91 protein-coding genes (1 of these 91 only partly in view) are annotated in these 91057 nt (G+C 63.3%); 45 read left to right on the forward strand and 46 right to left on the reverse strand.

Annotated features, from left to right (window positions below; all coding sequences use genetic code 11):
• A protein-coding gene (locus DM374_RS11250; RefSeq protein WP_110969875.1) for an NADPH:quinone reductase crosses the window boundary here: on the reverse strand, nt 1–382 show its 5' portion. Its footprint begins 596 nt before the window's first position; 382 of the gene's 978 nt are visible here — the first part of the coding sequence; it begins with the start codon at nt 380–382; the stop codon falls past the left edge of the window.
• A gap of 154 nt (nt 383–536) precedes the next feature.
• Between DM374_RS11250 and hemF the strand changes: the two genes are divergently transcribed.
• Nucleotides 537–1463 (forward strand): oxygen-dependent coproporphyrinogen oxidase, encoded by a 927-nt coding sequence (gene hemF, locus DM374_RS11255; RefSeq protein WP_095159094.1) that lies wholly within the window; start codon nt 537–539, stop codon nt 1461–1463.
• 55 nt (nt 1464–1518) lie between these two features.
• Nucleotides 1519–2343, forward strand: coding sequence for a shikimate dehydrogenase (aroE, locus tag DM374_RS11260; protein WP_110969876.1), 825 nt, complete (start codon nt 1519–1521; stop codon nt 2341–2343).
• A 263-nt stretch (nt 2344–2606) separates the two neighbouring features.
• Here the strand turns inward: aroE and DM374_RS11265 are convergent, their stop codons facing one another.
• From DM374_RS11265 to betC, 4 genes are all read right to left on the reverse strand, one after another.
• A complete protein-coding gene (locus DM374_RS11265) occupies nt 2607–2849 on the reverse strand; it encodes a hypothetical protein (RefSeq protein ID WP_110969877.1) in 243 nt (80 codons plus the stop codon).
• A gap of 450 nt (nt 2850–3299) precedes the next feature.
• Nucleotides 3300–4871, reverse strand: coding sequence for a SulP family inorganic anion transporter (locus DM374_RS11270; RefSeq protein WP_110969878.1), 1572 nt, complete (start codon nt 4869–4871; stop codon nt 3300–3302).
• Between the two features lie 79 nt (nt 4872–4950).
• Entirely contained in the window at nt 4951–5874 is a 924-nt protein-coding gene (gene choX / locus DM374_RS11275; protein ID WP_110969879.1) for a choline ABC transporter substrate-binding protein, read from the reverse strand.
• A gap of 16 nt (nt 5875–5890) precedes the next feature.
• The gene (gene betC / locus DM374_RS11280; protein WP_110969880.1) at nt 5891–7402 is read right to left on the reverse strand and encodes a choline-sulfatase; all 1512 of its coding nucleotides are present in this window, start codon (nt 7400–7402) and stop codon (nt 5891–5893) included.
• Nucleotides 7403–7518: 116 nt separating this feature from the next.
• Between betC and DM374_RS11285 the strand changes: the two genes are divergently transcribed.
• Complete coding sequence (locus tag DM374_RS11285; protein WP_110969881.1) at nt 7519–8433, forward strand: choline sulfate utilization transcriptional regulator; 915 nt, start codon at nt 7519–7521, stop codon at nt 8431–8433.
• 33 nt (nt 8434–8466) lie between these two features.
• Complete coding sequence (locus DM374_RS11290) at nt 8467–8796, forward strand: DOPA 4,5-dioxygenase family protein (protein WP_095159090.1); 330 nt, start codon at nt 8467–8469, stop codon at nt 8794–8796.
• Between the two features lie 32 nt (nt 8797–8828).
• Here the strand turns inward: DM374_RS11290 and trpA are convergent, their stop codons facing one another.
• A complete protein-coding gene (gene trpA, locus DM374_RS11295; protein WP_110969882.1) occupies nt 8829–9641 on the reverse strand; it encodes a tryptophan synthase subunit alpha in 813 nt (270 codons plus the stop codon).
• Entirely contained in the window at nt 9638–10864 is a 1227-nt protein-coding gene (trpB, locus tag DM374_RS11300; protein WP_095159088.1) for a tryptophan synthase subunit beta, read from the reverse strand. The genes trpA and trpB overlap by 4 nt, the downstream gene beginning before the upstream one ends.
• A gap of 110 nt (nt 10865–10974) precedes the next feature.
• On the opposite strand from trpB, the gene DM374_RS11305 reads away from it, so the two are divergent.
• Nucleotides 10975–11868: a LysR family transcriptional regulator gene (locus tag DM374_RS11305; protein WP_177431543.1), complete on the forward strand. Its 894-nt coding sequence runs from the start codon at nt 10975–10977 to the stop codon at nt 11866–11868.
• On the opposite strand, the gene DM374_RS11310 is transcribed toward DM374_RS11305, so the two are convergent.
• Nucleotides 11865–12191: a DUF883 family protein gene (locus tag DM374_RS11310; RefSeq protein ID WP_095159086.1), complete on the reverse strand. Its 327-nt coding sequence runs from the start codon at nt 12189–12191 to the stop codon at nt 11865–11867. The two genes, DM374_RS11305 and DM374_RS11310, sit on opposite strands and share 4 nt — an antisense overlap.
• Nucleotides 12192–12344: 153 nt before the next feature.
• Between DM374_RS11310 and DM374_RS11315 the strand changes: the two genes are divergently transcribed.
• Nucleotides 12345–12560 (forward strand): dodecin, encoded by a 216-nt coding sequence (locus DM374_RS11315; RefSeq protein WP_095159085.1) that lies wholly within the window; start codon nt 12345–12347, stop codon nt 12558–12560.
• A 117-nt stretch (nt 12561–12677) separates the two neighbouring features.
• Nucleotides 12678–12902 carry a DUF1161 domain-containing protein gene (locus DM374_RS11320; RefSeq protein WP_110969884.1) on the forward strand — a complete coding sequence of 75 codons (225 nt, stop codon included), beginning with the start codon at nt 12678–12680 and terminating at the stop codon, nt 12900–12902.
• A gap of 105 nt (nt 12903–13007) precedes the next feature.
• Here DM374_RS11320 and DM374_RS11325 read toward each other — a convergent pair whose 3' ends face one another.
• Complete coding sequence (locus DM374_RS11325; protein ID WP_110969885.1) at nt 13008–14012, reverse strand: LLM class flavin-dependent oxidoreductase; 1005 nt, start codon at nt 14010–14012, stop codon at nt 13008–13010.
• Nucleotides 14013–14185: 173 nt separating this feature from the next.
• On the opposite strand from DM374_RS11325, the gene DM374_RS11330 reads away from it, so the two are divergent.
• Both DM374_RS11330 and DM374_RS11335 read left to right on the forward strand, forming a co-directional pair.
• Complete coding sequence (locus DM374_RS11330; RefSeq protein WP_110969886.1) at nt 14186–14611, forward strand: OsmC family protein; 426 nt, start codon at nt 14186–14188, stop codon at nt 14609–14611.
• Nucleotides 14612–14694: 83 nt separating this feature from the next.
• Nucleotides 14695–14928: a DUF1161 domain-containing protein gene (locus DM374_RS11335; RefSeq protein ID WP_095159081.1), complete on the forward strand. Its 234-nt coding sequence runs from the start codon at nt 14695–14697 to the stop codon at nt 14926–14928.
• Between the two features lie 3 nt (nt 14929–14931).
• Here DM374_RS11335 and DM374_RS11340 read toward each other — a convergent pair whose 3' ends face one another.
• Together DM374_RS11340 and DM374_RS11345 are read right to left on the reverse strand one after the other, a co-directional pair.
• Nucleotides 14932–15342 carry a PA0061/PA0062 family lipoprotein gene (locus DM374_RS11340; RefSeq protein WP_095159080.1) on the reverse strand — a complete coding sequence of 137 codons (411 nt, stop codon included), beginning with the start codon at nt 15340–15342 and terminating at the stop codon, nt 14932–14934.
• A 53-nt stretch (nt 15343–15395) separates the two neighbouring features.
• Nucleotides 15396–15809, reverse strand: a complete 414-nt coding sequence (locus DM374_RS11345) for a PA0061/PA0062 family lipoprotein (RefSeq protein WP_110969887.1) — start codon at nt 15807–15809, stop codon at nt 15396–15398.
• A 65-nt stretch (nt 15810–15874) separates the two neighbouring features.
• Between DM374_RS11345 and DM374_RS11350 the strand changes: the two genes are divergently transcribed.
• Nucleotides 15875–16954 (forward strand): aminopeptidase, encoded by a 1080-nt coding sequence (locus tag DM374_RS11350; RefSeq protein WP_110969888.1) that lies wholly within the window; start codon nt 15875–15877, stop codon nt 16952–16954.
• A gap of 116 nt (nt 16955–17070) precedes the next feature.
• Here the strand turns inward: DM374_RS11350 and DM374_RS11355 are convergent, their stop codons facing one another.
• Complete coding sequence (locus DM374_RS11355; protein ID WP_110969889.1) at nt 17071–17721, reverse strand: HAD family hydrolase; 651 nt, start codon at nt 17719–17721, stop codon at nt 17071–17073.
• Between the two features lie 30 nt (nt 17722–17751).
• Nucleotides 17752–18300: a gamma carbonic anhydrase family protein gene (locus DM374_RS11360; protein ID WP_110969890.1), complete on the reverse strand. Its 549-nt coding sequence runs from the start codon at nt 18298–18300 to the stop codon at nt 17752–17754.
• Nucleotides 18301–18391: 91 nt separating this feature from the next.
• Between DM374_RS11360 and prlC the strand changes: the two genes are divergently transcribed.
• The 8 genes from prlC (at nt 18392) to DM374_RS11400 (ending at nt 28662) form a co-directional block, all read left to right on the forward strand.
• Nucleotides 18392–20443: an oligopeptidase A gene (gene prlC / locus DM374_RS11365; RefSeq protein WP_177431544.1), complete on the forward strand. Its 2052-nt coding sequence runs from the start codon at nt 18392–18394 to the stop codon at nt 20441–20443.
• Nucleotides 20440–20706 (forward strand): YheV family putative zinc ribbon protein, encoded by a 267-nt coding sequence (locus DM374_RS11370; protein ID WP_110969892.1) that lies wholly within the window; start codon nt 20440–20442, stop codon nt 20704–20706. Before prlC ends, DM374_RS11370 begins: the two co-directional genes overlap by 4 nt.
• 77 nt (nt 20707–20783) lie before the next feature.
• Nucleotides 20784–21842 carry a PA0069 family radical SAM protein gene (locus DM374_RS11375; protein WP_110969893.1) on the forward strand — a complete coding sequence of 353 codons (1059 nt, stop codon included), beginning with the start codon at nt 20784–20786 and terminating at the stop codon, nt 21840–21842.
• Between the two features lie 247 nt (nt 21843–22089).
• The gene (locus DM374_RS11380; protein ID WP_095159072.1) at nt 22090–22812 is read left to right on the forward strand and encodes a carbonic anhydrase; all 723 of its coding nucleotides are present in this window, start codon (nt 22090–22092) and stop codon (nt 22810–22812) included.
• Nucleotides 22813–23001: 189 nt separating this feature from the next.
• Nucleotides 23002–24534 (forward strand): SulP family inorganic anion transporter, encoded by a 1533-nt coding sequence (locus tag DM374_RS11385; RefSeq protein ID WP_110969894.1) that lies wholly within the window; start codon nt 23002–23004, stop codon nt 24532–24534.
• A 115-nt stretch (nt 24535–24649) separates the two neighbouring features.
• Nucleotides 24650–25162 (forward strand): sigma-70 family RNA polymerase sigma factor, encoded by a 513-nt coding sequence (locus tag DM374_RS11390; RefSeq protein WP_110969895.1) that lies wholly within the window; start codon nt 24650–24652, stop codon nt 25160–25162.
• Between the two features lie 4 nt (nt 25163–25166).
• Nucleotides 25167–26135 (forward strand): FecR domain-containing protein, encoded by a 969-nt coding sequence (locus DM374_RS11395; RefSeq protein ID WP_110969896.1) that lies wholly within the window; start codon nt 25167–25169, stop codon nt 26133–26135.
• A gap of 133 nt (nt 26136–26268) precedes the next feature.
• Nucleotides 26269–28662 (forward strand): TonB-dependent siderophore receptor, encoded by a 2394-nt coding sequence (locus tag DM374_RS11400; RefSeq protein WP_110969949.1) that lies wholly within the window; start codon nt 26269–26271, stop codon nt 28660–28662.
• A 186-nt stretch (nt 28663–28848) separates the two neighbouring features.
• On the opposite strand, the gene DM374_RS11405 is transcribed toward DM374_RS11400, so the two are convergent.
• Nucleotides 28849–29502 carry a hypothetical protein gene (locus DM374_RS11405; protein ID WP_110969897.1) on the reverse strand — a complete coding sequence of 218 codons (654 nt, stop codon included), beginning with the start codon at nt 29500–29502 and terminating at the stop codon, nt 28849–28851.
• A 368-nt stretch (nt 29503–29870) separates the two neighbouring features.
• On the opposite strand from DM374_RS11405, the gene coxB reads away from it, so the two are divergent.
• Genes coxB through DM374_RS11425 form a run of 4 tightly spaced genes read left to right on the forward strand, consistent with a single transcriptional unit; the run spans nt 29871 to nt 34096 of the window.
• On the forward strand, nt 29871–30998 hold the full coding sequence (gene coxB, locus DM374_RS11410; protein WP_110969898.1) for a cytochrome c oxidase subunit II: 1128 nt from the start codon (nt 29871–29873) through the stop codon (nt 30996–30998).
• Nucleotides 30999–31020: 22 nt separating this feature from the next.
• Nucleotides 31021–32613, forward strand: a complete 1593-nt coding sequence (gene ctaD / locus DM374_RS11415; RefSeq protein WP_095159066.1) for a cytochrome c oxidase subunit I — start codon at nt 31021–31023, stop codon at nt 32611–32613.
• Between the two features lie 16 nt (nt 32614–32629).
• Complete coding sequence (locus DM374_RS11420) at nt 32630–33199, forward strand: cytochrome c oxidase assembly protein (protein WP_110969899.1); 570 nt, start codon at nt 32630–32632, stop codon at nt 33197–33199.
• Nucleotides 33200–33211: 12 nt separating this feature from the next.
• The gene (locus DM374_RS11425) at nt 33212–34096 is read left to right on the forward strand and encodes a cytochrome c oxidase subunit 3 (protein ID WP_110969900.1); all 885 of its coding nucleotides are present in this window, start codon (nt 33212–33214) and stop codon (nt 34094–34096) included.
• A 9-nt stretch (nt 34097–34105) separates the two neighbouring features.
• Here the strand turns inward: DM374_RS11425 and DM374_RS11430 are convergent, their stop codons facing one another.
• Nucleotides 34106–34309 carry a twin transmembrane helix small protein gene (locus DM374_RS11430; protein WP_095159063.1) on the reverse strand — a complete coding sequence of 68 codons (204 nt, stop codon included), beginning with the start codon at nt 34307–34309 and terminating at the stop codon, nt 34106–34108.
• A gap of 49 nt (nt 34310–34358) precedes the next feature.
• Here DM374_RS11430 and DM374_RS11435 point away from each other — a divergent pair, with 49 nt between their 5' ends.
• Genes DM374_RS11435 through DM374_RS11455 form a run of 5 tightly spaced genes read left to right on the forward strand, consistent with a single transcriptional unit; the run spans nt 34359 to nt 38269 of the window.
• Complete coding sequence (locus DM374_RS11435) at nt 34359–35105, forward strand: SURF1 family protein (RefSeq protein WP_110969901.1); 747 nt, start codon at nt 34359–34361, stop codon at nt 35103–35105.
• Nucleotides 35071–35664, forward strand: coding sequence for a hypothetical protein (locus tag DM374_RS11440; protein ID WP_110969902.1), 594 nt, complete (start codon nt 35071–35073; stop codon nt 35662–35664). Before DM374_RS11435 ends, DM374_RS11440 begins: the two co-directional genes overlap by 35 nt.
• 9 nt (nt 35665–35673) lie before the next feature.
• Nucleotides 35674–36756, forward strand: coding sequence for a COX15/CtaA family protein (locus DM374_RS11445; RefSeq protein ID WP_110969903.1), 1083 nt, complete (start codon nt 35674–35676; stop codon nt 36754–36756).
• On the forward strand, nt 36741–37640 hold the full coding sequence (cyoE, locus tag DM374_RS11450; protein WP_110969904.1) for a heme o synthase: 900 nt from the start codon (nt 36741–36743) through the stop codon (nt 37638–37640). The genes DM374_RS11445 and cyoE overlap by 16 nt, the downstream gene beginning before the upstream one ends.
• Nucleotides 37637–38269 carry an SCO family protein gene (locus DM374_RS11455; protein WP_095159058.1) on the forward strand — a complete coding sequence of 211 codons (633 nt, stop codon included), beginning with the start codon at nt 37637–37639 and terminating at the stop codon, nt 38267–38269. The genes cyoE and DM374_RS11455 overlap by 4 nt, the downstream gene beginning before the upstream one ends.
• A gap of 117 nt (nt 38270–38386) precedes the next feature.
• Here the strand turns inward: DM374_RS11455 and DM374_RS11460 are convergent, their stop codons facing one another.
• Genes DM374_RS11460 through DM374_RS11470 form a run of 3 tightly spaced genes read right to left on the reverse strand, consistent with a single transcriptional unit; the run spans nt 38387 to nt 40896 of the window.
• On the reverse strand, nt 38387–39160 hold the full coding sequence (locus DM374_RS11460; RefSeq protein ID WP_110969905.1) for a MetQ/NlpA family ABC transporter substrate-binding protein: 774 nt from the start codon (nt 39158–39160) through the stop codon (nt 38387–38389).
• A 57-nt stretch (nt 39161–39217) separates the two neighbouring features.
• Nucleotides 39218–39889, reverse strand: a complete 672-nt coding sequence (locus tag DM374_RS11465) for a methionine ABC transporter permease (RefSeq protein ID WP_110969906.1) — start codon at nt 39887–39889, stop codon at nt 39218–39220.
• Entirely contained in the window at nt 39889–40896 is a 1008-nt protein-coding gene (locus DM374_RS11470) for a methionine ABC transporter ATP-binding protein (protein WP_110969907.1), read from the reverse strand. The genes DM374_RS11465 and DM374_RS11470 overlap by 1 nt, the downstream gene beginning before the upstream one ends.
• 226 nt (nt 40897–41122) lie before the next feature.
• Here DM374_RS11470 and katE point away from each other — a divergent pair, with 226 nt between their 5' ends.
• Nucleotides 41123–43261 carry a catalase HPII gene (katE, locus tag DM374_RS11475; RefSeq protein WP_110969908.1) on the forward strand — a complete coding sequence of 713 codons (2139 nt, stop codon included), beginning with the start codon at nt 41123–41125 and terminating at the stop codon, nt 43259–43261.
• Between the two features lie 145 nt (nt 43262–43406).
• Here the strand turns inward: katE and DM374_RS11480 are convergent, their stop codons facing one another.
• The 4 genes from DM374_RS11480 to zur form a co-directional block, all read right to left on the reverse strand.
• Nucleotides 43407–44123, reverse strand: coding sequence for a PA5502 family lipoprotein (locus DM374_RS11480; protein ID WP_110969909.1), 717 nt, complete (start codon nt 44121–44123; stop codon nt 43407–43409).
• 135 nt (nt 44124–44258) lie between these two features.
• Nucleotides 44259–45041, reverse strand: a complete 783-nt coding sequence (gene znuB, locus DM374_RS11485; RefSeq protein ID WP_110969910.1) for a zinc ABC transporter permease subunit ZnuB — start codon at nt 45039–45041, stop codon at nt 44259–44261.
• Nucleotides 45034–45813 carry a zinc ABC transporter ATP-binding protein ZnuC gene (znuC, locus tag DM374_RS11490; protein ID WP_110969911.1) on the reverse strand — a complete coding sequence of 260 codons (780 nt, stop codon included), beginning with the start codon at nt 45811–45813 and terminating at the stop codon, nt 45034–45036. Before znuC ends, znuB begins: the two co-directional genes overlap by 8 nt.
• Nucleotides 45813–46295, reverse strand: coding sequence for a zinc uptake transcriptional repressor Zur (gene zur / locus DM374_RS11495; protein ID WP_110969912.1), 483 nt, complete (start codon nt 46293–46295; stop codon nt 45813–45815). The genes znuC and zur overlap by 1 nt, the downstream gene beginning before the upstream one ends.
• Nucleotides 46296–46361: 66 nt before the next feature.
• On the opposite strand from zur, the gene DM374_RS11500 reads away from it, so the two are divergent.
• Nucleotides 46362–47297, forward strand: a complete 936-nt coding sequence (locus DM374_RS11500) for a zinc ABC transporter substrate-binding protein ZnuA (protein ID WP_110969913.1) — start codon at nt 46362–46364, stop codon at nt 47295–47297.
• Between the two features lie 54 nt (nt 47298–47351).
• Here the strand turns inward: DM374_RS11500 and DM374_RS11505 are convergent, their stop codons facing one another.
• Both DM374_RS11505 and DM374_RS11510 read right to left on the reverse strand, forming a co-directional pair.
• Nucleotides 47352–48302: a homoserine kinase gene (locus DM374_RS11505; protein WP_110969914.1), complete on the reverse strand. Its 951-nt coding sequence runs from the start codon at nt 48300–48302 to the stop codon at nt 47352–47354.
• 63 nt (nt 48303–48365) lie between these two features.
• Entirely contained in the window at nt 48366–48653 is a 288-nt protein-coding gene (locus tag DM374_RS11510; RefSeq protein WP_110969915.1) for a DUF2782 domain-containing protein, read from the reverse strand.
• Nucleotides 48654–48727: 74 nt separating this feature from the next.
• Between DM374_RS11510 and polA the strand changes: the two genes are divergently transcribed.
• Nucleotides 48728–51541 carry a DNA polymerase I gene (gene polA / locus DM374_RS11515; RefSeq protein ID WP_110969916.1) on the forward strand — a complete coding sequence of 938 codons (2814 nt, stop codon included), beginning with the start codon at nt 48728–48730 and terminating at the stop codon, nt 51539–51541.
• 302 nt (nt 51542–51843) lie between these two features.
• Here the strand turns inward: polA and yihA are convergent, their stop codons facing one another.
• Complete coding sequence (yihA, locus tag DM374_RS11520; protein WP_110969917.1) at nt 51844–52476, reverse strand: ribosome biogenesis GTP-binding protein YihA/YsxC; 633 nt, start codon at nt 52474–52476, stop codon at nt 51844–51846.
• Nucleotides 52477–52669: 193 nt separating this feature from the next.
• On the opposite strand from yihA, the gene DM374_RS11525 reads away from it, so the two are divergent.
• The 7 genes from DM374_RS11525 (at nt 52670) to DM374_RS11555 (ending at nt 59876) form a co-directional block, all read left to right on the forward strand.
• Nucleotides 52670–52960, forward strand: a complete 291-nt coding sequence (locus DM374_RS11525) for a c-type cytochrome (protein ID WP_110969918.1) — start codon at nt 52670–52672, stop codon at nt 52958–52960.
• A gap of 46 nt (nt 52961–53006) precedes the next feature.
• Nucleotides 53007–53624, forward strand: a complete 618-nt coding sequence (locus tag DM374_RS11530) for a c-type cytochrome (protein WP_110969919.1) — start codon at nt 53007–53009, stop codon at nt 53622–53624.
• 171 nt (nt 53625–53795) lie between these two features.
• Entirely contained in the window at nt 53796–54428 is a 633-nt protein-coding gene (dsbA, locus tag DM374_RS11535) for a thiol:disulfide interchange protein DsbA (RefSeq protein WP_110969920.1), read from the forward strand.
• 12 nt (nt 54429–54440) lie between these two features.
• Complete coding sequence (locus DM374_RS11540; RefSeq protein ID WP_110969921.1) at nt 54441–55295, forward strand: endonuclease/exonuclease/phosphatase family protein; 855 nt, start codon at nt 54441–54443, stop codon at nt 55293–55295.
• 22 nt (nt 55296–55317) lie between these two features.
• Nucleotides 55318–57318 (forward strand): GGDEF domain-containing protein, encoded by a 2001-nt coding sequence (locus DM374_RS11545; protein WP_110969922.1) that lies wholly within the window; start codon nt 55318–55320, stop codon nt 57316–57318.
• Nucleotides 57319–57382: 64 nt separating this feature from the next.
• On the forward strand, nt 57383–58168 hold the full coding sequence (locus DM374_RS11550; protein ID WP_110969923.1) for an N-acetylmuramoyl-L-alanine amidase: 786 nt from the start codon (nt 57383–57385) through the stop codon (nt 58166–58168).
• Between the two features lie 85 nt (nt 58169–58253).
• Nucleotides 58254–59876 carry an EAL domain-containing protein gene (locus DM374_RS11555; RefSeq protein ID WP_110969924.1) on the forward strand — a complete coding sequence of 541 codons (1623 nt, stop codon included), beginning with the start codon at nt 58254–58256 and terminating at the stop codon, nt 59874–59876.
• Between the two features lie 6 nt (nt 59877–59882).
• Here DM374_RS11555 and DM374_RS11560 read toward each other — a convergent pair whose 3' ends face one another.
• Nucleotides 59883–61670 (reverse strand): ATP-binding protein, encoded by a 1788-nt coding sequence (locus DM374_RS11560; RefSeq protein WP_110969925.1) that lies wholly within the window; start codon nt 61668–61670, stop codon nt 59883–59885.
• Nucleotides 61667–63013 (reverse strand): sigma-54-dependent response regulator transcription factor AlgB, encoded by a 1347-nt coding sequence (algB, locus tag DM374_RS11565; protein WP_095159036.1) that lies wholly within the window; start codon nt 63011–63013, stop codon nt 61667–61669. The genes DM374_RS11560 and algB overlap by 4 nt, the downstream gene beginning before the upstream one ends.
• A gap of 322 nt (nt 63014–63335) precedes the next feature.
• On the opposite strand from algB, the gene DM374_RS11570 reads away from it, so the two are divergent.
• The 5 genes from DM374_RS11570 (at nt 63336) to DM374_RS11590 (ending at nt 67770) form a co-directional block, all read left to right on the forward strand.
• Nucleotides 63336–63608 carry a hypothetical protein gene (locus DM374_RS11570; RefSeq protein ID WP_110969926.1) on the forward strand — a complete coding sequence of 91 codons (273 nt, stop codon included), beginning with the start codon at nt 63336–63338 and terminating at the stop codon, nt 63606–63608.
• Between the two features lie 45 nt (nt 63609–63653).
• A complete protein-coding gene (locus tag DM374_RS11575; RefSeq protein ID WP_042127667.1) occupies nt 63654–63818 on the forward strand; it encodes a DUF1328 domain-containing protein in 165 nt (54 codons plus the stop codon).
• A 4-nt stretch (nt 63819–63822) separates the two neighbouring features.
• The gene (locus tag DM374_RS11580) at nt 63823–64293 is read left to right on the forward strand and encodes an inhibitor of vertebrate lysozyme family protein (RefSeq protein ID WP_110969927.1); all 471 of its coding nucleotides are present in this window, start codon (nt 63823–63825) and stop codon (nt 64291–64293) included.
• A gap of 729 nt (nt 64294–65022) precedes the next feature.
• Entirely contained in the window at nt 65023–66354 is a 1332-nt protein-coding gene (gene gltP / locus DM374_RS11585) for a glutamate/aspartate:proton symporter GltP (RefSeq protein WP_110969928.1), read from the forward strand.
• 186 nt (nt 66355–66540) lie between these two features.
• Nucleotides 66541–67770: a nucleoside recognition domain-containing protein gene (locus DM374_RS11590; RefSeq protein ID WP_110969929.1), complete on the forward strand. Its 1230-nt coding sequence runs from the start codon at nt 66541–66543 to the stop codon at nt 67768–67770.
• Here DM374_RS11590 and DM374_RS11595 read toward each other — a convergent pair.
• The 9 genes from DM374_RS11595 to DM374_RS11635 form a co-directional block, all read right to left on the reverse strand.
• Nucleotides 67752–68372 (reverse strand): ABC-type transport auxiliary lipoprotein family protein, encoded by a 621-nt coding sequence (locus DM374_RS11595; protein WP_110969930.1) that lies wholly within the window; start codon nt 68370–68372, stop codon nt 67752–67754. The two genes, DM374_RS11590 and DM374_RS11595, sit on opposite strands and share 19 nt — an antisense overlap.
• Nucleotides 68369–69307 carry an MlaD family protein gene (locus tag DM374_RS11600; RefSeq protein WP_110969931.1) on the reverse strand — a complete coding sequence of 313 codons (939 nt, stop codon included), beginning with the start codon at nt 69305–69307 and terminating at the stop codon, nt 68369–68371. Before DM374_RS11600 ends, DM374_RS11595 begins: the two co-directional genes overlap by 4 nt.
• Before the next feature lies 1 nt (nt 69308).
• Nucleotides 69309–70106, reverse strand: coding sequence for an ABC transporter ATP-binding protein (locus tag DM374_RS11605; protein ID WP_110969932.1), 798 nt, complete (start codon nt 70104–70106; stop codon nt 69309–69311).
• Nucleotides 70103–71245 (reverse strand): ABC transporter permease, encoded by a 1143-nt coding sequence (locus DM374_RS11610; protein WP_110969933.1) that lies wholly within the window; start codon nt 71243–71245, stop codon nt 70103–70105. Before DM374_RS11610 ends, DM374_RS11605 begins: the two co-directional genes overlap by 4 nt.
• 50 nt (nt 71246–71295) lie before the next feature.
• Entirely contained in the window at nt 71296–72318 is a 1023-nt protein-coding gene (locus DM374_RS11615; protein WP_110969934.1) for a DUF5924 family protein, read from the reverse strand.
• A gap of 94 nt (nt 72319–72412) precedes the next feature.
• Entirely contained in the window at nt 72413–73792 is a 1380-nt protein-coding gene (locus tag DM374_RS11620; protein ID WP_110969935.1) for a M16 family metallopeptidase, read from the reverse strand.
• 37 nt (nt 73793–73829) lie between these two features.
• Nucleotides 73830–75488, reverse strand: a complete 1659-nt coding sequence (locus tag DM374_RS11625) for a Na/Pi cotransporter family protein (RefSeq protein WP_110969936.1) — start codon at nt 75486–75488, stop codon at nt 73830–73832.
• 228 nt (nt 75489–75716) lie between these two features.
• Nucleotides 75717–76493, reverse strand: a complete 777-nt coding sequence (locus DM374_RS11630; protein ID WP_110969937.1) for a TerC family protein — start codon at nt 76491–76493, stop codon at nt 75717–75719.
• Nucleotides 76494–76563: 70 nt separating this feature from the next.
• Entirely contained in the window at nt 76564–77871 is a 1308-nt protein-coding gene (locus DM374_RS11635; RefSeq protein ID WP_095159023.1) for a CitMHS family transporter, read from the reverse strand.
• Between the two features lie 387 nt (nt 77872–78258).
• Here DM374_RS11635 and DM374_RS11640 point away from each other — a divergent pair, with 387 nt between their 5' ends.
• Nucleotides 78259–78660 (forward strand): GFA family protein, encoded by a 402-nt coding sequence (locus DM374_RS11640; protein WP_110969938.1) that lies wholly within the window; start codon nt 78259–78261, stop codon nt 78658–78660.
• A gap of 3 nt (nt 78661–78663) precedes the next feature.
• On the opposite strand, the gene DM374_RS11645 is transcribed toward DM374_RS11640, so the two are convergent.
• The 10 genes from DM374_RS11645 to DM374_RS11690 all read right to left on the reverse strand — a co-directional run bounded on the left by DM374_RS11645 (nt 78664) and on the right by DM374_RS11690 (nt 88403).
• Nucleotides 78664–80622, reverse strand: a complete 1959-nt coding sequence (locus tag DM374_RS11645) for a DUF7844 domain-containing protein (RefSeq protein ID WP_110969939.1) — start codon at nt 80620–80622, stop codon at nt 78664–78666.
• Nucleotides 80619–80939 (reverse strand): DUF2388 domain-containing protein, encoded by a 321-nt coding sequence (locus tag DM374_RS11650; RefSeq protein WP_110969940.1) that lies wholly within the window; start codon nt 80937–80939, stop codon nt 80619–80621. The genes DM374_RS11645 and DM374_RS11650 overlap by 4 nt, the downstream gene beginning before the upstream one ends.
• 28 nt (nt 80940–80967) lie before the next feature.
• The gene (locus DM374_RS11655) at nt 80968–81258 is read right to left on the reverse strand and encodes a DUF2388 domain-containing protein (protein WP_110969941.1); all 291 of its coding nucleotides are present in this window, start codon (nt 81256–81258) and stop codon (nt 80968–80970) included.
• 119 nt (nt 81259–81377) lie between these two features.
• Nucleotides 81378–81695 (reverse strand): DUF2388 domain-containing protein, encoded by a 318-nt coding sequence (locus DM374_RS11660; RefSeq protein ID WP_110969942.1) that lies wholly within the window; start codon nt 81693–81695, stop codon nt 81378–81380.
• A gap of 278 nt (nt 81696–81973) precedes the next feature.
• Nucleotides 81974–82189 carry a DUF1127 domain-containing protein gene (locus DM374_RS11665; RefSeq protein WP_095159017.1) on the reverse strand — a complete coding sequence of 72 codons (216 nt, stop codon included), beginning with the start codon at nt 82187–82189 and terminating at the stop codon, nt 81974–81976.
• A 319-nt stretch (nt 82190–82508) separates the two neighbouring features.
• The gene (locus DM374_RS11670) at nt 82509–84002 is read right to left on the reverse strand and encodes an acetyl-CoA hydrolase/transferase family protein (RefSeq protein ID WP_110969943.1); all 1494 of its coding nucleotides are present in this window, start codon (nt 84000–84002) and stop codon (nt 82509–82511) included.
• Nucleotides 84003–84180: 178 nt separating this feature from the next.
• A complete protein-coding gene (locus DM374_RS11675; protein WP_110969944.1) occupies nt 84181–85617 on the reverse strand; it encodes an NAD(P)(+) transhydrogenase (Re/Si-specific) subunit beta in 1437 nt (478 codons plus the stop codon).
• Between the two features lie 2 nt (nt 85618–85619).
• Nucleotides 85620–85937, reverse strand: a complete 318-nt coding sequence (locus DM374_RS11680) for an NAD(P) transhydrogenase subunit alpha (protein WP_009403440.1) — start codon at nt 85935–85937, stop codon at nt 85620–85622.
• A gap of 11 nt (nt 85938–85948) precedes the next feature.
• Nucleotides 85949–87070, reverse strand: a complete 1122-nt coding sequence (locus tag DM374_RS11685) for a Re/Si-specific NAD(P)(+) transhydrogenase subunit alpha (protein WP_110969945.1) — start codon at nt 87068–87070, stop codon at nt 85949–85951.
• Between the two features lie 406 nt (nt 87071–87476).
• Entirely contained in the window at nt 87477–88403 is a 927-nt protein-coding gene (locus tag DM374_RS11690) for a LysR family transcriptional regulator (RefSeq protein ID WP_110969946.1), read from the reverse strand.
• 165 nt (nt 88404–88568) lie between these two features.
• Between DM374_RS11690 and DM374_RS11695 the strand changes: the two genes are divergently transcribed.
• Both DM374_RS11695 and DM374_RS11700 read left to right on the forward strand, forming a co-directional pair.
• Nucleotides 88569–89750 carry an acyl-CoA dehydrogenase gene (locus DM374_RS11695; protein WP_095159134.1) on the forward strand — a complete coding sequence of 394 codons (1182 nt, stop codon included), beginning with the start codon at nt 88569–88571 and terminating at the stop codon, nt 89748–89750.
• A 14-nt stretch (nt 89751–89764) separates the two neighbouring features.
• Nucleotides 89765–90985, forward strand: coding sequence for a CaiB/BaiF CoA transferase family protein (locus DM374_RS11700; protein ID WP_110969947.1), 1221 nt, complete (start codon nt 89765–89767; stop codon nt 90983–90985).
• Nucleotides 90986–91057: the final 72 nt, after the last annotated feature.

The raw sequence follows: 91057 nt of genomic DNA on the forward strand, positions 1-91057 counted from the left end.
CGGTCAGGCCCTTGAGCATCACCGCGGCGGCGTCTTCGAAGCTGATGCTTTGCGGAATCTCCACCAGGTTGTTCGCCGGCAGTTCGTGCAGTTCGCTGTAGGCGCCCAGCGGGCCGCCGCCGTAGGCCACGCGGTCGCCAACCTTGAAGCGGCTCACGCCATCGCCCACCGCCTCGACCACGCCAGCGCCCTCGGTGCCGAGGCCGGACGGCAGGGCGGGCGGCGCGTAGAGGCCGCTGCGGAAATAGGTGTCGATGAAATTCAGACCGATGGCGTGGTTGCGCACGAGAACATTGCCCGGCGCCGGTGCCGCGGGTTCGAAATCGACCAGGGTCAGTACCTCGGGGCCGCCATGCTGGCTGAACTGAATACGCTTGGCCATCTGCACTCTCCTGAGACATCGGGGAAAGGGCCTATCGGACGCTTTTGCTTGATCGCCGTCAACTACGGAGGGCACATGCACGGTGGTATGCTGTGCGCCGAATTTTTCCGCCGGTGCCGCCTGGGCCGGCCCATGCCCGCTTCAAGGTGACCCGATGACTAGCCGCACCGAGGCCGTGAAAGCCTACCTGCTGGACCTGCAAGACCGGATTTGCGCCGCTCTGGAAACCGAAGACGGCGGCGCCCGCTTCGTCGAGGATGCCTGGACCCGTGAGGCCGGCGGTGGCGGACGCACCCGGGTGATCGGCGACGGCAAGGTCATCGAGAAAGGCGGCGTCAACTTCTCCCACGTCTTCGGTAGCGGCCTGCCGCCGTCGGCCAGCGCCCACCGCCCTGAACTGGCCGGCCGTGGCTTCGAAGCCCTCGGCGTGTCGCTGGTGATCCACCCGCACAACCCGCATGTGCCGACCTCCCACGCCAACGTGCGCTTCTTCATCGCCGAGAAAGAAGGCGAAGAAGCGGTCTGGTGGTTCGGCGGCGGTTTCGACCTGACCCCGTACTACGGCAACGAAGAAGACTGCATCCACTGGCACCGCGTTGCCGAGCAGGCCTGCGCACCGTTCGGGGCTGACGTCTACCCGCGCTACAAAGCCTGGTGCGACCGCTACTTCCACCTCAAGCACCGTGGCGAGCCGCGGGGTATCGGCGGTCTTTTCTTCGACGACCTGAACGAATGGGACTTCGACACCAGCTTCGCCTTCATGCGCGCCATCGGCGATGCCTACGTCGAGGCGTACCTGCCGATCATCCAGCGCCGCAAGGCCGAGCCGTACACCGCCGAGCAGCGCGAATTCCAGGAATTCCGCCGTGGCCGCTATGTCGAGTTCAACCTGGTCTACGACCGCGGCACCCTGTTCGGCCTGCAGTCGGGCGGGCGTACCGAGTCGATCCTCATGTCGCTGCCGCCGCAAGTGCGTTGGGGCTACGACTGGAAGCCCGAGCCGGGCAGCGCCGAAGCCCGTCTGACCGAGTATTTCCTGCAGGATCGCGACTGGCTGAATCTGGACAAGGCCGGGCACTGAGCCCATTGTGCACAACCGTTGCCCGGTCGTCGGGCCTGACTGAGGAAGCGCGTGAATGGACCAGTACGTTGTATTCGGCAATCCGATCGGCCACAGCAAGTCGCCGTTGATCCACCGGCTGTTTGCCGACCAGACCGGCCAGGCGTTGGAATACGACACCCTGCTGGCGCCGCTGGATGATTTCACCGCGTGCGCGCTGGGCTTCTTCAAGCAGGGCCTGGGCGCCAACGTCACCGTGCCGTTCAAGGAAGAAGCCTTCCGCCTGGTCGACCGCCTCACCCCTCGCGCCCAGCGCGCCGGGGCGGTGAACACCCTGAGCAAGCTGGAAGACGGCACCCTGCTGGGCGACAACACCGACGGCGCCGGGCTGGTGCGTGACCTCACCGTCAACGCGGGCGTGGAACTGACCGGCAAGCGCATCCTCTTGCTCGGTGCCGGCGGTGCGGTGCGCGGTGTGTTGGAGCCGCTGCTGGCGCACAACCCCGCGTCGCTGGTGATTGCTAACCGCACCGTGGAAAAGGCCGAGCAACTGGCCCGCGAATTCGCCGACCTCGGTCCGGTGGCGGCCAGCGGCTTCAGCTGGCTCAAGGAACCGGTGGACTTGATTATCAACGCCACCTCGGCGAGCCTCGCCGGCGAAATGCCGCCCATCGACCCGAGCCTGATCCAGCCGGGCCTGACTGTGTGCTACGACATGATGTACGGCAAAGAGCCGACCCCGTTCTGCCAATGGGCCACCGAACATGGTGCGGCCAAGGTGCTGGACGGGCTGGGCATGCTGGCCGAGCAGGCGGCGGAAGCCTTCTTCATCTGGCGTGGTGTAAGGCCGGATAGCGGGCCGGTGCTGGCGGAACTGCGTCGGCAATTGGCGCGGGGATAATTCGGGGCGAAGATCGAAAAAACCGGCCGTTGAGTGGATTCAACGGCCGGTTTTTTTATGGCGCTTGGGGTAATGCCAGTCAGTTAATGTTCTGGCGCCTATGTTGGGGCTGCTTTGCAGCCCTTCGCGACGGTTCGGCGCCCCGACAAGCTCGCTCCCACACACCTGCACCTTGCCCAGGATCCTGTGGGAGCGAGCTTGCTCGCGAAGGGCCGCAAAGCGGCCCCAATGGGTTTAACTGACAGGCATTAGCGCTTGGGGGGTTATATCGGCATGTTCACCGTCGATTTCGCCATCGCGACATTCAGGAATGCCTTGGTGACCCTGAGGTGGACCTGCGTGCTGCTCAGCGCTTCTTGATGGCGGGCCTTGGCTTGCTCGGGCAACTGGCTGGCGGCTTCGAGCGCGTGGTCCAGGTACTCGGCGGCTTTGCTGATCGCATCGGCGTGAGTGAGGCCGGGTTTGATACTGAGGATAGGGGGTGGATCGGGAACGAGCTTTTTCATGGCGAATCTCCTGGGTGAAAGGAGCTGCCATTGCCTGCTGTCAAACAGATGGTGGCAGCTGTACGCGGGTTGACAGACCGGTCCAGGAAACCCGGCGCACCGTAAGGTGCCCACGCGCACAGCTGCCATAACAGCGGTGGCGACCTGAAGGGCGGCCTGTCAAAGCCGATCGTTGATGTTCAACGACCGCCGAAGACTAGGCAGCGATAAGCTCAGGCGCAACAGCTAATGAGGCGCGGCAGTATGCTTGGGAAGTTGCCTACAAAAAAGTCGGAGATTGGGGAAGTTCGTAGCTATATGCGACACCAACAGGAACCGTTTTCACAGCCCCATCGCGAGCAAGCTCGCTCCTACAGAGGTTTGGGCAAGCCATTGTAGGAGCGAGCTTGCTCGCGATGCGAAGGTCACTGAGAACCATCGACATGCCCATGGCCGCCACCCAATCAGGCTTCAGTCTTCAAACCGAATCGGACACCGCTCCACCCCTTCCAGCTTCTGCAATTCCTCCACCACCTGTGGCCGCGCCCGGCGCAAGGTCAGGCTGCGGTTCTGTCGCCGCAACCGCCGCGCTTCCTGATGCAGCATCTCGACCCCGGAATAGTCGATGAAGTTGATCTGCCGCGCATCGATCACCACCTCCGCCGCCTGGCAACGCTGCAACCGCACCTGCAGGTAATGGCTGGCGCCAAAGAAGATCGAACCCCCCACCCGCAACACATCCGCTTCCCCTTCCCGGCTCTGCTGCACTCGCGGTTGCGAGGTGCGCTTGAGGTAGAAGAACAGCGACGCCAACACCCCGGCGTAGATCGCCGTCTGCAACTCCAGCAGCAACGTGGCGACGAAGGTCAGGATCATCACCAGAAACTCCGGCCGGCTGACCCGGTACAGCGCGCGGATCGCGCGATGATCCACCAGCCCCCAGCAGATCAGCAGAATGCTCCCGGCCATCGCCGGGATCGGGATGTGTGCAATCAGTTGCGCACCGGCCACAGCGAACAATCCCACCCACAGCGCAGAAAATATCCCGGCCAGTGGCGAGTGAGCGCCGGCATCGAAGCTCAGCCCGGAACGGGTGAACGAGCCGGACGAGAGGTAACCCGAGCACCACGGACCAATCATGTTGGACAGGCCCTGCGCGCGGATTTCCTGATTGGCATCGATCAACTGTTCCGAGCGGATCGACAGCGAGCGGGCGATGGACAGGCTGGTCACCAAGCCGAGCATGCCCACCGCCACGGCACCGGGCAGCAGGCGCAGGATCAGTTCCAGGTCGAGCAACGGCAGCGGACTCAGCGGCGGCAATTGGCCGATGAACGCCGGCACCCGGGCGACATGCCCGAACATCGCCGGCCACAGCACCGCCAGCAGGCTCGCCCCGGCCAGACTTATCAACAGACTGGGCCAGCGCGGCCGCGTCAGCTTGATCAGCATGCCGATCAGTAACGTGCCCAGTCCCAGCAGCAACGATGGCAGGTCGATCTCGCCGACGTGCTCCAGCAGGCTTTGCAGGGTTTTCAGCGCGGTGGTCTGGCTGTCCAGGTCGAGGCCCATCAGGTTCGGTAACTGGCCGAGGGCGATGACCACCGCGGCGCCAAGGGTGAAGCCGATCACCACCGAATGGGAAACGAAGTTCACCAGCGCGCCGAAGCGCAGCATGCCCATCAGCCACTGGAACACGCCGGCGAGGAAGGTCAGCAACAGGATCAGGGTGATGTAGTCCGCGCTGCCGGCCACCGCCATGGGGCTGACGCTGGCGTAGAGAACGATGGAGATGGCCGCGGTCGGCCCGCAGATCAGGTGCCAGGACGAGCCCCAGAGGCAAGCGATCAGCACCGGCACGATGGCGGCATAGAGCCCGTATTCGGCGGGCAGGCCGGCGATCAGGGCGTAGGCGATGGACTGCGGCAGCGCCAGAATCGCCCCACTCAGGCCCACCAGCAGGTCGCGGCGCACGCTGGCGCGGGTCTGCTGCGGCAGCCAGCGCAAAAATGGCAGGAGTCTGTGGCGGTCGGGCCAGGCCATGGGGTCGCTCTATACCGGTGAAAGCCGTTCAGGGTGCGGTGTCCGGCGCGCCGGTGCAAGCGGGCGGCGCCGGACGCGATCACAGGCGCGCTTTGGCCGCCTCCAGCGCATTGCCGCCGCTGCGGGTGGTGACGCCTTGCAGCCAGCCGTCGAGCAGTTCCGGGTGGGCCTTGATCCAGGCCTTGGCTGCGGCGTCGTAGCTGACTTTTTTATCCACAACCTCGGCCATGATGCTGTTCTCCATGGCCTGAGTGAACGTCAGGTTGCCGAGCAGCTTCGCCACGTTCGGGCAGGCCTGTGCATAACCCTTGCGGGTCAGGGTGTAGACGCTGCCGTTGCTGCCGAACCATTTTTCGCCGCCGGTCAGGTAGCGCATTTTCAGTTGCACGTTCATCGGGTGCGGGGTCCAGCCAAGAAAGGTGATGAAGCGCTCGCGTTTCACTGCCCGCTGCACTTGCGCCAGCATCGCCTGTTCGCTGGATTCCACCAGCTTCCAGCCGCCGAGGTTGAACTCGTTCTTGTCGATGATCGACTGCAACGACAGGTTGGCCGGGGCGCCGGAGCCGATGCCGTAGATCTTCTTGTCGAACTCGCCGGCGTGTTTCTGCAGGTCGGCGAAGTCTTTCACGCCGGCTTCCCACACGTACTCCGGCACGGCCAGGGTGAACTCGGTGCCTTCGAGGTTGCGCGCCAGCCGGTCCACCTCGCCGCTGGCGACGAACTTGTCGTGAAAGCCCTGCTGCGCCGGCATCCAGTTGCCGAGGAAGGCGTCTACCAAACCGTCCTTGAGACCGCCGTAAATGATCGGCACCGCCAGCGAATCGATCTTGGTCTGGTAGCCGGCGCCTTCCAGCAGCACCCGCGCTACGGCGTTGGTGGCGGCGATATCGCTCCAGCCGGGGTCGGCCATCTTGACCGTGTCGCAGGTGCTGCTATCGGCGTTTGCGGCGCCGGCAGCCAGGGTGAAGACAACCGCAATGACGCGTGTGGATAACCCTTTCATGCCCGTTCCTCGGTGATTACTGACCAGGTTGTGGATAACGTGCCTTGCGTTCGAGATCGTCGAGATCGATGTGGTTGCGCATGTACTGCTGGCTGGCGTCGACCATCGGTTGGTGGTCCCAGCTTTTCAGCGTGCCGGTGGCCAGGGCGTCGGCGACGAAGCGGCGGCGGCGCTGGCTGTCGAGCACCTGCTGGCGCAGGCGGGGAATGTCCCAGCGCTGGCGCGCCTCGGCGAGAAAGCCGACGACGCGTTCGGCATGTTCCCGCAGGGCCGCCAGATTGTTCAGCTCGCGCGGGTCATCTTCCAGGTTGTAGAGCAGGCAGGGGTCGTCTTCGCTGTAGATGAATTTCCACGGGCCGCGGCGAATCATCATCAGCGGGCTGATGGTGCCTTCGGCCATGTATTCGCCGATCACTTCGTCGTGACCGCCCTCCCCGTTCAGGTGCCCGAGCAGCGAGCGTCCGTCCAGTGGCAGACCGGGCTGTAGCGTGCCGCCGGCCAGTTCCACCAGGGTCGGCAGCAGGTCGCAGGTGGACACCGACGCGCTGACCCGGCCCGGCGCGAACTGCTCCGGCGCGTGGACCAGCAGCGGCACCCGCGCTGCCATTTCGAACCAGTGCATTTTGTACCAGAGGCCGCGCTCGCCGAGCATGTCGCCGTGGTCGCCGGAAAACACGATCAGGGTGTCCTCGGCCAGGCCGGTTTCTTCCAGGGTTTCCAGCAGCTTGCCGATGTTGGCGTCGATGTAGCTGCAGGCGCCGAAGTAGGCACGGCGGGCGTCGCGGATCTTTTCCACAGGCAGCGGCTTGCCCCACAGGTCGTAGACCTTGAGCAGGCGTTGCGAGTGCGGGTCCAGTTCGTCCTGGGCGAAGGGCGCGTGGGGCATGGGGATGGCGTCGTCCTGGTACAGGTCCCAGAACGCTTTGGGGATGGTGTATGGGTCGTGGGGGTGGGTCATCGACACGGTCAGGCAAAACGGCTGCTCGCCGGCTTCGCGGACGTGGTCGTACAGGTACTGGCGGGCCTTGAACACCACCTCTTCGTCGAAATCGAGCTGGTTGGTGCGCACGCACGGCCCGGCCTGCAGCACCGAGGACATGTTGTGGTACCAGCTCGGGCGCTCGTCCGGGGCGTCCCAGTTCACGGCCCAGCCGTAGTCGGCCGGGTAGATGTCGCTGGTCAGGCGCTCTTCGTAGCCGTGCAACTGGTCCGGCCCGCAGAAATGCATCTTGCCCGACAGTGCCGTGCGGTAGCCGAGGCGGCGCAGGTAGTGGGCGTAGGTGGGGATATCGGCGGGAAAGTCGGCGGCGTTGTCGTAGGCGCCGATCTTGCTCGGCAACTGGCCGCTGACCAGGGTGAAGCGCGATGGCGCACACAGCGGGCTGTTGCAGTAGGCCGAGTCGAACACCACGCCTTCGGCGGCCAGACGGCTCAAGTGCGGCATATGGATCGGCGACGGCGCGTAGATCGGCAGCATTGGCGCGGCCATCTGGTCGGCCATGATGAAGAGAATGTTCTTGCGTTTCATGTGGGTCACGGCATTCCATCGTCAGGCGTTATGGGGAAACGGCTGTGGATGACTGTGCGGCTGTGAATAACTTGGGTAAAGCCCATGCCGGGCAATGACTAGGATTAGCTGCGCTTATGTTTGATGCCTTGGACGGGATGTCGCTGGACGTGTTGCGGGTCTTCGAGGCCGCGGCGCGTCAGCGCAGTTTCACCGCGGCGGCGGTCGAGCTGGGCACCACCCAGCCGGCGGTCAGCCAGCAGATCAAGCGCCTGGAAGAGCAACTGGGCGCCCGCCTGTTCGACCGGATTTATCGCGGTATCGAGCTGACCGAAGCCGGTGTACTGCTGTACGAGCAGGTACACGTGGGAATGCTGGCGCTGGACGATGGCGTGACCCAGGTGGTCGGGCGCGACCAGCATGAAGTGCTGCGGGTGGCGACTGATTTTGCCTTCGCCGCGTACTGGTTGATGCCCCGCTTGCAGCGTTTTCACCAGGCCAATCCGCAGGTCGATGTGAGCTTGGTCACCAGTGAGCGCAGCCACGGCATGCTCCGCCCGGACATCGATGTGGCGGTGTTGTTTGGCGATGGGCGCTTGCGTCAGGGCGAGAGTTTCTGGCTGTTCGATGAGGAGGTTTTTCCGGTGTGTAGCCCGCGTTTGCTGGGCGAAAAGCCCCTGCCGCTGGCGCCGGAAAGCCTGCTGAAACTGCCGCTGCTGCACTTGCGTGGCGAGTCGGCCAGCCGCTGGTTCGACTGGAATGGCGTGTTCCGCGAGCTGAAATTGCCCGGCCCGCCGAACCCGGGGCCGCTGCGTTTCGACAATTACACCCTGCTGATCCAGGCCGCGATTGCCGGCCAGGGCGTGGCTATCGGCTGGCGCTTTCTTGTGGACGCCCTTCTGGAGCAGGGCCTGCTTTGCCGGCCGCTCGAAGGATCAATTCGTTCCGCGCAGGGATACTACGTGGTACGTCCTCAGCGAAAGCGGCGCAGTACGCTGGTCGAACGATTCGTCGAATGGCTGGGTGAAGAGCAGTCCCGGCAGCCGGTATAGTTCACGGCAGACCAGGCCTTCCAAGGAATCAGTGTGCAAAGGATCAAGGGGTATCACGCCCACGTGTATTACGACGCCAGCACGTTCGAGCAGGCGCGTTTGTTATGCGAAGAGGCGTCGGCGCTGTTTCCGGTGACCATGGGGCGCATGCACCGCAAATTGGTGGGGCCGCATCCGGATTGGAGCTGCCAGTTGGCCTTCGGGCCGGAGGTGGTCGGGGTGGTGTTGCCGTGGCTGGCGCTGTATCGCCAGGGGCTGGTGGTGTTTCTGCATCCGCTGACCGGGGATGAGCTGGCGGACCACCGGGATCATGCGATCTGGATGGGGGCGGTCAGGCCGCTGGATCTTTCGATTTTTGAGTGATGTTTGGGGCCGCAACGCGGCCCCATTAGGGATCACGCCTTGCGCGCGCCCCGCACACCTTCGGCCAGCGCCGAGCACAGCGACAGCACGTTATCCACAGCCTGCTCCGGGCTGGCGGCGGTGGCGATTTTATCCACAAGCGCCGAACCCACGACCACACCGTCTGCCAGCCGCGCAATCGCCGCGGCCTGCTCTGGCGTACGGATGCCAAAGCCAACGCTGATCGGCAACGGGGTATGCCGACGCAGGCGGGCAATGGCTTCGGTGACATGCTCAGTAGTTGCCGAGCCCGCACCGGTCACACCAGCCACCGAGACGTAGTAGACGAAGCCTGAACTGCGCTCCAGCACGCGCGGCAGGCGCGCGTCGTCGGTGGTCGGGGTGGTCAGGCGGATGAAGTCGATGCCCGCGGCCTGGGCCGGGGCCGCCAGTTCGGCGTCGTGCTCAGGCGGCAGGTCGACGATGATCAGGCCATCGACGCCCGCTTCGTTGGCCTGGGCGACGAACGCCTCGACGCCAAAGCGGTGGATCGGGTTGTAGTAGCCCATCAGCACGATCGGGGTGGTCTGGTCGTCAACGCGGAATTCACGAACCATTTGCAGGGTCTTGGCCAGGGTCTGGCCAGCGTCCAGGGCGCGCAGGGTCGCCAACTGGATGGCGACACCGTCGGCCATCGGGTCGGTGAACGGCATGCCCAGTTCGATCACGTCCGCGCCCGCCGCCGGCAGGCCCTTGAGGATCGCCAGCGAAGCGTCGTAGCCCGGGTCGCCAGCGGTGACGAAGGTCACCAGAGCGGCGCGGCCTTCTTGCTTCAGCTCGGAAAAACGTTGTTCAAGACGGCTCATGCCTGCTTCTCCTGCGCTTGGGTCGCGGCCATATGGCTCATTACGGTTTGCATGTCTTTGTCGCCGCGCCCGGACAGGCACACCACCATCAGGTGATCCTTGGGCAGGGTCGGCGCGCGCTTGATGGCTTCGGCCAGCGCGTGGGAAGTTTCCAGCGCCGGGATGATGCCTTCCAGGCGGCAGGTGGTGTGGAACGCGGCCAGGGCTTCGTCGTCGGTGATGCTGACGTATTCGACGCGCTTGATCTCGTGCAACCAGGCGTGTTCCGGGCCGATGCCGGGGTAATCGAGGCCGGCGGAAATCGAGTGGGCGTCGGTGATCTGGCCGTCTTCGTCCTGCAGCAGGTAGGTGCGGTTGCCGTGCAGTACGCCCGGAACGCCGCCGTTGAGGCTGGCGGCGTGCTTGTCGGTGTCGACGCCGTGACCGCCGGCTTCGACGCCGATGATCTGCACGCTGCTGTCATCGAGGAAGTCGTGGAACAGGCCCATGGCGTTGGAGCCGCCGCCGACGCAGGCGACCAGGCTATCGGGCAGGCGACCTTCCTTCTCTTGCAACTGGGCGCGGGTTTCCTTGCCGATGATCGACTGGAAGTCGCGAACCATCGCCGGGTACGGATGCGGGCCGGCCACGGTGCCGATCAGGTAGAAGGTGTCGTCGACGTTGGTGACCCAGTCACGCAGCGCCTCGTTCATGGCGTCTTTCAGAGTGCCGGTGCCGGCAGTGACCGGGACGATTTCGGCGCCCAGCAGCTTCATGCGGAACACGTTGGCTTGCTGGCGCTCGATGTCGGTGGCGCCCATGTAGATCACGCAAGGCAGGCCGAAGCGCGCGGCGACGGTGGCGGTGGCCACGCCGTGCATGCCGGCGCCGGTCTCGGCGATCAGGCGTTTCTTGCCCATGCGCTTGGCCAGCAGCACCTGGCCGATGCAGTTGTTCACCTTGTGCGCGCCGGTGTGGTTGAGCTCTTCACGCTTGAAGAAGATCTTCGCGCCGCCGCAGTGTTCGGTCAGGCGTTCGGCGAAGTACAGCGGGTTCGGACGGCCGATGTAGTCGCGCTGGAAGTACGCCAGTTGTTCGAGGAATTCCGGGTCGGCCTTGGCCGCTTCGTATTCGCGGGCCAAGTCGAGCACCAGCGGCATCAGGGTTTCGGCGACGTAGCGGCCGCCAAAGGCGCCAAACAGGCCGTTGGCGTCGGGGCCGCTGCGAAGGTTGCTCTGGGTCATGGGGTCGCTCCAGGAAGAAGTGTGGGCTGACAATGGGCCTACTCTAACCACGACACGCCTCGCTGAAAACCGATAAGATCGCCGCAACCTGTCAGGAAAACTCACACGTCATGTCCAGGGAACTGCCGCCACTCAATGCCCTTCGGGCCTTCGAAGTCACTGCCCGCCTGGGCAGCGTCAGTCATGCCGCCGAGCAACTGCACGTGACCCACGGCGCGGTCAGCCGGCAGTTGAAGACGCTGGAAAGCCACCTGGGCGTGAGCCTGTTCGTCAAGGACGGGCGTGGCATCAAACTCACAGATGCCGGACTGCGCCTGCGCGAGGTCAGCGGCGAGGCGTTCGAGCGGCTGCGTTCGGTCTGCGCCGAGCTGAGTCAGAGCAGCGTCGATGCCCCGTTCGTCCTCGGTTGCTCGGGGAGCCTGCTGGCGCGCTGGTTCATCCCGCGGCTGGGGCGGCTGAAGGCGGATCTGCCGGACCTGCGCCTGCACCTCTCGGCCGGCGAAGGCGATCTCGACCCGCGCCGCCCCGGCCTGGATGCATTGTTGGTGTTCGCCGAACCGCCATGGCCGGCGGACATGCAGGTTCATGTGCTCGCCCAGGAATGCATCGGCCCGGTGCTCAGCCCGCATTTCGCCGGTTTCGAGCGCCTGCGCCAGGCACCGGCCAGCGCGCTGCTCGATGAGGCGGTTTTATTGACCAACTCCCGGCCGCAAGCCTGGCCGGACTGGGCGCGGCAACAGGGCATCGACCCGCGCGCGCTGCGTTACGGGCAGGATTTCGAGCATTTGTATTACTTGCTGGAAGCGGCGGTGGCCGGGCTTGGCGTGGCGATCGCGCCGAAGCCGCTGGTGGCCGACGATTTGCGCGCCGGACGCCTGGCGGCGCCGTGGGGCTTCAGCCAGACCGAGGCGTCACTGGCGCTGTGGGTCCCTCGACGCGCCGCGGACGGGCGCGCCGAGCAACTGGCGGGATGGTTGCGCGCGGAACTGGCGCGACAGGTTTAGTCGCGTTTGCTGCACAGCAGGTAAGCCGCCAGCAGACCCAGAGCGCCAACGGCAACGCCGGCGGTGGTCCAGGGGTGTTGCTGTGCGTAGTCGCGCGTGGCGAGGCCGGTTTCGCGGGTCTTGGTTTTCACCTCTTCATAGGCATCACCAAGCAGGTTGCGCGAGTGGCGCAGGGCGTTCTCGGCGTTGCTTTTCAGCGCCTTCACGGTTTTGCGCGATTCGTCCGAAGCATCGTCTTTCAGGCTTTCCAGCGATTTCAGCAGGCTTTCGATTTCCGCTTCCATGCTTTGCAGCGCGGCTTTGCGTAGCGAACTTGTTGCCATGGTGACTCTCCTTCAGCGTTGAGTGAGGTGTTGTAGGTTCGGACTACGAGGTGTCTGGAAAGTGCGATCGAACGTTTCGATCCAAACCCCCCTCAGAGGAAAAACGGCCTAGCGCTGCTAGGCTCAACCGGCACACCTTCAAGGAGAACAGCGATGTCCGATCATCACACTTACAAGAAGATCGAGCTTGTCGGCTCGTCCCCCACCAGCATCGAAGACGCGATCAACAGTGCCCTGGCCGAGGCCGGCAAGAGCATCAAGCATCTGGAATGGTTTGAAGTGGTGGATACCCGCGGGCATATCCGCGACAACAAGGCGGCGCATTTTCAGGTCACCCTGAAAGTCGGGTTCCGTATCGCCAACAGTTGAACGGCAAGCTGCAAGCCACAAGCTATAAGAAAAGGCAGCCATCACGCCGCCAGCTTTTTCTTGCAACTTGAAGCTTGTAGCTTGCAACTGATTTTGGTCCAACAAGGAGAGCGATCAATGAAGCAACTGATTCTGGCAGTAGCACTGATGGGTTTGGCCGGCACCGCGCTGGCGGCGGGCAAGCCGTGTGAAGAATTGAAGAGCGAGATCGCAGCGAAGCTGGATGCCAAGGGCGTTAAGCACTATTCGCTGGAGGTTGTAGGCAAGGGAGCGGCTGCGGATGGGAAAGTAGTCGGGACTTGTGAGGCTGGGACCAAGGAGATTGTCTACAAGCGTGGGTGATCTTTAGGGCCTATTCGCTGGCAAGCCAGCTCCCACAGTGCCCGTGGCGACACTGAACGCTGTGGGAGCTGGCTTGTCGGGGCGCCGAACCGCAGCGATGGAGGCTTAGCGACCCAGCACCGTCTGCGCCATCAACTCATAAGACCGGATCCGGTCTGCATGCTCATACAGATCACAGGTGAAGATCAGCTCATCCGCCTGGGTCTGCTCCAGCAACACCTCCAGCTTGGCCTTGACCTTCTGCGGGCTGCCGACCATCGCCAGGCCGAGGAAATCCCCCACCGCCTCGCGCTCATGCGGCAACCACAAGCCATTCATGCTTTCCACCGGCGGCTTCTGCATCAGGCTCTGGCCACGCATCAGCGCGAGGATGCGCTGGTACACCGATGTCGCCAGGTACTCGGCATGCTCGTCGGTATCGGCCACCACCATGGGCACGCCCAGCATCACATACGGCTTGTCGAGCACCGCCGACGGCTGGAAATGATTGCGGTACACGCGAATCGCTTCGTGCATGAAGCGTGGCGCGAAGTGCGAGGCGAAGGCATAAGGCAGACCGCGCTGGCCCGCCAGTTGCGCACTGAACAGGCTGGAGCCGAGCAGCCAGATCGGCACTTCGGTGCCGTAACCAGGCACGGCGATCACTTTCTGATCAGGTGTGCGCGGGCCGAGGTAGCGCACCAGTTCGGCCACGTCGTCAGGGAAGTCGTCGGCGCTGCCGGAGCGTTCACGGCGCAAGGCGCGGGCGGTCATCTGGTCGGAGCCGGGGGCGCGGCCCAGGCCGAGGTCGATGCGGCCGGGATAGAGGCTGGCCAGGGTGCCGAACTGTTCGGCAATCACCAGCGGCGCATGGTTGGGCAGCATCACCCCGCCGGAACCGACGCGGATGGTCGAGGTGCCGCCGGCCAGGTAGCCCAGCAGTACCGAAGTGGCCGAGCTGGCGATGCCGTCCATGTTGTGGTGCTCGGCTACCCAGAAGCGGTGGTAACCGAAGCGCTCGACGTGCTGCGCCAGGTCCAGCGAGTTGCGCAGCGATTGCGCCGGGCCGCTGTCCTGGCGCACGGGCACGAGGTCGAGAGTGGAAATCTTGATGTCCGCGAGTTGCGTCATGGGGTCTCCTGAGCAAACGGAAGCCGCCGGAAAACGGCAGCCTTTGTTGCTCTGTGGGGGCAGTTACCCGAGGAATCAATACCGGATGTGGCAAACAGGCTGAACTTGCCCGCAGGCCGGGCCTCTGAATTCAGGTAACGGCGCAACCCGCGTCGGCAACCCGAGGAGGCACCATGAAAAAGACTGCATCGGCCGTATGGCAAGGCGGCCTGAAGGATGGCAAGGGCCAGATATCCACGGAAAGCGGCGCGCTGAAACAGGTTCCCTATGGTTTCAACACCCGTTTCGAAGGGACACCAGGCACCAACCCGGAAGAACTCATCGGCGCCGCCCACTCCGGGTGTTTCTCCATGGCGCTGTCGATGATCCTCGGTGAAGCGGGACTGACCGCGGAACGTATCGACACCACCGCCGAAGTCACCCTCGATAAACAGCCCGACGGCTTCGCCATCACCGCCGTTCACTTGATCCTCAAGGCCAAGGTGCCCGGCGCCAGCGAGGAGCAGTTCCTGGAACTGGCGAACAAGGCCAAGGCCGGCTGCCCGGTCTCGAAAGTGTTGAACGCGAAGATCAGCCTGGACGCCACGCTCGTGCAGTGAGCTTGCCTGGTAGCAGAACCATGGCATGCTCCCTCGGTCCAACCTGATGTTGGCTCAAGGTCTTTTGCCACGAGGAACTGCTCATGATCCGTATCGCAATCGCCGTACTGGCTTCGCTGCTGGCCTTCAATGCTTCCGCCGCGATCAAGTCGTGCGAGGAATTGAAGGCCGAGATCGAAGCCAAGATCCAGGCCCGAGGCGTGACGTCCTATACCCTGGAAATCGTGCCCAACAGCGAAGTCCACGACCAGAACATGGTCGTGGGCAGTTGCGACGGCGGCACCAAGAAAATCATCTACCAGCGCAACGGCCAGTAAGCCTCAAGGGATGCAGTGGGTCAGCCGCTCCTGCGCCACCACCTTGCGCTCGGCGTCGTATAGCCAGGCGTTGGGTTGCAGGGCGATGGCCCGGGCTTCCAGCCGATAGCGCTGGCCGGCTTCGAAACCGTCGTATTCCAGCGTCAGGTAGCAGGTGCGTTCGGTCGGGTCGGTGGTGAAGAGGCCGGTGCTGATCTCGTAGTCGAAGCGCACCACCAATTCGTGCTTGCCCGGCGACACCTGGAAGTAACGGCCGTCGTTGAGGCGTTTGCCGTCGAGGCGCTCGGCCATCAGCACTTTGCCCGGGGTGATGGTGTAGAGGTCGACCCACGCCTGTTTCTGATCGACCGGAGGCATCGGACTGGTGCAGGCGCCCAGCGTGGTGAAAGCGAGGAACATCGCGGGCTGGCGCATGTTCAGCTCTCCAGAAAGGTAACAGAACGTAAGCATAGCGCCATCAGCGGCCCTCAGGTGCGCTGACAGCCAGCCGGCACGCCGCTTCCCACCACTTTTTGCTGTTCGTCATAGAGTTTTGCCCAGGGCCGGAAACCGATGCTGCCCGCTTGCAGGCGGTATTTCTGGCCGGCGTTGAAGTCCTTGAACTTCAGATTGAGCTGGCAATCGCGCCACAGCGGTTCGCTGGTGGGGCCGATATTGCTCGGGTCCACGGCGAACAGATAGCGCACGGTGAGCTGGTGATTGCCGGGACTGACCTGGAAATAGCGGGTGTCGTCCCAGGCCCGCTCGTCCACTTCGACGGCGTGCAGGGTGTCGTCCTGGCCGGGTGCGAGATCGACCCAGGCTTGGGTCGGGTCCGGCGCGGGCAGGCCGGCGCAGCCGGTGAGCGCCAGCAAGGCGCTGGCAGCGAGCATCGTTCGCATGGCAAAACTCCGGGCGGGCAGGATAGTCTTGGATCGATCTGGACTTGAGCGGGACCACCCCACGCATGATTCGAATTCTTCTGTTTTTGCGCTCAAGCCCCGGGGCACTCGACCGCGGTTTTCGCCTGTTTGTTCCCGTATTGCTGATCAGCCTGCTGAACGGTTGCGCCAGCCTGGATTACTACGGCCAGCTCGCCAACGGCCAGTGGCAACTGCTGCGCGCCCGCACTCCGGTGCCGCAATTGCTGGCCGATCCCGCTACCGAACCGAAACTGCGCCAGCACCTGGAACAGTCCCAGCGCGCCCGCGCTTTCGCCAGCGAGCAACTGAAACTGCCGGACAACCGCAGTTATCGCGTTTACGCCGATATCGGCCGGCCGTTTGTGGTGTGGAACGTGTTCGCCACGCCGGAGTTTTCGCTGGAGCCGCAAACCCACTGCTTCCCCATCGCCGGCTGCGTCGCCTATCGCGGCTACTACAGCCAGGGCGGCGCGCGCGGGGCGGCGGCGGTGCAGAAGCTGCAGGGGCTGGACGTGTATATCGGTGGCGTCGAGGCCTATTCGACGCTGGGCTGGTTTGACGATCCGATCCTCAATTCAATGCTCGGCTGGGGCGACGAACGCCTGGCGACGGTGATCTTCCACGAACTGGCGCACCAACGGGTGTACGTGAAGGACGACACTGCCTTCAACGAGTCCTTCGCCACCTTTGTCGAGCAGGAAGGCACACGGCAATGGCGGGCGGCGCGGGGGCTGACGGCGCAGGTGCAGGATGGCGGCAAGCAGCGGGACCAATTTGTCGGATTGGTGCTGGCGAGCCGGGAACGGCTCAAGGCGCTGTACACCCAGCCGCTGGCACCGGATGCGATGCGTGCGGCCAAACAGGCGGAGTTCGAGCGGCTACGCCGGGAGTATCGGCAGTTGCGGGACAGCGAGTGGGGCGGCGTCGGACGTTTCGATGCCTGGATCAATGCGCCGATGAACAACGCCAAGCTGTTGCCGTTCGGGCTCTATGACCAGTGGGTGCCGGCATTTGCGGCGGTGTTTGCCCAGGTGGGCGGGGATTGGCGGCGGTTTTATGGGCGGGTGGAGGAGATTGGGCGGTTGCCGATTGGGGAGCGGCAGTTGGTTTTGAAGGGGCTTTGAGGGCCCTATCGCTGCGGTTCGGCGCCCCGACAAGCCAGCTCCCACAGGTTCAGCGGTGCATGCAGTACATGTGGGAGCTGGCTTGCCAGCGATGAGGCCCTCAAAGACCCATCAACTCAGGACTTCATGAACGCCCGATGCATCTGCGCCAACGTCGCAAAGTGATACGCCGGCGCTTCCGCCGCCAGCTCCTCATGACTCCCAAACCCATACCCCACCGCCACCGCTTCCAGCCCGTTGCTGCGCGCACCAATCAGGTCGTGCTTGCGGTCGCCGATCATCAGGGTCTGCGCCGGATCCAGGCCTTCCTCGGCCAGCAGGTGTCCGATCAGCTCGACCTTGTTGGTCCGCGTGCCGTCCAGTTCACTGCCGTAGATCACCTTGAAATGCCGGGCAAAGTCGAAGTGCCGGGCAATCTCACGGGCGAACACCCACGGCTTGGACGTCGCGACATACAGCGTGCGCCCCTGCCCTTGCAGCTCGCTGAGCAACTCGCCGACGCCGTCGAACACCCGGTTCTCATACAGCCCGGTGACCTTGAAGCGCTCCCGGTAGAAATTCACCGCCTCCCACGCCTTGGCTTCGTCGAAGTCATAGAACTGCATGAACGCCTGCAATAGCGGCGGGCCGATGAAGTGTTCCAGGCGGGTCAGGTCCGGTTCGTCGATGCCGAGCTTGGCCAAGGCGTACTGGATGGAGCGGGTGATGCCTTCGCGTGGGTCGGTCAGGGTGCCGTCGAGGTCGAAGAGGATGTTCTGCTGGTGCATGGCGGTCTCAATAAAGGGCTGTGGATACGTTCACTCGGGCTGGTCGTAGCCTTCAGCCAGGTGCTGGTCCTTGAGTCGGACGTAGTTGGCGGCGCTGTAAGGGAAGAACGCACGTTCCTTGTCGGTCAGCGGACGGGCCTGCTTCACCGGGCTGCCGACATAGAGGAAACCGCTTTCCAGGCGCTTGCCCGGCGGCACCAGGCTGCCCGCACCGATGATCACTTCGTCCTCGACGATGGCGCCGTCCATGATCGTGCTGCCCATGCCCACGAGGATGCGGTTGCCGAGGGTGCAGCCGTGGAGCATGACCTTGTGGCCGATGGTCACGTCGTCGCCGATCAGCAGCGGGAAGCCGTCGGGGTTGAAGGGGCCGGCGTGGGTGATGTGCAGCACGCTGGCGTCTTGCACGCTGGTGCGCGCACCGATGCGGATGCGGTGCATGTCGCCGCGGATTACTGTCAGCGGCCAGACCGAGCTGTCGTCGCCGATCTCGACATCGCCGATGACCACCGCGCTGCGGTCGACGAAGGCGCGCTCACCCAGGCGGGGCGTGTGCTGCTGGTAGGTGCGAATGGCCATGAATAGCGTCTCTCTCTGAGGCTTATTAGCTGCGGTCGGCGCCGATTGTAATTAAGATGGGCCGGTGTTTCTTCTGCCAAGGTGTCTAACCGTGAGTGCGACCAACCCGCTTCTGCAGTCCTACGACCTGCCGCCCTTCTCGGCGATCCGCGCCGAGCACGTGCTGCCGGCGATTGAACAGATCCTGGCCGACAACCGCAACGCCATTGCCGCCCTGCTCAAGACCCAGGGCCAGAACCCGAGCTGGGCCGGACTGGTCCTGGCCATGGACGAACTCAACGACCGCCTCGGCGCGGCGTGGAGCCCCGTCAGCCACCTCAACGCCGTGTGCAACAGCGCCGAACTGCGCGAAGCCTACGAGGCGTGCCTGCCCGCCCTGAGCGCCTACGCCACCGAGCTTGGCCAGAACCGCGAACTGTTCCAGGCCTACGAGGCATTGATTGCCAGCCCTGAAGCCGCCGGCTTCGACGTGGCGCAAAAAACCATCATCGAACACGCCCTGCGCGATTTCCGCCTGTCGGGTATCGACCTGCCTGCCGACCAGCAGCAGCGCTATGCCGAAGTGCAGAGCAAGCTGTCCGAGCTGGGCAGCCGCTTCTCCAACCAGTTGCTCGACGCCACCCAGGCCTGGACCAAGCACGTCACCGACGAAGCCGCCCTCGCCGGCCTGACCGACTCGGCCAAGGCGCAGATGGCCGCCGCCGCCCAGGCCAAGGGCCTCGACGGCTGGCTGATCAGCCTGGAATTCCCCAGCTACTACGCGGTGATGACCTACGCCACCGACCGTGCCCTGCGTGAAGAAATCTACGCTGCCTACTGCACCCGTGCCTCCGACCAGGGCCCGAATGCCGGCCAGTTCGACAACGGCCCGGTGATGCACGAGATTCTCGACCTGCGTCAGGAACTGGCCCAACTGCTCGGCTTCGCCAACTTCGCCGAGCTGAGCCTGGCGACCAAGATGGCTGAATCCAGCGACCAGGTGCTGGGTTTCCTGCGCGACCTGGCCAAGCGCAGCAAGCCGTTCGCCGCCCAGGACCTGGCCCAGCTCAAGGCTTACGCCGCCGAGCAAGGCTGCCCGGACCTGAGCAGTTGGGACAGCGGTTTCTACGGCGAGAAGCTACGCGAGCAGCGCTACAGCGTTTCCCAGGAAACCCTGCGCGCCTACTTCCCGATCGACAAAGTGCTGTCCGGGCTGTTTGCCATCGTCCAGCGCCTGTACGGCATCGAGATCGCCGAACTCAAGGGCTTCGACACCTGGCACCCGGATGTTCGCCTGTTCGAAATCAAGGAGAACGGCCAGCACGTCGGCCGCTTCTTCTTCGACCTTTACGCACGCGCCAACAAACGCGGCGGTGCCTGGATGGACGGCGCCCGCGACCGTCGCCGCACGGCTGACGGCGCATTGCAGAGCCCGGTGGCCAACCTGGTGTGCAACTTCACCCCGGCCGCTCCAGGCAAGCCGGCGCTGCTGACCCACGATGAAGTGACCACCCTGTTCCACGAATTCGGTCATGGCCTGCACCACCTGCTGACCCGCATCGAGCATACCGGCGTGTCCGGTATCAACGGCGTGGCCTGGGACGCGGTGGAACTGCCGAGCCAGTTCATGGAGAACTGGTGCTGGGAGCCGGAAGGCCTGGCGCTGATTTCCGGTCACTACGAAAGCGGCGAGCCACTGCCGCAGGACCTGCTGGAGAAAATGCTGGCGGCGAAGAACTTCCAGTCCGGCCTGATGATGGTCCGCCAACTCGAATTCTCGCTGTTCGACTTCGAACTGCACGCCAGCCACGGCGACGGCCGCAGCGTGCTGGAAGTGCTCGAAGGCGTGCGCGACGAGGTTTCGGTCATGCGTCCGCCGGCGTACAACCGCTTCCCCAACAGCTTCGCGCACATCTTCGCTGGCGGTTACGCCGCGGGTTACTACAGCTACAAGTGGGCTGAAGTGTTGTCAGCCGATGCGTTCTCGCGCTTCGAGGAAGAAGGCGTGCTCAACGCCGAGACCGGCCGCGCCTTCCGCGAGGCGATCCTGGCCCGCGGCGGTTCGCTGGAACCGATGCTGCTGTTCGTCGACTTCCGCGGTCGTGAGCCTTCCATCGACGCGCTGCTGCGCCATAGCGGCCTGAGCGAGGACCTGGCGGCATGAGCACGACCAAGAAACGCTTTATCGCCGGGGCGGTCTGCCCGGCGTGCAGCGAGCCCGACAAGCTGATGATGTGGAACGTGGACGGCACGCCGCACCGCGAATGCGTGGCCTGCGGTTTCTCCGACACCCTCAACGAGCAGGGCCTGTCGGTGCCGAAGGAGCTGGGAACGCGGGTCAACCAGAACGAGGCGAAAGCGCCGAAACCTGCGGTGCAGACGGTGCAGTTCTTTCCCAATCCGAAGCTGAAGAAGCCGACGGAGTAAGCGGATCCGCCAGGTGGCACTGGCAAATCCGTGCTCACCTCGATACTGTATGAATAAACAGTATCGAGGTGAACGCCATGACCGCTCCAACGCCGGTACGCGGTCGCGGGACCGCGCACAACCCGCACAACCGTTTTGCCCCCAACCGCTCGGTGGTGGAGGACGATGGCTGGTACCAGGAAGTGCCGATGACCCAGGGCACCGAAGTCCGCATCGAAACCGCGAAAACCATCATCACCCGCAACAACTCCCCGGACCTGCCCTTCGACCGTTCGATCAATCCGTATCGGGGTTGTGAGCACGGTTGCATTTACTGCTACGCGAGGCCAAGCCATGCGTATTGCGACATGTCTCCCGGCCTGGATTTCGAAACCCGGCTGATCGCCAAGACCAACGCCGCCGCCGTGCTCGAACAGCAGTTGTCGAAGCCGGGCTATGTCTGTGCGCCGATCAACCTGGGTTCCAACACCGACCCGTACCAGCCGATCGAGCGCGAGCACCAACTGACCCGGCGCCTGCTGGAAGTGCTGCTGCGCTACCGGCATCCGGTAACCATCGTTACCAAGGGCTCGCTGATCCTGCGAGACCTCGACCTGCTCAGCGAACTGGCCAGGCAGCGGCTGGTGTCGGTGATGATCAGCCTCACCACCCTCGATGACGAACTCAAACGCACCCTCGAACCACGCGCAGCCGCACCCAAGGCCCGGCTGCGGGCGATCCGGGTGATGCGCGAGGCGGGGATTCCGGTGGGGGTGTTGTGCTCGCCGATGATCCCGATGATCAACGACAGCGAAATGGAGCGTCTGCTGGAGGCCGCCAGCGAGGCCGGGGCGTTGAGCGCCGCGTACATGCTGCTGCGCCTGCCGCTGGAAGTGGCGCCGCTGTTCGAACAATGGCTGCAGGACCATCACCCGCAACGCGCCGCCCATGTGCTCAGTCTGGTGCGGCAGAGCCGGGGCGGTGAGCTGTACGACAGTCGTTTCGGCGCGCGGATGCGTGGTGAAGGGGTGTTCGCGGACTTGCTGGCGCAACGCTTCGACAAAGCGCTACGGCGCTACGGGCTGGACCGGCGCGGCGGTTATTCGCTGGATTGCACGGCCTTCTGTCCGCCGGGCGGTCAGTTGTCATTGTTGTAAAAACAATAATGGCCATTGGCGATTGATGGTTTTTTGATACTATCGATATCCCGGAAAAATCGCCTGTAACCCTTGTTCTAGAGCCTTCCAAATTCAGTTTCAGTTAAGTTTCGCCAAGTAGCGTAGGAATTCAGGCAACCGAATATGTGATTTGTTGACTACATCTGTAATCCAAGTGACGTATGACTCTCTGAATTTCAACCCGGTAAACTGGACTTACCTACGAACCTGTCAAAGAGGATGAATCATGTCGAACAAGGAACCCTCTCCGACCGGCCCGGCTACTCCGGAAGCCGAGACTGCCGATGGCGCCCTGAAACATATCGTTGATGGCTTTTTGAGATTCCATCACGAAGTGTTCCCTGAACAGGAAGAGCTGTTCAAAAAGCTCGCCACCGCCCAAAAACCCCGAGCGATGTTCATTACCTGCGCCGACTCGCGGATCGTTCCCGAACTGATTACCCAGAGCTCGCCCGGCGACCTGTTCGTTACCCGTAACGTCGGTAACGTGGTGCCGCCTTATGGCCAGATGAACGGTGGTGTGTCGACCGCCATCGAATATGCGGTGCTGGCGCTGGGCGTCCACCACATCATCATCTGCGGCCACTCCGACTGTGGTGCCATGCGCGCGGTGTTGAACCCGCAGTCGCTGGAAAAGATGCCGACCGTCAAAGCCTGGCTGCGCCACGCTGAAGTCGCCCGCACCGTGGTCGAGGACAACTGCCAGTGCGGCACCGAGCACGAGAACATGCAGGTGCTGACCAAGGAAAACGTCATCGCCCAGTTGCACCACTTGCGCACGCACCCGTCGGTGGCTTCGCGCCTGGCGGCCGGTCAGTTGTATATCCACGGCTGGATCTACGACATCGAGACCAGCGAGATCTCCGCCTACGACGCTGCCAGCGACGCCTTCCTGCCGCTCAAGCGCGGCGAGCCGATACCCAGCGCCACACCCAAAGGCCGCTTCTAAGCCTTCTCGCTTCACCCAATTCTGCTGACTGACCCACCACAGGCCGCCACGCGCGGCCCGTGGATGGGCGTCGGCTGTCTTTGAAAACGCTTTGATGCCTTGCCGCAGCGCCGGCGGCCTTCGGCTGCCCGTGATTTGGCGCTGCGCGTGAATGTGGCCAGAGGAACGGCCTGAAAAAAGGAGAACAGGATGAACATGACGCAATTCAAAGCGGCCTTGCCGCGGGACCTGTTGGCATCGGTGGTGGTGTTTCTGGTGGCACTGCCGTTGTGCATGGGGATCGCCATCGCGTCCGGCATGCCGCCGGCCAAGGGCCTGATCACCGGTATCGTCGGCGGGCTGCTGGTGGGTTGGCTGGCGGGTTCGCCGTTGCAGGTCAGCGGGCCGGCCGCCGGTTTGGCGGTGCTGGTGTTCGAGCTGGTGCGCCAGCACGGCATGGCGATGCTCGGGCCGATTCTGCTGTTGGCAGGCCTGCTGCAATTGCTCGCCGGGCGCTTCCGTCTTGGCTGCTGGTTCAGGGTCACGGCACCGGCGGTGGTCTACGGGATGCTCGCCGGTATTGGCGTGCTGATCGTACTGTCGCAGGTGCATGTGATGTTCGACCGCTCGCCGCTGCCCTCCGGGTTGGACAACTTGTTGGGCTTTCCCGCCGTCGTCGGCGATGCGCTGCCGCTGGAGCAGGCGGGTAACGGCTGGCAGGCCGCGGCGCTGGGCCTCGGCACCATCGCGGTGATGTGGGCCTGGGAACGCTGGAAGCCGAATACGCTGCGCTTCGTGCCGGGCGCGCTGCTCGGGGTGAGCCTGATGACGTTGCTGAGCATCGCTCTGGCCCTGCCGGTCAACCGCGTGCAGGTACCGGCCGACTTGAGCCAGGCGATCGACTGGCTGCGCCCCGCCGACCTCATGGCGCTGGCCGACCCGACACTGCTGGTCGCGGCCTTCGCCCTGGCCTTTATCGCCAGCGCCGAAACCCTGCTGTCGGCGGCGGCGGTGGACCGCATGCACAGCGGCCAGCGCTCGGACTTCGATCGTGAGCTTTCGGCGCAAGGGGTCGGCAACATGATCTGCGGGGTGCTGGGTGCGCTGCCGATGACCGGAGTGATTGTGCGCAGTTCGGCCAATGTTCAGGCGGGTGCACGGACGCGGCTGTCGGCGGTGTTCCATGGGGTCTGGCTGCTGGCGTTCGTGGTGTTGCTGGGCAGTGTGCTGCAGCAGATTCCGGTGGCGAGTCTGGCCGGGGTGCTGGTGTTCACCGGGGTGAAACTGGTGGACCTCAAGGCCTTCCGCGGGCTCGGCCGTTATGGCCGGATGCCGATGTTCACCTACGCGGCCACCGCCCTGGCGATCGTCTTCACCGACCTGCTGACCGGCGTGCTGCTGGGCTTCGCCCTGACCTTGCTGAAGCTGGCGCTCAAGGCGGCGCGGCTGAAGATCAGCGTCAGCAGCCTGGCGCGGCCCGGGCATATGGAACTGCGCTTGAGCGGCGCGGCGACCTTCCTCAAGGTGCCGGCGCTGACCCAGGCGCTGGACGCAATTCCACCGGGTACAACCTTGCACGTGCCGCTGGCCAACCTCAGTTACATCGACCATTCCTGCCTGGAACTGCTGGAGGACTGGGGGCGGGCGAACGCCGCTAACGGGTCGACGCTGGTGATCGAGTCGCGACGGTTGAAGCGGCGCGTCGAAGGGCGGGTGCGGACCACGGCGGGCCTGGGCACGTAGACGTACGCTGAAAAGACCCGGCACCTGCGAATGTAAGCGCACGTTGCAGCAGGTGCCGTCACTGCCATACTATTAAGAATCAATACCATTTGCGTCGCCCGCGCGCGGATCTCCCATGCCTTCCCCTGCCCAGACCCTCTACGTTCGACACTCACCCTGGCTGCTGCTGTTCCTGCGCCGTCGCCTGGGCAATGGCTGGGATGCCGCCGACCTGTTGCATGACACGTTCCTGCGCGTATTGCGCCGGCCTGTCGAATTCGACAGTCAGGTTGGCGAACGCTCGTACCTCGCCACCATCGCCAAGGGCCTGTGCATCGACCATTGGCGCCACGCCCAGATCGAGCGCGCCTGGCGCGAAACCCTGGCGGCGCAGCCCGAGGCGACGGTGCCTTCCGCCGAACACACGGCGTTGGTGATCGAAACCCTGTTGGAGGTCGACGCGATGCTGTCGCGCCTGCCGGCCAAGGTGCGCGAGGCGTTTCTCATGGCACAGGTCGAAGGCGTGACCTACGCGACGATCGCCGAGCGCCTGGATGTCAGCGAACGCATGGTCAAGAAGTACATGGCGCAGGCGTTTTTGCATTGCGCCGTGCTCGAAGCCGAACTCGACGGTTTGCTGGTGGAGTGATGCGATGAGAGCCGCTCAGGAAAAACTCAGTCACGCCACCCTCGAACACGCCGCCCAGTGGTACGTGCGGCTGCAGGAAGAAGGCGACCAGACCAGCGTGCGCGAGCAATGGCAATGCTGGTTCGACCAGCATGTCGAACACCAGGCCGCCTGGCGCTACATGGAACGGGTGGGCGAACGCTTCGCCCCGCTGCGGGCGGAAGGCGAGCGCGCCGGCCGCCTGCTGCGCGAGCGTGGGCCGGCCCGTCTGGGGCGGCGCCAGACGGTGAAGTCGCTGCTGGTGCTGGCGGTCGGCTCGATGGCCGGCTTCGGCGGCTGGCAGACGGCGTCGCGCAATGGCTGGACCGCCGATCTGCACACCGGCACCGGCGAGAACCGCGAGATCGCGCTGGCCGATGGCAGCACCCTGTGGCTGGGCGCCCGCACCGCCGTCGACACCCGTTTTGATGCGCGACAGCGCCTGCTCGACCTGCGCTTCGGCGAAGTCCTGTTGCAGTCTTCGGTGCAGGATCGCCGGCCTTTGCTGCTGCAAACCGAGGCCGGCACTCTGCAAATGGCGGAGACGCCGATTCGCGTGGCGGTTCGCTATGCGCAGGGCACCGCCCGGCTCAACGTCTATCAGGGGCAGGTGGAAATCTTCACCCGCACCGGCACCCGCGCCTTGATCGAGGCCGGCCAGCGCGTGGATTTCAGCGCCCTCGCCGTGTCGCCCCCGGCACCGGCGCAGAAGGCGGGCGAATCCTGGCTGCAGGAGCGGCTGACCGCCGAGGCCATGCCCCTTGAAGAGCTGATCGATGCGCTGGGCCGCTATCGCCCCGGCCACCTCGGCCTGCACCCCGACCTCGCCCGGCTGGCGGTGATGGGCACGTTCCCCCTCGACGACACGGATCACGCCCTGCGCCTGCTCGAAGCCGCGTTGCCGGTGCGGATCAAGCGGATGACCGACTGGTGGGTGACGGTCGAACCGGCCTGAATATTTTTTTCAGCGAGCGGTTCCCCTTTGCGTTCGTCGCCCGGTTCAACAGCAGAACCCTCCCATTTACCGCATGAACACCACAGGGACTGCCATGTCGTCGCCCCGCTCCTGCGTGTTGGCACTTGTGCCGATGACCATCCTCAGCTTCGCCCCGCTCGCCCTTCTGCCCGCCGCTGTCCAGGCCGCGCAGGCCAGCGCCCGGCTCCAGACCTTCCACGTTGCGGCGGGTAGCCTGAGCACGGTGCTCAATGACTTCAGCAGCCAGGCCGGCATTTACCTGGCCGGCAGCGACAGCCTCGCGACCGGCAAGCGCAGCGCCGGGCTGGACGGGGAATACAGCGTTGAACAGGCACTGCAGGTGTTGCTGGCCGGCAGCGGCCTGATTGCCGTGCCGCAGGGTGCCGGCGGTTATGTGCTGCAACCCGCCGCCGAAACGGGCGCGGTACAACTGGACGCGACGTCGATCAACGGCCAGGGCCTGGCCAGCCGCTACGGCCAGGAAGACAAAGGCTATCGCGCCACCCATTCGGCGACGGCGAGCAAGACCAGCACCGCGCTGGCCGACACGCCGCGTTCGGTGTCGGTGGTCACCCGCCAGCGCATGGACGACCAGCAATCGCAGAGCCTGACCGAAGTGCTGGGCTACGTTCCCGGCATCTTTGCCCCGCCCTTCGCGGCCGGTGATGGTCAGGCGGGCGACCTGTTCTTCATTCGCGGTTTCAACGCCACCGACTACGGCTACGGGCTGCTGCGCGACGGCCTGCGGGTGCAGGGCAACCGTTACGACACCAGCAGCGAGCCTTACGGCGTGGAGCGGGTCGAAGTGTTCCGTGGCCCGACCTCGATCCTGTACGGCGAGAACGCCCCCGGCGGCGTGGTCAACCTGGTGAGCAAGCGCCCGACGGCCCAGTCGCGCGGTGAGGTCCAGCTCAGCTATGGCTCCAACGAGCGCCGCCAACTGGGCATCGACGTATCCGGCCCGCTGGCGGACAACCCCAACGTGCTCGGGCGTTTGGTGGTGCTGGGGCGCAAGTCCGGCACTCAGGTCGATCATCAGCCGGACGACCGCCTGTACGTCGCGCCGTCGCTCACGCTGAACTTCGACGAACAGAATGACCTGACGCTGCTGGCGTCCTACCAACGCGACCGCACCCTGATGGAGCTGGGTTACCCGGCGGCTGGCACCCTGCTGAACAACCCCAACGGCAAGATCAGCAAGCACGCGCTGCTGGGCAATGCGGGCTGGGACAACTTCGAGCGGGAAACCTGGACCCTCGGTTACGAGTTCCATCACCAGTTCAACGATGACTGGCAGTACCGGCAGAACTCGCGCTACATGCAGTCGCGCATCGACCGCCAGGAAATCTGGCCGGGCAACCTGAACAACGGCGGCTTTGGCACCACGGTCACCAACACCGCCTACGATCGCTACAACAAGTCGATCGCCTATTCGCTGGACAATCAGGTCGAAGGCCGCTTCAACCTCGGCGAGGTGGAAAACACCCTGCTGGTTGGCGCCAGCCTCGACCGCACGTCGTTCAACCAGGACTGGAACGCCGGCTTCGGCGGCACCGTCAACGTGTTCAATCCGGTCTACAGCGGTAATCCGGTGACCTCGACGCGGGTGCAGGATGCCTTGCTCGAACAGACCATGTACGGCGTCTACAGCCAGATCCAGTCACGCCTCGACAACTGGGTGCTGCTGCTCGGCGGGCGCTATGACCGGGTCAACAGCGAGTACCGCAACCGCCGCGGAACTCTCAATGCGCCGGCCGACCTCGACTACTGGGATGGCCAGTTCACCTGGCAGACCGGCTTGATGTACCAGTTCGACAACGGGGTCTCGCCGTATGTGAGCTATTCCACGGCGTACAACCCGATCCAGCAGGTATCGAGCGCTTCGGGCCCGCTGGACCCGACGTTGAGCGAGCAGTACGAAGCCGGTGTGAAGTACGAGCCCAAGGGCTGGAATACGCTGATCAGCGCGTCGGTGTATGACCTGCGCAAGAAGGATGATTCGCTGTACGACAGCGCCAGCGGCGACTACCGCAACATTGGCCGCAGCCGCGCCAAGGGTGTGGAGCTGGAGCTGAACAGCGACATCAGCGACAACATCAACGTGACGGCGGCTTACACCTACACCGATTCGCGGATTACCAAGGACGTGGCGGGTTCGCTGCTTGAAGGCCATCAGGTCACCGGCGTTCCGCGCAACCAGGCATCGGTGTGGAGCACCTATCGCTTCCTCGACGGCCAGCTCAAGGGCCTGCGTGTCGGCGCCGGTGTCCGTCATTTCGACAGCACCTTCGCGTACACCAGCCCGTCGCTGTACGGCAAGCTGGATACGGGTGACGTGACGCTGGTGGATGCCACCATCGGTTATCAGGTGAATGCGCACTGGTCGGCCGAGGTCAACGCGCGCAACCTGTTCGACCAGGAATATGTGGCGGGCTGCAACAACGCCGGGCGTTGCTACTGGGGTGAAGAGCGGACGGTGTTGGGGACGGTGAGTTACAACTGGTAAGGCATCCGGGTTGGGTCGGACAGGAAGCGTGTTCTTGCTGACCCTATCGCTGCATGGGTATCAAAATATCTCGCAGGCCAGACGCAGAACCTGTGGGAGCGGCCGTTAGCCGCGATGGGCCGCTCCTACAGGATTGCGAGTGACTCGCGGTTTGCGATTGCCTGCGAGATGTTTAGATACCCATTATCAGGCCGTTTGCTGCTGACCCAACTCCAACCCAACCCCCAACTGCCGCGACAGGCACGGCCAGCGTTTCCACGCGGCGCCCGTCTCCGGGCTGCTCAGCGTTTCGCGGTACGCCTCCACCGACTCCAGCGCGAAGCTTTCGTCGTTGAGCATGTTGTCCAGCGAGTGATGCGCCACTTCATCGAGCTGGTTGGCGAATTCTTCGCCGATCAACTGGTGGGCGATCAGGTTGGCCACGGTGGTATCCAGCGGAATCAACGGCTGCTGGAAATGCTTGATGTACAGGTCGTTGACCTCTTCCACCAGGCGATGCGCCAGGTAGGCTTCGTCCAGCAGGCAATCCAGGCCGACCTGGCCATTCACGATCTGTGGCGGGGTGATGAAATATTCCTCGGCGATTTTCAACACCGGTTTGATCTGCGATTCGATACCCGCTTCGCGGGCGACATCGTTAGCGGCTTCCAGCAGCTCCGGGACCTGATCGATATAGGCAGCAACGAAACGGTTCAACGCACCCTGCGCGTCCTGCTCGGGTAACTGAATCAAGGGATGCAGATGGGGTAACTGACGCTCAAGCCGTTCCTTCAACTGGCCGGTTTCGGCTTCGTGACGGTGGGCTTGGGCGATCTGCTCGCGCAAAGCGGCAATCTTCATGACAACTCCAGGGACAAGCGGTGACAAACGGAAGACACTAAATTAGTCCTATTTTGTTATCGCCTAAGATCCATTTCTCATAACCCTCATGCCCTTTTGCGACATGGAGTTATATCAAGATGCCATCATTCATGTAAGCCAATGTCCTACAAGGATTTTCGGCGATGACTGATTGGTCAGCAGCGCTTTTCCGTCGCGTCATTGCGTGGTCGGGACCCCTGTCTATACTCCGCTGTGAAAGTGATTTGGCTGATGAGGCCCGCCTGTTGTGCAGCGGGGGGCCGTCGTCAAAGTCCGCAGTCTTGACGCCGTGCCCCCTGCCGTAGGTCCCGCCTCCGGGATAACAAGAACGATAAGGGGAACCCGCAATGATGCGACATCCACATGTCTGGATGGGCCTCCTGCTGTGGTCGCTACTCACGCCAGCGCATGCCGCCTGGACCGTGAACATGGCGCCGGGGGCGACCGAAGTCAGCAATGCCGTGTTCGACCTGCACATGACCATCTTCTGGATCTGCGTGGTGATCGGCCTCGTGGTATTCGGCGCGATGTTCTGGTCGATGATCGTCCACCGCCGCTCCACCGGCCAGCAGCCGGCGCATTTCCACGAGCACACCTGGGTCGAAATCCTCTGGACCGTGGTGCCCTTGCTGATCCTGATAGCGATGGCCATTCCGGCGACCAAGACCCTGATCGACATCTACGATGCCAGCGAATCGGACGTGGATATCCAGGTCACCGGTTACCAGTGGAAATGGCATTACAAATACCTGGGCCAGGACGTCGAGTTCTTCAGCAACCTGGCGACTCCGGCGGACCAGATCCACAACAAGGCGCCGAAGGACGAACACTACCTTCTTGAAGTCGACCAGCCGCTGGTGTTGCCGGTGGGCGCGAAAGTGCGCTTCCTGGTCACCGCTGCCGACGTCATTCACTCCTGGTGGGTGCCGGCCTTCGCGGTCAAGCGCGACGCCATCCCCGGCTTCGTCAACGAAGCCTGGACCCGTGTCGAGAAGCCCGGCATCTACCGCGGCCAGTGCACCGAGCTGTGCGGCAAGGACCACGGCTTCATGCCGGTGGTGGTCGAGGTCAAGTCGAAAGAGGACTACGACACCTGGCTCGGCGAACGCAAGGCCGAGGCAGCCAAGCTCAAGGAACTGACCAGCAAGGAATGGACGCTGCAAGAGCTGGTCGAGCGCGGCGACAAGGTCTATCACACCACCTGCGTGGCCTGTCACCAGGCCGAAGGCCAGGGCCTGCCGCCGATGTTCCCCGCGCTCAAGGGCTCGAAGATCGCCACCGGACCGAAGGAAGACCACCTCAATCTGGTGTTCCACGGCAAGCCTGGCACCGCGATGGCGGCGTTCGGCAAGCAACTCTCGGAAGTCGATCTGGCCGCCGTCGTCACCTACGAACGCAACGCCTGGGGCAACAACAAGGGCGACATGGTCACGCCGAAAGACGTGCTGGCGATCAAACAGGCGGAAAGCAAATGAGCCGGTTTTCAGGAGACAGGACATGAGCACAGTGATCGACGACCACGGTCATGCCGGGCATGACCACGCCCACGGCCCGGCCAAGGGCCTGATGCGCTGGGTGCTGACGACCAACCATAAAGACATCGGCTCGATGTACCTGTGGTTCGCCTTTATCGCCTTCCTGCTGGGCGGCTCGTTCGCCATGGTGATCCGCGCCGAGCTGTTCCAGCCCGGCCTGCAGATCGTCCAGCCGGAATTCTTCAACCAGATGACCACCATGCACGGCCTGGTGATGGTCTTCGGCGCGGTGATGCCGGCCTTTGTCGGTCTGGCCAACTGGATGATCCCGCTGATGATCGGCGCGCCGGACATGGCCCTGCCGCGGATGAACAACTTCAGCTTCTGGTTGTTGCCGGCGGCGTTCTTGCTGCTGGTGTCCACGCTGTTCATGCCCGGTGGCGGGCCGAACTTCGGCTGGACCTTCTACGCCCCGCTCTCGACCACCTACGCGCCGGAAAGCGTGACCTTCTTTATCTTCGCCATTCACCTTATGGGCATCAGTTCGATCATGGGCGCGATCAACGTCATCGCCACCATCCTCAACCTGCGCGCCCCCGGCATGACCCTGATGAAGATGCCGCTGTTCGTCTGGACCTGGCTGATCACCGCCTTCCTGCTGATCGCGGTGATGCCGGTGCTGGCGGGCGTGGTGACCATGATGCTGATGGACATCCATTTCGGCACCAGCTTCTTCAGCGCTGCCGGCGGTGGCGACCCGGTGCTGTTCCAGCACGTGTTCTGGTTCTTCGGCCACCCCGAGGTGTACATCATGATCCTGCCGGCGTTCGGCGCGGTCAGTTCGATCATCCCGGCGTTCTCGCGCAAACCGCTGTTCGGCTACACCTCGATGGTCTACGCCACCGGCGCGATCGCCTTTCTGTCGTTCATCGTCTGGGCGCACCACATGTTCGTGGTCGGCATTCCGGTGGTGGGTGAGCTGTTCTTCATGTACGCGACCATGCTGATCGCCGTGCCCACCGGGGTGAAGGTGTTCAACTGGGTCAGCACCATGTGGGAAGGCTCGCTGACCTTCGAGACGCCGATGCTGTTCGCCATCGCCTTCGTCATCCTGTTCACCATCGGCGGGTTCTCCGGGCTGATGCTGGCCATCGCCCCGGCGGACTTCCAGTACCACGACACCTACTTCGTGGTGGCGCACTTCCACTACGTGCTGGTGCCGGGGGCGATCTTCGGGATCTTCGCCTCGGCCTACTACTGGCTGCCGAAATGGACCGGTCACATGTACGACGAAACCCTCGGCAAGCTGCATTTCTGGCTGTCGTTCGTCGGCATGAACCTGGCCTTCTTCCCGATGCACTTCGTCGGCCTGGCCGGCATGCCGCGACGGATCCCGGACTACAACCTGCAGTTCGCCGACTTCAACATGATCTCGTCGATCGGTGCCTTCACCTTTGGCGCCACGCAGATCTTCTTCCTGTTCATCGTCATCAAGTGCATCCGTGGCGGTGAGCCGGCGCCGGCCAAGCCGTGGGATGGCGCCGAAGGACTGGAGTGGACGATTCCGTCGCCGGCGCCATACCACACCTTCCAGACGCCACCGGAAGTGAAGTGAAAGGAGAATCGCGGTCATGAACGAGGGCATCTCGATCAAGCGCCTGGTCACCCGCCTGCTGATGTTGGCGGTGCTCATGTTCGCCTTCGGCTTTGCCCTGGTGCCGATCTACGACGTGATGTGCCGCGCCTTCGGCATCAACGGCAAGACCGGCGGCCAGTACGAAGGCAGCCAGGTGGTGGACCCGGCGCGCTCGGTGAAGGTGCAGTTCCTCTCGACCAACGCCATCGACATGGTCTGGGACTTCTACTCCACCGCCGACCAGATCGACGTCAACCCGGGGGCGGTGAACCAGATGATCTTCGTGGCCCACAACCCGACCGACAAACCCATGACCGCCCAGGCCATTCCAAGCATTTCGCCGGCCGAGGCGGCGGCGTATTTCCACAAGACCGAATGCTTCTGCTTCAGCCAGCAGGTGCTGCAGCCGGGTGAGCGCATCGAAATGCCGGTGCGTTTCATCGTCGACCGCGACCTGCCCAAGGATGTGAAACACCTGACGCTCGCCTACACGCTGTTCGACATCACCGCTCGCCAGCCGCCGGTCGCCCATGTGGCCAGCCAGAACCCGCAGAGCGCCCGATAAGGAGAACAATTCATGGCCTCTCACGAGCATTACTACGTACCGGCGCAAAGCAAATGGCCGATCATTGCCACCGTCGGCATGTTCATCACGGTGTTCGGCCTCGGCACCTGGTTCAACGACCTCAAGGCCGGGCGCGACTCCCATGGTCCGCTGATCTTCTTCGTCGGCGCCCTGTGCCTGGCCTACATGCTGTTCGGCTGGTTCGGCGCGGTGATCAAGGAAAGCCGCGCCGGGCTCTACAGCCCGCAGATGGACCGCTCGTTCCGCTGGGGGATGTCGTGGTTCATCTTTTCCGAGGTGATGTTCTTCATCGCCTTCTTCGGCGCCCTGTTTTACGTGCGCCACCTGGCCGGGCCGTGGCTCGGCGGTGAAGGCGCCAAGGGCGTGGCGCACATGCTCTGGCCGAACTTCGAGTTCACCTGGCCGTTGCTGCATACGCCGGACCCGAAACTGTTCCCGCCGCCCAAGGAAGTGATCGATCCGTGGCACTTGCCGCTGATCAACACCATCCTGCTGGTCAGTTCCAGCGTGACCATCACCATTGCCCACCACGCCCTGCGCAAGGACCATCGCGGCCCGCTGAAATTTTGGCTGGCGCTGACCGTCGCGCTCGGTATCGCTTTCCTCATCCTGCAGGCCTACGAGTATCACGAGGCCTATACCAAGCTGGGGCTGACCCTCGGTTCGGGCATCTACGGCGCGACCTTCTTCATGCTCACGGGCTTCCATGGCGCCCACGTGACCATGGGCACCCTGATTCTCTTCGTGATGCTGATGCGGGTTTTGAAAGGGCATTTCAACGCAGACAAACACTTCGGTTTCGAAGCCGCCAGTTGGTACTGGCACTTCGTCGATGTGGTCTGGGTCGGGCTGTTCATCTTCGTTTATGTGCTGTGACGGGAGGACCTACCAGGGGGCGTGGGAAACCAGCTGGCCGCTGTAGAAGCCCCAGGTGATCAGGCCGAGGGTGAGGGCGGCCAGACTGACCCGCACGGTCAGGGCCTTGAGCAGACGGGTCGAGTTTCCGTCGTCCTTGACCAGAAACACCAGGCCGCTGAACAGGCTGACGACAGTCGCCAGCAACAACACAACGATCGCGGCTTTGAGCATGGCGAAAACTCCGGGGGGACGTGATGACTTTGAGTATAGCGGGGGCCCGATGAGGCCCTTTCGTCCTGGCATGGTGCCGACCCTGGTGGTGCTGATGCTGCTGCCGGTGCTGATCGGCCTGGGCGTCTGGCAGCTCGGTCGCGCCGCGGAAAAGCGTGCGCTGCTGGAGGTCTATGCCGAGCGCGAAATTGCCCAGCCGGTGGCCGGCGAACGCCTGCTCGATGAAGTCGATCCCGCCTATCGCCGCGTTCACCTGCGCGGCCAGTTCGACGCGCAGCACAGCCTGCTGCTGGACAGCCGCATGCGCGACGGCCACGCCGGCGTGGAGCTGCTGCAACCGTTCTTTGATGAACCGAGCCAGCGCTGGTGGCTGGTCAATCGCGGCTGGCTGCCCTGGCCGGACCGGCGCGTGCCGGTGGCCTTCGACACGCCGCAGCAAACCCTGAACCTCACCGCCTGGGTCTATATCGCGCCGGGCGCCAGCTTCCTGCTGCGCGCCGATGCGCCAGACGGCGACTGGCCGCGGCTGCTCAACAGCATCGACGCCGGCCATCTCTGGAGCCAGCTGGCCCGCGACGGCTACGCCCATGAACTGCGCCTGGAGCCGGGGCCTGGCAGTTTCAGGGTGGACTGGCCGGTGGTCGCCCTCGGGCCGGAAAAACACTTGGGTTACGCCGTGCAGTGGTTCGCTCTGGCGCTGGCCCTGATCGTTCTCTTCCTCTATTTCGGTTGGCATCAAAACAATAAAAAGGAGAAACAGCATGGGAGTCGCCACGGGTCCACTCGACATGTCTGAAGGCAAGGCGCCGCGCGGCCGTGCCTGGGGGCGTTTGCAGCTCATCCTGATTTTGCTGGTGGTGGTGGGGCCGATGCTGCTCGCCACCGGCATGTACAAATTGCAGTTCTGGGTGCCGGAAGGCCGCAGCTACCACGGCGAGATGATCGGCAATGGTCAGAGCCTGGCCGACCTTGGCGTGCAGTCCGACGACCAGCGCTGGCAGTTGCTGGTCACTACGCCCAAGGACTGCGCGGTGGACTGTCAGCAACTGGTCTACCTGGCCCGGCAGATCAACATCGGCCTGGCCCGCGACGCCGGCCGCGCCAGCCATGCCCTGGCCAGCACGGAACCGCTGAGCGGCGAGTACCTGGCACGGATCGAGCGCGAATACCCGCAATTGCAGCGCTACGCACTGGACCCGACGCGCTATGGCGCGACCATCCCCAACCGCGGCGAGGCGCAACTGTGGATTGTTGATCCTCACGGCAACCTGGTGTTGCGCTACGACGCTCGGGCCAAGGGCAAGGACGTGCTTAACGACCTGCGCCACCTGCTCAAACTGTCCAACATCGGTTAGGAGCGCGTCATGACCCGACCTGGATATCGCCTCGCTGTGTTCGCAACCGGGCTGGCGCTGCTGGTGGTACTGCTCGGCGCTTACACCCGCCTCACCCACGCCGGCCTCGGTTGCCCGGACTGGCCGGGTTGCTACGGCTTTATCAGCGTGCCCAAGACCGAGGCGCAACTGGCCCATGCGGAGCTGAACTTTCCCGACTCGCCGGTGGAAGCGCACAAGGGCCGCAACGAGATGGTCCACCGCTATTTCGCCGGCACCCTGGCCCTGGTGATCGCCATGCTCGCGGTGCAGGCGCTGCGCCGCCATGGCCATGACGGTCAGCCGTATCGCCTGCCGCTGATCGTGCTCGGGGTGGTGCTGCTGCAAGCGGCGTTCGGCATGTGGACCGTGACCCTGCAACTCTGGCCGCAGGTGGTGACGGCGCACCTGCTCGGTGGGTTCGCCACCTTGAGCCTGCTGTTCCTGCTCAGCTTGCGCTTGTCCCGCGCCTATATGCCGCTGCCCGGCCTGCCGCGACGGTTGCGCCGACTGGCCGCTGCGGCGCTGTTGCTGGTAATCGGGCAGATCGCCCTGGGTGGCTGGGTCAGCGCCAACTACGCGGCGGTGGCCTGCATCGACCTGCCGACCTGCCACGGCCAATGGTGGCCGGAGGCGGACTTCGCCAACGGCTTCCACCTCACCCAGCACATCGGCCCCAACTACCTGGGCGGCCAGCTCGACAGCGAGGCCCGCACCGCCATCCACATCACCCACCGGCTTGGCGCGATGCTGGTCACCTGCGTGGTGCTGGCGCTGGCCTGGCAACTGCACCGCGTCGGTCTGCGGCGTCTGGCCAAGCTGGTGCTGGCGGCGCTGTTCATACAAATCGCCTTGGGCATCAGCAACGTGGTGTTCCACCTGCCGCTGGCGGTGGCGGTCGCGCACAACGCCGGCGGCGCCGGGTTGCTACTGACCATGGTGCTGGTCAACTACCGCACCCGCCTGGCCATGCAGCCAAGGGCGCGTCGCGTCAGCCCGGGCTGGCGGCTTACTCCGCTGAGGCTTGCGGGTGACCTTCATTATCTGGGAGACAATCCATGGCAGCGCTTCTGAGCGAGGGCCAGAGCCAGGCTGGCTGGCGTGACTATCTGGAACTGACCAAACCCAAGGTGGTGGTGCTGATGCTCATCACCTCGCTGGTGGGCATGTTCCTCGCGACACGCGCCGGAGTGCCCTGGACCGTGCTGCTGTTCGGCAACCTGGGCATCGGCTGTTGCGCCGGCGCGGCGGCGGCGGTGAACCATGTGGTAGACCGCCGCATCGATGCGCTGATGGCCCGCACCCACAAACGGCCGCTGGCCGAAGGCCGGGTGGCGCCGCTGCCGGCGTTGCTGTTCGCGCTGCTGCTGGCGCTGGTCGGCCTGACGCTGCTGCTGGCCTTCACCAACGCCCTCACTGCCTGGCTGACGCTGGCCTCGTTGCTGGGTTACGCGGTGATCTACACCGGCTTTCTCAAACGCGCCACTCCGCAGAACATCGTGATCGGCGGACTGGCCGGCGCAGCGCCGCCGCTGCTCGGCTGGGTGGCGGTCAGCGGGCACTTGAGCGCCGAACCGCTGCTGCTGGTGCTGATCATCTTCGCCTGGACCCCGCCGCACTTCTGGGCCCTGGCCATCCACCGCAAGGCCGAATACGCCAAGGCCGACATCCCGATGCTGCCGGTGACCCACGGCGAGCACTACACCAAGGTGCATATCCTGCTCTACACCTGTGTATTGCTGGCGGTGAGCCTGTTGCCGTACGCCATCCATATGAGTGGGCCGCTGTACCTGGCCTGCGCCGTGCTGCTGGGGGCGCGCTTCCTGCAGTGGGCCTGGGTGTTGTACCGTGGCGTTCGGCCGCACGCTGCGATCAAGACCTTCAAGTACTCTGTCTGGTACTTGTTCCTGCTGTTCATCGCGCTGCTCGTAGACCACTACCTACTACTGAATCTATGACTCGAACCCAGAAAACCGTCTTTATCCTCGTCGCCCTGGTCGCATTGATTCTCGGGCTTACCATCAACAAAGTGCTCAACGGTCGCAGCCAGGGCAACCCGGCCGAACTGATCGACGCCGGCATCATCCTGCTGCCGCAGAGCCGCGCGGTGCCGGAGCTTGAAATGAGCGACGAGAACGGCCAGCCGGTGCGCGTGGACCAGTTGAAGGGCAAGTGGTCGCTGGTGTTCTTCGGCTACACCTTCTGCCCGGACATCTGCCCGACGACCCTGGCGCAATTGCGTCAGGTGAAGAGTGAACTGCCGAAAGAGGCGGTGGAGCGGATGCAGGTGGTGCTGGTCAGCGTCGACCCAAACCGCGACACGCCGGCGCAGCTCAAGCAATACCTGGGGTATTTCGACAAGGACTTCCGCGGCCTGACCGGCTCGCTGGAGGCGACGCAGAAACTGGCGAATGCCCTGAGCATTCCGTTCATTCCAGCGGATACCAGCAAGGAAGGGTACACCGTGGATCACAGTGGCAACCTCGCGGTAATCGGACCGGATGGCGCGCAGCGGGGCTTTATTCGGGCGCCGTTCAACAACCAGAAGCTGGTGGCGCAATTGCCGGGGTTGGTGAAGCGGGATTGAGGCAGGGGATTTGAGGGCCTCATCGCTGGCAAGCCAGCTCCCACAATGTCGGCATACACCGGACCTTGTGGGAGCTGGCTTGCCAGCGATAGAGCCCTCAATAACGCTAGAGCACTATCAGAACGCCGGAATAACCGCGCCCTTGTACTTCTCGAGGATGAACTGCTTCACCTCAGGCGAGTGCAGCGCACCGACCAGTTTCTTCAGCGCGACGGAGTCTTTGTTGTCCGGACGGGCAACCAGGATGTTCACGTAAGGCGAGTCGCTGCCTTCGATGATCAGCGCGTCTTTCTCCGGGTTCAGCTTGGCTTCCAGCGCGTAGTTGGTGTTGATCAGCGCCAGGTCGACCTGGGTCAGCACGCGCGGCAGGGTGGCGGCTTCCAGTTCGCGGATCTTCAGGCCTTTCGGGTTTTCGGCGATGTCTTTCGGCGTCGACAGGATGTTGGCCGCGTCTTTCAGCTTGATCAGGCCAGCCTTCTGCAGCAGCAGCAGCGCGCGGCCGCCGTTGGTGGCGTCGTTCGGGATGACCACGTTGGCGCCCGACGGGATTTCGTCCAGCTTCTTGAACTTGCTCGAGTAGGCGCCCAGCGGCTCCAGGTGCACGCCGGCAATGCTCACAAGGTTAGTGCCCTTGCCCTTGTTGAACTCATCCAGGTACGGCTGGTGCTGGAAGAAGTTGGCGTCCAGGCGCTTTTCGGCCACCTGTACGTTCGGCTGGATGTAGTCAGTGAACACCTTCACTTTCAGGTCCACGCCTTCTTTGGCCAGGGTCGGCTTCACGAATTCGAGGATCTCGGCGTGCGGCACGGCGGTCGCGGCGACGCTCAGGGTTTCCGCGGCATTGGCGGAGATGGCCGCGAAGGCGGCGACAGCAACAAGCAGTTTTTTCATTCCATCACTCCTTGAGGGGGCCATCACGACCCCCGGCGTGTCGGCAGCGCCGACCCATTACTTACGGGAAAAATGCACAACCAGTTTGTCGCCGACGCTCTGCAGAACTTGAACCAGGATCAGCAGCAGGACCACGGTGACGATCATCACGTCGGTCTGGAAACGCTGGTAGCCAAAGCGGATGGCCAGGTCGCCCAGACCGCCGGCACCCACCACGCCCGCCATCGCGGTGTAAGACACCAGGGTGATGGCAGTGACGGTGATGGCGGCGAAGATGCCCGGCCGCGCTTCCGGCAGCAGGGCATTGACGATGATCTGGCGGGTGGTGGCGCCCATCGACTGGGTCGCCTCGATGATGCCGCGGTCAACCTCGCGCAGCGCGGTTTCCACCAGGCGCGCGAAGAACGGCGTGGCACCGACCACCAGCGGCGGAATGGCACCGGCCACGCCCAGCGAGGTGCCGGTGATCAACACCGTCACCGGAATCATCACGATCAGCAGGATGATGAACGGCAGCGAGCGCAGGATGTTGACGACCAGCGACAGCAGCGCATACACGCCCTTCTGTTCGAACATCTGCCGCGGCCCGCACATGAACAGCAGCACGCCCAGCGGCAGGCCCAGCAGTACGGTGAACAGCAGCGAGCCGAACAGCATGATCATGGTGTCGCCGGTGGCCAGCCAGATTTCGGACCAGTCGACGTTGGCGAAGAAACTCAGAGCGTCCATCAGCGCAGTACCTCCATGTGAACGTCAGCCGCGGTGAAGCGGGCGAACGCCGCTTCCATGTCGCCGCCGGTGACGGCCAGGGTCAGTTGCCCATACGGAGTGTCCTTGATGCGGTCAATGCGCCCGGCAAGGATGCTGTAGTCCACGCCCGTCTCGCGGGCCACGGTGCCCAGCAGCGGCGCGTAGGTGGCGTCGCCCTGGAAGGTCAGGCGCACGATGCGGCCCGGTACGTGGGCGAAGTCGTCGCGCTGTTCGGCTTCGTCGACTTGCTCGTCTTCCTGGACAAAGCGCTTGGTGGTCGGGTGTTTCGGGTGCAGGAACACCTCGGTCACCGTGCCCTGTTCGACGATCTGGCCGGCGTCCATCACTGCGACCTGGTCGCAGACACGGCGGATCACGTCCATTTCATGGGTGATCAGCACGATGGTCAGTTTCAGCTCGCGGTTGATCTCGGCCAGCAGTTGCAGCACCGAGGCGGTGGTCTGCGGGTCGAGGGCGCTGGTGGCTTCGTCGCACAGCAGGATCTTCGGCTGGGTCGACAGGGCACGGGCGATGCCGACGCGCTGCTTCTGTCCGCCGGACAACTGTGCCGGATATTTCTTCGCATGCTCGGACAACCCGACCCGCGCCAGCAGCTCGCTGACCCGCGCGTCGATGTCCTTGCGCGACAGCTCGCCGGCCAGGGTCAGTGGCAGGGCGACGTTGTCGGCCACGGTCTTGGAGGCGAGAAGGTTGAAGTGCTGGAAGATCATCCCGACCTGCTGGCGGAAACGGCGCAGGGCGTTGGCGTCGAACGCGGTGACGTCCTCGCCATCGACAATGATCTTGCCGCCGCTGGGGGCTTCCAGACGGTTGATCAGGCGCAGCAGCGTACTTTTGCCGGCACCGGAATGGCCGATCAGGCCGAACACCTGGCCGTTGTCGATGCTCAGGCTGGTGGGGTGCAGCGCGGGAATGTCCCTACCGGCGACGCGGTAGGTCTTGTGGACTTGTTGAAACTCGATCACGTAGCGAACCTTGTGGGGCGCATGGAAAGGGGGTCAGCGGTTAGCCGGTCGCGCATTTTAGCCTGTTCGTATAGAGGTTCTTAGCATTTATTTCGTAACGGACCAACGACGCGGGAATAACGCGATCAGTGGTCGGCACATCCAATGGAACGCCTGGCTCGCCACCCCAGTCACTAACAGAACAAGCCCTCGAAGGGCACCTGATGACTGATGAGGAAAGCAGACCATGCCCAGCAAGAAGAACCCGCCGCGGGAAAGCCAGCTCGCCGGTGTCGACACCCCCGACCGCGCCAACACCAACGCCAAGCTGCAGAGCCTCGAGACGGTGCGCAGCGACGCCACGGGCCAGGCATTGCGCACCAACCAGGGCGTGAAGGTCGCCGACAACCAGAACAGTCTCAAGGCGGGCGATCGCGGGCCGTCGCTGCTGGAAGACTTCATCATGCGCGAGAAAATCACGCATTTTGACCACGAGCGCATTCCAGAGCGGATCGTTCATGCCCGCGGCGTCGGCGCCCACGGTTACTTCCAGTCCTACGACAACCACGCCGCGCTGACCAAGGCGGGTTTTCTACAGGACCCGGAAAAGATCACCCCGGTGTTCGTCCGTTTCTCCACTGTCCAGGGGCCTCGCGGCTCGGGCGACACCGTGCGCGACGTACGCGGCTTTGCCGTCAAGTTCTACACCGATGAGGGCAACTTCGACCTGGTTGGCAACAACATGCCGGTGTTCTTCATCCAGGACGCGATCAAGTTTCCCGACTTCGTCCATGCCGTGAAGCCCGAGCCGCACAACGAGATACCCACGGGCGGCTCGGCGCACGACACGTTCTGGGATTTTGTCTCGCTGGTGCCGGAGTCGGCGCACATGGTGATCTGGGCCATGTCTGACCGGGCCATTCCGAAAAGCCTGCGCACCATGGAAGGCTTCGGCGTGCACACCTTCCGCCTGGTCAACGCCGAGGGCGTGGCCAGTTTCGTCAAATTCCACTGGAAGCCGAAGCAAGGCGTGTTGTCGCTGCTCTGGGACGAAGCGCAGAAACTCGCCGGTAAAGATGCGGACTACCACCGCCGTGACCTTTGGGAAGCCATCGAAACCGGCAACTACCCGGAATGGGAGTTCGGCGTGCAGATCGTGCCCGAGGCCGATGAGCACAAGTTCGAGTTCGACCTGCTCGACCCGACCAAGATCATCCCCGAGGAGTTGGTGCCGGTGACGCCGCTGGGCAAGCTGGTGCTCAACCGCAACCCGGACAACTTCTTCGCCGAGACCGAGCAAGTGGCGTTCTGCCCCGGGCATATCGTGCCGGGCATCGATTTCAGCAACGACCCGCTGCTGCAGGGCCGGCTGTTCTCCTACACCGACACCCAGATCAGCCGTCTGGGCGGGCCGAACTTCCACGAAATCCCGATCAACCGCCCGCTGGCGCCGAACCACAATGGCCAGCGCGACGCCCAGCACCGCGTCACCATCGACAAGGGTCGCGCCTCTTACGAGCCCAACTCCATCGACGGTGGCTGGCCGAAAGAAACCCCGCCCGGCCCGCGTGACGGCGGTTTCGAGTCGTACCCGGAACGCATCGAGGCACACAAGATCCGCCAGCGCAGCGAGTCGTTCGGCGACCACTTCTCCCAGGCCCGGCTGTTCTTCCACAGCATGAGCCCGAGCGAACAGGCGCATATCGTCTCGGCCTACAGCTTCGAACTGGGCAAGGTCGAACGCGAGCACATCCGCGTGCGCGAGGTGAACGAGATTCTCGCCAATATCGATCTCGACCTGGCGGCCAAAGTGGCGGCCAACCTGGGGCTGCCGGCACCGAAGGCAGGGACGGTGGACACGCCTGATCTGTCGCTGAAAGCCTCGCCGGCGCTGAGCCAGGTGAATCATCCGGGCGAAGGCATCAAGGGTCGCAAGGTGGCGGTGCTGGTGGCCGATGGCGTGGACGCGGCGCAGTTGGACAAGCTGGTCAAGGCGCTGGAGGCCGAGAGCCTGCAGATCAAGCTGCTCGGCCCGACCTCGGCGCCGGTCAAGACCTCCGCAGGCAAACCGCTGGCGGTGGACGCCTCGATGGAAGGCATGCCGTCGGTGATCTTCGACGCGGTCTGGATCGCCAGTGGCCAGTCAGTGCTGGATGCGTTGAAGGGCGATGGTGTGGCGGTGCACTTCATTCTTGAGGCCTACAAGCACCTCAAGCCGGTCGCGGGTGATGCGGCGGCGAAAGGCTGGTTCGACAGCCTGAACCTGAAGGCCGACAGCGGCTTGCTTGCGGGCAGCGATGGCAAGACGGTCAAGGCGTTCATTGCCGCGATCGGCAAGCATCGGGTGTGGGAGCGGGAGGCGGCGGCCAAGGCAATTCCGGCCTGATTGAGGCACTCAACTGGGACCGCTTTGCGGTCCTTCGCCACGGTTCGGCGCCCCGACAAGCTCGCTCCCACAGACCCGACGCAACTCTTTCAACCTGTGGGAGCGAGCTTGCTCGCGAAGGGCTGCAACGCAGCCCCAACTCACATCACTCGCTGCGACGAGGAGTGAGGACAACCTGCGCCGGCTGGTTGCGGTGGATTTCGTTGCGCTGCTGCAAATCAAAATCCGGATCGCGCTTGTTCACCCGCTTGGTCAGCAACTCCGACAGCCACGGGTAATCGGCCGTACGCGGCACCTGGAAAAGCACGTCGCACTGGTAATTGACCACGTCGGTGGCGATGTCATCGAGCTGGCGGCGCAGTTTGCCGATCTCGCGGATATCCAGGGCAATCACTGTGCTCGGCGCGGTGGGGTCGATCAGCTTGGCCTTGGGCTTGGCTTCGGCAGCTTTGAGCGCGGCTTCGGCCTTGTCCAGCTCAGCCTTGCGTGCCTGGGCGATGGCGCCGTTGACGCCGCCAGTCAGCGCCGGTGCCTTGGGCATCAACGCGCGGGCGCGCGCCAAAGCGGTTGCGGCGGCATTCACATCACCTTTCTGCAGGACGATCTGGCTGCGTTGCAGGTAGGCCTCGGCCAGTTGCCGCTGGTATTGCTCGACGCGGCTGTCGTTGGGTGATTCGGTTTGCAGGGCGGCCAACTGGTCCTCGGCGGTGGCCAGTTCATTGCTGGCGATGCTTTGTTGCAGTTGTTGCCAGGCATCCGGCGCGGCCGGCACCACGGTGCTTTCGACCGGCTTGCTGGCGCAAGCGGTCAGGATCAGGGAAAACGCGGCAAGGAGCAGATAACGGGACGCGAACGGCTTCATTCCTACGACTCTCTATTTGCGCAAAAAACGAGCAAGTCTACACCCAGTCCATGGTGTCGAACATCATTCCTTCGAAGGCTGGCGGGTAAATCGTGCTGCCGGACGCCCGTCGCGCAGGTGGCGTCCGGAAGCCGGTCAACGCTTGGGAATGGCCAGGCTCAGCAAGAATAGCACCGCAGCGCAGACCACGATCGAGGGGCCGGCCGGGGTGTCTTTGAACCACGACATGGCCAGTCCGCCGCACACTGCAAGCACGCCCAGCAGGCTGGCGCCGAAGGCCATCTGCTCAGGCGAGCGGGCGTGGCGCTGGGCGGCGGCGGCGGGAATGATCAGCAGCGAAGTGATCAGCAGCACGCCAACGATCTTCATCGCCACGGCGATCACTACGGCAATCAGCAGCATCAGCGCCAGGCGCAGGCCGGTGACAGGCAGGCCTTCGACCCGCGCCAGCTCCTCGTGCACGGTGACCGCCAGCAGCGGCCGCCACAACACCACCATCAACAGCAACACTGCGGCGCTGCCGCCGAGAATCCAGGCCAGGTCGCCGGGGCTGATCGCCAGCAGATCGCCGAACAGGTAGGCCATGAGGTCGATGCGCACGTCGTGCATGAAACTCAGCACCACCAGGCCCAGCGATAGCGTGCTGGGCGCGAGAATCCCCAGCAGCGTGTCCGAGGCCAGCGGCTGGCGTTGTTGCAGCGTCACCAGCAGCAGCGCCAGCAGCAGGCAGCCGACGGTGACGGCCAGGGCCGGGCTAATGTCGAGCATGAAGCCGAGGGCTACGCCGAGCAGCGCGGCGTGGGACAGGGTGTCGCCGAAATAGGCCATGCGCCGCCAGACCACGAACGACCCCAGAGGGCCGGCGACCAGCGCCAGGGCCAGGCCTGCGAGCAGGGCGTAAAGCAGGAAATCAGCCATGCTTGCAGTTGTCTCCGTGAACATGTCCGCCCTTGGCGGGTGCGACGACCGAGCCATGCAGGTCGTGGCTGTGGTCGTGATGGTGGTGATAGATCGCCAGGCTTGGCGCGTTCTTGCCGAACAGCTCGACGAACGCCGGGTCGCCGCTGACCTGCTCCGGGTGCCCGGAACAGCAGACGTGGCGATTGAGGCAGACCACCTGGTCGGTGGTGCTCATCACCAGGTGCAGGTCGTGGGACACCATCAGCACGCCGCAACCATGGCGGTCGCGCAGGCGGGTGATCAGGCTGTACAGCTCGGCCTGGCCGGCGACATCGACGCCCTGCACCGGCTCGTCCAGCACCAGCAGCTCGGGTTCGCGCAGCAGCGCCCGGGCCAGCAGCACACGCTGCATTTCACCGCCGGAGATGGTCTGGATCGGGCTGTCGATGACCTGTTCTGCGCCCACTTCTTCCAGCGCGCTCATCGCGGCAGCGCGGTCCACACCCGGCACCAGGCGCAGGAAGCGCAGCACCGAGAGTGGCAGCGTGGCGTCCACCTGGAGTTTCTGCGGCATGTAGCCGATACGCAGCTTCGGCTTGCGCCAGACGCTGCCGGTCCCAGGTTTGAGCAGGCCGAGCACGGCGCGCACGAGGGTGGTCTTGCCGGCGCCGTTGGGACCGATCAGGGTGACGATCTGGCCGGGTTCGACGGTCAGGTCGATGCTGTCGAGGATGGTCTGCCCGGCAAACGAGACGCTCACCTGCTGCAGGCGGATCAGAGCGTTGCTCATCAGGCGCTCCGGCAGTTGCCGCAGAGGCCGACCACTTCGACGGTCTGTGCTTCGACGCTGAAGCCGACATCTTTGGCGCTGTCGATGATCGCATCGCTGATCGCGGCCTGTTCCAGCTCGATTGCCACGTGGCACTCGCGGCAGATCAGGAACTGGCCCTGATGCGCGTGCTCCGGGTGGTTGCAGCCGATGAAGGCGTTGAGCGAGGCGATGCGGTGGACCAGGCTGTTTTCCAGCAGGAAATCCAGCGCCCGATAAACGGTCGGTGGCGCGGCGCGGCGGCCGTCCTGCTCGCTGAGCACGGCGAGGATGTCGTAGGCGCCCAGCGGCTTGTGGCTTTGCCAGACCAGTTCCAGCACGCGACGGCGCAGGGCAGTCAGGCGCACCCCTTGGCGGGCACACAGCACATCGGCTTCGGCCAGGGCGGTGTGGACGCAATGGGAATGGTCGTGTGGACGGTTGGCCAGCGGAGTATTGGGCATGGGCGGCGACGGTTTTGAGGAGAGACGTTATTATGTTACCTGTCTTTGCCTCATTGAGTGGTCATCGTGTCCCGATTTTTTGCCCTTTTTGTCGCTTTTGTCTCAACCCTGGTCGTCCTCCCGGCGCACGCCGAGGTACGCGTACTGACCAGCATCCAGCCCCTGCAACTGATCGCCGCAGCGGTACAGGACGGGGTCGGCAAGCCCGAAGTGCTGTTGCCGCCGGGGGCGTCGCCGCATCACTACGCGCTGCGTCCGTCGGATGTGCGGCGGGTGGCCGACGTCGACCTGCTGTACTGGATCGGCCCAGACATGGAAGGTTTCCTGCCGCGGGTGCTGAATGGCCGCAGCAAGCCAACCATTGCGGTGCAGAGCTTGCCAGGCATGCACCTGCGCCATTTTGGCGAGGACAGCCAGTCACATGACGAGCACGAAGAACACGGCGACGATGCCGACGAGCACGATCATGACCACCGCCCTGGCAGCCTTGATGCGCATTTGTGGCTGTCGACGGTCAATGCGCGGGTGATCGCCGGGAGCATGAGTGCCGAGCTGAGTGCTGCTGATCCGGCTAACGCCGCGCGTTACCAGAGCAACCTGAAAGCCTTCGAACAGCGCCTCGACGCGTTGGACCAGCGCTTGAAAGACCGTGTTGCGGGCGTGGCGGGCAAGCCGTTCTTCGTCTTCCATGAGGCGTTCGATTACTTCGAGTCGGCGTATGGCCTGAAGCACGCGGGCGTGTTCAGCGTGGCGGCGGAAGTCCAGCCTGGCGCCCAGCATGTCGCGGCGATGCGCAAGCGCCTTCAGGAAGCGGGCAAGACCTGTGTGTTCAGCGAACCGCCGCTGCGGCCGCGTCTGGCCGAGACCCTGACGGCCGGGCTGCCGGTGAAACTGGCGGAACTGGATGCACTGGGCGGGACGCTGCCGGTGACTGCTCAGGGGTATGAGCAGTTGCTGGATAACCTGGGGAATGGGTTGGCGGGGTGTCTGGAAAGTCTGTAGCGGCTTCAATCGCTGCGGTTCGGTGCCCCGCACCGCAGCGATGCTTCTAGAGGCTCAAAGCGCAAACGGCAACGCCAGTCCGACTTCCTGCCGCGCCTTCAGGCGCACCTCGAACTCCGCCGGGTCATGGATCAACACATCCATCCCCGCAAAGGACTCGGCGGCAATCAGCCGCGACAGCCAGAACCGCACGCACGCCACCCGCAACATCACCGGCCAGAGCTGGGCTTCGGCTGCGGTGAACGGGCGCAGCGCCGCATAAGCACCGAGGAAGGCGCGGGCGCGGGCCGGGTCGATTTCGCCGGCTTCGTCGCAGCACCAGTCGTTCAGGGCAATCGCCAGGTCGTAGAGCATCGGCCCGGAGCAGGCGTTGTAGAAGTCGATCACGCCGGTCAGGTGCGTGCCTTCGAACAGCGCGTTGTCGCGGAACAGGTCGGCGTGCAGGTTGGCCCGTGGCAGCGCCATGATCTGTGGCTGGTGAGCGACGATCTCGTCCAGGCTGGCCTTCAGCAGCGCCTGCTGTTCTGGGGTCAGACGGCCCATCAGTTCGTTACCGGTTTCCAGCATCCAGTCCAGGCCGCGGTCGGTCTTGCGCTCCAGCACCTTGTTGCGGGAAGCCAGGTGAACGTGGGCGACGAACTCGGCGACCTGAATGCAATGCTGGTTGTTGGTGACCTTGATGTGCTTGCCGGCCAGGCGCGGCTGCAGCAGCGCAGGCTTGCCTGCCAGTTCGCGCAGGGCGGCGCCGTCGGTGGTGCGCAGCGCGTAGGGCACCGGCAGGTCGGCTTCGTGCAGGACATCGAGCAGTTCGATGAAGAACGGCAGGTCCTGGATCGGCCCGCGTTCGACCAGCGTCAGCACGAACTCACCCTGTTCGAGGCTGATGAAGAAGTTGCTGTTCTCGGTGCCGGCGGCAATGCCCTGGAAGTCCCGCAGGCGACCCAGTCCGTAAGGGGCCAGAAAGGTTTCCAGCTCGGGCCGGGTCAGGGGGGTGAAGACAGACATGGTCAAAAACTGCTCATACGGGCACGTCGTATCGACGTGCCGGGTGGATGTTAAAGGTCCGCATTACCACTCGAAGATCTTCCAGGCCGGAATCAGCATGTCGGGTTGGTCGGACCGGATGAAATTGGCGTCGGTGCCGTCGGCGCGCACCAGGAAATAGGGCTTGCCGTTCTTCGGCGTGATCTTGATCGCGTACAGGAAGCCGTTCTGACGGTACTCCTGAATGGTTTTGTCGCCCTCCTGGCGAATGGTTACGTCCGGGTCGGCGGAGGGCGCGTCGTCTGCTGCAATGGCCGCGACAGGAGCGGCAACCAGCAGGCCGAGCAACAACAGGCGATTTAATGTACCCATGATAACCTTGTCCCTTTGTCGTCAATGTTCCGGACATTCTAGCGCCGGGCCCGTCGAAAAGGTTGATTCCGCTCATGAGCCAAACCCCCCTCGTCCTGGTGGACGGTTCTTCTTACCTCTACCGCGCCTTCCATGCGCTGCCGCCGCTGACCACCTCGAAAGGCATGCCGTCCGGCGCGGTCAAGGGGGTATTGAACATGCTCAGGAGCCTGCGCAAGCAATACCCCGAAAGCCCGTTCGCGGTGGTGTTCGACGCCAAGGGCGGGACCTTCCGCGACGAGCTGTTCGCTGACTACAAGGCCAACCGCCCCAGCATGCCCGACGACATGCGCGTGCAGATCGAGCCGCTCCACGCCGCTGTGCGCGCCCTGGGGTTCCCGCTGCTGTGCGTGGAAGGCGTCGAGGCTGACGACGTGATCGGCACTCTGGCTCGCAGCAGTGCGGCGGCGTCCCGTCCGGTGGTGGTCTCCACGGGTGACAAGGACATGGCGCAACTGGTCGACGAGCACATTACGCTGGTCAATACCATGACCGGAACCGTGCTCGACATCGAGGGCGTAAAAGGGAAATTCGGTGTCGCGCCGGAGCAGATCATCGACCTGCTGGCGCTGATGGGCGATACCGCCGACAACATTCCCGGGGTCAAGGGCGTGGGCGAGAAAACCGCCGTCGGCCTGTTGGTCGGCGTGAACGGCGGCCTGAAAGAACTCTACGAGAACCTCGACCAAGTCCCGTCCCTGCCGATTCGTGGAGCCAAGACCCTCCCGGCCAAGCTGCTGGAGCACAAGGAGATGGCCTTCCTCTCCTATCAACTGGCGACCATCAAGTGCGATGTCGAACTGGACGTGGGCCTGGACGACTTGCACCTGGGCGAGCCGGACCGCGAAAAACTGCGGGAGCTGTACACCCTGCTGGAGTTCAAGGGCTGGATCGACGACCTCGACCGGGAAGTCCGCCGTGCAGCGCAACCGGCGCCAGCGCCTGCGCTGAACCTGACTGCCACGGCTGCCACGCCCGAGGCGGCGGTCGTTGCCGAGGTCGTAGCGCCGGCAACTCCAGAGTACGAAACCATCCTCGACCAGGCGCGTTTCGACGTCTGGCTGCAGAAACTCAAGGATGCCCCGCTGTTTGCCTTCGATACTGAAACCACCGGGATCGACGCCCACCAGGCGCAACTGGTCGGTGTCTCGTTCGCGGTGAAGGCGCATGAAGCGGCGTACATCCCCCTGACCCACAGCTACCCCGACGCGCCAGCGCAATTGGACCGCAATCAGGTGTTGCGTGCGCTCAAGCCGCTGCTGGAAGACCCGGCCAAGCTCAAGGTTGGCCAGCACGCCAAGTTCGACATGAACATCCTCGCCAACTGCGCCATCGACGGTGATCAGGCCAACGGCATCGAAGTGCGCGGCGTGGCGTTCGACACCATGCTCGAGTCCTACGTGCTCAACTCCACGGCTATCCGTCATGACATGGACAGCCTGGCGAAGAAGTACCTGGAACACACCACCATCACCTTCCAGGACATTGCCGGCAAAGGTGCCAAGCAACTGACCTTCGACCAGATCCCGCTGGAGAAGGCCGGGCCTTACGCCGCCGAAGACGCCGACGTGACCTTGCGCCTGCACCAGGCGCTGTTCCCGCAATTGCAGGCCATTCCAAGCCTGGCCAGCGTGTTGACCGACATCGAGATGCCGCTGGTGCCGGTACTGGCGCGGATCGAGCGCCAGGGCGCGCTGGTGGATGCAGATCTGCTGAAAATCCAGAGCCAGGAGCTGGGCGACAAGATGGCTGCGCTTGAGCGCGAAGCCATCGAACTGGCCGGCGAAGAGTTCAACCTCGGTTCGCCGCGTCAGCTTGGCGCGATCCTTTATGACAAGTTCGGCCTGCCGGTGCTGAAAAAGACCGCCAAGGGCCAGCCATCCACCGCCGAAGAAGTCCTGGACGAACTGGCCGAGGAAGGCTACCCGCTGCCGAAGGTGCTGATGCAGTACCGCTCGCTGAGCAAGCTCAAGAGCACTTACACCGACCGTCTGCCAGAGCAGATCAACCCGCGCACCGGTCGCATCCATACCTCCTACGGGCAGGCGGTGGCTGCCACTGGTCGGCTGTCGTCGAGCGACCCGAACCTGCAGAACATCCCGGTGCGCACCGCCGAAGGCCGGCGCATTCGCCAGGCGTTCGTCGCGCCCAAGGGCTACAAGCTGCTGGCGGCGGACTACTCGCAGATCGAACTGCGCATCATGGCGCACCTGTCCCGCGACGACGGCCTGATGAACGCCTTCCGCAACGGCCTGGACGTGCACACTGCCACCGCCGCGGAAGTCTTCAACGTGCCGCTGGAGGCAGTGACTTCCGACCAACGGCGCAGCGCCAAGGCGATCAACTTCGGTCTGATCTATGGCATGGGCGCGAAGAAGCTGGGCAAGGACATCGGCGTCGAGACCAAGCAGGCCAAGGCCTACATCGATGCTTACTTCGCCCGCTACCCGGGTGTGCGCGAGTACATGGAGCGCACCCGCAAGCAGGCTGCGGACCAGGGCTACGTGGAAACCCTGTTCGGTCGCCGGCTGTACCTGCCGACCATCAACTCGAGCCGCCCGCAGGAACGTGCCGGCGCCGAGCGCACCGCGATCAACGCGCCGATGCAGGGCACGGCGGCTGACATCATCAAGCGCGCCATGGTGGCGGTGGATAACTGGCTGCAAAGCTCGGGGCTGGATGCCCGTGTGATCCTCCAGGTCCACGACGAACTGGTGCTGGAGGTGCGCGAAGATCTGGTGGATCAGGTGCGTGAAGAAATTCGTCCGCACATGAGCGGCGCTGCGCAATTGGATGTTCCGCTGCTGGTTGACGTCGGAATTGGCGCGAATTGGGACGAAGCGCATTGAAAATGCAGGGAAATGCTGCGGCATAAGGTCGCGGCATTTGTCTCACTGGCGGGGTCGGTCTTAAGAAATTTCCTACTTATCGCAAATAGTTTTCACGGCTCAGGAACTAAACCGGTGAATCGCTACTCAGAGGTACTGAATGGCTGGTGAAGCCCTTCAATGCTCCTATGTTGTGTTAAGTGTTGGCAGATATCCGGACCCCGCCCTAGCGGTTCGGAACTTGAACCCCGAACTTCCCCCTCCCCATACGAAGTCCGGGGTTTTTTTTGCCCGGCGTTTGCCGGGCAAAAGCCACCGAAGCCTTATTCTGCGGGCTTGTCAGCCAATTCCATCCAGCGTGCCAGCACCGCGTAGGCCTCTTCCAGGCCCTGGCGTTTCGGCGCCGAAAACAGCTGGATCGTGACGCTGTCGCCCCAACCCTTGCGGATTTCCGACTGCACCTTGAGCAACGTGTTCTTGGCTGCGCCGAAGGTCAGTTTGTCGGCCTTGGTCAGCAGGATGTGCATCGGCATGCCGCTGGCGATCGACCAGTCGAGCATCATCCGGTCGAAGTCCGTCATCGGGTGGCGCACATCCATCATCAGGATGAGGCCCTTCAGGGCTTCGCGGCTGCCCAGGTAGGCTTCCAGGTGGCGCTGCCAATGCTGCTTGAGCGGGATCGGAACCTTTGCATATCCGTAGCCCGGCAGGTCGACCAGACGCCGATCGTCGTCCAGACTGAAGAAGTTCAACAACTGGGTACGCCCCGGTGTTTTCGAGGTGCGGGCCAGGCTGGCGTGGGTCAGGGTGTTGAGGGCGCTGGATTTGCCGGCGTTGGAACGCCCGGCGAAGGCGACTTCGTAACCTGCATCGGGCGGGCATTGATCGACTTTTGCCGCGCTGATGGCGAATTTCGCCGTTTGGCAAAGTCCGAGGATGGGGTTTTTGACTTGCATGGGATGTCCGGTTTGGGTGTTGCCAGAGGCTGGCTCGGCAAGCGGTGTCGTTTCCGTTTCGGTAACGGGAGTATATAATGCCCTAGATTTTGTGTGCGCATTATCCCAGCGTAGGACGATGTGCACGGGGGCCTAGAATTACAGATTGCGCGACAGAACGCAGTGCAACCCCCAACCCTGAAAGGTCGTTCGCATGACGAAATGGCTGCTTGCATTCGGTGTCTTGATACCGTTTTTCAGCGCTCAGGCTACACAGGATCCCGAGGCGTTGTACAACCGCACGTGTGCGGCCTGTCACGCCGGGCAGCTGCCACAGGCACCGAAAGCGGGTGACAGTGCGGCTTGGGAGCCAAGACTGGCGCAGGGTATGGAGATGTTGGTCGGGCATGTAACCCAGGGTTTCAAGGCTATGCCGCCGCGTGGATTGTGCATGGACTGCAGTGCCGAGGACTACCAGGCAATCATCCTCTGGATGAGCCAGTAGGCCCGATACATAACTCTTTCACCCTTAGCCGTAGTTGGATTAGCTGATGAACAAACTACTCGTGAGTCTGCTGTTGACCCTGGGCGTTACAGGCGGCGCCAATGCCGCAGGCACTATCGTTGGCGATGCCGCTGCCGGTCAGAGCAAAACCGCTGTTTGTGGCGCTTGTCACAATCCGGACGGCAACAGCCTGGCACCGAACTTTCCGAAGCTCGCAGGCCAGGGTGACAAATACCTGCTGAAGCAACTCAACGACATCAAGGGAGGCAAGCGCACCGTTCTGGAAATGACCGGTATGCTCACCGCCTTCTCCGATCAGGACCTGGCCGACATCGCCGCCTACTTCTCCAGCCAGAAAGGCAGCGTGGGTGCCGCCGATCCGAAACTGGTCAAGCGTGGCGAAGAGCTGTTCCGCGGCGGTGACCTGAGCAAGGGCCTGCCGGCCTGCACCGGTTGCCACTCGCCGAATGGCGCGGGTATTGCCGCTGCCGGCTTCCCGCACCTGGGCGGCCAGCACGCCAGCTACGTGGCCAAGCAGCTGACCGCGTTCCGCGAAGGCGAGCGCACCAACGACGGCGACGCGATGGCCATGCGCTCGATCGCTGCCAAACTGAGCAACAAGGACATCGAAGCGCTGTCCAGCTACATCCAGGGTCTGCACTGATCCGGGGACGCACCTTAACGCTGGGTTAATGGTGCGTCACGAACATGAAAAGGGCGGCTTCGGCCGCCCTTTTTTCGTTCCACTGCCGTTACACTTACGAACTCGCACCCGCCTTGGCCTGTCAGAAGATAGGTCGTTTCAGGGCGACCCATGACTGCTCAGGAGTAAAGCATGCGTAAACTGATTCTCAGCGCCGCGTTGGTGGCTGCCAGCGCTTTCGGTATGACTGCACAGGCTGCCGAGCCAATCGAGGCGGGCAAGCAATATATCGAGCTGAGCAACCCGGTGCCGGTGTCCGCGCCTGGCAAGATCGAGGTCGTTGAGTTGTTCTGGTATGGCTGCCCGCACTGCTACGCGTTCGAGCCGACCATCAATCCATGGGCTGAAAAACTCCCGGCCGACGTCAACTTCAAACGCATTCCAGCCATGTTCGGCGGCCCTTGGGACGCCCACGGCCAGATGTTCCTGACCCTCGAAGCGATGGGCGTGGAACACAAGGTTCATGCTGCCGTCTTCGATGCCATCCAGAACCAGCATAAGCGCCTGACCAAGCCAGACGAAATGGCCGACTTCCTGGCGACCCAGGGTGTCGACAAGGACAAGTTCCTCGCCACCTTCAACTCCTTCGCGATCAAAGGCCAGATCAACCAGGCCAAGGAACTGGCGAAGAAGTATGAAATCACCGGCGTTCCAAGCCTGGTGGTCAACGGCAAATACCGCTTCGACCTGGGCACTGCCGGCGGTCCTGAAGGCGTGCTGAACGTTGCCGATCAACTGATCGCCAAGGAGCGTGCCGCCAAGTAAGCGGCGATCACCATGAGACGTTGGAGAAGCGAGCGGACTGCCGGCCTGTGTGATCCACGGGTCAATGAAAAGCATCTGGTGGAGAACAGTCTCCCGGAAGACGGTCGTCTGCGCCTGCTCAGCTTCAACATCCAGGTCGGCATCAGCACCGAGCGCTACCGGCACTACCTGACCCGCGGCTGGCAACACCTGCTGCCGCACACCGGGCGTGCCGGCAACCTGCAGAAGATCGGCGACCTGCTCAGTGACTTCGACCTGGTGGCCTTGCAGGAAGCCGATGGTGGCAGCCTGCGCTCGGGCTACGTCAATCAGGTCGAACACCTTGCCCACCTCGGCGCGTTTCCCTACTGGTACCAGCAGCTCAACCGCAACCTCGGGCGTTTCGCCCAGCACAGCAATGGCGTGCTCAGCCGGCTGAAGCCTCAGTTGCTGGAAGATCACCCGTTGCCAGGCCCCGCTGGGCGCGGAGCGATCCTGGTGCGCTTTGGCGAAGGTGAAGATGCGTTGGTCGTGGTGATGATGCACCTGGCTCTCGGTTCCAAGACCCGGGCGCGGCAACTGGCCTATATCCGTGAGCTGATCAGTGGTTATCGCCATCAGGTGCTGATGGGCGACATGAACACCCACGCCACTGACCTGCTGCAACACTCGCCGCTGCGTGACCTCGGGCTGATTGCCCCGCAGGTCGAGGCGACCTTCCCCAGTTGGCGCCCGCAGCGCTGCCTGGACCATATCCTGCTCAGTCCGACCCTGACCCTGGAACGGGTCGAAGTGCTATCTCAGCCAATTTCCGATCATTTGCCGGTGGCCGTTGAGATTCGTTTGCCTGATGCACTGACTGTGGATACGCTTCCGGTTTTGCGTTAGTCCCCCCTTTGCGGACCCAGGCATGACCGACGAAGCCCAGCGCTGGAAAGAGAAGTACCTCAAGAGTATCGAGCAGCAGGAAAAGCTGGAGCGCCGTTGGGAGGCCCGTCTCGACTTGCTTCGCCGTGGCCTCGTGCGCAGCACCCTCGCGGCTGAAGGCAGTGACCGTGTGGTGGACGAGTGCATGAAGGAAATGCGCGACGTTATCCGCACCGACAACATGGACGCCGCCCTCTCCGGCCTGATCCCGCGCCTGGAAAAGGCCGTGCTCGACTCCGAGCAGCGCCGCGCCACCCGGGTTTCCCAGGTCAGCAGCGCGCTCACCGCGCTGGTCAACCAGTTGCAGTCGCTGTCGCTGCCCAGCGATGTCCGCCGTCCGCTGAAGAAATTCGCCAAGCAGGTGGAAGCCCGCGCCAGCCAGTCCCGCGAGGTGCCGTTGCTCCTCGGTGAGCTGAGCAAGCTGCAAGGCCAGGCGCTGGAATTGCTGAACAATCCTGAGGAGCACAAGCAGCCGGGCTTGTTGCAGCGCCTGTTCGGTGGCCGCGATGCCGAGGCCGAACCGGATGTCGCTCCGACCCTCGCCGATGAGCGCGCTGTCGAAGCCGCGCACCCGCCAGCGCGGAAGATCGAAGAGGCGCCGTTGGCGGATGTCGATGAGCTGAGGCCGCTCCCGGTTACCGCTGAGGTGACGGAGCACCACGCCCCGACACCAGCGCCGCAACCTGCACCTGTCGAAGCGCCGCCACCAGCCGCTGAGATCGAGACGTCCGCCGAGCCTGTCGCCGCCGCCGAACCTGCCGAGGTCACTCCGGCCGCCGAAGCGCCGGCCGAGGATCAGCGGCAGGCACCTGCCGAGCCCGTCGAAAGCCCGGAAGCGGAAAGTCCCACGGGCGAGACCCCGGAAACGACCGAAGAGCCTGCTCAGGAACCTACCCCTGAGGAGCTTTTCTATTCGCTCCCCGATGGCACCGAGCCGACCTACAGTTCAGTCGCCACGCACATCGAAGAAACCCTGCTCGGCCTGCTCGACGACCTGACGCTGCCCGAGCGTCATCGACCGCAGGCGCAGTCCGTACGCGATCGCCTGGAGCACGGGCTGAACTGGTACGAGCTGCTCCCGGTGCTGGACGATCTGGCCGTCTTGATGCTGGCCATCACCGACAGTGGTCAGCACGAATTCGAGGCGTACCTGCAACAGCTCAACGAGCGCCTGGAGTCATTCCAGAGCCATCTGCAGGAAGCCAGCGAAGGGCATGCCGACAACCAGACCGCCGAACGCGACCTGAACAGCCAGCTGCGCGAACAGGTCGACGGCCTGCAAACCAGCGTGCAGGGTGCCGCGGACGTCGATAGCCTCAAGCACATCCTGGAAAACCGCCTGGAAGGGCTGCTCGGCACCATGGACGAGCACCAGAACGAGCGCGACAAACGCGAACAGGAAATGTCCACCCGCCTCAAGGGCCTGGCCGAGCGTGTCGCGCACATGGAGCAGGAAGCCCAAGGCTACCGCGAACACCTCGAAGAGCAGCGGCAGAAAGCCTTGATCGATCCGCTGACCGGCCTGCCGAACCGCGCGGCGTGGTCCGAGCGGCTGGACCTGGAAGTCGCCGACTGGCAGGAAAAAGGCGGTCACCTGCTGATGGCCATTCTCGACCTCGATCATTTCAAGCGCATCAACGACAACTACGGCCACCTGGCGGGCGACAAGGTGCTGAAGATCGTCGCCAACGAACTGCGCAAGCGCCTGCGCACCCGCGACTTCATCGCCCGCTTTGGTGGCGAGGAGTTCGTCCTGCTGGTTCCGCAGACCGGCATCGCCGGTGGTCTACAGTTGGCGGAGAGCCTGCGCGCGGCGGTGGAAGCCTGTCCGTTCCACTTCAAGGGCGAGCGGGTCACCATCACCCTGTCGGTGGGCATCACCGCATTCCGCTCCGGTGAGCGCAGCGATGTGGTGCTCAAGCGGGCCGACGAAGCGCTCTACCGGGCCAAACACCAAGGTCGCAACCGCGTCGAACAGGGGTGAGCGGCCTTCAGTGAGGTACGTTATGCTATTGCATTACAGACTTCCCAGGCGTCGCCCCTTTTTCATGAAAGCGTTTTTCTCCCTCCTCCTGCTGGCCGTGCTGGCAGGTTGCAGCAGCGGCCCGCAACTGCGCATCGATCGCAGCCATGTCTCGGCCAACCAGGACGGCCGTATCCAGTTCGTCGTGCTGCATTACACCAACGCCTCCCTCGAACGCTCGTTGGCGCTGCTGACCCATGGTGAAGTCAGTAGCCATTACCTGATCGGTGATGATCGCGACGCCACCATCTATCAACTGGTGGATGAAAGCCGCCGCGCCTGGCATGCCGGTGACAGCCAGTGGGAAGGCCGAACCTGGCTCAATTCCACGTCCATCGGTATCGAAATCGTCAATCCGGGCTTCACCGACACGCCAACCGGTCGCGTCTGGCACCCGTACAGCGAGGCTCAGGTCCAGTCGCTGATCGTCCTGCTGAAGGACATTGTTCAGCGCAATAACATTCAGCCGCAGCACATCATCGGCCACAGTGATATCGCCCCGCTGCGCAAGCTCGACCCCGGCCCGCTGTTCCCCTGGAAACGCCTGGCGGATGCCGGTCTGGGCATCTGGCCCGACGCGCGGGCGGTGGCGCAGGTGCAGGCGCGCTTCGCGGTCAATCCGCCCAGCGTGACCTGGTACCAGCAGCAACTGGCACGCTTCGGCTATGCGATCGAGCAGAGCGGCGAGCTGGATGTCGCTACCCGCCATGTGCTGGCGGCCTTCCAGATGCGCTTCCGTGCGCAGCGTTTCGACGGCCAGCCTGATGCACAGACGGCGGCGATCCTGCAGGTGCTCAACAACGCCCGCTGATGAGGTCCTGAACGTCGCCGCCCAACGGGCGCGCTGAGTCGTCCTCCTGTTGCTATACCTCTAGGTACTCGACGGGATATTTTTGATGTCATCTGCCCTCCTGATGTTGCGCGGCCTGCTCTATCGTCCCTGGCTTCTGGCCGCGCTTGCGGCCTCGGCGAGTGCGATCCTGTTGCTGCTGGCCAGCCTCGGCGTGGCGATGCACCAGTTGCAGGTCAACGAAAGCGAGCAGATGAATGCCCGCGGCGAGCGCTTCCTCGATCGGCTGGAGCAGATCTTCGGGCAATTGCGCGAAGGCGTCGATGAACTCCAGGCGCAGCCGGCCCGCGGTTGCGACGGCAACATGCTCGCGGCCTTGCAGCAGGTGGCCTTCAATAATCGCTTTGTCTTCGAGGCGGCCTACGTGGACGGCCAGCAGACCTGCTCCAACCGCCTTGGCGATCGCACCTTCGAATCCCTGCCGCCGCCCGATATCCAGGGCCCGACCTACAGCTACTGGCTCAACACCAGCACCGAACCCGATGACAATCGCGCAGCACTGGTGCTGGGGCGCGGGCCGTTTCGTGTGTCGACCTCCCGCGGTCACCTCACCGATGTGGTCGACCTGCCCGCCGGCGGCAGCCTGCTGGTGGTGCTCGACCGCGGCGCCCGTGCGGTGCCGGTACTGGGCCCGGTGCAGCCATGGCCGCCGGCCGGCGACGTCTGGCCACCGGTGTCCAAGGAGGCGCTGGTGGAACTACCGGACCGCCTGGTTTATCGCATGCCGACCAAGTCGCCGGATTACCAACTGGTGCTGATCGCCCCGCGTGCCAGCCTGCCCTTGAAGATGAACGGTGTGCTCTGGCTGCTGTTCCCTGGCAGCCTGCTGTTGGCCTGGTGCATCGGCTGGGCGGTGCTGCAACTGGTGCGGCAGAGCCGCTCCATGAGTTCGGAACTGCAAGGCGCATTGCGCCGGGGTGAATTGCAGGTGCTCTACCAGCCGATCTTCGAGCTCACCAGCCGCAACTGCGTGGGCGCCGAGGCGCTGGTGCGCTGGCGTCGTCCGGACGGCTCGCTGACCAGCCCCGACCTGTTCATCCCGCTGGCCGAGAACACCGGCCAGATTCGCCAGATCACCGACTTCGTCCTGCAACGGGTGTTCGACCAGTTGGCCCAGCTCCTGCGCGCCAATCCGAAGTTGTACATCTCGGTCAACCTTGCCGCATGCGACGTGATGGTGCCGCGCATCGGCCGGGTGGCGGCGCGACTGCTGGCCATGCACCATGTGGCGGCGAGCCAGATTGCATTCGAGGTGACCGAGCGTGGGCTGATCGACGTGGTGGTGGCCCGGGACAACCTCCAGGCGCTACGGGCGGTGGGCCATCAAGTGCTGATCGACGATTTTGGCACCGGCTATTGCAGCCTCGCCTATTTGCAGACCCTGCCGGTGGATTGCCTGAAGATCGACAAGGCGTTCGTCGACGCCCTGGGCCATGACGCCGCCAGCAGTGGCGTCGCTCCGCACATCATTCGTATGGCTCACGCCCTGCAACTGCGCGTGATTGCCGAGGGCATCGAATACGAAGACCAGGCGCTGCTGCTCAACAGCGAGGGCGTGAATTATGGCCAGGGCTGGCTGTTCGCCCATCCGCTGAGCGCGCGCCAGTTCGTCGAGCTGATCACCCGCGGGCGTCGCCTGGGGCCACGGCGCATCGATGACGAAGCCTGAAACGCCTCAGACCGGCAGCGCCATGTAGAACTGGGTGCCCTGCTCCGGCCGCGAGTAGACCCCCATGCGCCCGCCATGCAACTGAACGATCTCCTTGCACAGCGCCAGGCCGAGGCCGGCGCCGCCTTTCTTGCGTCCGACCTGGACGAAGGGCTCGAAGATCCTGCCTTGCTGGCTGTAGGCAATACCCTCGCCGTTATCTTCAACGCTGACGATCACCCGCTCGCCATGCCGTCGTGCCTGCAGGCGGATGCGCCCGCCTGACGGGGTGTGGCGAATGGCGTTATCCAGCAGGTTGTCCAGCACCCGGTCGAGCTGGGCAATGTCGGCCTGGATCCGCGGCAGCGGGTTGCCTAGCTCCAGTTGCAGGTCGATCTGTCTGGCCTCCGCCGCACTGGCGTAACGCGCCCGCGCCCGTTCCAGCAACTCATCGAGGGGACAGAGGCTGCGCTCCAGCTTCTGCTGGCCGCTCTGGTAGCGGGAGAAATTCAGCAGGTCGTTGATCAGTTGGGTCAGGCGCTGCATTTCTTCGCCAATGGTGTCGAACAGGTCGCTCTCGCGGGACTGCTCCGGAAACTTGACCCGCTCGCGCAGCAGGCCGAACGCCATGTGCATGCCGGTTACCGGTGTGCGCAGCTCGTGGGAGGCGCGCAGCACGAACTCGCTGCGGACCCGCTCGAATGCGCGCTGCTCCGTCACATCGTGAAGCACCATCACCGCACCGAGGATCTGCCCGTCCGCGCGGCAGACCGGCGTCAGGCTGTAGGTCAGCACGCGGTTTTCCTTGTCGATCTCCAGGTGCAGGTCTTCCGGTACGCGCTCCAGGTTGCCGCCGCGCAGCACCAGATGCAGTTGCTGGTCCAGCTCCGGGCGCTGCATGGCCTCGCCAAGGCGGCTGCCGGTGCGGGAGTCGTCCCAGCCCAGTTGGCGCTGGGCTACGGGGTTGAGGTGCTCCAGGCGGCCTTGGCGGTCGATGATCAGCAGACCGTCGTCGATGCTGTCGAGCACGGCTTGCAAGCGCTGCTGGCCGGCGAGCAATTCATCGACGTTGGTTGCCTGATGCTGGCGCAGCGCCTCGGCCATCAGGCCGAAGCGCCGTGCTAGCTGGTTGATTTCCAGCGCCGAGGTCACCGGCAGGGTCACCTCGAAGTCACCGCGTCCGACCTGATCGGCGGCGGTAGCCAGCGCCTCGATCGGCTGGCCGAAGCGACGGGCGATGCCGTGCGCGGTGAGAAAGCCGAGCCCGAGCACGGCGAGGCCAACGAAGCCCAGCACACCAGACATCAGTACGGCTTTTTCCCGCGAGATTTTTTCCGCCCCGCGAATCTGCTCGACGGCCTGTTTGTGGGATTCGATCAGGCTGCTGCGCAAGGCGCTGAAGGCCTGGCCCAGCGGTTGATCGACGCTCAGGTTGCGCGCCGGGGCCGAGGTGGCCCGCAGTTCGCGGAGGAAATGCTGGAACTCATTGTTGGCCCGGGTGAAGTCATCGAAGCCATCGGCCTTCTGTTCGTGACCCAGGCCCTCATCAAGCAACTGCTGGAATTCGCCCTGCAGCTGGCTCAGCGCCGCCGCATCGCCGTTTTCGTCGAGAATCTGCGTCAGTTGTGCGCTGAGGTTCTGCCGCATCTTCAAACCCATGTCGAGGACGTAGGTGTTGTTGCGGATCATCGCTTCCTGCGAGCTGGCCATCTGCTGAACGCTGACCAGACTCAGCAGCAGACCGAGCAGGGACACGGTGATCAGCGCCGAAATGCTGAGAAACAGCCGTGTCCGCAGCTTCATCGTCCATTTCATAAGTTGTACTGCTTGCGCTTGCGGTACAGCGTCGAAGCGTCGATCCCCAGGGTCTTGGCGGCTTGATCGAGGGTGTCGCTGGTGGCCAGTACCGCGCCGATATGTGCGCGCTCCAGCTCGTCCAGGCTGAGCGCGGCACCGATGCGCGGTGCGTTGCTGGCCGGTTGTTCGGCCATGCCGAGGTGAACGATTTCAACCTTTTCCTGTGGGCAGATGATGCTCGCCCGCTCAATCACGTTGCGCAGCTCGCGAATGTTGCCCGGCCAGCGGTAATTGAGCAGCGCGGCTCGCGCTTCCTCGCTGAAGGCCCGCGCCGGTCGCGAGTATTCCTTGACGAAGCGGGCGAGGAAACGATCGGCCAGGGTCAGCACGTCCTCGCTACGCTCGCGCAACGGCGGCAGGTGCAGGGTGATGACGTTGAGGCGATAGAGCAGGTCTTCGCGGAAGCGGCCTTCGCGGACCATGTCTTCAAGGTTGAGGTTGGTCGCGGCGAGGATGCGCACATCGGCGCGACGGGTTACCGGGTCGCCGACCCGCTCGTATTCCTTGTCCTGGATGAAGCGCAGCAGTTTGGGCTGCAGGGCCAGGGGGAAGTCGCCGATCTCATCGAGAAACAGCGTGCCGCCATCGGCCTGGTTAACCCGGCCCAGGGTGCTTTCGCTGGCGCCGGTGAAGGCGCCGCGGCTATGGCCGAACAGTTCGCTTTCCATCAGTTCGGCAGTCAGGGACGGGCAGTTGATGGTGACGCAGGCCTTGCGCGCCCGCTTGCTCCAGCCGTGGATGGCCCGCGCCAGTTCGCCCTTGCCGGTGCCGGACTCGCCGAGGATAAGAATGTTGGCATCGGTGGTCGCCACCTGCCGGGCAGTCTCCAGTACCACCATCATGGCCGGGCTGTGGGAGTCGAGGCCGTCCTTGGGTTTGCGGATCTCGCCTTCGAGGGCTTCAAGACGGGCCGAAAGCTGACGCACTTCCAGTTGCTTGGCGGTGGCCAGGCGCAGCTGATCGGGACTGCAGGGCTTGACCAGATAATCGGCGGCGCCGGCCTGGATGGCGTCCACGGCGGTATCCACCGCCGAATGGGCAGTGACGATCACCACGCGCATCCAGGGGGCCTGGATGCGCATCTGCGCGAGGACGTCGAGGCCGTTGTCCTCGCCCAGGCGCAGGTCGAGGAAGCACAGGTCGAACACCTGTCGCTGCAGCAGGGTTTCGGCCTGCGCCGCGCTGTTGGCGGTGGCGACGGTATAGCCCTCGTCCTCCAGGCAATAGCGGAAGGTACGCAAAATGGCGGACTCGTCGTCCACCAGCAGAATGCGGCCTTGAGGGTCCGGGGCTGACTCCATTTTCCATGCGCTCCTAGGAATTATCTTGGTTAGTGTCGGAAAAATCGGGCAAGTTGCATGGTCGATTCTGATTCATTCCTTTCTTTGCATGCTAGCTCTCTCCTTGCCGACCTAAATTTCAGAAAATTCTCACGAAAAATAGTCTCTGACCATGCAAAACGCACGACGCCGCGAGGGCGCATCGTGCAGGATGCTTTCCTGATGCTATTCAGTCTGTTTGTAAGTATCTGATTTATAAGGAAAATATTATTAGATGTGGGCTGGCATGCACGCTGCAATGACCCTTCCAGGTCATAACAAGATGCAGCAAGAGGAGCCCGGCATGAACCGCACACCCGCCGCCTTGGTGCTTATATCCCCCTTACATCTGCGCCAGCTGTTGTTTCTCTCGCTGGCGCTGCTGATGACACTGATTGCCGGCCAGCTCTATAACGCCTGGCAGGTCAAGCAGGTCGACAGCCAACTCGCTGCCCAGGTCGTGCGCCTGCATGAAAGCCGCGCCGTACCCCTGCAAACCGCTCCGCTGATGCGCTCCAAAGCGCTGCCAGCTGCCACCGCCGCCGCCCATGTTCCGCAAGAACGCTGGGTGTTCTGACGGCGAACGGCCAAGGACCCTTTCCTAAACAGAAGGAGAATCACCATGTTGAGTTGGGCCATTACCTTCCTGATCATCGCCATTGTCGCCGCCGTCCTGGGCTTCGGTGGTATCGCCGGCGCCGCTACCGGTATCGCGAAGATCCTCTTCATTATCTTCCTGGTGCTGTTCGTGGCTTCCTTCTTCTTCGGACGTCGCGGTCGAGGCTGAACCAATGAAAGGCGTGATACGCAACGCCCTGGCCGCCGCCCTGTTACTGGGCGGCTGCACGGCGGCAATGGCGGCCAATGACGGCCAGGTCCGGGCGACCGACATCCTCGGCTCGGACCCCGAGTATCGGGAAACCTGGCAAGACATGGTCAAGAAAGAGGAGCGGTTGCCCGAGTGGGTGCTCAATCTCAGCGGTGTTTCCGAGCAGCAGATGTCAGCAGTCGAGGAAGACGGCGACAAGTACCTGGTCGGGCCGTTGTGTGAAAGCGAAGGCAAATGCCTGAACAAGCGCCTGATCGTGGCCTTCCGTTGGGATAAGGAAAAAGCCTACGGAATGCTGGTCGAAGTGCCGGAGGGGCTGCCGAGTGACAAGTCACCGACCCGCCACGCCGATTATCGCTGGCTGGGCGACCCCGATCCGGGCATGCAGGCCATGCTCAAGGAACAACTCAAGCGTGATCCGAACTGGTACTGAAGCGCCGCCGGGTGCCTCGGTACAAAGACAGAAGCTGAACCTTTCCACCGTTCAAGCTTCTATGTTGCGCCCACTCGAGGAGAGTCGGCGCATGACCAAGGGGCCGGGCTGCTCTGATTGCTACAGGATCGGAGGGGCCTAGGGGTACAAGGAGTGCCTCCGTCGAGGGCCGGGTCAGGAAGCAACGCCGGGAGTGGTCTGTCAGGGTGTTCTGGAAATAGGGATGCCTTCGACGGACTCTCCCGGCCGTATACATTCCGGCAGCCCTTTTCTTTCCGTTAGATGGCAAATCCGCCACCCACTCGTCTGTCTGGCAAAAATAATTTCGGCTTTTTCCTACATGCAATGATGGGTTTTATACCCATTCGGATTGTCGAACACGTGCCGTGGCTGCCAGTGAATTACCCTCCGAATCTGCCGAAATATGGCGGATTGATCGTATTCGGAATCCCGAACACGCGCTTCGCAACCCCTCCTGACACCCGTTTTTTTGCAAAAATCTCATGCCGATCCGGCATGGGGTACTCGTTTCCGGCATTAGACTAGCCCCCTCCACGCCTGAATAGTTGCGCCTTTTTTCGCCAGCCAGCGCTCATTACCGCTCGCTCGCGATGACCTTCTGCGGTGCCTTTGACTGTTGCCGAAGAAGTCTTCCAGAACGCTTTAAATAGCTCTGGAACGCCGGTTACAGCGCAATGCCCGTGTCCACTTGAACAAAAAGGTAATGACATGAAGAAGGCAAAACTGAGCCTCGCCTGGCAGATCCTCATCGGTCTGGTACTGGGTATCGCCATCGGAGCACTGCTGAACCATTTCAGTGCAGAAAAGGCATGGTGGATCAGCAACGTACTGCAGCCGGCTGGTGACATCTTCATTCGCCTGATCAAGATGATCGTCATCCCGATCGTGATCTCGTCGCTGATCGTGGGTATCGCCGGGGTTGGCGATGCGAAAAAACTTGGCAGTATCGGCCTCAAGACCATCATCTACTTCGAGGTGGTGACCACCATCGCCATCGTGGTCGGCCTGGTTCTGGCCAACCTGTTCCACCCGGGCGCCGGGATCGACATGAGCACCCTGGGCACCGTCGACATCTCCAAGTACCAGGCCACTGCGGCCGAGGTGCAGCATGAACACGCGTTCATCGAGACCATCCTCAACCTGATTCCGTCGAACATCTTCGCGGCGCTGATGCGCGGTGAAATGCTGCCGATCATCTTCTTCTCGGTGCTGTTCGGCCTGGGTCTGTCCAGCCTCAATGCGGAAATCCGCGACCCGCTGGTAAAAACCTTCCAGGGCGTTTCCGAAGCCATGTTCAAGGTCACTCACATGATCATGAACTACGCCCCGATCGGTGTATTCGCCCTGATCGCCGTGACCGTTGCCAACTTCGGCTTTGCCTCGCTGCTGCCGCTGGCCAAGCTGGTACTGCTGGTGTACTTCGCCATCGCCTTCTTCGCCTTCATGGTGCTGGGCCTGGTGGCGCGCCTGTTCGGCTTCTCCATCATCAAGCTGATGCGCATCTTCAAGGACGAACTGGTCCTGGCCTACTCCACCGCGAGCTCCGAAACCGTGCTGCCGCGGGTGATCGAGAAGATGGAAGCCTACGGTGCGCCGAAGGCCATCTGCAGCTTCGTGGTGCCGACCGGTTACTCGTTCAACCTTGATGGCTCGACCCTGTATCAGAGCATCGCGGCGATCTTCATCGCCCAGCTCTACGGCATCGACCTGTCCATCAGCCAGCAATTGCTGCTGGTCCTGACCCTGATGGTCACCTCCAAGGGTATCGCTGGCGTGCCGGGCGTTTCCTTCGTGGTCCTGCTGGCCACCTTGGGCAGCGTTGGCATTCCGCTGGAAGGCCTGGCGTTCATCGCCGGTGTCGACCGCATCATGGACATGGCGCGTACCGCCCTGAACGTGATCGGCAACGCCCTGGCGGTTCTGGTCATCGCGCGTTGGGAAGGCATGTACGACGATGCCAAGGGCAAGAAGTACTGGGATTCGCTGCCGCATTGGCGCAGCAAGGACGTGGCGGTGGCTGGCAAGGCCGTCAAATCCTGAGTCGTTGTCCTGCTGAATGAGAAAGCCCCGATTCGTCGGGGCTTTTTGTTTTCTGTGAGTTTCTCGGGGGCCTTATCGCGAGCGAGCTCGCTCCTACAGAAGCGATAGGGCCTTGAAGGGGTCGCAACAGAGGACACTGGTTCTGCCGGCCGCTATCATTCAGCCCATCTTTGGGGGAGTTAACGGATGCTCAACGGCCTTTGGCTTGGTTTTTTCGTGGTGGCGGCCATTTCGGCCCTGGTGCAATGGCTGGTGGGCGGCAACGCCGGGGTCTTCGCGGCGATGGTCGAGAGCATCTTCGCCATGGCCAAACTCTCGGTCGAGGTCATGGTCCTGCTGTTCGGCACCCTGACCCTCTGGCTGGGCTTTCTGAAGATCGCCGAGCAGGCCGGGATCGTCGAGTGGCTGGCCAAGGTGCTCGGTCCGCTGTTCCGCCGGTTGATGCCGGAAGTCCCGCCCGGCCATCCGGCGCTGGGTCTGATCACGCTGAACTTCGCCGCCAACGGCCTGGGCCTGGACAACGCCGCCACGCCCATCGGCCTCAAGGCCATGCGTGCCCTGCAGGAGCTGAACCCCAGCCCGACCACCGCCAGTAACGCGCAGATCCTGTTTCTGGTGCTCAACGCCTCGTCGCTGACCCTGTTGCCGGTGACCATCTTCATGTACCGCGCCCAGCAAGGCGCGATGGACCCGACCCTGGTGTTCCTGCCGATCCTCATCGCCACCACTGGCTCGACCCTGGTTGGGCTGCTCTCGGTGGCGGTGATGCAGCGCCTGCGCCTGTGGGACCCGGTGGTGCTCGCTTATCTGGTACCCGGCGCATTGCTGCTGGGCGCGTTCATGACACTTCTGGCCGGGCTGTCCGCCACCGCGCTGGCCAACCTGTCGTCGATCCTCGGCAACCTGACCCTGTTCGGTCTGATCATGCTGTTCCTGCTGATCGGCGCGTTGAAGAAGGTGAAGGTGTACGAAACCTTCGTCGAAGGGGCGAAGGAAGGCTTCGACGTGGCCAAGAACCTGCTGCCGTACCTGGTGGCGATGCTGTGCGCGGTCGGCGTGTTGCGCGCTTCCGGGGCGCTGGAGTTTGGTCTGGACGGCATTCGTCACACGGTCGAATGGCTGGGCTGGGACACCCGCTTCGTCGATGCCCTGCCCACCGCACTGGTCAAACCGTTCTCCGGCAGCGCGGCGCGGGCCATGCTCATCGAGACCATGCAGACCCACGGCGTGGACAGCTTCCCGGCGCTGGTTGCGGCGACGGTGCAAGGCAGCACCGAAACCACCTTCTATGTGCTGGCGGTGTACTTCGGCGCCGTCGGTATCCAGCGCACCCGCCACGCGGTGGGCTGTGCGCTGTTGGCTGAACTGGCCGGCGTGCTGTCGGCCATTGCGGTCTGTTACTGGTTCTTCGCCTGATAGCGATTGCCCTGGGCCACGGTCCAGTCGAGCAACTGCGCCATCAACTGGTCGGAGACCTGGCCCAGGCCACTGACCACTGCGGGCACTTCCTTGTCGGCCTGTGGCTGGCGGACTTCGAAATGGCGGCTGGCGAGGATGCGCTGGGTGCGCCCCTCCACCAGCCGCGCATCCAGGCGGATCACCACGCTGATCCCCTGGGCGGTGTATTCACTCTGGAATGCCTGTAGCTCGCCAACCAGCTCGTAGTCGGCTTGCAGGTTGCTGTCGTCGGCGCTCAAGCGCGGCACCCGGCCATCGCGCTGGAAAGCATCGAGAATGCGATTGCGCAGCAGGGTCGGCGCCGGATCAGTCCAGCGTGCGCCCTTGTAGCTGCTGATCTGGTTGCCCTGCGGGACCACGGCGATGCGCGGGACATTGAAGATATCGCTGGCCAGCGGCTTGTTCACCCGCAACGACCAACTCACCGGCACGCTGGTCGACGACGCAGCCACTGCCGCGGGCAGACGATAGACCTCGGCGTTCTCGGCCTTGGGCAGGATCGAGCAGGCGCTGCTCAGGCTGATCAGCAGGGCCAGGGTCAGGCGACTGGCGAGGCTCATGGCTCGAACTCCTTGTTTTGGTCACGGCCGAGCAGGTAGCCGCTGGGGTTGGCTTCAAGGCGGCGGGAAATCCCCTTGAGCGAGTTGAGGGTGTCGCGCAGTTCACGAATTGCCGGCGACAGTTCGCGGAAGCCCTGGGCGCCGCTGTCGATGGCGTCGCGATTGCTTTCCAGCAGGGCATTGAGCGTCGCGGTGCTCTGCGCCAGCGAGCGCATTGCCTGGTCGGCGCTGTTGACGATCTGCGGGCCCTGGCTGCCGAGCATCTTGTTGGCGTTACGCATCAGTTCGCTGGTCTGCTCAAGCGTGGCGCCGGCCTGCTTGCTGATGGTCGCCAGTTCGCGGATGGCCTGGCTGATGTCCTCACGCTGCGCGGCGATGGCGCCGGTGGTTTGTTCCAGGTGTTCCAGGGTCGAGCCCAGGCGCGTGGTGTTTTCTTCGGAGAACAGGCGGTTGGCGTTGTGCAGCAGCATGTTGATGTTGGTCACCAGGTCGCTGCTGTTGGTCAGCAGGCGGGCGATCGGCGACGGCGAGGCGATGATCACTGGCAGTTTGCCGCCTTTGCCCACCAGCGGCGGGCTTTCCGGGGTGCCGCCGCTGAGCTGGATCAGCGAGGTGCCGGTGACGCCGGTCAGGGTCAGCTTGGCCTGGGTGTCCTGTTTCACCGGGGTTTCGGCGTTCAGGCGAATACGCGCCAGCACGCGGCGCGGATCGGCGGGGTCCAGGTGCAGGCTGGTCACATCGCCTACCTTGATCCCGCTGTATTGCACGGCGCTGCCCTTGGACAGGCCGGTGACCGGCTCGTTGAACACCACCTCGTAGTCCTTGAAGGTGCTGTCGACGCTGGATTTGGCCAGCCACAGGCCGAACAGCATGGCGCCGGCCACTACCAGGACGGTGACCATACCGATCAGCACATGGTGCGCGCGGGTTTCCATTTCATTTCTCCTTCAGCGCTGTGGCGGCCTGATACGCCGCCCGGCCACGCGGGCCATGGAAATACTCGTGGATCCACGGTTCGTCAGTCTGGGCCACTTCGTCGATGGGCGCGGCCACCAGCACTTTCTTCTGTGCCAGTACCGCGACCCGGTCGCTGATGGTGTAGAGCGTGTCCAGGTCGTGGGTGATAAGAAACACGCTCAGGCCGAGGGCATCGCGCAGGGTCAGGATCAATTGGTCGAAGGCCGCGGCGCCGATGGGGTCGAGGCCGGCGGTGGGTTCGTCGAGGAACAGGATGTCCGGGTCCAGCGCCAGCGCGCGGGCCAGGGCGGCGCGCTTGATCATGCCGCCGGACAGCGAGGCGGGAAACTTGTCCGCCGCCGATTGCGGCAGGCCGGCCAGGGCCAGCTTGACCCCAGCCAGGTGCTCGGCGTCGTCGCGGCTCAGGCCGGCGTGTTCGATCAGTGGCAGAGCGACGTTCTCGGTGATGGTCAGCGAGGAGAACAGCGCGCCCTTCTGGAACAGCACGCCGAAGCGCCGTTCGATCAGCGAGCGCTCGTTCGCGTTGGCGTTGGACAAGTCCTGGCCGAACACCCGCACTGTGCCTTCGTTGGGCCGGCGCAAGCCGATGATGCTGCGCAGCAGCACCGACTTGCCGCTGCCGGAGCCACCGACCACCGAGAGGATTTCGCCGCGGTACAGGTCCAGGTCGAGCTGCTCGTGCACGCTCTGGCTGCCGAAGCGGTTGCACAGGCCACGGACTTCGATCACCGCCTCGCGGGCGTCGGGCCGGCTCACCAGCCCATCTCCATGAAGAACAGCGCGGCCACGGCATCGAGGACGATCACCACGAAGATCGACTGGACCACTGCCGAGGTGGTGTGGGCGCCCACCGATTCGGCGCTGCCGCTGACCTTGAAGCCTTCCAGGCAACCGATCGCGGCGATCAGGAAGGCGAAGAACGGCGCCTTGGCCATCCCCACCAGGAAGTGCTGCACACCGATGTCGTCTTCCAGCAGCGAAAGGAACATCGCCGGCGAGATGTCCAGCGACAGCGCGCAGACCACACCACCGCCAACGATGCCGCAGAGCATCGCCAGGAACGTCAGCAGCGGCAGGGAAATCAGCAGCGCCAGCACGCGCGGGATCACCAGCAGCTCCACCGGGTCCAGGCCGAGGGTGCGGATCGCGTCGACCTCCTCGTTGGCCTTCATCGAGCCGATCTGCGCGGTGAAGGCGCTGGCGGTGCGGCCGGCCATGAGGATGGCGGTCAGCAGCACGCCGAATTCGCGGAGAAAGGAGAAGGCGACCAGGTCGACGGTGAAGATACTGGCGCCGAAGCTGGCCAGCACGGTGGCGCCGAGGAAGGCCACCACCGCGCCCACCAGGAACGTCAGCAGGGCGACGATGGGCGCGGCGTCGAGGCCGGTCTGCTCGATGTGCGCGACCACCGACGTGATGCGCCAGCGCTTGGGTTGCAGCGCGCGTCGGGCCAGGGTGGTGATGATCAGGCCGATGAAGCCGAGCAACTGGCGGCTGTCCTGCCAGAGGGTATCCACCGCCGCGCCGATGCGCGCCATCAGTTGGGTCATTACCGGAAGCTGGGTATGGCGCGGCGGGATGCAGAACTCGGTCAATGAAGCCTGCACGCTGTGCAGCAGGTGGCGGCTGGCGGGCGGCAGCGGGCTGTCGCTTTCCAGTTGCGCCAGGCGCTCGGGTCCGAGCAACTCCACCAGCAGCGAGGCACCGGCGGTGTCGAGCTTGCCGAGCTGGTCCAGGTCCACGGGGGTGTTGCTGTCGTACTGGCCGCTGAGGGCCGCAGTGCTCTGCTTGAGGCTGGCGTAGTTGGCCAGCGTCCAGTCACCACTGAGCCGCAGGCGGGCCGGGCTTTGCTGGGTGTCGAGAATGGCGCTGGCGGGGCTGGGAATGCTGGTCATAGGCTCCGGAGGTCCATGGGCGCTTCGGTGCGCCGCCCCAGAGCATAGCGTCACTGTGTGGCGGACGCTTGACCATCATCAACCACGCGGAAGCGCAGCACGCCGATCACCTGGCCGTCTTCGGTCAGCACCCGGACCTGCCAGCGTCCCACCGGATTGGCCGGGAACACCTGCTTGTGGGTCCAGGCGCGGTAGCCTTCCTTGCGCCCGCCATTGATGTCGAGGGCGATGCGGTCGACCTCTTTGCCGTTGAACTGCCACACATGGTAGATGCGCTCGTTCAGCCCGCGCGGTGCCTTGATTGCGGTGTAGGCGTAGAGCCCGGCGCTGCGGATCTGGCTGGCGCTGACCTGCTTGAGGCTGTCGCCGGGGGTGCGGTTCTGCAGTTGGCTGCTGATCGCCACCTCGGTCATCCACAAGGTCGCCGGCGGCACCCAGGAACGCAGCAGCCAGCCGGCACCGCCGATCGACAGGGTCACCAGGACCAACGCGATCGCCCGGCGCGCATTGTTGATCGGGAAGCTGCTGGCCAGGCTCGGGAAGGACAACAGCATCGACACGCCGAGCGCGAGCTTGAAGCTCTGCGCAGTGGTCAGGTGGAGAATGATCGGCAGCGCCGTGAGCATCGCGGCGAACAGCGTCAGGGTGTGCAGGGCGAGGAACAGCCAGCGCCGGGGTGCGACCCAGCGGTAGTAGAGCGGATCGATGATCGACACCAGCCCGGCGGCGCCCAGCAGGCCGGTGAAGATCAGTTGGCCGCTGTTCCAGGTGGTGGTGACGAAGAAGAACGGCAGGACGAAGAACAGGCTTTCCTGGTGGATCATCTGCGTTGCATAGCGCAGCAGCGGTTGCGGGATTTCGCGCTTGAACAGGCGGGCGAACAACTGGGTGAAACTGTTTTCCAGCATCAGCCAGACCCAGCTCACCAGCATCAGGATCGCGACCCAACTGGCCAGGCTTTCCTGGCGATCGACCAGGATGAAGCTACCGATACCGGAAATGAAACCACCGAGTGCGATGACCCCGGGATAGCGCTTGATCAGTTCGATGAGGCGCTGGATGTAGATAGGCATGGGGGCATTCGCAGAGGGCAGTAAAAAACGGTTACAAGAATACCTTGGTTTCGGTCGACTTTGGGGCGCCGAACCGTCGCGATGGGGTCCCCACTTATCCAGCGTGCCTGCGCCGATACCAGGCAAACCCACCACCGACCACCACAACCAACCCCAGCACACCCCACCAGAACAGCTCGTCATACCCCAGCAGTGGCCTCTCCACCCGCACATACCCGGTGGTCTTGAACAATTCCCGCATCGCCTGGTTCGCCTCTTCCAGGCTCACTTCGCGCAGACGCTGTTTCGGATCGACGAAACGTCCATCGGCATAGGTGTTCAACGCACCCCAGTAATAATCCGCCAACGCGCTGTTGCCCTGAGTGGTCCAGGATTCGCGGTCGATCGCCGCCGCCTTGATCCGTTCGAAGGTAGACGGGTCGAGGCCCTCGTCACGCAGGCGCTTGATCAGGTCCTGCATCACCTCTTCCGCTTCTTCGATCTGATCGCGCTCCAGGTCGGCATTCAAGCTGAGCATGCCGCTATCGCCAAAGGTTTCCCGCTGGCTCCACGGCCCATAGGACAGGCCGTGCTTGAGGCGCAGTTCGCTGTATAGCGCCCAGTCCAGGTAGCGCTGGACCAGATCGAGGGTCTGGTCGTGCTCGTTGTCCAGCACCGGCTCCAGGAACAACCAGCTCAGCCGCGCGCCGTTGCCCAGCAGGCCGCGCACCAGCGTGCGGTTTTCCTCGGCCTGCCGGCTGACGCCATCCAGCGCCCGCCGCTCGGCAGGCTCCACGGGCTCGAGCTCAGCCCAGGAGCGCTCCAGATAAGCCGGCAGCAGACGGTCGAGTCCGCCGACGATGATCAAGGTCATGTTGTTGGCCGCGTACCAGCGCTGGCGAATCTCGTCGACTTGTTCCAGGGTCATGTCGTCCAGATCGGAGCGCTCGGCGCATTTCAGACCAAGCTCCACCGCCAATTGGTCGCTGGCGCGGTGACCGATGGCCTGGTGGTCGAGCCAGCGTTGCAGGTGGGAGTAGTGGCCGCCGTCTTCGCGTTCGATGATGCGCTTGGACTGCGCCAGCGCGTCGTCATCGAACTGGGTCTGCTGCAGCAAGGCCAGCAGCAGGTCGAGCACTTTGCGCTGGTTACGGGCCGGCGCTTCGATGACGAAGGTGGTGTCGGCGCTGCTGGTGTAGGCGTTCCATTCCCCGCCAAGGGCCTGAATGCGTTGTTCCAGGCCGCCTTCGCCGCTGTCGTCGATGCCGCTGAACAGCAGGTGTTCGAGCAGGTGCGGCAGTTCTTGCCGGTCGCAGGGAAAGTCATCGAAACCGATGCCGACCACCAGGCGGATCGACACATGGTCCCGTTCGTAGCCCGGTTTGAGCAGCACCTGCAGGCCGTTGGGCAGCAGGTAGCCCTCGACTTGCGTGCGGTCCAGGGCAAAGCCGGGCATGGCGCCCAGCAACAGGCAAACGAACATCAGGCAACGCATGCGGGGCTTCCTTGCAGAGGGTCGACGCAGTAAAGGGTCACGGCGAGTGGATCTCGTCCGGCACGGCGTCGATCAGCAAGCCGCCGGTGTCGTGTCCACCCAGTACCACATAGGCACTGCTGCAGAACAATGAGTTCAGTCGTTTCATGTCGGCGATCAGTTCCAGGTGCAGCGAGCTGGTCTCGATACTCTGCACCACCTTGCGTTGCAGGCGGCTGACATGGGCGTGGGCCAGGCGCCGCTCCTGGGCGCGGAAGCGGCGTTTTTCCCGCAGCAACTGGCGGGCGCTCTCCGGGTCGGCACTGAGGAACACCGACAGCCCCAGGCGCAGGTTGGCCAGCAACTGGCCCTGCAAGCCGGTCAATTCTTCCAGGCCCACTTCGGAGAACTCGCGGCGCTGCGAGGTCTTCTGCTGCTGGATCTTGCGCAGCATGCGTTCGATCAGGTCGCTGGCCATCTTCAGGTTGATCGCAAGCTCGATAATCTCAGCCCAGCGCTGGCTGTCCTGCTCGCCGAGGTCTTCCCGCGGCATCTGCGCCAGGTACAGCTTGATGGCGTTGTACAGCGACTCGACATCGTCATGCAGGACGCGGATTTCCTGAGTCACCGCGGTCTGGGTGCCGCGCAGCACGCTGTTCATGGCTTCGAGCATGGTGTCCACCAGATCGCCCAGGCGCAGGGTTTCGCGCACGGCATTGGCCAGGGCCAGGCTCGGTGTGGCCAGGGCGGTCGGGTCGAGGTGGCGCGGTGTGGTGTGGCCGTTGGTTTCCGGGCGTTCGGGCAGCAGCCAGTTGCAGGCTTTGGCCATGAGCTTGACCGTGGGCAGCAGGGTTACGCAGCGCAGGCTGTTGTAGAGCAGGTGAAAACCGATCACCAGTTCCGATGGGCTGAAGTTCAGGCTGTCCATCCAGGTGACCAGCGGGGTCAGCAGCGGAATGGTTACCAGCAGGCCGATCAGCTTGTACAGCAGGCTGCCCAGCGCCACCTGGCGCCCGGCTGTGTTACGCATGCTGGTGCTGAGGAAGGCCAGCAGGCCGCTGCCGATGTTGGCGCCGATAACCAGGCCGATGGCCACTGGCAGACCGATCACGCCGGCACCGGCGAGGGTTGCGGTCAGCAGCACGGCGGCGAGGCTGGAGTAGGAAATCAGGGCGAACATCGCGCCAATCAGGGCATCGAGGAGGATGTCGCCGGTCAGCGAGGCGAACAGGACTTTCACCCCTTGCGCGGTGGTGATGGGCGTCGCCGCCTCGACGATCAGTTGCAGCGCCAGGATGATCAGCCCCAGGCCGATGCCCACGCGCCCGAGCTGACCGGCGCGGGTCTGCTTGCGTGACAGGAAGAAGATCACCCCGAGGAAGATCAGCAGCGGCGACAGCCATGACAGGTCGAGCGTCAGCACCCGCGCCATCAGCGCAGTACCGACGTCGGCGCCGAGCATGATCGCCAGGGCCGGGGTCAGCGCCATCAGGCCCTGACCGACGAACGAGGTCACCAGCATCGCCGTGGCGTTGCTGCTCTGCACCATGGCGGTGACCAGAATACCGGCGATGAATGCCAGTGGCCGGCGCGACATGTTCTGGCTGATCACCCGGCGCAGGTTTGAACCATAGACCCGCAGGATGCCGGTACGGACGATGTGTGTGCCCCAGATCAGCAGGGCGACGGCTGACAATAGATTGAGCAGGGTCAGCATGAATGGGCCCCCTGTGTGTCTGCCCCAGTGGGGCCAATGAATGTGCGCGGAGCCTGGCCGTTGGCAACGGCGGTTTTTTCCAGTGCTCACTTAAGCTTTAGTTCGCCAGAGGCCTTGGCGCCAGCAGGGTTGGCGGGTTCTGGCAGATAAAGCCGAGAAACCGCCGCTGTTGCCGCCACAATGAAAAAAGGCCCCTACAAGGGGCCTTGATTCAGCAACTGGCCAGTATTACTGACCCGGGATGTCCTTGCGAAGTTTCACCGGTTCGCTCTGTGCTTCTTTGCGTTTCTTCGCCATCGCCGTGCGCATGCGGATATTGACGGCTTCCACGGCCAGCGAGAAGGCCATGGCAAAGTAGACGTAGCCCTTCGGTACATGCACGTCGAAGGCTTCGGCGATCAGCACGGTACCGACCACCATCAGGAACGACAGCGCGAGCATTTTCAGCGACGGGTGCTTGTCGATGAAATCGCTGATGGTCTTGGCGCAGAGCATCATCACCAGTACGGCGATGATGATTGCGGCGACCATGACCGGCACGTGGGACACCATGCCAACTGCGGTGATCACCGAGTCCAGGGAGAACACGATGTCGATGATGGCGATCTGGATGATGGTGTACAGGAACTTGCCGCCGGTGCTCGTCGCAGTCTCGTCGGCGCTTTCCTCTTCGCCCTCGAGGCCGTGGTAGATCTCCTGGGAGCTTTTCCACAGCAAGAACAGGCCGCCGAAGAACAGGATCAGGTCACGACCGGAAATGCCCTGGCCGAAGACTTCGAACAGGTCGGCGGTGAGGCGCATGACCCAGGTGATCGACAGCAGCAACATGATGCGGGTGACCATCGCCAGGGCGAGGCCGAAGATCCGGGTGCGCTGCTGCATGTGCTTGGGCATGCGGCTGACCAGGATCGAGATCATGATGATGTTGTCGATCCCGAGCACGATCTCAAGTGCGGTCAGGGTGAAAAGGGCAACCCAGATTTCCGGGTTGGTCAGCCATTCCATGTTTGTTCCTTCAGGCGTATGACGTTGCGCGCCGGATCAGGCGCGCAAACGGGTTGGGTGGATCTGTTTACTAGAGGCTACTGAACAGCGGGAAAATTCCCATGAGCAGCGCGGCGAGCATTATGCATAGGCAGACTAGCACTGCCCACTTCAGGGTAAAGCGCTGGTGGTCGCCGAACTCGATGCCGGCCAGGGCGACCAGCAGGTAGGTCGATGGCACCAGCGGGCTGAGCAGGTGAACCGGCTGTCCGACGATTGAGGCGCGGGCCATTTCCACTGGCGAAATACCGTAGTGGCTGGCGGCTTCCGAGAGTACTGGCAGTACGCCGTAGTAGAAGGCGTCGTTGGACATGAAGAAGGTGAACGGCATGCTCACGATCGCGGTGATCACCGCCAGGTACGGGCCCAGCGCGTCCGGGATCACGGCCAGCAAGCTCTTGGACATGGCTTCGACCATGCCGGTGCCGGACAGGATGCCGGTGAAGATACCGGCGGCGAAGATCAGCCCGGTTACCGCCAATACGCTGCCGGCGTGGGCGGCGATGCGGTCTTTCTGCTGTTGCAGGCACGGATAGTTGACGATCATCGCAATACTGAAGGCGATCATGAACAGCACCGGCAGCGGCAGTAGGCCGGCGATCAGCGCGACCATCAGCGCGGCGGTCAGGGCGCCGTTGAACCACAGCAGTTTCGGGCGGCGGGCGTCTGGGTACTGGGAGACGGTGATTTCGCTGTGGTCGATCTCATCGCCCGGCAGGTGCAGTTCGCCGAGACGGGCACGCTCGCGCTTGCCGTACATGTAGGCGATGGCCAGGATCGCCACGACACCGGCAAGCATGGCCGGGATCATCGGCACGAAGATGTCCGAAGGGTCCACGTGCAGCGCGCTGGCGGCGCGGGCGGTCGGGCCGCCCCACGGGGTCATGTTCATCACCCCGCCGGCGAGGATGATCAGGCCGGCCATGATCCGCGGGCTCATGCCCAGGCGGCTGTACAGCGGCAACATCGCTGCGCAACAGATCATGTAGGTGGTGGCACCGTCACCGTCGAGCGAGACGACCAGGGCCAGCACCGCGGTGCCGACCGAGACTTTCAGCGGATCGCCTTTGACCAGCTTGAGGATCTTGCGCACGGCCGGGTCGAACAGGCCGGAGTCGATCATCAGGGCGAAATAGAGAATGGCAAACATCAGCATCACGCCGGTTGGGGCGAGCTTGCTGATGCCTTCCAGCATCATCGGGCCGATCTTGCTGGAAAAACCGCCGAACAGGGCGAACAGGATCGGTACCAGGATCAGTGCGATCAAGGCCGACAGGCGCTTGGTCATGATCAGGTACATGAAGGTGATGACCATGGCGAAGCCGAGGAAGGTCAGCATAGGGGTACTCCAGGCGTAGTGCGTCGGGACAGGGACGTGACGGACGGATCAGCGGGCGAGGCGCTGTGTCTGGAGTAGCGGAGGGAAATCAGGGCGCAGGAAGTTACGGAAGGACATCAGAATCACCATTGTTCTTGTTGATTGGGCCGGGCTCGGTAAATCGGATGCCCTGGCGCGCCGGTCGCTATGCCGGTGGTGAGGTGATGCTAAGGGGCTAAGCTTTCAGCCAGCTTTCGAGGGTTGAAAGGTGACGAGAGGTATTTTTCGGGAGTGCCTTCGCGAGCAAGCTCGCGCCTACAAGACAATGATTACCCTGTAGGAGCGAGCTCGCTCGCGATGAGGCCCCAAAAACAGCGGCTGAATTCGTACCAAGGAGTACTGAAAAAAATGACTCAATTCCACGAGGGCGGCTGCCACTGCGGCGCCCTTCGCTACCGGGCCGAAGGCCCGCTCACGGATGTCGCCCACTGCCATTGCTCGATCTGCCGACGGGTCACCGGCGGTTTGCTGGTCACTTGGGTCACCGTGCCCTGCGGTGGCTTCCAGTGGTTGGCCGGAACTCCGCAGCGCTACGATTCGTCCGCCAGTTGCGTGCGTTATTTCTGCAGCCGCTGTGGCGCGCATGTAGCTTTGACCACCGACCTGAGCCCGGAAACCATCGATATCACCGTGACCACGCTGGATGATCCGGAATCCGCGCCGCCAAACCGGCATATCTGGACCGAGAGCCGTTTGCCCTGGCTGCATCTGGACGAGCAATTGCCTAGCGAGAGCCACGAATCTCTCTGATGTCTAAGGCAGCTCCAGTCCGCCCGCGGCCTTGTGCAAGGCCCGCAGGTGCTCGCCGAGCTGTTTGATATTGGCCTCCACCGCCTTGATCTGCGCCGCGCGCTCCGGCCCGAGCAAGGCGCGTACTTCCGTGTCCAGGTCCACGCTCAACGCCTGCAACTGTTGCTGGCGCTGACTGCTGCTCTGCTCCAGTTGCTGGCGCTCGGCGGGCTGCGGCAGGCCATAACCACCCTCCCCCAGCAATTCCGCCGGTTTGCTCAGGAAGCCACTGTTGGCGAGGATCTGCTGCAAGGTGTTGTTGGCCTTGGCCACGCTGCCGTCCTCGAGCGCACGCCCGGTCAGGTAGCGTTGCTTGACCTCGTCCTGGGCCAGCAGCAACTGTCGGCGCAGTCCGGCCTGTTCCAGCAGCAGCAAGGCGGCGCTGGTGCGCAGGTCGGCGCGGTCGAACCACGGGCGACGCTGTTCGGCGCTCTGTTCCAGCCAGCTTTCGACGCTGTCGGCGGGGACCGGCAACTGCTTCTTGAGAATCTGGAACATCGCCTGATAGCGATCACGGTAGGAATCGAAACGATAACCCAGGCGCAGCGCCTCGCGCGGGTCGTCCAGCACGCTGGTATCGGCCAGGCCGCGGCCCTTGAGCACTTCCAGCAGGCCGTTGGGCATGATGTTGTCGAGGCTGGTCAGGCGCGGATTGGCGGTGCCGCTGCGCAGCAGCTTGAGGGTTTCCACCGCGCAGTTGTTGGACAGGAAGAAGTAATTGCCGTCGTAGCTCCAGTGCATCTCCAGGGCCTGACGCACCAAGGCTTCCAGCTCCTCGCGGGACAGCTTCAGCGGGATGGACGCGAGGCTGCGCAGCTCGGTCTTGGTGTATTCATCGATGACCTGGCCCAGCGGCAGCACGAACAGTCGTGACGGGTAGGCGCCGACCAGGCCGTCCCAACTGGACAGTTGCACATCGTTGACGAACGCCCGGTACGACAGCACCAGGTGTTGGTCCAGATCCAGGCGGCAGTCCGGCCCGCGTGGCCGGCCAGGGGCGCAGATCACCAAGCGCAGCATGCTGTGGCCCCAGCGGCTGACCCAGTTCTGGTTGGCTTCGGCCAGCAGGTAATCCACCGCATAAACGCGCTCTGGGTCGATTTGCCCCAGCGGTTGCTTGGCGAAATCGTTGCCAGCATTGAGGAACGGCAGCGCCGGCTCGCAGGCCGGGTGCGCTGGCGCCCAGCCGAAGTGCTTGTTCAGGTAAGCCTGCAAGGCCGGGCGGCGGCAGGCATAGCTCGGGTCGAGAAGGAAGTACTCCATGTTGACCGCGATAAATTCTTTGGGGCTGCTCAGCTCATAGCTGTCCGGGCTGCGGGCGATCTGGCGATTGTGCTGCTCGCGTTCGCCGCGACGACCAACGTATTGCGGCCAGCCGGCAAGGTCGAGCAGGCGCGGATCATCGCTGAGGGTGAAGCGGCGTTCGGGCTGGCCGCGGCATTCGTCGCGCAGCCCCACCTTGCCCTGGCTGTCGTTCTGGCGTTTGCACTGGACGATCAGCCGACGCTCGTCGTCCGGCCAAAGCCGGGCACGGTCGTAGATATGGGTGGTTTCGTGGAGGACGGTGGCCAGCAATTCCTGGCGCACGGTGCCATGGGGGCGACCGGTTTTCTGTGTGGCCGCACTGCCGTCGGTGAGGCTGGGCAGCAGGCGGCGATTGAGCGCCAGTGTGGACACCAGCGAGGCCTGGCCGTAGGCGTCTTCGGGCATGCGCGCGTCCCAACTGACCGTGATGGTGCGGTCGAGGCGGGTCTTGAAACTGGGCGGAAGTTTCTCCATCGCTTCATCCAGCAGCGCCTGGGTGGCCTGGCGCTGGGATGAAGTCAGGCTGTCGTCCTGCAATACCAGTTGCAGGTCGGCCAGCACGGGGACGCTGAACAGTGCAAGTGCACCGCTCAGCAGCCAGTTACGCAGGGATTTCACAGGGCCAGGATGGCTTCGGCCAGGACCTGATCACTGGCTTGGCGGGCTTCCGGGACGCGCTGGCGCAGGGTATCGAACGCGGCTTCCAGTTGCGCGCCACGGATGTCGCCGTTGCTGGCGACGAAGCAGGCGGCATCGTCGCGGGCTTCGCGGACGACTTTCGAGTCGCGAATCGAGGTGGTGGTGTCAGATGTGAAATCGATCGAACGGCCAAAGGCGCGGACGATGATGTTGCTGGTGGCGACCACGGTGTGTGCCTGGGCTACATCGGCCAGCAGCAGGAAGCCGAGAGTGGCGGCAATCAGCGGATTACGCATGGAACATCTCCGGGAAAAACAGGTGTGGTCATTGGACGAGAATTGCCTGCGCCAGTTCAAGGTCGGCAGCATGAAGTTCGGGGTTCTCATGGCGCAACCGCTGGATGACCGCCTCCAGCCGTGCGCCGCGCAACTGGCCGTCGCTGGCAATGAAGGCCGCAGCGTCATCGCGGGCGGCCCTGACCCACTTGCGGTCGAATGGTGCGGTGGTCACCTGGCTGGTGGCGTAGCCGCTGACGACGAGTGTGGCAGTGGTCATATCGAAGGCCAGGGCGGTGCCGGGCCCGAACAGCACAAGCAGCAATGGCAAATAACGCATGGGGAAACAATGCCTCCGGAATCGAGGCGGCAAAGGCTATCCCAATGTGTAAGCCCGGGCCAGAGCGGTTGGCCCGGGTGTTTTGCCTGGTGTTTCGCGAATGGCGGACCCGTGTCGGATCAAATCGCCAGAATCGCCTGGGCCAGTTGTGCGTCACTGGCCTGCAGCGTTGGCTGTTGCTGGCGGATGTGGACGAAGGCGCTTTCCAGCTTCGCGCCACGGATATCGCCGTTGCTGGCGACGAAGCTCGCGGCGTCGTCACGTGCGGCGCGGACGATCTTGTCGTCACGGAACGAGGAGGACACATCCGAGGTGGCATCGGTGGAAGCGGCCACGGCACCTACGACGGCGTCGGTGGTGACCACGAAACTGGTGGCCTGGGCAGTCGAGGCCAGGGCCAGCAAGACGGCGGCGCCAAGCAAGCGAGTACGGAACATGGTCGATCTCCTGAGTAGGGCTTTGGTTATCTGAATGTCAGACGCGCGCTCAGCTTATTGCGTTACGGGTGAGTCAAGCTGCGTGAAACAAGCGTAACACGGGGTAAGCGAAACGGCGTCGGATGTAACTGTTATGGTCTTTATTTGAATTTATAGAATTGTACTGCTTGTTGAACCAAGCGCTCTATTTCGCACCTTCCAGAACGAAAAAACCCGTCAGCAGTTACCTGCGACGGGTTTCTCGGAATTCGGTGCCGGCCTTGGCCGGCGCTCCTGGCTTAACGCCAGAAAGGCTTGCTCAGCTCTTCGTAGCGCTGTGCTTCGCTGATACCGGCGTCGGCCAGCAGGCGGGCATCCAGGCGAGCCAGTTGATGGCGGCTGGAGATGCGGCGCTGCCACAGCATCAGGTTAGCCAGCAGGCGCAGAGGCAGAGCGGCTTGGGATTGTTGAGCGTTGTTTTCGAAAATCAGATCGGAACTGAGGGTACGTTCCATGATGTCTTCCTTCCGCTTATGGCGGCATTGGCTAGTGGTTTAACTGATGCCAATGATCCTCCTCCGCCGTCCATAACAGTAGATACAGTTCGCCTTGATTGTGAGGGTCCAGTTAACTGTTTAAGGGTGCTGTTGCACTCAAAATACGCGTAACTGTACTGGTCTGCGCGCTTTTGGTGCATTTGTGGTCAAGGGAGGAGTCGGGAGGAGGAAAAGCTGGGGGATATTACCGGTACAGTAGAACAGTTTTTGTGGATTTGAATAGGGCAACTGTACAGCCGGTGCGCATTGCGCGTCACCGGCTGCCAACTGTCCTGGATCAACCGGCGAGCATGCGGCCGGTTTCTTCAAGATTTTCGTGCCAGGCCAGGGCCTCACGCAGGATGTGAGGGGTATGACCGCCACGCTCGCAGGCGCGGGTGAAGTAGTCGTTCAGCGCCTCGCGGTAATCCGGGTGCACACAGTTGTCGATGATCACCCGGGCGCGCTCGCGGGGAGCCAGGCCGCGCAGGTCGGCCAGACCTTGCTCGGTCACCAGGATGTCGACGTCATGCTCGGTATGGTCCACATGGCTGACCATCGGAACGACGCTGGAAATCGCGCCGCCCTTGGCAATCGACTTGGTGACGAAGATGGCCAGGTGCGCATTGCGGGCGAAGTCGCCCGAGCCGCCAATGCCGTTCATCATCCGCGTACCGCAGACGTGAGTGGAGTTGACGTTGCCGTACAGGTCGAACTCCAGCGCAGTGTTGATGCCGATGATGCCCAGGCGACGGACCACTTCAGGGTGGTTGGAGATTTCCTGCGGACGCAGCACCAGCTTGTCCTTGTAGCGCTCCAGGTTGCCGAACACGTCAGCGTTGCGGCGGCTCGACAGGGTGATCGAACTGCCCGACGCGAAGCTCAACTTGCCAGCGTCGATCAGGTCGAAGGTCGAGTCCTGCAGCACTTCGGAGTACATGGTCAGGTCTTCGAACGGCGACTCGATCAGGCCGCACATCACCGCGTTGGCGATGTTGCCGATACCGGCCTGCAGCGGGCCGAGCTTGTTGGTCATGCGGCCAGCATCGACTTCCTGTTTGAGGAAGTTGATCAGGTGGTTGGCGATGCCTTGGGTTTCTTCATCCGGCGGCAGCACGGTGGACGGCGAGTCGGACTGGTTGGTGATGACGATGCCGACGATCTTCGCCGGGTCGATCGGGATCGCGGTGCTGCCGATGCGGTCGTCGACCTTGACCAGCGGGATTGGCGTGCGGGTCGGGCGGTAGGTCGGGATATAGATGTCGTGCAGGCCTTCGAGGTTGGCGTTGTGCGCCATGTTGATCTCGATGATCACTTGCTTGGCGAAGATCGCGAAGCTGGCCGAGTTGCCCACGGAGGTGGTCGGCACGATGTGGCCTTGCTCGGTGATCGCCACGGCTTCGATGACAGCGATATCCGGTAGTTTGAGCTGGGCGTTGCGCAGTTGCTCGACGGTTTCCGACAGGTGCTGGTCGATGAACATCACCTTGCCTTCGTTGATGGCCTTGCGCAGGGTGCTGTCGACCTGGAATGGCATGCGGCGGGCCAGCACACCGGCTTCGGTCAGTTGCTTGTCCAGGTCGTTGCCAAGGCTGGCGCCGGTCATCAGGCTGATTTTCAGCGGCGACTGCTTGGCCCGTTCGGCCAGTGCGTGGGGAACGGCCTTGGCTTCACCGGCACGGGTGAAACCGCTCATGCCGACGGTCATGCCGTCCTGGATCAGGGCGGCGGCGTCTTCCGCGCTCATGACTTTACTGTGCAGCGAGGACAAGCGAATGCGATCACGGTACATGGATTGTTATCTCGGGCTACTGAAGCTAGATGCGCAGTCTAGTGATTTCGCAAATGTTCGTCGCGCGACCAAGGTCGTAGGCGAAGCCCGGAAATAGAGCCTTCCGTCGGCGGGCCGGGGACGAAAAAGCCCCAGGCGTTACCGCGCTGGGGCTTTTTGTCACAGTACCGCGAGGGGCTTATTCCACCGCTTTGACCATGTCCTCGATGACCTTCTTGGCGTCGCCAAAGACCATCATGGTCTTGTCGAGGTAGAACAGTTCGTTGTCCAGACCGGCATAGCCGCTGGCCATCGAGCGCTTGTTGACGATGATGGTCTTGGCCTTGAAGGCTTCCAGGATCGGCATGCCGGCGATCGGCGACTTTGGATCGTTCTTCGCCGCCGGGTTGACCACGTCGTTGGCGCCGAGCACCAGCACCACGTCGGCCTGACCGAACTCGGAGTTGATGTCCTCCATCTCGAACACCTGGTCATACGGCACTTCGGCTTCCGCCAGCAGCACGTTCATATGGCCAGGCATACGGCCCGCCACCGGGTGGATCGCGTACTTCACGGTCACGCCGTTGTGGGTCAGCTTCTCGGTCAGTTCCTTCAGTGCGTGCTGGGCACGGGCCACGGCCAGGCCGTAGCCGGGAACGATGATCACGGTGTCGGCGTTGCTCAGCAAGAAGGTTGCGTCGTCGGCCGAGCCGGACTTCACCGGACGAGCCTCCTGCGCGCCCGCCGGGCCGCCGGCATCTGCCGCACCACCGAAACCGCCGAGGATTACATTAAAGAAGGAACGGTTCATCGCCTTGCACATGATGTACGAGAGGATCGCACCGGACGAACCCACCAGCGAGCCTGCGATGATCAGCATCGAGTTGTTCAGCGAGAAGCCGATACCGGCCGCCGCCCAGCCCGAGTAGCTGTTGAGCATCGATACCACCACGGGCATGTCCGCGCCGCCGATCGGGATGATGATCAGCACGCCCATCACAAACGCCAGGGCCAGCATGACTGCGAAGGCCGTGAGGTTGCCGGTGAAGGTGAACACCAGGCCCAGGCCGATGGTGGCCAGGCCGAGTACCAGGTTGAGCTTGTGCTGACCGGCGAACTGTACGGGTGCGCCCTGGAACAGGCGGAACTTGTACTTGCCCGAGAGCTTGCCGAAAGCGATGACCGAACCGGAGAAGGTGACCGCGCCGATGGCCGCGCCCAGGAACAGCTCCAGGCGGTTACCGGCGGGAATTGGGTCGCTGATGCTGTTGACGATACCCAGCGATTGCGGCTCGACCACCGCGGCGATGGCAATGAACACCGCCGCCAGGCCGATCATGCTGTGCATGAACGCCACCAGTTCCGGCATTTTGGTCATTTCAACGCGCTTGGCCATGATCGCACCGGCGCTGCCGCCGACCAGCAAGCCGACCAGCACGTAGGCGATGCCGTCGGTGGCCAGCTCGGCGCCAAGCTTGTAGATCAGGCCGACGGTGGTGACCACCGCCAGTGCCATGCCGAGCATGCCGAACAGGTTGCCGCGGCGGGACGTGGTCGGGTGCGACAGGCCTTTCAGGGCCTGGATGAAGCACACCGACGCGACCAGGTAGAGAAGAGTTACCAGGTTCATGCTCATTTTTACTTCTGCCCCTCAGCCTTTGCGGCCTTCTTCTTGAACATCTCCAGCATGCGCCGGGTGACGAGGAATCCACCGAATACGTTCACCGCTGCCAGGGCGACCGCGAGGGTGCCCATGACCTTGCCCAGCGGGGTGACGGTCAGGGCGGCGGCGAGCATGGCGCCGACGATGACGATGGCGGAGATGGCGTTGGTGACCGCCATCAGCGGGGTGTGCAGCGCGGGCGTGACGTTCCAGACCACGTGGTAACCGACATAGATCGCCAGCACGAAGATGATCAGGTTATAGACGCCGTGAGAGATCAGCATGTCTTCCATTGTCTGGCTCCTTATCCGTTCTTGCGGATGACCTGGCCGTCGCGGCACATCAGGCACGCGGCGACGATGCCGTCTTCGAGGTTGATCGTCAGCGCGCCGTCTTTGTCGAACAGCAGCTTCATGAAGTCCAGCAGGTTGCGGGCGTACAGCGCCGAAGCATCGGCACCGACCTGCGCGGGCAGGTTGGTCGGGCCGACGATAGTGACGCCGTTCACCTGTATCACCTGGTCGGCGACGGTCAGCGGGCAGTTACCGCCCTGGGCCGCGGCGAGGTCGATGACCACCGAGCCTGGCTTCATTTGCGCCACGGTCTCGGCGCTGAGCAGCGTCGGTGCCTTGCGGCCTGGGATCAGCGCGGTGGTGATGACGATATCGGCCTGCTTCGCGCGTTCGTGTACGGCTTGCGCCTGACGCTGCATCCAGCTGGCCGGCATTGGTCGGGCATAGCCGCCGACGCCGACGGCGCATTCGCGTTCTTCGTCGGTTTCATACGGCACATCAAGGAACTTCGCACCGAGGGATTCGATTTGCTCCTTCACCGCCGGACGTACGTCCGAGGCTTCGATCACCGCACCCAGGCGCTTGGCCGTGGCAATGGCCTGCAGGCCGGCCACACCGGCGCCGAGAATCAGCACGCGGGCGGCTTTCACCGTACCGGCGGCGGTCATCAGCATCGGCATGAAGCGTGGATAGTGGTGAGCGGCGAGCAACACAGCCTTGTAACCGGCGATGTTGGCCTGCGAGGACAGCACATCCAGGCTCTGGGCCCGGGAAGTGCGTGGCGCGGCTTCGAGGGCGAAGGCGGTAATGCCGCATTCGGCCATCTTGGCGATGAGTTCGTTGTTGAACGGGTTGAGCATGCCCGCGAGCACGGTACCGCTCTTGATCTGGCCCAGTTCGCTGTCGTCGGGCGCTACAACTTTCAGGACAAGCTGCGCGCCAAACGCATCGGCGGCGCTTCCCATGACGGCGCCGGCAGCCTCATAGGCACTGTCCGGGATGCTGGCGTTCAGGCCGGCTCCGCGTTGCACAGTGACTTGATGACCCTGTCCCACCAGTTTCTTGATGGTTTCGGGAGTGGCAGCGACCCGTGTTTCGCCCGTCTGCGTTTCGAGAGGAACACCAATGTGCACGTCGTATTCTCCTGCGTGATCTTTTGTAGTTGAACCAGCGCACTACGGTTGGTGCGTCTGGGCGGCCGATCAGCACGATCCCGCCAGAACGAGGCGGGGCGCGGCATTTTGCAAGCGATCCTGAATCGCTTCAATGGGTTCTGAATGGAAACGACAAACAAACTACAAGTCACCCTGTGACCGTATGTCGCAACGATTCGGCTCCAGCCCTTCAAACACGGGGTTTAGCGACATTAAAAGAAAAATTAAAAATTTTCTGACAATTTTCATGTGGGCTATGAAAAACGTCGTTTGAATGGCAGGAAAGCCCCGAAAACAGTGGGGTTTGACGGGGTTTTGAGGGCGACTGAAACAGTTGTCGCCTATGCGACATTTATATACATCTGTAGGGCTTTTGGTTTATTGACTACTGGGTCAGCAAACCGCTCTCGTCCTTGTGGGCTGCGGCGTAGCGGTGGGCTTCGTTCACCAGCCAGTCGCGAAAAGCACGCAAGGAAGCTGATTCCACCTTCCTTTCCGGGATCATCAGGTAATACGCCTTGATACTGGACAGCGCGTGCGGGTTGGCGATCACCAGGCGGCCCTCCTCCAGTTCGCGCTGGATCAGGAAGGGTGGGATCAGTGCCACACCCATCTCATGCATCGCTGCCTGGGCCAACATCGAGAATAGTTCATAGCGTGGGCCTGTCATGTCCCGGGCGACATTCATGTCCACACTGTCGAACCACTGGCGCCACGCGTAGGGCCGGGTGGTTTGCTGCAGCAAGGGCAGTTGCGCGATGGCCTGGGGCTCCAGGTGCGGATGCGGGCCCAGCAGCGAAGGGCTGCACACCGGCACCGGGTTTTCTCCCATAAGGCGGTGGGATTGCGTACCGGACCAGTCGGCATCGCCAAAGTAGATCGCGGCATCGAAATGGGTGTCGGCAAACAGGAAGGGCCGCGTCCGGTTCGTGAGGTTGACCGTCACCTCCGGGTGGCGCTGCTGGAAGTCCTTCAGTCGCGGCAACAACCATTGCGTGCCGAAGGTGGGCACGACCGCCAGTTCGATCACGTTGGCGCCTTGCTGGCCCATGACCGACAGGGTGTCGCGTTCCACCGCATCCAGTTGTGTCGCCACCCGCCGGCTGTAGGACAGTCCCGCCTCGGTTAGCTTTACTCCGCGCCGTGAACGGCGGAACAGTTCGACATTGAGGAACTCCTCCAGGCCACCGATCTGTCGGCAGACGGCGCCTTGGGTGAGGGACAGTTCCTGCGCCGCCTTGGTGAAGCTCTCGTGGCGGGCTGCGGCCTCGAAGCAAACGAGGGCCGTAGTGCTGGGGATCTTGCGCCGCATATACGTCAACCTCACTAATTAGCGGTGGAAATGGCCTCTCAGCCTGCCACGGAGTGAGAAATCATCACAAGAGTATGCGCAATCCTCGTTTGTCGCCCTGCCCGTTCCGGCCTAGGATCAATGCACGACAAAAACATCTCCCTTCCCCATTTCGAGGACTCCCTCATGGCCGGCAAAGCAAGCTTCAACTGGATCGATCCGCTGCTGCTCGATCAGCAGCTCACCGAAGAAGAGCGCATGGTGCGTGAAAGCGCTTTCCACTTCGCCCAGGACAAGCTGGCGCCGCGCGTGCTGGAAGCCTTCCGTCATGAGCAGACCGATCCTGCGATCTTCCGCGAAATGGGCGAAGTCGGCCTGTTGGGTGCGACCATTCCCGAGCAGTACGGCGGCAGTGGCCTGAACTACGTGTGCTACGGCCTGATCGCGCGTGAAGTGGAGCGTATCGATTCTGGCTACCGCTCGATGATGAGCGTGCAGTCCTCGCTGGTGATGGTGCCGATCAATGAGTTCGGTACTGAAGCACAGAAACAGAAATACCTGCCCAAGCTGGCCAGCGGTGAATGGATCGGCTGCTTCGGTCTGACCGAACCGAACCACGGCTCCGACCCAGGTTCGATGATTACCCGGGCGAAGAAAGTCGATGGCGGCTATCGCCTGAGCGGCAGCAAAATGTGGATCACCAACAGCCCGATCGCCGATGTGTTCGTGGTCTGGGGGAAGGACGATGCCGGCGATATCCGTGGATTCGTCCTGGAGAAAGGCTGGCAAGGTCTGAGCGCCCCAGCGATTCACGGCAAGGTCGGCCTGCGGGCTTCGATCACCGGTGAGATCGTCATGGACAACGTGTTCGTGCCGGAAGAGAACATCTTCCCGGACGTGCGCGGCCTGAAAGGTCCGTTCACCTGCCTGAACTCGGCGCGCTACGGCATTTCCTGGGGCGCCCTGGGTGCCGCTGAAGCCTGCTGGCACACGGCTCGCCAATACACCCTGGATCGTCAGCAGTTCGGTCGCCCGCTGGCGGCCAACCAGTTGATCCAGAAAAAGCTGGCCGACATGCAGACCGAAATCACGCTGGGCCTGCAGGGCTGCCTGCGTCTGGGTCGCATGAAAGACGAAGGTACCGCTGCGGTTGAGATTACTTCGATCATGAAGCGCAACTCATGCGGCAAAGCGCTGGAGATTGCCCGTCTGGCGCGGGACATGCTGGGCGGCAACGGCATCTCCGATGAGTTCGGTGTTGCCCGTCACCTGGTCAACCTCGAAGTGGTCAACACCTACGAGGGTACCCATGACGTGCACGCGCTGATCCTCGGCCGCGCACAAACCGGTATCCAGGCCTTCTATTAATAAGGAGCCAGCCCATGGGCGCGCTTTCTCATTTGCGGGTCCTGGATCTGTCGCGGGTATTGGCCGGGCCGTGGGCCGGCCAGATCCTCGCGGACCTGGGGGCGGAAGTCATCAAGGTCGAGCGTCCAGGTGCGGGCGATGACACCCGGGCCTGGGGCCCGCCCTTCCTCAAGGACGCCAACGGCGAGAACACCAGTGAGGCGGCCTATTACCTGTCCGCCAACCGTAACAAGCACTCGGTGACCATCGACTTCACCCAGCCTGAGGGTCAGCGCCTGGTGCGCGAGCTGGCGGCGAAGTCAGATATCGTCATCGAGAACTTCAAGGTGGGCGGGCTGAAGGCCTATGGCCTGGATTATGAAAGCTTGCGTCAGGTGAACCCACAGCTTATCTATTGCTCGATCACTGGCTTCGGCCAGACCGGGCCGTATGCCAAGCGCGCCGGTTACGACTTCATGATTCAGGGCCTTGGCGGACTGATGAGCCTGACCGGGCGTCCCGAGGGCGAAGATGGCGCCGGGCCGGTGAAGGTTGGCGTAGCGCTGACGGACATCCTCACCGGGCTGTATTCCACGGTCGCCATCCTGGCCGCCCTCGCCCACCGCGATCAGCATGGCGGCGGGCAGCACATCGATATGGCGTTGCTTGATGTGCAGGTGGCTTGTCTGGCCAACCAGGCAATGAACTACCTCACCACGGGCACACCTCCGCGGCGGCTGGGTAACGCACATCCGAACATCGTGCCTTATCAGGACTTTCCCACGGCAGATGGGGACTTCATCCTGACGGTGGGTAATGACGGCCAATTCCGCAAGTTCGCTGAGGTGGCGGGTCAGCCTCAGTGGGCGGACGATCCGCGGTTCGCTACCAACAAGCTGCGGGTAGCCAACCGCGCCGAGCTGATCCCGCTGATTCGCCAGGCTACGGTGTTCAAGACCACGGCCGAGTGGGTCAGTCAGTTGGAGCAGGCAGGTGTGCCCTGTGGCCCGATCAACGATCTGGCGCAGATGTTCGCGGACCCGCAGGTGAAGGCTCGCGGTCTGGCCATCGATATCCCTCATTCGTTGGGAGGCAGCGTTCCGCAGGTGGCCAGTCCTATTCGACTGTCCGAGACGCCAGTCGAGTACCGCAATGCTCCGCCGCTGTTGGGCGAACATACCGAGCGGGTCCTGAGCAGCGTATTGGGGCTGGGAGCGAATGACATCCTGCGTTTGCGCGAGGCCAAGGTTCTTTAAGGCAGCGTTTCTATATATAGAGGCAATAAAGCGGGGCCTCAAAAACTGATTTGGATCAATTTCAAATTAGTT

The sequence above is a fragment of the Pseudomonas huaxiensis genome (assembly GCF_003231275.1).
GTDB classification, from domain to species: Bacteria; Pseudomonadota; Gammaproteobacteria; order Pseudomonadales; family Pseudomonadaceae; genus Aquipseudomonas; species Aquipseudomonas huaxiensis.

Excerpts from the sequence above, each read along its gene's own strand:
- hemF (WP_095159094.1), top strand. The coding sequence starts at position 537 with ATGACTAGCCGCACCGAGGCCGTGAAAGCCTACCTGCTGGACCTGCAA.
- aroE (WP_110969876.1), top strand. The coding sequence starts at position 1,519 with ATGGACCAGTACGTTGTATTCGGCAATCCGATCGGCCACAGCAAGTCG.
- DM374_RS11265 (WP_110969877.1), bottom strand. The coding sequence starts at position 2,849 with ATGAAAAAGCTCGTTCCCGATCCACCCCCTATCCTCAGTATCAAACCC.
- DM374_RS11270 (WP_110969878.1), bottom strand. The coding sequence starts at position 4,871 with ATGGCCTGGCCCGACCGCCACAGACTCCTGCCATTTTTGCGCTGGCTG.
- choX (WP_110969879.1), bottom strand. The coding sequence starts at position 5,874 with ATGAAAGGGTTATCCACACGCGTCATTGCGGTTGTCTTCACCCTGGCT.
- betC (WP_110969880.1), bottom strand. The coding sequence starts at position 7,402 with ATGAAACGCAAGAACATTCTCTTCATCATGGCCGACCAGATGGCCGCG.
- DM374_RS11285 (WP_110969881.1), top strand. The coding sequence starts at position 7,519 with ATGTTTGATGCCTTGGACGGGATGTCGCTGGACGTGTTGCGGGTCTTC.
- trpA (WP_110969882.1), bottom strand. The coding sequence starts at position 9,641 with ATGAGCCGTCTTGAACAACGTTTTTCCGAGCTGAAGCAAGAAGGCCGC.
- trpB (WP_095159088.1), bottom strand. The coding sequence starts at position 10,864 with ATGACCCAGAGCAACCTTCGCAGCGGCCCCGACGCCAACGGCCTGTTT.
- DM374_RS11305 (WP_177431543.1), top strand. The coding sequence starts at position 10,975 with ATGTCCAGGGAACTGCCGCCACTCAATGCCCTTCGGGCCTTCGAAGTC.
- DM374_RS11310 (WP_095159086.1), bottom strand. The coding sequence starts at position 12,191 with ATGGCAACAAGTTCGCTACGCAAAGCCGCGCTGCAAAGCATGGAAGCG.
- DM374_RS11315 (WP_095159085.1), top strand. The coding sequence starts at position 12,345 with ATGTCCGATCATCACACTTACAAGAAGATCGAGCTTGTCGGCTCGTCC.
- DM374_RS11320 (WP_110969884.1), top strand. The coding sequence starts at position 12,678 with ATGAAGCAACTGATTCTGGCAGTAGCACTGATGGGTTTGGCCGGCACC.
- DM374_RS11325 (WP_110969885.1), bottom strand. The coding sequence starts at position 14,012 with ATGACGCAACTCGCGGACATCAAGATTTCCACTCTCGACCTCGTGCCC.
- DM374_RS11330 (WP_110969886.1), top strand. The coding sequence starts at position 14,186 with ATGAAAAAGACTGCATCGGCCGTATGGCAAGGCGGCCTGAAGGATGGC.
- DM374_RS11335 (WP_095159081.1), top strand. The coding sequence starts at position 14,695 with ATGATCCGTATCGCAATCGCCGTACTGGCTTCGCTGCTGGCCTTCAAT.
- DM374_RS11340 (WP_095159080.1), bottom strand. The coding sequence starts at position 15,342 with ATGCGCCAGCCCGCGATGTTCCTCGCTTTCACCACGCTGGGCGCCTGC.
- DM374_RS11345 (WP_110969887.1), bottom strand. The coding sequence starts at position 15,809 with ATGCGAACGATGCTCGCTGCCAGCGCCTTGCTGGCGCTCACCGGCTGC.
- DM374_RS11350 (WP_110969888.1), top strand. The coding sequence starts at position 15,875 with ATGATTCGAATTCTTCTGTTTTTGCGCTCAAGCCCCGGGGCACTCGAC.
- DM374_RS11355 (WP_110969889.1), bottom strand. The coding sequence starts at position 17,721 with ATGCACCAGCAGAACATCCTCTTCGACCTCGACGGCACCCTGACCGAC.
- DM374_RS11360 (WP_110969890.1), bottom strand. The coding sequence starts at position 18,300 with ATGGCCATTCGCACCTACCAGCAGCACACGCCCCGCCTGGGTGAGCGC.
- DM374_RS11370 (WP_110969892.1), top strand. The coding sequence starts at position 20,440 with ATGAGCACGACCAAGAAACGCTTTATCGCCGGGGCGGTCTGCCCGGCG.
- DM374_RS11375 (WP_110969893.1), top strand. The coding sequence starts at position 20,784 with ATGACCGCTCCAACGCCGGTACGCGGTCGCGGGACCGCGCACAACCCG.
- DM374_RS11380 (WP_095159072.1), top strand. The coding sequence starts at position 22,090 with ATGTCGAACAAGGAACCCTCTCCGACCGGCCCGGCTACTCCGGAAGCC.
- DM374_RS11385 (WP_110969894.1), top strand. The coding sequence starts at position 23,002 with ATGAACATGACGCAATTCAAAGCGGCCTTGCCGCGGGACCTGTTGGCA.
- DM374_RS11390 (WP_110969895.1), top strand. The coding sequence starts at position 24,650 with ATGCCTTCCCCTGCCCAGACCCTCTACGTTCGACACTCACCCTGGCTG.
- DM374_RS11395 (WP_110969896.1), top strand. The coding sequence starts at position 25,167 with ATGAGAGCCGCTCAGGAAAAACTCAGTCACGCCACCCTCGAACACGCC.
- DM374_RS11400 (WP_110969949.1), top strand. The coding sequence starts at position 26,269 with ATGACCATCCTCAGCTTCGCCCCGCTCGCCCTTCTGCCCGCCGCTGTC.
- DM374_RS11405 (WP_110969897.1), bottom strand. The coding sequence starts at position 29,502 with ATGAAGATTGCCGCTTTGCGCGAGCAGATCGCCCAAGCCCACCGTCAC.
- coxB (WP_110969898.1), top strand. The coding sequence starts at position 29,871 with ATGATGCGACATCCACATGTCTGGATGGGCCTCCTGCTGTGGTCGCTA.
- ctaD (WP_095159066.1), top strand. The coding sequence starts at position 31,021 with ATGAGCACAGTGATCGACGACCACGGTCATGCCGGGCATGACCACGCC.
- DM374_RS11420 (WP_110969899.1), top strand. The coding sequence starts at position 32,630 with ATGAACGAGGGCATCTCGATCAAGCGCCTGGTCACCCGCCTGCTGATG.
- DM374_RS11425 (WP_110969900.1), top strand. The coding sequence starts at position 33,212 with ATGGCCTCTCACGAGCATTACTACGTACCGGCGCAAAGCAAATGGCCG.
- DM374_RS11430 (WP_095159063.1), bottom strand. The coding sequence starts at position 34,309 with ATGCTCAAAGCCGCGATCGTTGTGTTGTTGCTGGCGACTGTCGTCAGC.
- DM374_RS11435 (WP_110969901.1), top strand. The coding sequence starts at position 34,359 with ATGAGGCCCTTTCGTCCTGGCATGGTGCCGACCCTGGTGGTGCTGATG.
- DM374_RS11440 (WP_110969902.1), top strand. The coding sequence starts at position 35,071 with ATGGGAGTCGCCACGGGTCCACTCGACATGTCTGAAGGCAAGGCGCCG.
- DM374_RS11445 (WP_110969903.1), top strand. The coding sequence starts at position 35,674 with ATGACCCGACCTGGATATCGCCTCGCTGTGTTCGCAACCGGGCTGGCG.
- cyoE (WP_110969904.1), top strand. The coding sequence starts at position 36,741 with ATGGCAGCGCTTCTGAGCGAGGGCCAGAGCCAGGCTGGCTGGCGTGAC.
- DM374_RS11455 (WP_095159058.1), top strand. The coding sequence starts at position 37,637 with ATGACTCGAACCCAGAAAACCGTCTTTATCCTCGTCGCCCTGGTCGCA.
- DM374_RS11460 (WP_110969905.1), bottom strand. The coding sequence starts at position 39,160 with ATGAAAAAACTGCTTGTTGCTGTCGCCGCCTTCGCGGCCATCTCCGCC.
- DM374_RS11465 (WP_110969906.1), bottom strand. The coding sequence starts at position 39,889 with ATGGACGCTCTGAGTTTCTTCGCCAACGTCGACTGGTCCGAAATCTGG.
- katE (WP_110969908.1), top strand. The coding sequence starts at position 41,123 with ATGCCCAGCAAGAAGAACCCGCCGCGGGAAAGCCAGCTCGCCGGTGTC.
- DM374_RS11480 (WP_110969909.1), bottom strand. The coding sequence starts at position 44,123 with ATGAAGCCGTTCGCGTCCCGTTATCTGCTCCTTGCCGCGTTTTCCCTG.
- znuB (WP_110969910.1), bottom strand. The coding sequence starts at position 45,041 with ATGGCTGATTTCCTGCTTTACGCCCTGCTCGCAGGCCTGGCCCTGGCG.
- znuC (WP_110969911.1), bottom strand. The coding sequence starts at position 45,813 with ATGAGCAACGCTCTGATCCGCCTGCAGCAGGTGAGCGTCTCGTTTGCC.
- zur (WP_110969912.1), bottom strand. The coding sequence starts at position 46,295 with ATGCCCAATACTCCGCTGGCCAACCGTCCACACGACCATTCCCATTGC.
- DM374_RS11505 (WP_110969914.1), bottom strand. The coding sequence starts at position 48,302 with ATGTCTGTCTTCACCCCCCTGACCCGGCCCGAGCTGGAAACCTTTCTG.
- DM374_RS11510 (WP_110969915.1), bottom strand. The coding sequence starts at position 48,653 with ATGGGTACATTAAATCGCCTGTTGTTGCTCGGCCTGCTGGTTGCCGCT.
- polA (WP_110969916.1), top strand. The coding sequence starts at position 48,728 with ATGAGCCAAACCCCCCTCGTCCTGGTGGACGGTTCTTCTTACCTCTAC.
- yihA (WP_110969917.1), bottom strand. The coding sequence starts at position 52,476 with ATGCAAGTCAAAAACCCCATCCTCGGACTTTGCCAAACGGCGAAATTC.
- DM374_RS11525 (WP_110969918.1), top strand. The coding sequence starts at position 52,670 with ATGACGAAATGGCTGCTTGCATTCGGTGTCTTGATACCGTTTTTCAGC.
- DM374_RS11530 (WP_110969919.1), top strand. The coding sequence starts at position 53,007 with ATGAACAAACTACTCGTGAGTCTGCTGTTGACCCTGGGCGTTACAGGC.
- dsbA (WP_110969920.1), top strand. The coding sequence starts at position 53,796 with ATGCGTAAACTGATTCTCAGCGCCGCGTTGGTGGCTGCCAGCGCTTTC.
- DM374_RS11540 (WP_110969921.1), top strand. The coding sequence starts at position 54,441 with ATGAGACGTTGGAGAAGCGAGCGGACTGCCGGCCTGTGTGATCCACGG.
- DM374_RS11545 (WP_110969922.1), top strand. The coding sequence starts at position 55,318 with ATGACCGACGAAGCCCAGCGCTGGAAAGAGAAGTACCTCAAGAGTATC.
- DM374_RS11550 (WP_110969923.1), top strand. The coding sequence starts at position 57,383 with ATGAAAGCGTTTTTCTCCCTCCTCCTGCTGGCCGTGCTGGCAGGTTGC.
- DM374_RS11555 (WP_110969924.1), top strand. The coding sequence starts at position 58,254 with ATGTCATCTGCCCTCCTGATGTTGCGCGGCCTGCTCTATCGTCCCTGG.
- DM374_RS11560 (WP_110969925.1), bottom strand. The coding sequence starts at position 61,670 with ATGAAATGGACGATGAAGCTGCGGACACGGCTGTTTCTCAGCATTTCG.
- algB (WP_095159036.1), bottom strand. The coding sequence starts at position 63,013 with ATGGAGTCAGCCCCGGACCCTCAAGGCCGCATTCTGCTGGTGGACGAC.
- DM374_RS11570 (WP_110969926.1), top strand. The coding sequence starts at position 63,336 with ATGAACCGCACACCCGCCGCCTTGGTGCTTATATCCCCCTTACATCTG.
- DM374_RS11575 (WP_042127667.1), top strand. The coding sequence starts at position 63,654 with ATGTTGAGTTGGGCCATTACCTTCCTGATCATCGCCATTGTCGCCGCC.
- DM374_RS11580 (WP_110969927.1), top strand. The coding sequence starts at position 63,823 with ATGAAAGGCGTGATACGCAACGCCCTGGCCGCCGCCCTGTTACTGGGC.
- gltP (WP_110969928.1), top strand. The coding sequence starts at position 65,023 with ATGAAGAAGGCAAAACTGAGCCTCGCCTGGCAGATCCTCATCGGTCTG.
- DM374_RS11590 (WP_110969929.1), top strand. The coding sequence starts at position 66,541 with ATGCTCAACGGCCTTTGGCTTGGTTTTTTCGTGGTGGCGGCCATTTCG.
- DM374_RS11595 (WP_110969930.1), bottom strand. The coding sequence starts at position 68,372 with ATGAGCCTCGCCAGTCGCCTGACCCTGGCCCTGCTGATCAGCCTGAGC.
- DM374_RS11600 (WP_110969931.1), bottom strand. The coding sequence starts at position 69,307 with ATGGAAACCCGCGCGCACCATGTGCTGATCGGTATGGTCACCGTCCTG.
- DM374_RS11610 (WP_110969933.1), bottom strand. The coding sequence starts at position 71,245 with ATGACCAGCATTCCCAGCCCCGCCAGCGCCATTCTCGACACCCAGCAA.
- DM374_RS11615 (WP_110969934.1), bottom strand. The coding sequence starts at position 72,318 with ATGCCTATCTACATCCAGCGCCTCATCGAACTGATCAAGCGCTATCCC.
- DM374_RS11620 (WP_110969935.1), bottom strand. The coding sequence starts at position 73,792 with ATGCGTTGCCTGATGTTCGTTTGCCTGTTGCTGGGCGCCATGCCCGGC.
- DM374_RS11625 (WP_110969936.1), bottom strand. The coding sequence starts at position 75,488 with ATGCTGACCCTGCTCAATCTATTGTCAGCCGTCGCCCTGCTGATCTGG.
- DM374_RS11630 (WP_110969937.1), bottom strand. The coding sequence starts at position 76,493 with ATGGAATGGCTGACCAACCCGGAAATCTGGGTTGCCCTTTTCACCCTG.
- DM374_RS11635 (WP_095159023.1), bottom strand. The coding sequence starts at position 77,871 with ATGCTGACCTTCCTCGGCTTCGCCATGGTCATCACCTTCATGTACCTG.
- DM374_RS11640 (WP_110969938.1), top strand. The coding sequence starts at position 78,259 with ATGACTCAATTCCACGAGGGCGGCTGCCACTGCGGCGCCCTTCGCTAC.
- DM374_RS11650 (WP_110969940.1), bottom strand. The coding sequence starts at position 80,939 with ATGCGTAATCCGCTGATTGCCGCCACTCTCGGCTTCCTGCTGCTGGCC.
- DM374_RS11655 (WP_110969941.1), bottom strand. The coding sequence starts at position 81,258 with ATGCGTTATTTGCCATTGCTGCTTGTGCTGTTCGGGCCCGGCACCGCC.
- DM374_RS11660 (WP_110969942.1), bottom strand. The coding sequence starts at position 81,695 with ATGTTCCGTACTCGCTTGCTTGGCGCCGCCGTCTTGCTGGCCCTGGCC.
- DM374_RS11665 (WP_095159017.1), bottom strand. The coding sequence starts at position 82,189 with ATGGAACGTACCCTCAGTTCCGATCTGATTTTCGAAAACAACGCTCAA.
- DM374_RS11670 (WP_110969943.1), bottom strand. The coding sequence starts at position 84,002 with ATGTACCGTGATCGCATTCGCTTGTCCTCGCTGCACAGTAAAGTCATG.
- DM374_RS11675 (WP_110969944.1), bottom strand. The coding sequence starts at position 85,617 with ATGAGCATGAACCTGGTAACTCTTCTCTACCTGGTCGCGTCGGTGTGC.
- DM374_RS11680 (WP_009403440.1), bottom strand. The coding sequence starts at position 85,937 with ATGGAAGACATGCTGATCTCTCACGGCGTCTATAACCTGATCATCTTC.
- DM374_RS11690 (WP_110969946.1), bottom strand. The coding sequence starts at position 88,403 with ATGCGGCGCAAGATCCCCAGCACTACGGCCCTCGTTTGCTTCGAGGCC.
- DM374_RS11695 (WP_095159134.1), top strand. The coding sequence starts at position 88,569 with ATGGCCGGCAAAGCAAGCTTCAACTGGATCGATCCGCTGCTGCTCGAT.
- DM374_RS11700 (WP_110969947.1), top strand. The coding sequence starts at position 89,765 with ATGGGCGCGCTTTCTCATTTGCGGGTCCTGGATCTGTCGCGGGTATTG.